Origin of the sequence: Vibrio viridaestus (assembly GCF_003856525.1) — a bacterium.
Taxonomy (GTDB): domain Bacteria; phylum Pseudomonadota; class Gammaproteobacteria; order Enterobacterales; family Vibrionaceae; genus Vibrio; species Vibrio viridaestus.
The window spans coordinates 576,716-692,058 of the sequence record NZ_RJVQ01000002.1; the positions used below are offsets into that span (position 1 = coordinate 576,716).

118 protein-coding genes, 1 other RNA gene and 2 pseudogenes (2 of these 121 running past the window's edge) are annotated in these 115,343 nt (G+C 42.0%); 81 read left to right on the forward strand and 40 right to left on the reverse strand.

Annotation, left to right across the window (positions count from 1 at the left end):
• Together EES38_RS06575 and EES38_RS06580 are read right to left on the reverse strand one after the other, a co-directional pair.
• A protein-coding gene (locus EES38_RS06575) for an MFS transporter (RefSeq protein WP_124936370.1) crosses the window boundary here: on the reverse strand, positions 1-1,864 show its 5' portion. It extends 11 nt beyond the left edge of the window; only the first 1,864 of its 1,875 coding nucleotides appear in the window; it begins with the start codon at positions 1,862-1,864; its stop codon lies off the left edge, out of view.
• A gap of 8 nt (positions 1,865-1,872) precedes the next feature.
• The gene (locus EES38_RS06580; protein ID WP_124936371.1) at positions 1,873-2,469 is read right to left on the reverse strand and encodes a TetR/AcrR family transcriptional regulator; all 597 of its coding nucleotides are present in this window, start codon (positions 2,467-2,469) and stop codon (positions 1,873-1,875) included.
• A gap of 169 nt (positions 2,470-2,638) precedes the next feature.
• On the opposite strand from EES38_RS06580, the gene EES38_RS06585 reads away from it, so the two are divergent.
• Positions 2,639-3,502, forward strand: a complete 864-nt coding sequence (locus tag EES38_RS06585; protein WP_124936372.1) for a Tim44 domain-containing protein — start codon at positions 2,639-2,641, stop codon at positions 3,500-3,502.
• 58 nt (positions 3,503-3,560) lie between these two features.
• Here the strand turns inward: EES38_RS06585 and EES38_RS06590 are convergent, their stop codons facing one another.
• Complete coding sequence (locus EES38_RS06590) at positions 3,561-4,454, reverse strand: LysR family transcriptional regulator (RefSeq protein ID WP_124936373.1); 894 nt, start codon at positions 4,452-4,454, stop codon at positions 3,561-3,563.
• Positions 4,455-4,547: 93 nt separating this feature from the next.
• Between EES38_RS06590 and EES38_RS06595 the strand changes: the two genes are divergently transcribed.
• Entirely contained in the window at positions 4,548-5,474 is a 927-nt protein-coding gene (locus EES38_RS06595) for a DMT family transporter (protein ID WP_124936374.1), read from the forward strand.
• 47 nt (positions 5,475-5,521) lie between these two features.
• Here the strand turns inward: EES38_RS06595 and EES38_RS06600 are convergent, their stop codons facing one another.
• Positions 5,522-6,592, reverse strand: coding sequence for a PLP-dependent cysteine synthase family protein (locus tag EES38_RS06600; protein ID WP_124936375.1), 1,071 nt, complete (start codon positions 6,590-6,592; stop codon positions 5,522-5,524).
• A gap of 116 nt (positions 6,593-6,708) precedes the next feature.
• Between EES38_RS06600 and EES38_RS06605 the strand changes: the two genes are divergently transcribed.
• Positions 6,709-7,167: an Lrp/AsnC family transcriptional regulator gene (locus tag EES38_RS06605; protein ID WP_124936376.1), complete on the forward strand. Its 459-nt coding sequence runs from the start codon at positions 6,709-6,711 to the stop codon at positions 7,165-7,167.
• A gap of 193 nt (positions 7,168-7,360) precedes the next feature.
• Here EES38_RS06605 and tesB read toward each other — a convergent pair whose 3' ends face one another.
• The gene (gene tesB, locus EES38_RS06610; protein WP_124936377.1) at positions 7,361-8,221 is read right to left on the reverse strand and encodes an acyl-CoA thioesterase II; all 861 of its coding nucleotides are present in this window, start codon (positions 8,219-8,221) and stop codon (positions 7,361-7,363) included.
• Positions 8,222-8,339: 118 nt separating this feature from the next.
• Complete coding sequence (locus tag EES38_RS06615; RefSeq protein WP_124936378.1) at positions 8,340-8,669, reverse strand: MGMT family protein; 330 nt, start codon at positions 8,667-8,669, stop codon at positions 8,340-8,342.
• 149 nt (positions 8,670-8,818) lie between these two features.
• Here EES38_RS06615 and EES38_RS06620 point away from each other — a divergent pair, with 149 nt between their 5' ends.
• The 13 genes from EES38_RS06620 (at position 8,819) to EES38_RS06680 (ending at position 21,710) form a co-directional block, all read left to right on the forward strand.
• The gene (locus EES38_RS06620; RefSeq protein ID WP_124936379.1) at positions 8,819-10,867 is read left to right on the forward strand and encodes a GGDEF domain-containing protein; all 2,049 of its coding nucleotides are present in this window, start codon (positions 8,819-8,821) and stop codon (positions 10,865-10,867) included.
• A 128-nt stretch (positions 10,868-10,995) separates the two neighbouring features.
• Positions 10,996-11,092: signal recognition particle sRNA small type (gene ffs / locus EES38_RS06625), an RNA gene on the forward strand.
• Positions 11,093-11,317: 225 nt separating this feature from the next.
• Complete coding sequence (locus EES38_RS06630; protein WP_243694158.1) at positions 11,318-11,833, forward strand: TnsA endonuclease N-terminal domain-containing protein; 516 nt, start codon at positions 11,318-11,320, stop codon at positions 11,831-11,833.
• Positions 11,826-11,954 carry a hypothetical protein gene (locus EES38_RS22585; protein ID WP_279432207.1) on the forward strand — a complete coding sequence of 43 codons (129 nt, stop codon included), beginning with the start codon at positions 11,826-11,828 and terminating at the stop codon, positions 11,952-11,954. Before EES38_RS06630 ends, EES38_RS22585 begins: the two co-directional genes overlap by 8 nt.
• Positions 11,955-12,021: 67 nt before the next feature.
• A protein-coding gene (locus EES38_RS06635) for an IS3 family transposase (protein ID WP_124936380.1) occupies positions 12,022-13,199 on the forward strand; the annotation gives its coding sequence in 2 pieces (ribosomal slippage) (positions 12,022-12,289 and positions 12,289-13,199; 1,179 coding nt in all).
• Positions 13,144-13,608, forward strand: coding sequence for a hypothetical protein (locus EES38_RS06640; protein ID WP_208020403.1), 465 nt, complete (start codon positions 13,144-13,146; stop codon positions 13,606-13,608). The genes EES38_RS06635 and EES38_RS06640 overlap by 56 nt, the downstream gene beginning before the upstream one ends.
• A 1-nt stretch (position 13,609) precedes the next feature.
• Positions 13,610-14,089: a hypothetical protein gene (locus EES38_RS22125; RefSeq protein WP_166434213.1), complete on the forward strand. Its 480-nt coding sequence runs from the start codon at positions 13,610-13,612 to the stop codon at positions 14,087-14,089.
• A gap of 460 nt (positions 14,090-14,549) precedes the next feature.
• Positions 14,550-15,446 (forward strand): helix-turn-helix domain-containing protein, encoded by an 897-nt coding sequence (locus tag EES38_RS06650; RefSeq protein WP_124936382.1) that lies wholly within the window; start codon positions 14,550-14,552, stop codon positions 15,444-15,446.
• Positions 15,447-15,525: 79 nt separating this feature from the next.
• The gene (locus tag EES38_RS06655; RefSeq protein WP_124936383.1) at positions 15,526-16,968 is read left to right on the forward strand and encodes a purine-cytosine permease family protein; all 1,443 of its coding nucleotides are present in this window, start codon (positions 15,526-15,528) and stop codon (positions 16,966-16,968) included.
• A 17-nt stretch (positions 16,969-16,985) separates the two neighbouring features.
• The gene (locus tag EES38_RS06660; protein WP_124936384.1) at positions 16,986-17,588 is read left to right on the forward strand and encodes a DUF1989 domain-containing protein; all 603 of its coding nucleotides are present in this window, start codon (positions 16,986-16,988) and stop codon (positions 17,586-17,588) included.
• 2,080 nt (positions 17,589-19,668) lie between these two features.
• Positions 19,669-20,262: a TetR/AcrR family transcriptional regulator gene (locus EES38_RS06670; protein ID WP_124936386.1), complete on the forward strand. Its 594-nt coding sequence runs from the start codon at positions 19,669-19,671 to the stop codon at positions 20,260-20,262.
• 114 nt (positions 20,263-20,376) lie between these two features.
• Complete coding sequence (locus EES38_RS06675) at positions 20,377-21,276, forward strand: alpha/beta fold hydrolase (RefSeq protein WP_166434214.1); 900 nt, start codon at positions 20,377-20,379, stop codon at positions 21,274-21,276.
• Positions 21,273-21,710, forward strand: a complete 438-nt coding sequence (locus EES38_RS06680) for a DMT family transporter (protein ID WP_124936388.1) — start codon at positions 21,273-21,275, stop codon at positions 21,708-21,710. Before EES38_RS06675 ends, EES38_RS06680 begins: the two co-directional genes overlap by 4 nt.
• Positions 21,711-22,474: 764 nt before the next feature.
• Here the strand turns inward: EES38_RS06680 and EES38_RS22130 are convergent.
• From EES38_RS22130 to EES38_RS06690, 3 genes are all read right to left on the reverse strand, one after another.
• On the reverse strand, positions 22,475-22,630 hold the full coding sequence (locus EES38_RS22130; protein WP_166434215.1) for a hypothetical protein: 156 nt from the start codon (positions 22,628-22,630) through the stop codon (positions 22,475-22,477).
• Between the two features lie 204 nt (positions 22,631-22,834).
• Positions 22,835-23,044, reverse strand: coding sequence for a cold-shock protein (locus EES38_RS06685; protein ID WP_124936389.1), 210 nt, complete (start codon positions 23,042-23,044; stop codon positions 22,835-22,837).
• Positions 23,045-23,660: 616 nt separating this feature from the next.
• Positions 23,661-24,224, reverse strand: a complete 564-nt coding sequence (locus EES38_RS06690) for an RBBP9/YdeN family alpha/beta hydrolase (RefSeq protein ID WP_124936390.1) — start codon at positions 24,222-24,224, stop codon at positions 23,661-23,663.
• 188 nt (positions 24,225-24,412) lie between these two features.
• Between EES38_RS06690 and EES38_RS06695 the strand changes: the two genes are divergently transcribed.
• Both EES38_RS06695 and EES38_RS06700 read left to right on the forward strand, forming a co-directional pair.
• The gene (locus EES38_RS06695; protein WP_124936391.1) at positions 24,413-24,781 is read left to right on the forward strand and encodes a MerR family transcriptional regulator; all 369 of its coding nucleotides are present in this window, start codon (positions 24,413-24,415) and stop codon (positions 24,779-24,781) included.
• A 244-nt stretch (positions 24,782-25,025) separates the two neighbouring features.
• On the forward strand, positions 25,026-25,472 hold the full coding sequence (locus EES38_RS06700) for an NUDIX hydrolase (protein ID WP_124936392.1): 447 nt from the start codon (positions 25,026-25,028) through the stop codon (positions 25,470-25,472).
• A 301-nt stretch (positions 25,473-25,773) separates the two neighbouring features.
• Here the strand turns inward: EES38_RS06700 and EES38_RS22690 are convergent, their stop codons facing one another.
• The 5 genes from EES38_RS22690 to EES38_RS06720 form a co-directional block, all read right to left on the reverse strand.
• On the reverse strand, positions 25,774-26,004 hold the full coding sequence (locus EES38_RS22690; protein ID WP_124936570.1) for a diguanylate cyclase domain-containing protein: 231 nt from the start codon (positions 26,002-26,004) through the stop codon (positions 25,774-25,776).
• A complete protein-coding gene (locus EES38_RS22590; protein WP_279432208.1) occupies positions 25,965-26,081 on the reverse strand; it encodes a nucleotidyl cyclase domain-containing protein in 117 nt (38 codons plus the stop codon). Before EES38_RS22590 ends, EES38_RS22690 begins: the two co-directional genes overlap by 40 nt.
• A 28-nt stretch (positions 26,082-26,109) precedes the next feature.
• Positions 26,110-26,700: a GGDEF domain-containing protein gene (locus tag EES38_RS06715; RefSeq protein WP_124936394.1), complete on the reverse strand. Its 591-nt coding sequence runs from the start codon at positions 26,698-26,700 to the stop codon at positions 26,110-26,112.
• A gap of 339 nt (positions 26,701-27,039) precedes the next feature.
• Positions 27,040-27,165, reverse strand: a complete 126-nt coding sequence (locus EES38_RS22595; RefSeq protein ID WP_279432209.1) for a hypothetical protein — start codon at positions 27,163-27,165, stop codon at positions 27,040-27,042.
• Positions 27,166-27,286: 121 nt separating this feature from the next.
• Positions 27,287-30,070 carry a M16 family metallopeptidase gene (locus tag EES38_RS06720; protein WP_166434216.1) on the reverse strand — a complete coding sequence of 928 codons (2,784 nt, stop codon included), beginning with the start codon at positions 30,068-30,070 and terminating at the stop codon, positions 27,287-27,289.
• Positions 30,071-30,794: 724 nt separating this feature from the next.
• Here EES38_RS06720 and EES38_RS06725 point away from each other — a divergent pair.
• Positions 30,795-31,751 (forward strand): hypothetical protein, encoded by a 957-nt coding sequence (locus tag EES38_RS06725; RefSeq protein ID WP_124936396.1) that lies wholly within the window; start codon positions 30,795-30,797, stop codon positions 31,749-31,751.
• A gap of 89 nt (positions 31,752-31,840) precedes the next feature.
• Positions 31,841-32,713 carry a restriction endonuclease gene (locus EES38_RS06730; protein WP_124936397.1) on the forward strand — a complete coding sequence of 291 codons (873 nt, stop codon included), beginning with the start codon at positions 31,841-31,843 and terminating at the stop codon, positions 32,711-32,713.
• A 122-nt stretch (positions 32,714-32,835) separates the two neighbouring features.
• On the opposite strand, the gene EES38_RS06735 is transcribed toward EES38_RS06730, so the two are convergent.
• Positions 32,836-34,071: a DEAD/DEAH box helicase gene (locus EES38_RS06735; RefSeq protein ID WP_124936398.1), complete on the reverse strand. Its 1,236-nt coding sequence runs from the start codon at positions 34,069-34,071 to the stop codon at positions 32,836-32,838.
• A 37-nt stretch (positions 34,072-34,108) separates the two neighbouring features.
• Entirely contained in the window at positions 34,109-34,585 is a 477-nt protein-coding gene (locus EES38_RS06740) for a YehS family protein (protein ID WP_124936399.1), read from the reverse strand.
• A 351-nt stretch (positions 34,586-34,936) separates the two neighbouring features.
• On the opposite strand from EES38_RS06740, the gene EES38_RS06745 reads away from it, so the two are divergent.
• Positions 34,937-35,149, forward strand: a complete 213-nt coding sequence (locus EES38_RS06745; protein ID WP_439333244.1) for a cold-shock protein — start codon at positions 34,937-34,939, stop codon at positions 35,147-35,149.
• A gap of 69 nt (positions 35,150-35,218) precedes the next feature.
• On the opposite strand, the gene EES38_RS06750 is transcribed toward EES38_RS06745, so the two are convergent.
• The 4 genes from EES38_RS06750 to EES38_RS06765 form a co-directional block, all read right to left on the reverse strand.
• Positions 35,219-36,397: an MFS transporter gene (locus tag EES38_RS06750; RefSeq protein ID WP_124936401.1), complete on the reverse strand. Its 1,179-nt coding sequence runs from the start codon at positions 36,395-36,397 to the stop codon at positions 35,219-35,221.
• A 190-nt stretch (positions 36,398-36,587) separates the two neighbouring features.
• A complete protein-coding gene (locus EES38_RS06755; protein ID WP_124936402.1) occupies positions 36,588-36,905 on the reverse strand; it encodes an AzlD domain-containing protein in 318 nt (105 codons plus the stop codon).
• A complete protein-coding gene (locus EES38_RS06760; RefSeq protein ID WP_166434217.1) occupies positions 36,902-37,624 on the reverse strand; it encodes an AzlC family ABC transporter permease in 723 nt (240 codons plus the stop codon). Before EES38_RS06760 ends, EES38_RS06755 begins: the two co-directional genes overlap by 4 nt.
• Before the next feature lie 117 nt (positions 37,625-37,741).
• On the reverse strand, positions 37,742-38,587 hold the full coding sequence (locus EES38_RS06765; RefSeq protein WP_124936403.1) for an AraC family transcriptional regulator: 846 nt from the start codon (positions 38,585-38,587) through the stop codon (positions 37,742-37,744).
• A gap of 208 nt (positions 38,588-38,795) precedes the next feature.
• On the opposite strand from EES38_RS06765, the gene EES38_RS06770 reads away from it, so the two are divergent.
• The gene (locus EES38_RS06770; RefSeq protein WP_124936404.1) at positions 38,796-39,128 is read left to right on the forward strand and encodes a hypothetical protein; all 333 of its coding nucleotides are present in this window, start codon (positions 38,796-38,798) and stop codon (positions 39,126-39,128) included.
• A gap of 28 nt (positions 39,129-39,156) precedes the next feature.
• On the opposite strand, the gene EES38_RS06775 is transcribed toward EES38_RS06770, so the two are convergent.
• On the reverse strand, positions 39,157-41,334 hold the full coding sequence (locus EES38_RS06775) for a diguanylate cyclase (RefSeq protein WP_166434218.1): 2,178 nt from the start codon (positions 41,332-41,334) through the stop codon (positions 39,157-39,159).
• 268 nt (positions 41,335-41,602) lie between these two features.
• Between EES38_RS06775 and EES38_RS06780 the strand changes: the two genes are divergently transcribed.
• The 14 genes and pseudogenes from EES38_RS06780 (at position 41,603) to EES38_RS06845 (ending at position 49,287) form a co-directional block, all read left to right on the forward strand.
• Entirely contained in the window at positions 41,603-42,370 is a 768-nt protein-coding gene (locus EES38_RS06780) for an EAL domain-containing protein (RefSeq protein ID WP_124936406.1), read from the forward strand.
• Between the two features lie 96 nt (positions 42,371-42,466).
• Entirely contained in the window at positions 42,467-42,796 is a 330-nt protein-coding gene (locus EES38_RS06785; protein WP_124936407.1) for a zinc ribbon domain-containing protein YjdM, read from the forward strand.
• A 6-nt stretch (positions 42,797-42,802) separates the two neighbouring features.
• On the forward strand, positions 42,803-43,156 hold the full coding sequence (locus EES38_RS06790; RefSeq protein WP_124936408.1) for a hypothetical protein: 354 nt from the start codon (positions 42,803-42,805) through the stop codon (positions 43,154-43,156).
• 4 nt (positions 43,157-43,160) lie between these two features.
• Positions 43,161-43,412: a cysteine-rich CWC family protein gene (locus tag EES38_RS06795; protein WP_124936409.1), complete on the forward strand. Its 252-nt coding sequence runs from the start codon at positions 43,161-43,163 to the stop codon at positions 43,410-43,412.
• Positions 43,413-43,415: 3 nt separating this feature from the next.
• Positions 43,416-43,634 (forward strand): VF530 family protein, encoded by a 219-nt coding sequence (locus tag EES38_RS06800; protein WP_124936410.1) that lies wholly within the window; start codon positions 43,416-43,418, stop codon positions 43,632-43,634.
• 12 nt (positions 43,635-43,646) lie between these two features.
• Positions 43,647-44,030 (forward strand): SMU1112c/YaeR family gloxylase I-like metalloprotein, encoded by a 384-nt coding sequence (gene gloA2, locus EES38_RS06805; RefSeq protein WP_124936572.1) that lies wholly within the window; start codon positions 43,647-43,649, stop codon positions 44,028-44,030.
• A 16-nt stretch (positions 44,031-44,046) separates the two neighbouring features.
• On the forward strand, positions 44,047-44,385 hold the full coding sequence (locus EES38_RS06810) for a hypothetical protein (RefSeq protein WP_124936411.1): 339 nt from the start codon (positions 44,047-44,049) through the stop codon (positions 44,383-44,385).
• Positions 44,386-44,408: 23 nt separating this feature from the next.
• Positions 44,409-44,681 carry a putative quinol monooxygenase gene (locus EES38_RS06815; RefSeq protein ID WP_124936412.1) on the forward strand — a complete coding sequence of 91 codons (273 nt, stop codon included), beginning with the start codon at positions 44,409-44,411 and terminating at the stop codon, positions 44,679-44,681.
• Between the two features lie 179 nt (positions 44,682-44,860).
• Positions 44,861-46,138, forward strand: a complete 1,278-nt coding sequence (locus EES38_RS06820) for an Nramp family divalent metal transporter (RefSeq protein ID WP_124936413.1) — start codon at positions 44,861-44,863, stop codon at positions 46,136-46,138.
• 4 nt (positions 46,139-46,142) lie between these two features.
• On the forward strand, positions 46,143-46,547 hold the full coding sequence (gene mntR / locus EES38_RS06825; RefSeq protein ID WP_124936414.1) for a manganese-binding transcriptional regulator MntR: 405 nt from the start codon (positions 46,143-46,145) through the stop codon (positions 46,545-46,547).
• Between the two features lie 233 nt (positions 46,548-46,780).
• Positions 46,781-47,860, forward strand: coding sequence for a PTS sugar transporter subunit IIC (locus tag EES38_RS06830; protein WP_208020404.1), 1,080 nt, complete (start codon positions 46,781-46,783; stop codon positions 47,858-47,860).
• A gap of 71 nt (positions 47,861-47,931) precedes the next feature.
• Complete coding sequence (locus EES38_RS06835) at positions 47,932-48,108, forward strand: DUF2986 domain-containing protein (RefSeq protein WP_124936415.1); 177 nt, start codon at positions 47,932-47,934, stop codon at positions 48,106-48,108.
• A gap of 68 nt (positions 48,109-48,176) precedes the next feature.
• Positions 48,177-48,806 carry a LysE family translocator gene (locus EES38_RS06840; RefSeq protein ID WP_124936416.1) on the forward strand — a complete coding sequence of 210 codons (630 nt, stop codon included), beginning with the start codon at positions 48,177-48,179 and terminating at the stop codon, positions 48,804-48,806.
• A 53-nt stretch (positions 48,807-48,859) separates the two neighbouring features.
• Positions 48,860-49,287, forward strand: a pseudogene (locus EES38_RS06845) (HD domain-containing protein).
• Here EES38_RS06845 and EES38_RS06850 read toward each other — a convergent pair.
• Positions 49,268-50,176 carry a LysR family transcriptional regulator gene (locus EES38_RS06850; RefSeq protein ID WP_124936417.1) on the reverse strand — a complete coding sequence of 303 codons (909 nt, stop codon included), beginning with the start codon at positions 50,174-50,176 and terminating at the stop codon, positions 49,268-49,270. The pseudogene EES38_RS06845 and the gene EES38_RS06850 overlap by 20 nt on opposite strands.
• A gap of 124 nt (positions 50,177-50,300) precedes the next feature.
• Between EES38_RS06850 and EES38_RS06855 the strand changes: the two genes are divergently transcribed.
• From EES38_RS06855 to EES38_RS06890, 9 genes are all read left to right on the forward strand, one after another.
• Positions 50,301-51,056 carry an SDR family NAD(P)-dependent oxidoreductase gene (locus EES38_RS06855; RefSeq protein ID WP_124936418.1) on the forward strand — a complete coding sequence of 252 codons (756 nt, stop codon included), beginning with the start codon at positions 50,301-50,303 and terminating at the stop codon, positions 51,054-51,056.
• Positions 51,057-51,301: 245 nt separating this feature from the next.
• On the forward strand, positions 51,302-51,751 hold the full coding sequence (locus EES38_RS06860) for a hypothetical protein (RefSeq protein WP_124936419.1): 450 nt from the start codon (positions 51,302-51,304) through the stop codon (positions 51,749-51,751).
• 272 nt (positions 51,752-52,023) lie between these two features.
• Positions 52,024-53,322, forward strand: coding sequence for a methyl-accepting chemotaxis protein (locus tag EES38_RS22600; RefSeq protein ID WP_124936420.1), 1,299 nt, complete (start codon positions 52,024-52,026; stop codon positions 53,320-53,322).
• An 18-nt stretch (positions 53,323-53,340) separates the two neighbouring features.
• Positions 53,341-54,360 carry an MFS transporter gene (locus tag EES38_RS06870; RefSeq protein ID WP_243694159.1) on the forward strand — a complete coding sequence of 340 codons (1,020 nt, stop codon included), beginning with the start codon at positions 53,341-53,343 and terminating at the stop codon, positions 54,358-54,360.
• Positions 54,357-54,578, forward strand: coding sequence for a hypothetical protein (locus EES38_RS22495; RefSeq protein WP_243694160.1), 222 nt, complete (start codon positions 54,357-54,359; stop codon positions 54,576-54,578). Before EES38_RS06870 ends, EES38_RS22495 begins: the two co-directional genes overlap by 4 nt.
• A 140-nt stretch (positions 54,579-54,718) precedes the next feature.
• The gene (locus tag EES38_RS06875) at positions 54,719-55,690 is read left to right on the forward strand and encodes a sensor domain-containing diguanylate cyclase (protein ID WP_124936421.1); all 972 of its coding nucleotides are present in this window, start codon (positions 54,719-54,721) and stop codon (positions 55,688-55,690) included.
• A 64-nt stretch (positions 55,691-55,754) separates the two neighbouring features.
• The gene (locus EES38_RS06880; RefSeq protein WP_124936422.1) at positions 55,755-56,243 is read left to right on the forward strand and encodes a GNAT family N-acetyltransferase; all 489 of its coding nucleotides are present in this window, start codon (positions 55,755-55,757) and stop codon (positions 56,241-56,243) included.
• Entirely contained in the window at positions 56,240-57,091 is an 852-nt protein-coding gene (locus EES38_RS06885) for an AraC family transcriptional regulator (protein WP_124936423.1), read from the forward strand. Before EES38_RS06880 ends, EES38_RS06885 begins: the two co-directional genes overlap by 4 nt.
• A 46-nt stretch (positions 57,092-57,137) precedes the next feature.
• On the forward strand, positions 57,138-57,773 hold the full coding sequence (locus EES38_RS06890) for a LysE family translocator (protein WP_124936424.1): 636 nt from the start codon (positions 57,138-57,140) through the stop codon (positions 57,771-57,773).
• On the opposite strand, the gene EES38_RS06895 is transcribed toward EES38_RS06890, so the two are convergent.
• Positions 57,770-59,443 (reverse strand): RluA family pseudouridine synthase, encoded by a 1,674-nt coding sequence (locus tag EES38_RS06895; protein ID WP_124936425.1) that lies wholly within the window; start codon positions 59,441-59,443, stop codon positions 57,770-57,772. The two genes, EES38_RS06890 and EES38_RS06895, sit on opposite strands and share 4 nt — an antisense overlap.
• Positions 59,444-59,508: 65 nt before the next feature.
• A complete protein-coding gene (locus tag EES38_RS06900; RefSeq protein ID WP_124936426.1) occupies positions 59,509-60,888 on the reverse strand; it encodes an aminotransferase-like domain-containing protein in 1,380 nt (459 codons plus the stop codon).
• Positions 60,889-60,987: 99 nt separating this feature from the next.
• On the opposite strand from EES38_RS06900, the gene EES38_RS06905 reads away from it, so the two are divergent.
• The 3 genes from EES38_RS06905 (at position 60,988) to EES38_RS06915 (ending at position 67,059) form a co-directional block, all read left to right on the forward strand.
• Entirely contained in the window at positions 60,988-61,893 is a 906-nt protein-coding gene (locus tag EES38_RS06905) for an EamA family transporter (protein WP_243694161.1), read from the forward strand.
• Positions 61,894-62,029: 136 nt separating this feature from the next.
• Positions 62,030-66,127 carry a CHASE domain-containing hybrid sensor histidine kinase/response regulator gene (locus EES38_RS06910; RefSeq protein ID WP_124936427.1) on the forward strand — a complete coding sequence of 1,366 codons (4,098 nt, stop codon included), beginning with the start codon at positions 62,030-62,032 and terminating at the stop codon, positions 66,125-66,127.
• Positions 66,124-67,059, forward strand: coding sequence for a diguanylate cyclase domain-containing protein (locus tag EES38_RS06915; protein ID WP_124936428.1), 936 nt, complete (start codon positions 66,124-66,126; stop codon positions 67,057-67,059). Before EES38_RS06910 ends, EES38_RS06915 begins: the two co-directional genes overlap by 4 nt.
• Positions 67,060-67,148: 89 nt before the next feature.
• Here the strand turns inward: EES38_RS06915 and EES38_RS06920 are convergent, their stop codons facing one another.
• On the reverse strand, positions 67,149-67,307 hold the full coding sequence (locus EES38_RS06920) for a YqaE/Pmp3 family membrane protein (RefSeq protein ID WP_124936429.1): 159 nt from the start codon (positions 67,305-67,307) through the stop codon (positions 67,149-67,151).
• Positions 67,308-67,491: 184 nt separating this feature from the next.
• Here EES38_RS06920 and EES38_RS06925 point away from each other — a divergent pair, with 184 nt between their 5' ends.
• From EES38_RS06925 to EES38_RS06955, 7 genes are all read left to right on the forward strand, one after another.
• The gene (locus EES38_RS06925; protein ID WP_124936430.1) at positions 67,492-69,747 is read left to right on the forward strand and encodes a sensor domain-containing diguanylate cyclase; all 2,256 of its coding nucleotides are present in this window, start codon (positions 67,492-67,494) and stop codon (positions 69,745-69,747) included.
• A 116-nt stretch (positions 69,748-69,863) separates the two neighbouring features.
• Entirely contained in the window at positions 69,864-70,667 is an 804-nt protein-coding gene (locus tag EES38_RS06930; RefSeq protein ID WP_124936431.1) for a MetQ/NlpA family ABC transporter substrate-binding protein, read from the forward strand.
• Positions 70,668-70,792: 125 nt separating this feature from the next.
• Complete coding sequence (locus EES38_RS06935) at positions 70,793-71,701, forward strand: ZIP family metal transporter (RefSeq protein WP_124936432.1); 909 nt, start codon at positions 70,793-70,795, stop codon at positions 71,699-71,701.
• A gap of 282 nt (positions 71,702-71,983) precedes the next feature.
• Positions 71,984-72,550, forward strand: a complete 567-nt coding sequence (locus EES38_RS06940; protein WP_243694162.1) for a phosphatase PAP2 family protein — start codon at positions 71,984-71,986, stop codon at positions 72,548-72,550.
• Between the two features lie 21 nt (positions 72,551-72,571).
• The gene (locus EES38_RS06945) at positions 72,572-73,063 is read left to right on the forward strand and encodes an outer membrane beta-barrel protein (protein ID WP_124936433.1); all 492 of its coding nucleotides are present in this window, start codon (positions 72,572-72,574) and stop codon (positions 73,061-73,063) included.
• 140 nt (positions 73,064-73,203) lie between these two features.
• Complete coding sequence (locus EES38_RS06950; protein WP_124936434.1) at positions 73,204-73,689, forward strand: DUF2127 domain-containing protein; 486 nt, start codon at positions 73,204-73,206, stop codon at positions 73,687-73,689.
• 87 nt (positions 73,690-73,776) lie between these two features.
• A complete protein-coding gene (locus tag EES38_RS06955) occupies positions 73,777-74,226 on the forward strand; it encodes a GyrI-like domain-containing protein (protein WP_124936435.1) in 450 nt (149 codons plus the stop codon).
• A gap of 14 nt (positions 74,227-74,240) precedes the next feature.
• On the opposite strand, the gene EES38_RS06960 is transcribed toward EES38_RS06955, so the two are convergent.
• From EES38_RS06960 to EES38_RS06975, 4 genes are all read right to left on the reverse strand, one after another.
• The gene (locus tag EES38_RS06960) at positions 74,241-76,361 is read right to left on the reverse strand and encodes an EAL domain-containing protein (RefSeq protein ID WP_124936436.1); all 2,121 of its coding nucleotides are present in this window, start codon (positions 76,359-76,361) and stop codon (positions 74,241-74,243) included.
• A 27-nt stretch (positions 76,362-76,388) separates the two neighbouring features.
• On the reverse strand, positions 76,389-76,832 hold the full coding sequence (locus EES38_RS06965) for a hypothetical protein (protein ID WP_124936437.1): 444 nt from the start codon (positions 76,830-76,832) through the stop codon (positions 76,389-76,391).
• Positions 76,832-78,004, reverse strand: a complete 1,173-nt coding sequence (locus tag EES38_RS06970) for a porin (RefSeq protein ID WP_124936438.1) — start codon at positions 78,002-78,004, stop codon at positions 76,832-76,834. The genes EES38_RS06965 and EES38_RS06970 overlap by 1 nt, the downstream gene beginning before the upstream one ends.
• 529 nt (positions 78,005-78,533) lie before the next feature.
• Positions 78,534-78,746 (reverse strand): cold-shock protein, encoded by a 213-nt coding sequence (locus EES38_RS06975; RefSeq protein ID WP_124936439.1) that lies wholly within the window; start codon positions 78,744-78,746, stop codon positions 78,534-78,536.
• Between the two features lie 285 nt (positions 78,747-79,031).
• On the opposite strand from EES38_RS06975, the gene EES38_RS06980 reads away from it, so the two are divergent.
• Positions 79,032-79,520: a 2-thiouracil desulfurase family protein gene (locus EES38_RS06980; RefSeq protein WP_124936440.1), complete on the forward strand. Its 489-nt coding sequence runs from the start codon at positions 79,032-79,034 to the stop codon at positions 79,518-79,520.
• A 9-nt stretch (positions 79,521-79,529) separates the two neighbouring features.
• Here EES38_RS06980 and EES38_RS06985 read toward each other — a convergent pair whose 3' ends face one another.
• Positions 79,530-80,459, reverse strand: coding sequence for a LysR family transcriptional regulator (locus EES38_RS06985; protein WP_124936441.1), 930 nt, complete (start codon positions 80,457-80,459; stop codon positions 79,530-79,532).
• 128 nt (positions 80,460-80,587) lie between these two features.
• Between EES38_RS06985 and EES38_RS06990 the strand changes: the two genes are divergently transcribed.
• The 9 genes and pseudogenes from EES38_RS06990 (at position 80,588) to EES38_RS22905 (ending at position 89,297) form a co-directional block, all read left to right on the forward strand.
• Positions 80,588-81,352: a 5-oxoprolinase subunit PxpA gene (locus EES38_RS06990; protein WP_124936442.1), complete on the forward strand. Its 765-nt coding sequence runs from the start codon at positions 80,588-80,590 to the stop codon at positions 81,350-81,352.
• A 36-nt stretch (positions 81,353-81,388) separates the two neighbouring features.
• Positions 81,389-81,637, forward strand: a complete 249-nt coding sequence (locus tag EES38_RS06995; protein WP_124936443.1) for an acetyl-CoA carboxylase — start codon at positions 81,389-81,391, stop codon at positions 81,635-81,637.
• Between the two features lie 2 nt (positions 81,638-81,639).
• Positions 81,640-83,028: an acetyl-CoA carboxylase biotin carboxylase subunit gene (locus tag EES38_RS07000; protein ID WP_124936444.1), complete on the forward strand. Its 1,389-nt coding sequence runs from the start codon at positions 81,640-81,642 to the stop codon at positions 83,026-83,028.
• Positions 83,021-83,905, forward strand: coding sequence for a 5-oxoprolinase subunit B family protein (locus tag EES38_RS07005; RefSeq protein WP_124936445.1), 885 nt, complete (start codon positions 83,021-83,023; stop codon positions 83,903-83,905). Before EES38_RS07000 ends, EES38_RS07005 begins: the two co-directional genes overlap by 8 nt.
• A complete protein-coding gene (locus EES38_RS07010) occupies positions 83,895-84,872 on the forward strand; it encodes a 5-oxoprolinase subunit C family protein (RefSeq protein ID WP_124936446.1) in 978 nt (325 codons plus the stop codon). The genes EES38_RS07005 and EES38_RS07010 overlap by 11 nt, the downstream gene beginning before the upstream one ends.
• Before the next feature lie 111 nt (positions 84,873-84,983).
• Complete coding sequence (locus EES38_RS07015) at positions 84,984-86,294, forward strand: purine-cytosine permease family protein (RefSeq protein ID WP_124936447.1); 1,311 nt, start codon at positions 84,984-84,986, stop codon at positions 86,292-86,294.
• Between the two features lie 205 nt (positions 86,295-86,499).
• Positions 86,500-87,729 (forward strand): hypothetical protein, encoded by a 1,230-nt coding sequence (locus tag EES38_RS07020; protein ID WP_124936448.1) that lies wholly within the window; start codon positions 86,500-86,502, stop codon positions 87,727-87,729.
• Positions 87,730-87,989: 260 nt separating this feature from the next.
• Positions 87,990-88,766, forward strand: a pseudogene (locus tag EES38_RS22900) (PAS domain-containing protein); the annotation flags it as partial.
• 150 nt (positions 88,767-88,916) lie between these two features.
• Positions 88,917-89,297, forward strand: a complete 381-nt coding sequence (locus EES38_RS22905; RefSeq protein ID WP_439333245.1) for a methyl-accepting chemotaxis protein — start codon at positions 88,917-88,919, stop codon at positions 89,295-89,297.
• On the opposite strand, the gene EES38_RS07030 is transcribed toward EES38_RS22905, so the two are convergent.
• Complete coding sequence (locus EES38_RS07030) at positions 89,294-90,037, reverse strand: DeoR/GlpR family DNA-binding transcription regulator (RefSeq protein ID WP_124936450.1); 744 nt, start codon at positions 90,035-90,037, stop codon at positions 89,294-89,296. The two genes, EES38_RS22905 and EES38_RS07030, sit on opposite strands and share 4 nt — an antisense overlap.
• Positions 90,038-90,052: 15 nt before the next feature.
• Entirely contained in the window at positions 90,053-90,766 is a 714-nt protein-coding gene (locus EES38_RS07035; RefSeq protein ID WP_124936451.1) for a glycerophosphoryl diester phosphodiesterase, read from the reverse strand.
• Positions 90,767-90,985: 219 nt separating this feature from the next.
• Between EES38_RS07035 and ugpB the strand changes: the two genes are divergently transcribed.
• The 5 genes from ugpB (at position 90,986) to EES38_RS07060 (ending at position 95,996) form a co-directional block, all read left to right on the forward strand.
• A complete protein-coding gene (ugpB, locus tag EES38_RS07040; protein ID WP_124936452.1) occupies positions 90,986-92,293 on the forward strand; it encodes a sn-glycerol-3-phosphate ABC transporter substrate-binding protein UgpB in 1,308 nt (435 codons plus the stop codon).
• A gap of 61 nt (positions 92,294-92,354) precedes the next feature.
• Entirely contained in the window at positions 92,355-93,236 is an 882-nt protein-coding gene (ugpA, locus tag EES38_RS07045; protein WP_124936576.1) for a sn-glycerol-3-phosphate ABC transporter permease UgpA, read from the forward strand.
• On the forward strand, positions 93,236-94,084 hold the full coding sequence (ugpE, locus tag EES38_RS07050) for a sn-glycerol-3-phosphate ABC transporter permease UgpE (RefSeq protein WP_124936453.1): 849 nt from the start codon (positions 93,236-93,238) through the stop codon (positions 94,082-94,084). The genes ugpA and ugpE overlap by 1 nt, the downstream gene beginning before the upstream one ends.
• Before the next feature lie 3 nt (positions 94,085-94,087).
• Positions 94,088-95,194 carry a sn-glycerol-3-phosphate import ATP-binding protein UgpC gene (locus EES38_RS07055; protein ID WP_124936454.1) on the forward strand — a complete coding sequence of 369 codons (1,107 nt, stop codon included), beginning with the start codon at positions 94,088-94,090 and terminating at the stop codon, positions 95,192-95,194.
• On the forward strand, positions 95,187-95,996 hold the full coding sequence (locus tag EES38_RS07060) for an HAD-IIB family hydrolase (RefSeq protein WP_124936455.1): 810 nt from the start codon (positions 95,187-95,189) through the stop codon (positions 95,994-95,996). The genes EES38_RS07055 and EES38_RS07060 overlap by 8 nt, the downstream gene beginning before the upstream one ends.
• A 32-nt stretch (positions 95,997-96,028) precedes the next feature.
• Here the strand turns inward: EES38_RS07060 and EES38_RS07065 are convergent, their stop codons facing one another.
• Together EES38_RS07065 and pdxR are read right to left on the reverse strand one after the other, a co-directional pair.
• Positions 96,029-96,931 (reverse strand): DMT family transporter, encoded by a 903-nt coding sequence (locus tag EES38_RS07065; protein WP_124936456.1) that lies wholly within the window; start codon positions 96,929-96,931, stop codon positions 96,029-96,031.
• Positions 96,932-97,028: 97 nt separating this feature from the next.
• Positions 97,029-98,474 (reverse strand): MocR-like pyridoxine biosynthesis transcription factor PdxR, encoded by a 1,446-nt coding sequence (gene pdxR / locus EES38_RS07070; RefSeq protein WP_124936457.1) that lies wholly within the window; start codon positions 98,472-98,474, stop codon positions 97,029-97,031.
• Between the two features lie 79 nt (positions 98,475-98,553).
• Between pdxR and EES38_RS07075 the strand changes: the two genes are divergently transcribed.
• Positions 98,554-99,213 carry a pyridoxamine 5'-phosphate oxidase family protein gene (locus EES38_RS07075; protein WP_124936458.1) on the forward strand — a complete coding sequence of 220 codons (660 nt, stop codon included), beginning with the start codon at positions 98,554-98,556 and terminating at the stop codon, positions 99,211-99,213.
• On the opposite strand, the gene fabF is transcribed toward EES38_RS07075, so the two are convergent.
• The gene (gene fabF / locus EES38_RS07080; protein ID WP_124936459.1) at positions 99,210-100,475 is read right to left on the reverse strand and encodes a beta-ketoacyl-ACP synthase II; all 1,266 of its coding nucleotides are present in this window, start codon (positions 100,473-100,475) and stop codon (positions 99,210-99,212) included. The genes EES38_RS07075 and fabF overlap by 4 nt on opposite strands.
• Before the next feature lie 93 nt (positions 100,476-100,568).
• Here fabF and EES38_RS07085 point away from each other — a divergent pair, with 93 nt between their 5' ends.
• From EES38_RS07085 to EES38_RS07095, 3 genes are all read left to right on the forward strand, one after another.
• Positions 100,569-101,180 (forward strand): TetR/AcrR family transcriptional regulator, encoded by a 612-nt coding sequence (locus EES38_RS07085; RefSeq protein ID WP_124936460.1) that lies wholly within the window; start codon positions 100,569-100,571, stop codon positions 101,178-101,180.
• Positions 101,181-101,242: 62 nt separating this feature from the next.
• A complete protein-coding gene (locus EES38_RS07090; RefSeq protein ID WP_124936461.1) occupies positions 101,243-101,677 on the forward strand; it encodes a GNAT family N-acetyltransferase in 435 nt (144 codons plus the stop codon).
• Positions 101,678-101,735: 58 nt separating this feature from the next.
• Positions 101,736-101,948, forward strand: a complete 213-nt coding sequence (locus EES38_RS07095) for a hypothetical protein (protein WP_124936462.1) — start codon at positions 101,736-101,738, stop codon at positions 101,946-101,948.
• Between the two features lie 87 nt (positions 101,949-102,035).
• On the opposite strand, the gene EES38_RS07100 is transcribed toward EES38_RS07095, so the two are convergent.
• Complete coding sequence (locus EES38_RS07100; protein WP_124936463.1) at positions 102,036-103,232, reverse strand: type III PLP-dependent enzyme; 1,197 nt, start codon at positions 103,230-103,232, stop codon at positions 102,036-102,038.
• A 663-nt stretch (positions 103,233-103,895) separates the two neighbouring features.
• On the opposite strand from EES38_RS07100, the gene EES38_RS07105 reads away from it, so the two are divergent.
• From EES38_RS07105 to EES38_RS07115, 3 genes are all read left to right on the forward strand, one after another.
• Positions 103,896-105,332, forward strand: a complete 1,437-nt coding sequence (locus EES38_RS07105; protein ID WP_166434219.1) for an SEFIR domain-containing protein — start codon at positions 103,896-103,898, stop codon at positions 105,330-105,332.
• Positions 105,333-105,862: 530 nt separating this feature from the next.
• Positions 105,863-106,396, forward strand: a complete 534-nt coding sequence (locus tag EES38_RS07110) for a hypothetical protein (RefSeq protein WP_124936465.1) — start codon at positions 105,863-105,865, stop codon at positions 106,394-106,396.
• 25 nt (positions 106,397-106,421) lie between these two features.
• The gene (locus EES38_RS07115; protein ID WP_124936466.1) at positions 106,422-106,757 is read left to right on the forward strand and encodes a hypothetical protein; all 336 of its coding nucleotides are present in this window, start codon (positions 106,422-106,424) and stop codon (positions 106,755-106,757) included.
• A gap of 433 nt (positions 106,758-107,190) precedes the next feature.
• Here the strand turns inward: EES38_RS07115 and EES38_RS07120 are convergent, their stop codons facing one another.
• The gene (locus tag EES38_RS07120) at positions 107,191-107,859 is read right to left on the reverse strand and encodes a thiopurine S-methyltransferase (protein ID WP_124936467.1); all 669 of its coding nucleotides are present in this window, start codon (positions 107,857-107,859) and stop codon (positions 107,191-107,193) included.
• A gap of 413 nt (positions 107,860-108,272) precedes the next feature.
• Here EES38_RS07120 and EES38_RS07125 point away from each other — a divergent pair, with 413 nt between their 5' ends.
• Positions 108,273-108,563 carry a YkgJ family cysteine cluster protein gene (locus tag EES38_RS07125; protein WP_124936468.1) on the forward strand — a complete coding sequence of 97 codons (291 nt, stop codon included), beginning with the start codon at positions 108,273-108,275 and terminating at the stop codon, positions 108,561-108,563.
• Positions 108,564-108,796: 233 nt separating this feature from the next.
• Positions 108,797-109,435, forward strand: a complete 639-nt coding sequence (locus EES38_RS07130; RefSeq protein WP_124936469.1) for a hypothetical protein — start codon at positions 108,797-108,799, stop codon at positions 109,433-109,435.
• Positions 109,436-109,453: 18 nt separating this feature from the next.
• Here the strand turns inward: EES38_RS07130 and EES38_RS07135 are convergent, their stop codons facing one another.
• Entirely contained in the window at positions 109,454-110,104 is a 651-nt protein-coding gene (locus EES38_RS07135; protein ID WP_124936470.1) for a peptidoglycan DD-metalloendopeptidase family protein, read from the reverse strand.
• A gap of 217 nt (positions 110,105-110,321) precedes the next feature.
• Between EES38_RS07135 and EES38_RS07140 the strand changes: the two genes are divergently transcribed.
• Entirely contained in the window at positions 110,322-111,218 is an 897-nt protein-coding gene (locus tag EES38_RS07140) for an MBL fold metallo-hydrolase (protein ID WP_208020406.1), read from the forward strand.
• Positions 111,219-111,288: 70 nt separating this feature from the next.
• Here the strand turns inward: EES38_RS07140 and EES38_RS07145 are convergent, their stop codons facing one another.
• Positions 111,289-112,749 (reverse strand): methyl-accepting chemotaxis protein, encoded by a 1,461-nt coding sequence (locus EES38_RS07145; protein ID WP_124936471.1) that lies wholly within the window; start codon positions 112,747-112,749, stop codon positions 111,289-111,291.
• A 303-nt stretch (positions 112,750-113,052) separates the two neighbouring features.
• Here EES38_RS07145 and EES38_RS07150 point away from each other — a divergent pair, with 303 nt between their 5' ends.
• Positions 113,053-114,972, forward strand: coding sequence for a RecQ family ATP-dependent DNA helicase (locus tag EES38_RS07150; RefSeq protein ID WP_124936472.1), 1,920 nt, complete (start codon positions 113,053-113,055; stop codon positions 114,970-114,972).
• A 4-nt stretch (positions 114,973-114,976) separates the two neighbouring features.
• On the opposite strand, the gene EES38_RS07155 is transcribed toward EES38_RS07150, so the two are convergent.
• Positions 114,977-115,343, reverse strand: partial view of a 6-pyruvoyl trahydropterin synthase family protein gene (locus tag EES38_RS07155; protein ID WP_124936473.1) — the 3' portion only. Its footprint extends 230 nt past the window's final position; only the last 367 of its 597 coding nucleotides appear in the window; its start codon lies beyond the right edge, outside the window; the stop codon is at positions 114,977-114,979.

Sequence of the window (115,343 nt, forward strand, 5' to 3'; positions counted from 1 at the left end):
TCTCGGCCAGTAATTCAGCCACTTTTTCTTTTAATATTTTGCGATCGGCCTGTTCGCTTGGCACAGCTTCACCAACATTAATGAACAGTGGATGTCGCTTGAATCGGGGGAGACCTTTGCATGCTTTCCCGTTTGAACGGCTAAAGTAGCATCCCCAAACTCCAAGTAATCCAACTGGAATAACAGGAACGGGGTTTTTCCTAAGGATGATATCCACACCGCGAAGAAAGGGCTGTAAGCTACCGTCCGGTGTCAGTTTCCCTTCTGGAAAGATGCAAACCAGATCGCCTTTTTCCAACGCTTTACCAACCTCACTAAAGGCATGCTTCACCATCTTGGCATCGTCAGCACAAATGGGGATCACCCCAGCACTGCGCATCAAGCGACGAATCAGAACAAAGTTCGCATAGTCAGCTTCCATGACAAAGCGAATTAATCTTGGTGATGCGATATTGAGGAGTAAAGCATCCAGGTAGCTCACATGGTTGCACACGATAAGAGCGGGGCCTGATTCCGGAATGTTAACAGTACCCTTAAAACGGATACGATACATAATGCGTAGCAGCAGATTGAGAACGACACGAAGTGTGTATACCGGCGTTTTTCGCATCAGATAAATAAACACAATGAGATTCAGTATCGCAAGGAGTTGAAATAACTCCGGAATGCTCATTTCCAATACACTCAGGCAGACAATACCAAGAATCGCGCTACCAACCATAAAGAGAGAGTTATAAATATTGAGAGCCGCTATAACCTGAGCCCTTTGAGCAGGTTTAGCGCGCTTTTGCAGTAATGTGTATAGAGGAACGATAAATAAACCTCCACACACACCAATCATTAAAATATAAGAAAAGAGCGGCCAAAGAGTCGAATTAGAAATGAAACTTATAAAGCCTGTATTTGGTGTTACATCTTGAGGGATACTCTCAATCAACAGATATCCAAACAGTGACAGGCCCAAAGAACTCAGCGTGACAACACCGATTTCAATTCGTCCGAAAGAGATTCGGTCACAAAGAAGCGAACCAACAGCGATACCAACAGAGAATAATGCTAATAACCAGGATACTGCAGCCTCATTGCCCAGTAGACTTATCTTGGTGAAATTGGGGAACTGCGTGAGATAAGTGGCCCCGAGAAACCAAAACCAACTGATGATAAACAACGTTGTTTGGATAACCTTATCCTGTTTACTGATGGAAAGGGTTTGGCGAGTTTGCTTCCATGGCTGAAAGCGGAACGTTATATTAGGATCACCCGCTTCGGCGTGAGGGATCGACCGACTGCTCACATAGCCAGCTAGCGCGAAGACGATAACGCAACCGGCGGCAATGATCCTTGAATGCTCAGCTGAGGCGATAAATCCGGCTGTGAGGGTACCCAGTAAGATGGCGATGAACGTACCCATCTCGACCAATGCGTTTCCTGCAACCAGTTCTTTGCTTTTTAAGTGTTGCGGTAACAACGCATACTTAACCGGGCCAAAAAATGCGGATTGCGTACCCATTAAAAATAGCAGGATCAGAAGAATGACGTAGCTGTTGGTTAAGAAGCCCACCGCGCCGCAAATCATAATCACAATTTCGAGCAGCTTAATTTTTCGTATCAGAGCACTTTTTTCGAGTTTATCGGCTAGCACACCTGCAGTGGCAGAAAACAAGAAAAATGGCAGAATAAACAATCCAGCTGCAAGATTAATGAACAAACTACTGGAAATAGCCAGTTCATCTGTTTGTGCAAACGCGACGAATAACAGCAGTGTATTTTTGAAAATATTGTCGTTGAAAGCCCCAAAAAACTGTGTCGAAAAGTAAGGTAAAAAACGACGCTTTTTAAGAAGAGAGTTTATGGAGCGGGACATAAAATTACCTAGTTACGCCAAGTCTTAAGGTATTGTCTGATGAGATTATCGATAAGTGCCTTCCCATCAACATTGGCACCAGCAAAGAATTTATCATCAACACTGAGTAACGTAATGCCGTGAACACCAGCCCAGAGAACACGACTCGCCGTTAATACTTCTTCTTCAGTATGATCGGGCCCCAGTAGCTTAAGAAGCGTTTCTAGCATACCAGTCATAGTGCTTATCCGCTCGGTTTGCCATGACGGGAGGTCTTCACCATTCATATTGTGTTCAAAAATGAGTTGCCAGCGGTACGGATGTCTGAGAGCGAAGTTATGGTAGCAATGTGCGAGTTGAATGAGCGCGTCTTCCGATGATTCGCTAGGGCAAACGACTGACTTAGCTTCGAGAGCAAGTTCATCAAGAGTCTGGGCAACGGCATGGAGTAAAAGTAGATTGTAACTACCGAAAATATTCACCAGAGTGCTCGGAACATAGCCAATCATGTTGGCGATTTTACGCAGGCTTAACTCGTGATAGGAGTGGTCTGCCAAAAATTCTTGAACCTTAGTTAACGTTAAATTAATTAACTCTTCTCTAGTGTGATCGTTTCTACGAGCCATTTCACCGTGCCATTATCGAACAATGTTCAATATGATAGAAAAGCGTCATTCTATCGTCAATGTCTTATTCTGCAATATTCTGATACATGTTTAATGTGCTGACTAGATTGAATGTCGAAAACAAATCGCTATGATGATAGTGTCATTTTCGATCTAATTAAGGAAAAGAATGAAAAGGTTGTTTTCTTATTTTGTTGTACTAATGCTTTCATTCTCCGTTGTTTCAGTTGCGAACGCGAAGAAGTTAGGCGGCGGTAAGTCTTTTGGCTCTGTTTTTAAAACAGCTCCGGCTCCGAAACAAACGGCAACAAACAACACGACGCTAAACAATAAAGCGACAACTAACAACACTTCAAGCCGTAAAGGTTTGATGGGCGGCTTATTAGGCGGTCTTCTTGCTGGTGGTTTGCTCGCGGCTTTCTTTGGCGGTGCTTTTGAAGGTATCCAGTTTATGGATATCCTGATTCTTGGCTTGATTGCTTTCTTTATCTTCAAGCTAATGAGAGGCGTACTTGGTGCGAAACAAGCCAGTATGAATCAGCGAGAGCCTGCGTTTGGCGGCATGAACAGAGAGCCACACTCTCAGCCAAACATGCATAATTTCGAGCAGCCTGCTGCCTCTGGTGGCTTCGGTACGCATGCCCAAAGCGATGTGCCTCATAACTACCCACCGGGATTTGATAGAGCTGCGTTTACTGAGGGTGCGCGTGAACACTATCGTACTCTTCAAGGCGCATGGAACTATAACGAACTTGAAACGATTCGTGAGTACGTGTCAGAAAGTTTATTTGAAGATTTGAAAGCGGAACGAGCAAAACTCGAAGGCGAACAGCATACGGATGTGATGTATGTTGATGCAGAAATCGTTCGAGCGGACTATGATCAAAACCGAGCGCAATTAAGTCTTCAGTTCAGCGGTCGCTACCGTGATGCTGTCGAAGGTGTCGAGGAAGACATCGAAGATATCTGGCATCTAGAACGTGATTTAACAGTACCAAATGCACCTTGGTTGGTTATTGGTATCCAAGGCTAATAAAATAGAAAGTAAGTAGATAATGTAATCATGCCTGAGCCCCAAAGCTCAGGCTTTTTTATTCAATCTTGAGGTTCTCAAGAATATAGTCAATGAGTAATCTCACTCTGAGAGGCATGTTGACGCGATCTTTATACATCATAAATAGTCGTCTAGGCTTACTTTTCCAATCGGGTAAAACACGTTTCATTACACCTGCATCGCATTGTTGCTGGACATAGTAATCAGGAATATAGCCAATACCAAAACCTCTGCTAATAGCATTCGATATAATTTGGATATCATTACTTTCTATTCGAATCTCTGAAGATGGCTGAAAGTCACAGACGTCGCCACTTGCTTCGTTGACCAATTCCCAAATTGCCATCGGGCGGCTAATGCAACATGGATATTGATGTAAATCTTCTGGAGTGCGGATATTTTGGGTATCTAAATCAGGTGAGCTACACAGTACAAAATGGATATCGAGTAATGGCCGCGAGATCCAGTTCGTCAGGATAGGTCTACCAACGCGAAAGGCGATATCAATACCCTCGGATTCGATATCAATCAATTCACTGGAGATCTGAATATCAATCTGGATATCAGGATAGAGCTCCATAAAATCGAACAACATTTCTCTTAAGTATTGGTGACTTGCATTTAAAGGCGCCGTGACTCGTATTTTCCCTCTTGGTGTATGTTTTTCACCATGTAAGTCTTCATTGATGATAGTGAATTCGTCGAAAAGCTCTTTGTAGCGTTGAAAGTAACGTTCCCCTGTATGAGTTAGTGTTACTCGGTGTGAGTCTCGATTAAGTAATCGAATCTGCATATCATTTTCTAATTTGTGTATACGGCGGCTCAAAGTCGATAAAGGTATACCCAGTTGCTTCGAAGCGAGCTTAAAGCTACTGAGCTGAGCGACAGTACAGAAATAGTAAAGATCGTCGATGGAATAGTTAGATTTCATTTTTGGGATTTACAGTCTTATTCTTGCTAGTTTATCTATATTTTGAAATCAATACACTGACTCGAATAAATAATCAAGATTTTAGGAGTCAGTATGACATCTGCATCAAATACAAAAGCTGTGATGCTATTGATACTATGCGCTTTTTTTTGGGGAAGTTGCTTTCCTGTTGGAAAGGATGTTCTAGGTCAGGTTCACGCTTACACATTGGTTTTCTGGCGCTTTGTCATCGCCGCAATTTGTTTAATGTTATACATCCGTATTAAGAACATTCAATTTGGCGAGATCAGCACGAATCGATGGGGATGGGTAATCTTGGTCAGTATTGTTGGTGTTGGTGGATTGAATTTAGGTCTTTTTACTGGCTTAACATTAACCAGTTCAACAAATGGCGCACTCATAATGGCACTAAGTCCTCTAGTGACATCTCTGATTGCGTGCTTTTTTCAATTAAGACTCCCCTCGACATCGCAGGTTTTTAGTATCGTAGTTAGCTTAATAGGGGTTGGCTTAGTCATTACGAATGGTCAGATTGACATGTTGGCGAGTCTAAAAATTAATCACGGTGATAAGCTAATCTTTTGTGGGATGCTTGCCTGGAGTGCATATACCTATTGTAGCCAAAGCATTAGCCGTTGGATGCCAGTGATTCCTTACACGTTGATTGGTATGTTAAGTGGAGCCGTTGTGATAGGAGGGCTTTGTCTCTTTGAGCCTGATGTTCACCCATTATCAGAGCTACTAACGACGAGTCGTACGGGTATAAGCGAGGTTATCTATATAGGCGTGTTCGGGACTGTTGCTGGTTACCTCTTGTGGCTAAATGGCGTTCAGGCGTTGGGCGCACCAGTGGCATCGCTGTTCTTTAATTTTGTCCCCGTCTTTTCTGTTCTTACCTCCGTTTTAATGGGACAAACGGTAACGACAGTACAAATTCTCGGCATTTCCGTGGTTATCATTGGTCTTCTTATTCCCCGAATGCCTGCTTTGGCTGGTCAGTTAACAAAAAGGGTAGCCTGATTGGAGAAAATCGTCCTCTTTACTCTAGAGAAAAGAGGACGAAAATATTATTCGAGACCACTTCCTGTGGTATCAAACGTCATCAGTCTATCTAACGTTGAGGAAATATCGCCGATAGTCGTATTGACCCAGTTGTCGTTATAATACGTATCGAGATAACGTTCTCCACTGTCGCATAGCAAAGTAACAATTGAGCCTGTTTTATGTTGGCGTTGCATCTCTTGGGCGATTAATAACGATGCGTAAACATTGGTTCCTGTTGATGCACCGACTTTCTTACCAAGTTTTGATTCCAACCAGCGAATAGTTGCAATGCTTTCCACATCCGCAATTTTCTTAATACTGTCGATTACGCCAGGCATAAAGCTGGGCTCAACGCGTGGGCGGCCAATACCCTCAATGCGGCTTCCGGCAGTATCAGTCAGAGTCGTATTACCTGTCATATAGGCATCATAAAAAACAGAATTTTCGCAGTCAGCAACACACAGCTGCGTAGCGTAGCCTTTATAACGAACATAGCGTCCAATAGTTGCGGATGTGCCACCTGTACCAGCACTCATCACAATCCAATCTGGTTCAGGATGAGGCTCATAGCGCATTTGATGGAAAATACTTTCAGCAATATTACTGTTTCCGCGCCAGTCGGTCGCGCGCTCAGCGTAGGTAAACTGATCCATGTAATGGCCGTTAAGCTGTTTTGCTAACTCCTGAGAAGCGTCATAAATTTCACACGAGCGATCTACAAAATGTGGAATTCCACCGAAGAACTTGATTTGTTCTATTTTCTTTTTCGCCGTAGAACGAGGCATGACTGCATAAAAAGGGAGACCAAGAAGCTGTGCAAAGTAAGCTTCAGAAATGGCGGTGCTACCAGAAGAGGCTTCGATAACCGGAGTTTCAGGACCAATCCAACCATTGCTAATACCATAAAGAAAAAGTGAGCGCGCAAGACGGTGCTTCAAAGAACCGGTGGGATGTGTACTTTCATCCTTTAAGTATATATCGATTCCGCGTAATGCAGGTATGCGCAGTTTGATAAGATGAGTATCCGCTGAGCGTTGCTGATCGGCTTCTAGTATGCCTATGGCGTCCTTGATCCATAAGTGGTCATATTTCATCGAGTTTCTCTCCTGATTTGATTGTATTTAGCTTACGGTGAGAGAAAGAGAAAAACTTTGCCATTATTTCTATAAATACACTATATTGGAGAAAATATTTCTATAAAAGTAAGTTTATGAATATTGATAATGTAGATAAGCAGATATTGCGATTGATTCAACGTGATGGAAACATCTCTCTCAGCGAACTGGCTGAGGCGGTAAATTTAACAACAACCCCCTGTTGGAAGCGTCTCAAAAAATTGGAAGATGAAGGCGTCATCAAGAAGAGGGTAGCACTGCTCGAACCGGATTCGATTGGCTTATCTTTTACGGCGTTTGTGATGTTAAAAACCAGTGACCACTCGCATCAGTGGTATCAACATTTTGTTGATACGGTTGCTGATTACCCGGAGGTGATGGAGTTCTATCGCATGGCTGGCGAATACGATTACATGTTGAGAGTGTTGGTGAAAGACATGAAAAGCTTTGACCAGTTTTATAAAAAATTGGTCAATAGCGTAAAAGGGCTCAGCGATGTAACGTCAACATTCGCAATGGAATCATTGAAGTACACGACTGAACTCCCTTTGTAAGTATTAGCCGAAAATAAAAGCAACAGCGAATATAACCACCATGAAAATCGCGACTAATTTAAGCAGCGGGCCGATTTCATTGGTGCCCCCTTTAGGTGGTTGATTGCAACATCCCATATGTCCTCCTCGCTTGGTTTGGGTGACATGATAGACTGTAAACCTTTACCCTAGGGGAAAGTAAACCCCTGGGTGGTTAATTTTTGTACCGCATTACACCTTCTTGCACTGCGCTCGCTACAAGGACGCCTTGTTGATTGTAGATTTCACCGCGAACTAAACCACGGGTGTTGCTTGCCGTAGGGCTTTCAATGGCAAACAGCAACCACTCATCCATTTTAAACGGGCGGTGAAACCAGATTGAGTGATCGATCGTTGCGACCTGAAAATTAGGGGTCATGAGGGAAACACCATGTGGATGCAGTGCCGTGGTTAAAAATCCCCAGTCTGATGCATAACCAAGAAGATATTGATGTATCAATTGGTTGTCAGGAAGCTCTCCGGTCGCTTTAATCCAAAGATATTGCTTGGCTTCTGTTTTCTCAGGTTTAATCGGATTGACAACGTTAACCGGCCGTACTTCGATGGCCTTTTCCTGAGTAAAGCTTTCAGCAAATTTTTTCGGCAAAAGGTGAGCTACGCTTTCGATCAATTCTCTCTCTGAACTGTAGTTTTCAGGTCCTGGAATATTAGGCATCGTGTTCTGATGCTCAAATCCTGGCGTATCACCGTGGTAAGACGCGGTTAAATAAAAGATCGGACGCCCATTTTGAATTGCTTTCACCCGACGAGTACTAAAACTGCGGCCATCTCTGAGTTTATCGACATCATAGATGATCGGTTTTTCTGGATCGCCGGGATACAGAAAGTAGCAGTGCATGGAATGAACGGTTCTATCCTCTGGAACGGTGTAGCGTGATGCAGACAACGCCTGACCAATGACTTGACCACCAAAGACCTGAGGAAGTCCGATATGTTCGCTGTTACCTCGAAATAAGTTCTCTTCTAATTTCTCTAGGGTTAACAGCTCAAGTAAATTATTGAGTGCCTGACTCATAGTGCCTCTCTTTTTTGCTGAAGAGCGCAAATAACAATCCCTCTATCAAACTGCTGCTACCAATAAAAATCAAGTATAAAAGAGGAATTTGGCATTTAATTGTCGAACTGTTGAGCGACTAGGGTTCCCATCGATACTGACGTAAAGAGACTTTACCCGACGATGAAACAGCAATGCCGTCGTTAATAAGTTCTTGATATTGTCTCTGGTAATCAGAACCTTGTAGAGAAATTTTACCCTGGCTGTTGATGACTCTAAACCAAGGAAGCTTAGAATCTGTCGGCAGCCCACTGAGTGCCTTTCCTACGTGACGAGCATAGCCCGGATAACCCGCAATTCTAGCGACATCACCATAGGTCGATACCTTACCTGAGGGGATCGCGTAAACGACGGTAAAAACCGACTCTAAGAATTTCTGTTTTAAAAGCGCTTTTGTTGTACTTTGCATAGATATTTAAAATTAAAAAATTAGAAACATAATATTGTTAGAATTATGAGTTGTTATGCAACATTCATCAGCTGAAACTTGGACACTTGGTCAAATAGTAGTGTATTATTGTCCGAATTTATTAATAAAAATAATATAATCTCAACGTCATGATAAAAGCCATCCTGGCTGTAGTAGGGTATTTATGGCTTACGCTCTTTTGTACTGTAGTGCATGCGAGTGAAGATACCTCTGCACCAAAGACTTATTCTGTGGCAATTGAAGCGGACGACGTAACAACGCGTGTGCTATTTAATGCTGCTGCTTATCATTTTGACTTCAATGTCAAATATGTAACTTATCCGAGTTTTGATGCTATTTTAAAAGCAATCGAAACTGGAAAAGCCGATTTTGCTGCAAATGTGACTTTTACTGAAAGTCGTGCTGAGCGGTTTGAATTCTCACGCCCAACAAATATTGAGTACACCTACCTTTTTAGCAAAAAAGTAACTCGCTTAAATGAAATTCATACCGTTGGAATTCCTGAAGGTACCATTTATGGCTCATTGATTCATGACCATTATCCAGATCTAAAGCAAGTAACATATCTCGGTCATGATGAAGCGGTACACCTACTTAAAACGGGGCAGGTAGATGGTGTTGTGGATGCCATTAACCAGCTTAAACCTATGCTTTTAAAAGGCTTTGAAGCTGAAATACTGAATGACCAAATTCCAATAAAACCCGTTTCTATTATTGCGCCAACAGGTAAACATTCGCAAATCCTAAAACAGATCCAAAACTACGCTTTCAGTGCCGATGTACAAAAGTTGTTGAGTACGTCTATCAAAAAATATCAGTTTGATATCCGTCAGCAAGCACTTCGATTGGCTGTGCGCGAAAGTGGATTGGATATGCAGAAAGTCTATAAAGTAAAACTTGAAAACCTCAGTGAATATACGACTTACCATGAAAATGGTGAAGTGGATGGAATTAGCGCAGATGTCGTTTTTCAGGCTTGTAAAATACTCCTGATTAAATGTGAACTCGTAAGCTCTCCAAGCGAGACTTGGGAAAGTATGTATTCAGATTTATTAAATCAGCGTATTGATATTTTATCTCCCACTATTATTTCGCAGTCACGTAAAACGAAAATGTATTTCAGCGATCCGTATTACCATCCTGAAGTAGTTTTAGTTAAGCGTGAAGGGTACAAAGATAAAGTCTATGGCAATGTCTCGGAATTAATTACTGAAAGAATCGGTGTAATTAAAGACGATTTCTATGACACGTTGTTAGGACGAATGCTACCGAATAAAGTGCTATTTCGTTATTCAACGCAGGCACAGCAAATTCAAGCGTTACTCGATAATCAGGTGGATTATATTGTCCTTAGCAGAGTAAATTATAATCACCTACTCAGAGAATCAGATCAGGTTCAGCCACTTGAAGAAGATACGCTCATTGGTAACTTTTATTCATCTGAGGTTTCCGTCGCCTTTCCTAAAAACCGAGTAGGGGCAGAACTAGCGCCACTATTTTCTCAGGCAATTCAAATGTTAGATTTGCCAAAGATTATTAACACCTACAATGTGTTACCAGACTGGCGAGCGACGCTTATCGCAGAGAAAAAATTTAGCCGACAAAGCCTGTGGTTCCTGTTCTTATTACTCTTATTGGTTGTCGGGGTTGCGTATTATTTGCATGTACAGTCGGTTACAGACAACTTAACTAAGCTAAAAAATCGTCGAGCGTTATACCGCAAATACTCTCGTGGTATATCGTCTAAACATACGGTTGTTTATCTTGATGTGAATCGATTCAAACCGATTAACGATACGTTTGGTCACGATATCGGAGATAAGGTTCTTAAAACCTTAGCAGATAAGATTCTACTGAATTGGAAAGGTACTGCTTATCGTATCGGCGGTGATGAGTTCATTCTCGTCGGAGAAGCTAAAGACGAGGCCTTAAAACGCTCTCTATCTGCATTTGAGCGATTTGTGTTTATCGATTCAGAGCGTAATTTGAGCTTTACTGTGACCGTTGCTGTTGGGGTGTCTAATAACCGAAAAGAATACATGGAAATAGAGGACGTGTTACATCATACCGATATTGAAATGTACCGGGCTAAGTACAAGTCTCGTGAGTTTAAGTCTTCTGTTGTTCGAACGGAGAGTGCAGAAAAAAAGCCAGTGGCTGAAATAGCAAATGACTAAAGTGGTTAATCAATGGTCATTTAGTTCGCCAATAGGGTTTTTTCTGGGATTATGACTTGCAATGAGTGGTTCGATGTTTAATAATCACACCGCTTTTGACGAGAGTCGAAAAAAAGAATCAATGGGGGCTCTGGTCCTCCCGCAACACTAGTTTGTTAACCTGGTCAGGTCCGGAAGGAAGCAGCCACAGCAGATGACGTGTGTGCCGGGATGTGGCTGGGGCCTCCGCCCATTTGACCTTTGCAATATATGTTCGCATAAATTGCAAAGGTCTTCTCATATTTGCAGAATAAGTCAGCATAGACTACATTTTGTTGTAGGTTTACAACAAAGTTATAACGCTATGTATGACCAAACCCAAAAATCTTCCCATCTACACAACATCAGCAAGTTTATGAGCTTGAAGAATGATGCTGTCGTTCGAACAATGTCCGTTCTTGAATTCGACTTTTGTTTCCACCTCGACTCGAATACAACCCTGATGTTCAGAGTTTTTCATCTCAACCAATTAATTTAGCTTATTGTTTTAATGGAAGAAGTTGCCGCTATACCCCAGATTTTTTGGTTACTAGTACTTCAAAACAGGATTTGTTGGTTGAAGTAAAACATTCTAGCCAGATCTCGAAGCCAGATTTTAGAGCCCGATTTACTGAAAAGAAAAGAGTTGCTAAGGCTGATTACGGATATGAGTTACGGCTAATTACTGAGAAACAAATCCGGATAAATCCAATACTCAACAATTTAAAGCTGTTACATCGTTACTCAGGTCTACATACAGTGACAGAGGCTGAAAAATATGTTCTTAAATATATTCAGCGAAAACAAAAAGTACAGCTTTATGATATTTCAGAAGCTTTAGGTTTGACTGAACATGAAACGCTGATAAGTGCATTGTGTTGGTTATCGTCAGGGAAAATAAAAACAGATCTAACCAAAGAAAGCTTTGGGTTAAGTAATTATGTCTAGTGTTGATGAACCTCTGGATAGCGATAGTAGCTTATTCGGTTTTGTTTATGAATTTATTGAAGAAAATGTAGATGCCCCTTCTCAAAACGTTACCAAATTCTTTAATTCTATAGATATGTAGTGGCATAGTGAATTTGGTCACTTAGTTAGAGGTGATATCATCACCTCATAAGTTAACAGGTGACATTATGAAAAAACGTACAAGACGACTATTTAGCGCAGAATTTAAGTTAGAAGCAGCGCAGTTAGTCCTAGACCAAAATTATTCAGTAATTGAAGCAGCTCAAGCTATGAATGTCGGCAAATCTACGATGGATAAATGGGTTCGACAGCTCAGAGAAGAACGCCAAGGAAAAACACCGAAAGCTTCACCGATGACCCCTGAGCAAGTTGAAATTCGAGAATTGAAAAAGAAGCTGGCTTGCCTCGAAGAGCATAATGAAATACTAAAAAAGGCCACGGCTCTGTTGATGTCGGACTCACTGAACAATTCTTGATAATCAAGAAACTCAAGCAGAGCTACAGCGTAAAAACATTATGCGAAGTATTCAATGTTCATCGAAGTAGTTATCACTATTGGCTTAAACGCCCAACGGCAATCAATCCTGAAGCAGTCAAACTTCGTAGCTTGGTTAGCGAGGCTCACGCCACAAGTAATGGCTCTGCAGGAGCAAGAACCATTGCCGATATAGTCACAAATCAGGGCGTCAAGTTGAGTCGATACCGAGCAACAAAACTAATGAAAGCCCTTGGTCTAGTGAGCTGCCAAGAGCCAAAGCACCGTTACAGAAAGCCTTCACAAGAACATATTGAAGTTCCCAATCATTTAGGTCGCCAGTTTGCTGTTACCGAGCCAAATGAGGTTTGGGCTGGCGATGTTACGTATATTTGGACAGGTAATCGGTGGATGTATTTAGCGGTTGTTATCGATCTTTTTGCCCGCAAAGTGATTGGTTGGTCGATGTCTCTATCACCTGATTCTAGGCTGACGGGCAAAGCTCTTTCGATGGCCTATGAGTCTCGTGGTAAGCCTAAAGGTGTTATGTTCCATAGCGATCAAGGCAGCCATTATACGAGCCGTAAATACCGTCAATTGCTGTGGCGTTTTCAAATAAAACAGAGTTTATCTCGTCGAGGAAATTGTTGGGATAATGCGCCGATGGAGCGCTTCTTTCGAAGTCTGAAAACGGAATGGGTGCCCACGGTGGGCTATCGTAGCTTCGCTGAAGCACAACAAGAGATCACCCGCTACATCATCGGATATTACTGCCAACTCAGACCACATCAGTATAACGGTGGTCTAACTCCCAATGAGTCAGAACGATTATATTGGGAAAACTCTAAAACCGTGGCCAATTTTAGTTGACCACTACAATAAGAAAGATGGAACGTCTTATCTCCTCGAAGTAAAACCACTATCAAAAACATTTAGCTCCGAATTCCAAGATATGTTTCGCCAAAAACAAATTATGGCAAGTGAATTTGGGGTACCACTATTACTCGTTACAGACCGCCAAATTCGGAATGATGTGCACCTTAATAATTTAAAACTTGTACATCGTTATAGCGGTTGCATTGAAAATTCTAGCCATTTGGAAAGTGTTTGGTCAGTCGTTACTCAATCCTCATCAATCTGTATTAAGGCGTTATCAGAAATACTGAACTTAACTATTGGTGAAGTCTTTGCGTCAGTGCTACGTCTTATTTGTTTAGGAAAAGCCAAGACAAAACTGGATGTTTTACCGGATGAAAACTCTTTAATTTCGATGGCTTAATATGTCTTTTGGGCCATTTGAAGATGAGTTCGATTCAATAAAAAATGATATTCAGCAACAATATGAGGCAAGCCCTGAAGCTAAGTTATCTCGCCTGAAGTATTCACCTATTGAAACCACCACGGTCATTGAACGAGATCTATCTTCCTTTCCTGAAGAACAAAAACTAAAAGCGCTGGAGCGTTATAAATTAATCTCGTTGATTGCTAAGGAGATAAATGGTGGTTGGACACCTAGAAATCTTATCCCATTGATAGATAAGCATATAGAAGCACTTAATATACCGAAGCCAAGTGATCGTACAGTAAAGCGTTGGTATAAAGCTTTTTGTGAAAGTGATGGTGATATTAAGAGTTTGGTTGATAGTCATCACTTTGAATCGACGGTCTCTGTGGCAATACACGTCGATAATCTGTGTCGATTCATCGACTTTAACAGAGTGAATTTTCTGTCCTTGAATACTGACAAGCTGGGAAAGTAGTTGAGTCAAAATATCTTTCTACCATAGTGATTAAAAAGAATTTATTAATCACTATGGTAGAAGGATTGAATATGGACATTAGGCTCAACAAAGCGGAGAAGATCCGTTTCTTTTATATGAATAACAATTTGTACGCTCATGACTATTTTTATATAACCTATTGATTTTAATGGTTATAGGATTGCTATCGAGAAACAAACTAGGAATAAGAGATTTTACTGTTCCATTGGGTTAGTTGATGCTGATAGCTCAAACAGCTTCTCAATCCTTATTGACTCGTCTTATCTATATGCATAACAAGTTAAATTTTTAATATTTGCATCATTTATGAGCATTATTTTTATTTTTTGCATTAAAATACAGCATTATTGTCATTTTGTTTGTTAACTATATGAATTATAATGGTTTAATTTTTGGCGTATCTTTTGCTGGGTAACCCTTAAAATATTAAGGGGGATTTATGAAAAAAGTAGAGGTCTCAAAGCGTGTTCTTACCGGATTGAGTAATGAAGATTGCTCAAAGTCTAAACCTTCTAAGCTTCATCAAGAAGGTTCCCGCTGTTTTCATATGAAGGGTATTGATTTATTTTATTTAGATGTAAGACCATCTAAACTAGAATATGATTTTGGTGAGAATGTTGTTAACTTATTCTTAATAAATGAAGGAGGCGGTTATTTTGAGAATAAGCAACGAGTCAATATTTTTTCAAAGAATGATCTAGTTGTTTTCAAACCTAGTGAAAATTTAAATGTTTATTTTGATAAGTCATCAAAGGTTTTTGTTTATAGCTTTTGTATGAGCTATTTTAATAATTTGGAAAGTGTTGAATTTTATAAATGTAGCAATGAGGAATTTGAAAGTGATATTTTTAATAAAATTTTAACTTCAATTTCAAATGTGTTATTTAATGAATTTTGTGATCTCGATGAATTTAAAGTTAAAATGTTATTTGAACATTTTTTATCTTATTTGAAAAGCACAATAATGTACTCTAGTAATAATATTAATAAATTTGATTGTTTGGATAAGATTAAAAGTGAAATTTACTCAAAGATAGAAGATCAAGATTTAAATATTGAAAAGATATGTTCTATGTGCAACATCTCACCGAAGACATTAAATAGGTTGTTTTCGTTAGAATCTATGACAGTTATGAAGTGGGTTATTACAAAACGATTAGAGAAAAGTTATGATTTAATATTGAGTGATATATATACTCCTATTTCTACAGTGGCATTTTTATGTGGTTTTAAGGATTCATCACACTTTTCTCGAGCATTTAAGAAGCAATATGGTCAACCGCCTATGGAAATCAGGAATTCACTAAAAAATAGTCTCTTAGAGTCATATAAATGACATTTTGCGTCATTCTATATTTTTATTTATTACGGTTTAATAATTCAGGTATCAACCGCTTAAATAATAAGGGACAATTATGAGCGAAACTATATCTGATAAATCAGGCTTAGGAATGGAACCTTCTAGCTTTGAAGTGGAATCTAAATCGTATGAATATATACCTAAAGAAGAGAGATATGGAAATATACCAGACCAGCAAAAGTTTTGGTTTATGGCAAACGCAACTTTATTAACACTTTTTGGAGGGGCGGTAGGAGCACTATTTGGTTTAGGACTTTACTGGACTTTAATCGCAATAGTTGTCGGAAGTATTGTGGGAACAATATTCCAAGCATTGCATGCTGCTCAAGGTCCAATTCTCGGTTTGCCGCAAATGATTCAATCAAGAGTTCAATTTGGACACAAAGGGGCTTTAATCCCTCTTTTTGCTGCAATAGTAGTTTTATGTGGTTTTCCCTTATTTGGTCTTCTTTCAGGAGCTGAAGCAATCAAGGAAGTTACGAGTTTAAACGTAAGTAATGCATTTATATTGATTACAGTGTTGGCAATTATATCTGCTATATATGGATATAAGCTTCTAATTAAAGCAGAAAAAATAGTTGCGTATATCGTTTTTACGAACTTTATTCTTCTGACTTTTGCTGTTTTAACGTTAACTCCCTGGGAAGTTGTTTCATCAAGTGGATGGAGCTTCGTTGGAGTCGGATTTCTAGCACAACTTGGCGCTTCAGCAATGCTTCAGCTCGGTGTTGCGCCTTTAGTGTCTGACTATACGAGATACCTTCCAGAGAAAACAAGTGGATATAAGATTACACAAGCTGTTTTTGGTGGAACTTTAGTTTCGGCTATTTGGTTATCTTGTTTGGGAGCAGTTTTAGCTGCATTTACCGAAGGTGATTTAATATCTTCAATTCGAGAGTTAGGTGACAATTTTGGTTTTAATTTAGGGTTAGTGACAATGGTTGTTGCTATTCCGGCGTCTTTGTTTACTGCATCTACGGGAATTTATAGTTGTAGTGTATGTATTCTATCTGGATTAGAAAGTTTTATTAAATTTAAAACCACAAAATATATTAGAATGTTTCTTCTTATTTTTATGGGAATGATTATTTCCCTTCTTGGCCTATCATTACCTGAATCACTAGTTCAGTCATTCGGTAACTTCTTAGCGATACTTGGATATTTCTTAATACCATGGACATCAGTAAATTTAGTAGATTTTTATCTTGTCAGAAAAGGTAAGTATTCTATTAGTGAGATTTTATCAAATGAAAATGGAGTTTATAAAGAATGGGATATGCCAGGATTAGTGAGTTATTGCTTAGGATTTATATTTATGATCCCATTTTTTAGTACTTCAATCTACACCGGATTTGCTGCTAAATATTTAGATGGAGCTGACATTTCATTTGCGATTGGTCTTTCTGTTTCAGCTATTTCATATTTAATAATAATGAAGAATTTTGATTACAATAATTATGAAAAGCAAATCAAAGAAACATTGTTACACACTGTTTAAATTAAAGAGAGGAATATATGTCAAATATTAGTGTACTTGAGAATTTTATTGTTCAACCGGGCGAATTCGCTTCAGGTGTATTATTAAAAGGTCAAAAAATAAGAGTGATTGATCTTGAAGGGAAACAGGTTTGTGATTTTGTTGCCTATAATAAGGATAATTTGAAAGAAGTCAGTGACATGGTAACTACTTGTTTAGAGCAAGATAGTTGGCAAATATCAACAGGTGGATATATTTATTCTGATTATGTGAATAAAATGCTTGTGATAACTGATGATAAAACTGGGATCCATGGCTATACCGGTGGCGCTTGTACTCATGAAATAAATAAGGCAGCAGGGGTAGACCAACCGGGATGTACTGAAGCTATGTGTAATGGTTTTAAAAAAATTGGTTTTCCTCAGCTTGGGGCACCAAGAATGGCGGCATTAAACATTTTTCAACCACCGTTAACTCAACCTGATGGAAGTTTTCATCCTCATGAACCTGTGACCCAGCCGGGGGATTATTTGGAAATGCAAGCAGAGATGGATATTGTGTGGTCTTTATCTTGTTGCCCATACCCAGGGACGATTAATGGGAATGGTCCTACACCAGTTGAGGTTCAAGTGATTTCCTAACAATAAAATTAAATTTTTGTATATTAAAAGTGTTTTCTATGTGCTTTTTAATATACTGCCAAGTTTTTATTGGAAATATAGATATGCTGACCTCGGGAAAAGGTTAACCATTGGGTAAAGTTTCTTCATGCTTTTCCTAATCCGACGTTGTTACCAACAAGGAGAGTGTGTTACGTAACTCTCCTTTGCCCGTGCGACCTGAAGTCGTATGAAGCGTTGTTCACCGCTTTGTGAGTGAACCATCTGTATCACCATATGAACCTAGGAGCCTGAATAAAGCAGCGGCTCTGACAATGTAACGAAGAGTAATTTGACATTACCCGGGATTCGAATCGTGAGAAGAAGATCCTCCTGATAACCACATAAATCGGGTGAGTGCTAGCTAGTCAGTATGATGAACGAATGTGAATCCATCTAAGGTGCGTTAGGTGATGAAGCAGCGGAAGTGGTTAATACGCTGTGGCCAAAATGGCAGTGGGAGTCGGAAAGGGATTGGGCAATGCCCTTTCGTGATCGATATGCTCCCCGCACTAGAGTGGGCATCTAAGTTGACATTTTACGCAACATACGGAACAGGGTAAGCCTGTATATCTCCCTATGGGAAAGCAGCCTGTGAAGGTTGCCGATAGGTATGCAGGTAAAGGAGGTTAGAGAAAGCGAATGCTACTTTGTAATGAAGTAGATACAGGTTTATATCTGGCGCGAAAGCGAGCTGACTTCTAACTGGTCTCCCGTTGCGAGATAGCTTGAAGAACTTTATTAAAGAAGAAAAGCAAATGATGATTTCGAATGAAATTAGTGCGTCTTCTGACAACGAACCGTGGTTTCTTATTCACAGAGCGACCACTGGTGCAGTTTTAAAGCTTTAAGTGTGTATTGCAAAGGTAATTTAGTTACTGCGTGCTTAACGGTGCCTTTGTGGAGGCTTGAGCCGTATGCAGTGAAAGTTGCACGTACGGTTCTGAGGAGCGAGGCACCTGGCAACAGGTGCCGCCTATCCGACAAAAGTGAGTTGCAGATGATTGTGATGTTTAAAGCTAATAGAGTCAGAGTGAATCGCCGAGTATGCATGATTTATTTCGAGCTTAACATGTAGGAAAGTTTCTGACGCTGCATTTGGATTAAAGTAAAAATTTGCTAACTTATGCTGCAATGTTATGCTGTTATATATTGCAATCTTGACTATAACTCATTGATCATACGTGCGCGGTTATGCTGACTTATGTTGCACGTATCACCATTAAAAAGGCCGCTAATTTAGCGGCCTTTTTGCTACATGTGGTTAAGATTATCTGCTTCTATACATAGACTGCTCCAAGTTTTGATATCGCCAGCTCACACGACCTATAAGTTATTTCTGCCTTGAAGATAGCTCAGTTAATCGTATTCAATGAGCCTTAGAACTTACCTTATTTAATGCCGTTTAATCATTACTCTTTGGGTTTGAGGCGTTCGCGCTTTTCGACTGAAAATCTACTAACAGGATGATTTTTTTAGGTATATGTACCCTAGGGGAGATAGATAAATAATTCCCTAGAAATGAGTTACGTCAGGTTGCAAAAACTTAAGCTAGTCTTCTTTCATCGTTCAGTTAAATCAATTTAAGAACCAAAGCCACAGCGCACTAGTAAGCAGGTGCGTCTATAACATTAAAGCCTATCCTCGAATATCAGTCGCTCATTTAGAGAACTAAAGTGAGGTAAATCGATTCGATGGGGAGAGGCTCAAACAGCCGATATTTCCTTGTGGGTACTGTATCCATCACGTCGATTACTTAATGCCAGAGTCAAGGTATTTTTAGAGCATGTGAAAGCGGCATTTCCATTGGGGCAGCCAGAAGAACTCGTTGCCTACCTTGATTAGGATGTCCAAGGGAGGAGTATGTTCCCCAAGTCGAATTTAGACAAATTTAAACTTCAATTTACAGACTGAATTGGAGGTTTCCTCGTGGTGATTCACTGATAAAAATAATACTGATTATTCCCGATAAAGATTTTATTGAGGATAATTTTTCAAATTCTCTTGAATAGGAAACGATCATTTCCTATTATAAGTTAAATTCGAGTTCAGGACGCCATTGATGACAGCATTACCAGGAAGACCAAGAACGTTTGATACTGACGTTGCGTTAGCGAATGCAATTAATGTATTCAGCACTAAAGGTTACAACGGGACATCTATCAAAGATTTGAGTGAGTCACTCGATTTGACCGCTGGGAGTATTTATAAAGCGTTTAAAGATAAACGAACTCTGTTTCTGAAAGCGTTAGATTACTATAAAGATCAGCGATATAAGTTAAGTCAGGTTCGAATTGCTCAAGCATACTCTGGCAGGGATAAAATTCTTAGTTTATTGAATGGCTATGCACAAGATAGTTTGGGTGAATCAGGTCAAATCGGCTGTATGGTGGTTGCCACAGCGGTTGAATTATCTAGCGAAGACAGTGAAATAAAGCAGAAAGTGAATAGATTGTTTGACTCGGGGATAAAAACGATTCGTGAACTTATCATCCTTGGTCAACAAGATGGGTCGATTTCGACGGCGATTGATCCAGGTAAAATGGCTCAAACAATCCACAGTATTACTCAAGGCATGCGGGTGATTGGAAAAGTGAATGTAGACAAAAGTCATTTAGAAAACATTGTTTCCACATCAATGAGCCTACTTGATTAATAAGTAGTGCGTTCACGTAAATAACTTTCAATTTTTCAATTGGCTATCCAATTTATTGTGTAGCCATAATTTTTACTTAATTAGGAAATGAACGTTTCCATAATGAGGTGTTATATGCAAAATATTAAATTTGACGAGAAACTGTTTTGGCAACAATTTTCTCATGGGGTGGTAAGAACACAAATGGGACGGCTGCACTATGTATCAGGAGGACAAGGCCCCACGGTATTACTGTTACCAGGATGGCCTCAAAGTTGGTACGCGTGGCGTTATCTGATGCCGGCACTGGCTAACTCAGGTAAACGAGTGGTTGCCCTTGATCTTCCGGGGATGGGTGACTCTGATCATCCAACAGAAGGCTATGATTCAACCACTATTGCTCTAACATTACGCTCACTGATTCAGAGTCTCGCTTTAGAAGAAAAAGATGGTATCGAAATCATTGCTCATGATGTCGGTGCGTGGATGGGCTATGCACTTGCTTCAGACCACCCTGACTGTATCAAAAAACTGGTATTAATAGATGCAGCAATACCAGGGATTAGCGCACTACCCAGTGGTGAACTGACAGATGAACAAGTCATGCGTACTTGGCATTTTGCTTTTAACCGGTTAAGTGATCTTCCAGAAATTTTACTTAAAGACCGCGAAGAACCTTTTTTAAGGTGGTTGTTTTCAACCAAAGCTGAATTTGGTTGGATGATAGATGAAAAGGCGCTGGCGGAATATGTCCGTGTTAATCGTCTTCCTGGAGCGCTACGCAGTGCGCTAAGTTACTATAAAAATGCGTTCTCCAAGCAGGATATAGCCATAAATAAATTACGCTCAGAGAAGCAATTGTTAATGCCTGTATTCGCAATTGGTGCACGATATGGTGTCGCTGATTTGCTTTATAATACATTATCTCCAATATGCGCCGATATTCATGGTGAAGTCATTGAAGGCGCCGGTCATTATTTGCCAGAGGAAAGCCCTCAGCAACTCGTGGCTGTGTTAAAGGAGTTCCTGTCATGAACGTAATCAGTGTTGTACTTGCACTTTTCGCAGGGCTGATGTTACCAGTCCAATCGTTGATGAACGCTCAGTTAGCGAAAGGTTTGCACTCTAGTCTATGGGCAACCGCGTTTTCTGGTGGAATATTAACTATCATCCTTTCGTTGGTTGCTTTCATGACTGCGGGGGGCTTACCGATGATGAAAGGAACAATAGAGCAGCCTTGGTGGGTGTGGCTTGGTGGTCTTTGTGGATGTGTTGTTTTATCCGTATCCGCGATCGTTGTACCACAACTTGGTGCCGCGAAGATGGTAGCCTTTATAATGGTTGGGCAAATTTTCAGTTCTTTGCTGATTGATCGATTTGGTATGTTCGGAGCGAATATTGTTGAAATTGAGCCTACTCGAGTAGCCGCACTCATTTTTCTTATGATTGGAGCAAGTCTATTAGCGTGAGAAAGATATTCTTCAAGTATATTTCGTCATTGCTCCTGATCCGTTTACTGAATTTAACGGTTTAGGATCGATAGCTATGGTGCGATTATCGAAACGCCTAAATATTGTGATAGATGAAGTTATCCGACTTTATCTAATTTAGAAAAAATCACCACCACGAAATTATCCAAAAAGTGAATTGCAGATGATGTTTGTAATGTCTGAAGCTAACAGCGTCAGAATCTGCTGCTGAGGGTTAGTGATTTATTTTGACTGCAACTAATTGATTGTACGTGCGTGGTTTGCTGACTTATGCTACACGTATCAACTTTCTAGGCTTTGAAATCATATCAATAACAGGATAAGTTGTCCTTTTAAAAGGTATTATGTGTCCTAAGCTTAATCCGGTTATTTTTTACTATGTCAAGGGATAGGTTTTGTAGGTTCGAGATTTTTGCAACCTATTCAGAAAACGAAAATGATCTAAATTTAATCAGGCGATAGTTCGCACCAAGACTAATTTTCTACATTAACATTTCCTGCTAGCTCATTCATAGTGATCGGTGTAAACGATACGGCCCGTTGTTCTTGGGTATCTAAGCCCAGTTAACTTTGAACAGCAAAATAAGGATTAATGAAGAGTCCAGTTTTACTGGAGCTGATCAACGAAAAAGCGTCGCTATTTGGAATTCCTTTAGAAATTGTATATTCAAATTTATAACGTCTTTTAGTATTTGATTCGCACTTTTTTAGTTTAAACCATATCTTCTTTCTGCCATTACTTCTCAAAGTAATTCCTCCAACACAATACCAGCTTCGCCATTGATAATTCGTTGAAGAAGACTATTAATTTCTACTTTTTTATTGATTGATGTTTCTTTATTTTTAATGGCTTTATTTTTATTAATACTATTTTTATTATTATCGATTTGATTAGACATATTATGCCCCTTATATATATTTAAATTAAGGTGCACTGAGCATAGGTATTATTTTAGGATAGAGAGTTAAGGGAGATTACAGAGAGAAACTTGCTAAGGATGACGCTGGAAAACATTCTTTATCTTTTATCTTGAAAAACAACTCTTTGCCAGAGCACTACCTTGCCACATAAATGCCAAGGTAGTTAAAATTCAACTGTAAGACTAAATGGTTGTTACACTCTCAGCTTGAAGACCTTTTGGCCCTTTTCCTACTGTAAAAGAAACCTTATCACCTTCAACAAGTTTTTTAAAACCATCGCCTAAAATGTTTCGGAAATGAACAAATAAGTCATCGCCATTTTCTTGAGAAATAAAACCGAAACCTTTAGTTTCGTTAAACCATTTTACTGTACCAGTTACTTGATTAGACATATTATGCCCCTTATAAAATTAAAATTAAGGTGCACTGAGCATAGGTATTATTTTAGGATATCGAATTAAGGGAGATTACAGAGAGAAACTTGCTAGGAATGACGCTGGAAGACTTTCTTTATACTTTATCTTGGAACAACTCTTTGCCAGAGCAAGACCCACTATACAGACTTATTTAATTAAAGATACCTTTATTTTAATTTAGTTAATCCTTGTAAGTTTCAAATTGCTGTAACAATTTAGTTCAGAATCCGTGGGTGGAGGAGTTGTATCCTATTCCATCTATCTAAAGTACTACAGTAAGTGAAGACTAATTGCGTTTTTCAATACTAAAAATTAAGTTATCCGAAAGCTAAAGCGCTACTGGAACGCTAAAACATTTATGTCCATCTCCTAGTTACGGAGCTGACCGTCAAACTCAAAAATGCCCCATTTAAATTTATACTCATTACCCTAGACGGGCATTTCTTTTTTATAATACACACAACCTAGATAGCAAACATCGATGAATCGTTGTCAGTTAGACATCCAAAGAAACAAAGTATCAAACTCAAAGACCAACCATCACTGAAAAACCTCTTTGCGGTCAGGAACGGACTGGTGACTATTAAAGTAATTACTCGCCCATAGCTAGCAAAAGCTCATGTAGTAACTCAGAAAATTCGATATACCCATCATCGCCCAGAAAGTGTCCTGCTGATGCAACTTGAATATACTTTCCATCAAGTTTCTCATTGAGCGAGCTTGTCATCTCCATTGGGACAAGTGGGTCGTCAGTAGAAGCAAAAGCTACGGTCCGTCCAATGTTCAGCCTTACCTTCTCTGTTACGATAGTTTCTTCTATAAACTTATCAAGTTGAGGCAATGCTGGAAGTAACGAGTTAAAGCCTGAAACTAAAAACAAGCCGCCAAGTTCAAATTCTGATTGATTATAAAGATATTTCAACACTGAGATACAACCTAGACTGTGTGCCACAATGAATGTCTGCTTATCAAGTCGATCAATCTTTTTCGTTAAAGTCTCTTGCCACGCTTTCGATTCAGGACTATCAGAATCAGGCATTGCGAGTATTTTAGAATTTATATTTCTCTTTTTTAACTCGGCACTGAGCCAGCTAAACCAATGGTCCGATGTTTTTGCCATGTAGCCGTGGATAATAAAAACTTGTTTGCTATTCATTGGTGCTTCCCTTGTAATCGATTTAGCGATTGAAATAAATGTATGGTTAACGATACTAAAGTTAATAACGTCACTGTCATGCGCATATTGACAAGTGTTGAAGCCATAAATTTACGGTTTTGATATTTTGGATACATCTATCCTAAACCTTTACAGTACTGTCAAAGTCAAGAGAAATTGGTGCAATAATGAAAATCGGAGAGCTTTCTAAGCGAACTGGTGTTAGCCAGCGGATGCTTAGGTATTACGAAGAATTTGGCCTGTTCAGAACTGAGCGAGCAGCCAATGGATATAGAATCTATGATTCCAGCTTAATCAACCTAGTGACGCATATTAAGTCATTAAGTTCGGCAGGCATGAAACTCGATACAATAAAAGTACTTCTGCCCTGTTTGAGAGGTGAAGGCAGCGAACTCAAATTTGTGGGTTGCAATGAAGTAAAGGCAAACCTGAAAGCTGAGCTAGACGCTGTGAATTTACAACTTGAAGAGCTTTCGGAAAGCAGAAATAAAGTTGCTAAATATTTAGGAGAACTATTGCCTATAGAATTCAATTAATGCTCAGAAGCAGTGGTGAGGTTTGGGGTCTTATACGCATGGAAAGACGGTTATAACAAACGGCTAAGGCCTCAACATACTTTCCCTAATCAGACAGAAACTCTATAGAGCATGAGTTATAAAACGTTTATGCCCCTTTCCGCGTTTGCGCAATAAAACCGCGAATAATGTAATCTGAGAATTGCCTAACTTTTCCTAATAGTTGTAGTATCTATTGATTCGCAACAACAGTGGAATCAACGCAGTGAGAGCACCATTTCAGGTTCTGATATTTCCATATAAATTTAAATTTTCAGAACCTATCTTCTTGATTGCTTGCCGAACAGACAATGGTGAATGGCAGGCAATTTCTGGTGGTGGAGAAGATCAAGAGTCTTTGTTCGATGCCGCAAAAAGAGAATTGTATGAAGAGACGTCGTTAACAGGTAGTGACTGGGTTCAACTTGATTCTATGTGCATGTTACCTAGAGTGTTTTATTCTGGTCATGAAAAATGGAGCGATCACCCTTATGTGATACCAGAATACTCATTCTCAGTGCAGGTTTCGGGGGAGCCACAGTTATCTTCGGAACTCACTGAATTCCGTTGGTGTAACGCAACTGAGGCGAGCGAACTTCTCAAGTATGATTCAAATCGAATAGCTTTATGGGAGTTAAGCGAACGACTTAAAGCCCATCAAATGAAGAATTAAAATCGAAGCTGCCCCGAAGCTTGCTAACTGCACGTTATTTCCAATTGTTGGCAAGCTGGTTTTGCTATACTAGAGTTAATCCAAGTATCGTATTGTTGTGTATGCTATGAACGAGAAAAGCTGAAATATGTGGCGTCCGGTTAAACGGAGCCGATGTCCGGAATTACCGGGATGCGCAGTCTATTCAGTCATGTAGATTCTGAGCTGTTCAATTTATTGGTTGTACTGCTCTCAATATCATTTATTTTATCATCATGCCTAGGTAGCATTTATGTGGACGTTTGCTAATTGTCTTCACTTATCACCGTGACCATTCATAACGATCTCGCCCGTTTTCCTTTGCTAAATATAGGGCTTTATCTGCTCTTTTCATCGCACTATGAGTTGATTCTTGTTGCTGCTTAATGGCGATTCCAGCGCTTACAGTTAAGTATTGATCTTTGTATATTTGTATTGAGCGGCTACTTTCTAGCAGTAAGGAAATATATTTTTCTAAAGTTGTTCTATTTGAGTATCTATAAACACGGCAAATTCTTCACCACCAAGGCGAGCAGCCATTGAGTTAGGTAGATTTATATCAGCTAAAAGCTGACCAAATTTTTGAAGCACCGTATCACCTTTATCGTGTCCATAAACATCATTTATTTTTTTTAAAGAAATCTAAGTCGAGTATGATAATCGTTAGAATATGATCTTCATAATTAGATAAAACACTTTTGAAACATCGGCGATTCGGGAGCTCTGTTAATTCATCATAGATTGCTAATTTCTTTATATCACTTATGTGTCGCTTTATACTCTTGACTAACCTACCCATGCCTATAACACATATTGTCATGCAAATAGAGCGCAAGAGATCTTCACCCCAAACAGATAACCACAGAGGTTGACTAAACAACTCATCCATAAAATCAATTGTTGCAGACCAGATCCAAAAAATCATTCCTACAGTGACGATTAGGTAGTTTTTTTTGCCTAATGGTGAAATTTGAATGATAGAGAATATTACGATGAGCAATAATAGAACCATAAGTTCAAAAATATAGCCATAGTTTTCTTTGTCTATATTTGTCACATTAGGTAAGAATGCTATGTTAATGACAATAATCATTAATATTGAAATAATTAACAAACATATTATCGTTAATTTTAACAGAAGAAATTTTGGTGATTTTTCACTGCTAAAAAATTTTTTTCCATGAGGATCCTTGCTAATTAACCGATTCATAATAGCTTACATTTTTATTATAGATAATGAAATGCTATCGATGAACACTTTCTATCCTAGAGCATACAGAATTCTATTCTCGCTAATTCAAATATCTTAAGACATCATCCAAGCGACCTTAAAATTGAATTGCAATCTAAAACAACTCTTTATTGCATATTTCGGAGATGTAAAACACTAATTCTGGTCGAACATGAGCAACTGATGTCTCAGAGTATTACCTGTTGTCGTTTTAAACTAAAGTGTTCATCTTCCATCAAGAACTCTGTTGTTTTCTCATTGAACAATGATCAATTTGATTTATTATTTTAATCCCTTTAGTAGATCATTAATAATATCTTATTTCGAGAGTAGACCGTTATAGCGTTTATCTGAAACTAACACTATAGGAAGCGTAACGTTACCTTTTTTCAAAATACTCGCTTCTCTTACCGTTTCATGTTCAGTCCCCATAGCAGGTGTCACAAATTCTGATCTACTCCTGCGAGACTGAGCAGTATGTCGGAGAGAAAAGAGGGAGCATACCTTTTTAGCTTAGTTTCTCCCTCGAAATTTTTCTCAGTGGTTATATTACTGTTTAGTGGATCTACTTATCCGAACTTTTATGTACAAGGAAAGCATTTAGTCGTTGAGAATTTCTGCCTGTAAGAGTTTTCCATGTCTGGTTTACGTCTTTGGTTGTTATCTGATCAATAATGTTTTGTGGATGAGCATAAGCATTTATATCGTAGCCTTCCGAAATATATGATGTAAGTAGCGATAACTGCTTTGAGACATCATGTTGCTCGCGTTTAATTTCTGTCAACAGTTGAGTTTTAGCTGTGGCCAGTTCCTCTGAAGTTATTCCATTGTTCAAATCAGAAATTAGTGTGTTTACAGCCTTTTCAGCTTTATTTTTATCATCTGGATTTATTGTCAAACTAAAGAACAAAGAGGTAATGCCTGATGCCTTTGAACTTCCGAATCCGAGATATGGAGAGTAGTCTAATCCTTCCTTTTCTCGTAGTTGTGCTGTCATTCTGGTATCAACGATTTTTTTCAGCAGCGTTATAGAAAATAGCTCTTTACTAGTCTGTAGAGGATGTTCCGATGAAAAATCAGTAAAGTAGACAGTTGAATCTTCATTTGATTTCTGTACAACCAGCTTTTCATGAATCTGTTTAAGGGAAACAGTGCGAGGCGATAATTTTCCTGAAATATAGCTGATATTGGCCACATAACGTTTTAAATAAGATGCGATAACTTTTGGATCAATATCTGCCACAATAACCAATTTAAAATCATCTTTATGCCTAAATAATAGTTGATATACCTTATCAATTTGATCTGCGGTAACATCTTGTAATGCTTGGGTTGAAGACAACTGATAAAGCGTATTTTTTCCGTAGATAGCTGTATTTACTTCTGCTCTGAATTGACCTGCAGGGCTATTAAGATAAGCTTCCCGTTCTTTTGCTAGATTACTTTTTACTGCATTGAATTGAGTTCTATCTAATTTTGCATTAATTGCAGCCTGATGCAAAAGTGAAAAAGCGGTATCCAAATGTTTTTGGATAGTTGTGAGATAAAGACCTCGTTGATCATAACCAAGTTGTGGGTATAACGTGGTGTCATTTCTGGTTAAAAAGTCATTTAGTTGAATCGCATTCAGGCCACAAAGTCCACTGCGCATAAATGCGTCGTAACTCATTTCCATTGCGGGTATCAGGTCTTTCGGTAATAGCAATTCACTTCCTTGGGCAAAATATGAAAGGTACATATTGTTTGCTGCCTTAGGTTCTCTTTTGAGCCACACCTCAATGCCATTTTCCAGTTTCCATCGATATAAGTGGTTCTTTTTATCCTCGTTAGCGGTTACTATTTTTCCGGGAGCCTCCAGTGTTACTAGGCTATCAACAATTTTCTTATCCTTAAGCTGTTGTCCTGACTGAGCCATGGTGAATACGAACTCTTTGTTGTTATTTTTTAGCCATGTAGCTCGGTCGATTTTTTTTGCTTTTTCGGCCGGAAGAGCAAAGACATTTAAATGTTGCTGACTACTTAACTGCTGGTGAAGCCTCTGGTTTAGATGTTTAATATCTACTTTTTTAAGGAATAGATTAAGATTTTCCCTGTAACTGTTCTTGGACTGATAAGCTTCATTGGTTGCTAGAGCGTATTCCTGGTCTTCGATTATTTCTTGCGACGTTTTTTTCTTCCATTGAGCATCAATATTTTTCAGTTTGGATCGGTAAGGAGCAAGGGCGGTATCAAGTTCAGTCTGTGAAACACCGTAGTCTCTCAGATTTGCCAACTCTGTAGCTAAAAAGTGTTGTATTTCACTACGTTTTTTCTCAGAAAAATCGATATCAATATAGTTGTACTGAATATTTTCGATATTAATGGTATCAGCATCAATGCGTGAATACTCAATTTTTTTCTCAATAGCTCGATTTTGTAAACGGTTCGTTATCAGGTTATTTATCAGTGTATTCTGCATTCCTTGTCGTTGATCTGTTAATGTTTTGTAATATGACACTCCAGCTGGAAAAGTCAGGCTAATTAGAGATGGGCTGCCTTGTGGAAGTACAAACATTTTGGCCGGGAAATGCTGGAGATGAGAAATTTCAGACAGATTTCTATGATCTATAGGTCTTGATTTCCAGTCTGAAAATTTAGTGGTCACCAGTTTATCTGCTCGAGAAAGATCAAAATCTCCGGTTATTAACAGTTCTGAATTATTGGGTATATACCATTTACGATAAAATTTGGTTAGCTGTTCAGGATCGAGCTGTTTGATACTTTTTTCCGAACCAAGGACATCGTGTTTATCCAAAATGGTATCTTTGATGACAAAATGGTACATCTGTTCACCAAATGGTTCTTCTTTTGGCCTGGAAACTCTCATTTCACCAAGTACAACGCCTTTTTCTGCCTCAATTTGAGCCTTATCTAAACTTAAGCCGTCACCAATATCCCTGAACCAAGTTAGGGCTTTGTCCATGTGTGCATCATCAGGCAGAGAAAGTTTATAGCTAGTGAGATCATAGGTTGTAAATGCATTCATGTCTGGCCCAAATTCTAAGCCGGTTTTTTCTAGCTCAGAAACAATAGCATTTCCTTTGTAGTGTTTACTTCCGTTAAAAGCCATATGTTCCAGAAAGTGAGCGTAACCCGATTGTTTTTCTGTTTCCTGAATGCTTCCCGTATGGACTAAAAGGCGTATTTCGACAGGTTCATTTTTCTTGTAGTAAAAATGGTATTTCATACCATTAGGTAATGAATGATGTTTCCAATTGTTATCAATAGTGATTTCGTCGGTTGAAACACCATCACATGCAGTTAGAAATAGCAGACTGGCCAGTAGAAAAAAAATAGAATACTTGGACATAAATGTTCCTTGGTAAACATGAAATATGAGCGGAAACATAGAACAATAATGATAAATTCATTATTAATCATTATGTTATGGTTGGCATGGTGCTCTTTAGATATGCATCAAGTCAAGTATCGAAAATAAGAATAGAAAGAGAAGTGTAGCTATTTAGCCAGAGGTTATTGAAAGCCCCCTGTTAACTTGAGCGACTATTCGCCTTGAGTGATCCTGCTGTATAACATTCTAGAGTTATTAATAAGGCAACATTTACCTCCAGCTCCTGACTTTGATTCACCAGAGGAAGCCAAAGAAATGATCTGCACCATTAATATTGGATAAACCATTAAGCAACTTTGCCATACCGATAGTAATTTATGAATTGCTAAATTAGTAAAAACACTATCACGAAACTGTCCATCTTCGTTTCAGCCAAGACTGGCTGAAACATATTTGCCCCATTTTTGTTTACGAAATATCAGTTCACACAATTCCTTTTATCAATATCCAAACTTAGCAATGACTATGTTCTCGTATAGTTGCATAATGATCAACAATGTCGTCTTTTTAGCTGTTAACCAAGACATTGTCGGCATTTTGTTACGACGAATTTTCGAAAATGATTTTTCCATAAAAAAAATCATGGAGTTGAAGGTTGGTTGAAAAACTGAAACTGAGATTAGGCGGACAATGTCACATGGACACTTTCCACCTAAGAACTGTTAGCCCCTAGGGAAGAAATTTGAGTACTCAGAAACCTTTTTGCCCAATATGCAGCCTATTTAGGGAGTTGCCTCTACATCTTCATGAACTAGCAATATATTGCGAGCTATTGAATGATGAGAAATCTGTATATAAGTTGAATGGGAAAGAAGTCGAAAATTGCGGTACTGCAAAAACAACAAGTATTTCAAAGTGGCTTAGACTAGCTAGTCAGCTTGTATCAGTAGAAATGGATACTTTTAGTTATGAAGTAGCGCATAACTACTGCGAACCTGTAGCAGATGAACTTAGTTCAAATGCAAAGCATGACTCTTCTTTAGCTACTCAAATTACTCGCTTTATGTTCATTTCAAATGCTCTAGAAGAAGCTTACAGACTAACAAGTCACCTTTATGAAAAAGAATATTCAAACTTATTAAGCTCGTCGAAAAAACCAAAACGGCAACGAAATTATTCAGCTCAGTCGGCTTGGCTGTTAGATGAAAAATTCACCTCATTAGATTTTCCTGAACATTATTTTCATAAAGTTGACGGATTGATAGATATTTCAAAATATTACAAAGATATTTTTAAAGTAAGTTTTGATATGGACCTTACCGATAAAAAAACAGCCTCTAGAGGGTTTTCAGCTGTTAGAATCATCAGAAATCATATAGCTCACGCGGTTTTTCCAATTGTGGAAAACCCAGAGTACACCTGGGAATTTGATGACCCTAGAAACAAAAAATTAATATTAACGTTGCTCTTAAGAGCATCACGTTTAGCGGCGATGAATATTCAGGTTATTCTCGGCTTTTCATTTAAGGAATTTAAATCGGAACGCTACGGATACTTTTCAGAAGACCCTGATACTGGAGAAGAGTTTCAAGAAGCTTTTAAACGTGGTGAATATTTAAACCACTTACATATAGATCAAGATTTTGGTTTGAATGAGAGCTCACACTGGGCATGGCGAGACAATGTACTTGAAGGCTAACAAACGCATGTTGCCGGACAGGCTTTCCGCTGCGCTCCAAACCAGCCGAAAATGCGGGCGTTATACCTATTTCGGCAAAGGAGCTAACAATGAGTTATGATCAGTTTGAGTTAGACGAAGACAGTCTTTACTTGAATGGAAAGGTTATAATTGATGGCAGTTTTGATAATTCACTTGAGTGGCTAGTATCACACTTTTCGGAAACAAAGACTTGCCCTATTTGCAAAAGCCACTTGCTTGATTTTTGGTCTCAAAATGAGGAAATTACAGATAGAGTAAGTTTTGACTCAGAGTTTATTAATTTGAAGCTATGTCGCTATTGCAATTACTGGCAGTGGCTACACGAGAATCCATATAAAATCAATACTTACGGTTGTCTTGATCATTATACTCACTCTGGAATATCAAAAATCAGGACTTATGACGAGCTACCTTATTCTTGCCATCATGAACTAGCGGTGGCATTTAGAAGAAATCCTAAGCTTTGGCATACTATAAATCCAACCGAGTTTGAAAAACTCGTTGCTTCTATCTTCAGGGCAAATTACGCCGAATGTGAGGTTATCCACGTAGGTAAACCAGATGACGGAGGCGTTGATGTTATTTTTATCGATTCAGGTGAAAAACAGTGTCTAATTCAGGTAAAACGTCGTGAGTCTGAAAATTCGTCAGAAGGTATTTCAACTATAAGAAATTTGCTCGGTACAATGGTACTAAAGAACTCAGCTTATGGAATAGTAGCCTCGACTGCTGACCACTTTACACACAGAGCAAATGAGGCTGTAGGGCTCGCCCGTAATAAAGGAATGCACTTAGAGCTTATGGACCGTGGTGTTCTAGACCGAATGATTGGTAAACTTCTACCATCAAACCCAGTAGCAGGATTTATATCTGAAAACTACTCATCAAAGGTATCATCTATTTTTTTGTCGAAAATGGCGGGTATCTATGAGGGAGAGTAGGTATAACAAACGTGCAAGTAATCAACATACTTTTCTAATCCGACTATTCGCTATAGAGCATTAGGTCTAAAACGTTAATGTCCAAAATTTTGTTGTGGATGTCTCGATAAGTCATCTGTGGTTTAACTACTAGATCGTTTGCTCCTACCCTGAAATTGCTTGATGCTTTTTTTATTATTTATTCTGCGATTTGCTTGCTTATCCCTTGGAGCTCGCTTGTTTTCTCCAGTAGAAGGTTTGTCTGTCACAGGGAAACCTTCCAGTTCATTTAATGGCAGTTTACGTTGGGTCGTTTGTCTGATTGCGGCCAGATACTCAGCTTCGCCATGGCAAACCAATGACAACGCGATACCTTTTTGTCCCGCCCTTGCGGTACGCCCGATTCGATGTACATAGACTTCTGCGTTTGATGGAAGCTCAAAGTTTATTACAACTGGTAAATTTTCCACATGCACACCGCGAGCTAGTAAATCTGTTGCGATAAGAACATTCACTTTTTGATCTTTAAATCGATTGAGAGTGGCTTCTCTTTCAGTCTGTTCCTTGTTTCCATGTAATGCGGCAGCGGAAATTCCTGCCTTGTTCAATTTCTTACATAGCGTATCAGCGTTCTCTTTGGTTCCGGTGAATACCAAAATCTGATTCCAGTTATTTTGTTGTATTTGGTCAATGAGAGCTTTGGTTTTACTTCCTTTATTGACTAAGTACAATTCTTCTTTGATCGTTTCTGTACTGCTGAGCGTTTCACTCACTTCAATGAACAAAGGTGAATGAAGTAAGGTTTTAGCCTTACTTTGGAGCTGTTCTGGAAAGGTAGCTGAAAACATAAGGGTCTGACGTTGTACCGGCATTATATCAATGATGTGCTGAACGTCTGTCCAAAACCCCATATCCAGCATTCTATCGGCTTCATCGAGAACTACCGTGCTTATATTTTTCGCATCGAATGCATTTTCACTTAATAGCTCAAGAAGTCGACCGGGTGTCGCGACAATGATAGCCGGACTAAGAGCCAGTTCGGCTTTTTGTTGCTCTTTATCAACGCCACCACAAATACATACAGACTTTACATTGATGTTTTTAGAAACTGAACAAAGCGATTCATGAACCTGAGCCGCAAGCTCGCGAGTGGGCACGAGGATGAGTGTTTGGAGATGAGAAGGCTTCTGTATTACTTGTTCCAAGAGAGGCAATCCATAAGCCAATGTTTTACCGCTTCCTGTCTGAGCTATTGCAAGTACATCCTGTTGATTGAGTATCGCAGGAATAGTGAGTGTCTGAATCTCTGTTGGTACGCTAAACGTAGCGGGCAGGGCATCAATCAATTGCTGACTTAGTGATAGCTTAGAAAACGGCATAGTTTATGTCTTATTCTCTCTTATTTAATCTTCAGGATTACTCTGCGTGATTATCTTCTGGGCGCAGCTGCAGTTGAATGCCCATTAGAAAGTTGCGTAGAACCTGGTCCCCACATTCGCGGTAATGTTTATTATCAGGCTTGCGGAAAAATGCACTCAGTTCATGCTTACTCAATTTAAAATCAGCCACTTTTAGTGTTTCAAGAATATCTTCTGCTTTCATATTGAGCGCAATACGAAGCTTGTTAAAGATCATATTGTTGGTTAGGCGGCTTTCTGGTACTGGCTGTTCACCCTCCCGCTTACCACGTTTAGTGTTAATCAAACCATTCAGGAACATGGCCAAATCAGTATCTGTCGCCTCACAATAATCGGTGTCTTCATCCTTTTTCAACCAGTTAGTGATTTGAGCTTTCGCTACTGTGTTATCTGCTGCTGCAAAAATCTCAACCATGTCTGATTCTTTAAAATCGAAGGTGTAGCGGATGCGGCGAAAAATATCGTTATTCGTCATAAGACTTCCTAAGTAAAAGTGCGAACTGCCGGGTTAGGTCTTGGACCGAACAGTTGATGGAACGCACTTTACCACAGCGCGATTAAAAAGCTGCATATCTTTCAGTTTCAACCCTATTTCTTTAAATCCTGCTGGATTGCCTAATTGTTCGTATTATTTTTAATATATGAGACATTTTCATCAATTATATACTTGCCCATTAGACAGATATAACCAATTATTACTAATGCTATCTATCACTTAGAATATTGATCGTTAGCGTTTTATTGAATGGCATTGTTAAGCAGAGTTTCGGGTAAGTTTCGTAATACGCATAATGATAGCCATCTATGTCAGTTTAACTAAATGAAGATTGAGAATATGAGTAAAGGTATAGTTAAGTGGTTTAACGGCGATAAAGGGTTTGGTTTTATTACTCCGGACGATGGGAGTAAAGATCTATTTGTTCATCATTCGGAAATTAAGATGGACGGTTATAAATCTCTTAAGGATGGTCAAAAAGTTGAATTTGAAGTCGGTCAAGGGCAGAAAGGCCCATGTGCGATTAACGTTAAGCCACTCTAAATTAACTTGCCTAACATCGATTGAGTGATGTATTGCAAATAGGGGAGCAAACACTCCCCTATATCTTAATCAGTTGTCTGTTGTAAGCGGTTCTCTATTATCTGATTTATCAGTCACACCAGAGATGATGGCTAAGACTAGCGCGCCTGCAGAGAGTAAACCGCCAGCCCAATTCGGCGATTGAAGGCCAAAGCCAGCAGCAATCACCCAGCCTCCGAACCAAGCACCCACCGCATTCCCCAGATTAAACACGCCGATATTAACAGCGGACGCTAATGTCGATGCTCCAGCAGCCTTGGCTTTATCCATGACCAGTTTCTGAATGGGTGAAACAGTAGCGAAACCGAAAGCGGCCATAAGGAATATACATATTATCGATAAGATTTGGCTTTGTACTGCGTAATTAAAGACAAAAAGAACGATGGCTTGGGCACCGAGCGTAATATAGAGCATCGGCATTAGTGCCTTATCCGCATACTTACCGCCAAAGTGATTCCCAACAAAAAGTCCAAAACCAAATACAAGCATTAGCCATGTAATACTGGAGCTACTAAAGCCAGCGATATCCGTCATCATAGGAGCGATATACGTTATTGCAGTAAAAAATGCACCAGGACCCAATACCGTGATACCCATTGCCAGAAGTACATTAGGATCACTGAACGCTTTAAATTCGTTGATGAATTTCTGGTCTTTAGGTCTTGGTTGATGAGGGATTAGCTTCCACACACTTAAAACCGTTATTAGCCCAATGATGGATACGAGCCCAAAGGTCAGGCGCCAAGATATGTATTCACTGATCCAGGTTCCTGCGGGCACTCCAATAAGATTTGCTACGGTTAATCCCATAAACATAAATGCGATGGCTTGAACGCGTTTTGTTGGCGCAACCATATCTGCTGCAATGATAGAACCCAGACCAAAAAATACACCGTGTGCCAGAGAGGTAACAACTCTTCCGAGGATAGCAACACTAAGGTCTGTAGCAAAAGCCGTGATAAGGTTACCTGCAGTAAACAGAATCATCACGAATATCAACATTGCCTTTCGTGGAACTTTAGAGCCGAAGATAATCAGGGTAGGGGCACCAAAAAACACGCCGAGCGCATAGGAAGTCGCCAGATAGCCTGCAATAGGAATGGTAATTTGAAATTCGTTGGCTATCGCAGGTAGTAGACCCGCGACAATAAACTCGGTGGTGCCGATACCAAAGGCGCCAATAGCAAGTGCCCAAAGAGCAACAGGCATAGTATCTCCTCAATGAAAGCGAATTAATTATTATTTAGTGGGTTATATTAATCGCAATGCGTGAAGCGATAAACAGGCGCTCAGTATTATCAATGTAGATATAATTTCTACTTATTAAAAAGAGCTAGTGAAAATATCTCCATCTAAATAGGAACGTTTAATGAGTCTTAAGTCCTCTCTTATGTTTGGATTATATAAATACTACCAAATTCAACACTAAAAAAACCGCCATACTGCTTACTGTTGTCAGTAGGACATTCTTCGTTTTCCAAGCCAGAATTGCTGCTAATAAGGCTGACCAAAGAAAAGGATTGTTTGGTGCTAGCCATAATGCTTTTTGATGAGTAAACACAATGGGTGCCCAAATTGAGGTCAGTACGGCAGGTCCCGAATAACTGAGCAAACGTTGTATCGCAGGGCTGAGTTTTAACGGAAGTCTTGGTTCGAGAAATACATATCGACTGAAGAAGACTAACGCCGTCATTAATAGGATCATTAGCAGTATCATATCTGTTCTCCCTTAAGTTTCTCGGTTACATAGCCGGCTAACATTGCTCCTATGCTTGCGACAATGAGACTACCGCCAAACTGAATTACGGTCAGGCCAACAGATAAAACGATGGCAGTTAAGACTGCAGCCACAACTGATAAGCTTTTGATATTGGGAATGACGATTGAGATAAACGTCGCAGCGACAGCGAATTCAAGTCCTAACTGGTTCAGTTGAGGGATGAGGCTGCCAGCAACGATACCGATTAGGGTAGCCAAGTTCCAAGCCAAATAGAAACTGAGTCCAGCGCCCAGCACATACCAACTATTGAACTGCTTATCATTTTGTTGGCCGCATATGGCGAATAGTTCATCGGTTAATAAAAAGCCCAACAATAAACGCCATCGTATAGGTAAAGGACTGATTTTATCGCGCATCGATATGCTGTAGAGAAAGTGGCGTGACGTTATGAACAGTATCGTAACGAGCATGGTCACTAAACCCGCACCGGCTTTCATCATTCCGATTGCAACCAGTTGTGCTGAGCCAGCGAATAAAATTGCAGACAGAGCCTGGCTCTCAAATGGGTTTAATCCTGCATCAAGCGCGAATGAGCCAGCCAGTAGTCCCCAGGGTAAAACTGCTACACTCAGTGGGAACATAGCGAGGGTTCCTTGCCAAAAGAGTCGGGCTTTCGATTCGGTGTAAGTGTGTTGAGACAACAAGGTACTGCTCATAGTAATTATCCTGACGCTAAATGTTCGTTTTTAAGATGTATCGGTAGTCGTTATCGACTGACACCATGACATCACAATCAGGGTTGTAAGACTTGTACAAAGTTGCTGGGTGAAACCTTAACCGAATTTATGCTGAATATACTGCTTTGGAGTGATTCCCATCGCCTTTTTGAAATGGCGGTGAAGGTGACTCTGATCGTGAAAACCAGATTCCTGAGCCGTATCAGAAATTGAATGTCCTGCTTTTAAGAGCTTGCGGGCGTAGCGGAGTCTTGACTGAATTTGGTAGGCATGAGGCGGAAATCCAAACTGCTTTTGAAATGCTCTCACCAAATGAAATGGGCTTATACCCGCTAATTTTGCCAGTTCTTCTAACGATACATCTGACTGCGGAAAATCGTCGAGAAACTCTTTTACCTGAGTTAGCTGTCGTTGGGCGTTAGAGGTTTCAACGGGCTTTGGTGGTGTTTTACCATGGCGAGCCATGAGTTTAACTAGACTGGCGTAAACCAGAGTTTCTCTTAGTAGTCGATTGTCCGATTTTTCTAGGGTATCAAAGACTAAACGGAATTGATTTGCGAGTTCTGCATCATGAACGACGGCTTCCGGAAAGTAGGGGGCGCCATAACCAGGGTTGCCAAGCTCTTGAGTGATAGTTTGAAATTGCTCCGGCAATGGATACATTGCTTTATACGCCCATCCACCCTCAACTGCAGAATGACCCGTATGCATTTCGTCAGCATTCACAAGAATAATACTGTCTTGTGGCGCAACGTGGTCACCACCGGTCCGATAAAAGCGTTGCGCCCCGCGCTCAATAACACCAACCGTATAACCTTCATGACTGTGACGGGAAAAATTTTGAGTTTCATATTGGGCATCAAGCAGCTCAATTCCTCCAAGTTCTTCGGCCACTTGAAACTTAGCACTTTCCTTAGATTTAGAAGGTTGTTGCTTATCCATAATTTACTCTTAGTACGACGGCACTACAGTCTACTGCAAAGCTTACTGCATTTTTTGTACAAAATTGCTTTAATAAAGCAATGTAAGATATGAATTGAGCTATTTGTTGTATTTAAATTGAAGAAAGCCTTCCAATCATCAATTTGCCTCTGTTATTCCTATCCTGTATAACCATCAGCGTTTTAATATCAATTGGCTGGTGGACTCTATGAAAAAAACGGATAAGAAACTCGAGAATCAACTTCGTCTGGTGCTAACCGAAGTCTGTGAAGTAGCTAAGGAATGCTTTGAAGGGTTCGACTGGTTAACTCATAGCGTAAACTACAATAACTTTCCCCATTCACTCATGATTACTTGTGTTTTCAGTACCAACCATCACCTTGAATTAGCGGATAAGGCAGAGTGTTACTCTCTGATAAAACGTAAATTGAGCTCAATAAGTATCAATTTGAAATCCATTGAAAAGCACGTTCGTTTTGATACAGAGGAAAATTGTTCCCGTGAGCATGATGGTAAATGGAATAAACGTTTAGCGTCTTAATGGGTTTTCTCTAATAAGCTCTGATCCTCTAACTAGTTACGACCCTATTTCTACCTTGTTCTTTTGCTTGATAGAGCGCTGTATCAGCACGAGTGATAAGGGCTTCCTTATTCTTATCACCTTCTCTGAACTGAGTAACGCCAAAGCAACTGGTGAGATGCCCTACGGTGGGGAAGGAATATTCCTCTATGATTGTCCGTAGTTTTTCCGCCAGCATACTTGCTGACTCCAAATTCGTATTTGGGCAGATGACAATGAATTCTTCTCCTCCCCATCGACCAACGCAGTCGGTTCGTCGAGTGTTTTTATTTAAAATATTCGCCAGTTCAACGAGTACTTCGTCGCCAACGAGGTGTCCATAGGTATCGTTTACGCGCTTGAAATGATCCAGATCCATCATCATAAAAGACAGGTTATTTCCGTAGCGAGTCTCTCTTTCTATTTCACTATTGGCGACTTCATCAATGTGGAGGCGGTTATAAAGACCTGTCAGTTGATCGTGTATTGAAAGCTCTTCAGCTCGTTTTTTATCGGTAATTTCCTGACTGACTTCTGAGTAACCAATTTTTTCACCAAACTCATCATAAACGGGAGCATAGGTCGATTTTAACCAGTAATCCTCACCAGACTTATTTCGATTTTTAATCTCATGTTTCCAAATCTGATTTGTCTTTAACGCTTCCCATAACTCTTTATAGTAAGAGTCTGGAGTGTCGGGATGGCGGATTAAATTATGCCTTTTTCCGATAAGCTCTTGTTTTTTAAATCCAGACACTTTACTAAAGGCTTGAGATACTTCAGTAATGACGCCATTGAGGTCCGTCTTTGATGTGATAATGTTTTTATCAATGAGTTTTAAGTGCTGTTCTTTTTCTAATTCACCGCGGCGGCGATCAGTAATATCCTGATTGGTACCAACCAGTAAGGCTACATTACCTTCAGAATCTAATAGTGGGTTTGCTGATGCTTGTATTGTTCGTCGTGACCCGTCAGAAACCGTAATCGAGTAGACAGAACGAAATGCTGTTTTATTTTCGATTGCCGATACGAGGTCGTTGACTGCCTGTTCGCGATCACTCTTACGTACCACTTTTTTCCACTGAGCAAAGTTGAGTGGATGGTCGACATCAAATATTTTATACATTTGGTCATCCCAAAGCATTTCTTCTGTTTTGGGGTTCCATTGCCATATTCCTAGATTAGCTGATTGGGCTGCGGCCTTTAATTTCAGTGAGTCGATTTCGTGATGGCGTTTAATTTCATTCAGAGAAGTAACATCTTTGACGGAGGCATAGATAAACCTATCACCTTCAATATCAATCAGTCGACAGCTTACTAGTGCATCGTAAACTGACCCATCTTGGCGTTTATGTTTGCTTTCGAATAAGGTGATTTTGTCGGTTGAAAGAGAATTAATGATTGTCTGAATCTGCTCGGAAGCAAGCTCTGTATCCCAATCAAATATTGTAAGCTTTGGCATAGATTGGTAACTATAGCCAAGCATTTCTGCTGATCTATCGCTGTACATTTCTACTTTACCTTCCAGTGATAGAATCATAGAACCGTCAGGAGAATACTTCACCAATCGCTCAAACTTCTCTTTGGTTTTTATTATCTGAGCTTCGCTGGTTCGAATCTTTCGAAACGTGGGTATGAAAATAAAGAGATATTCAATCAAAAGGGTTATTAGCGAGCCTAACAGAATGAATTGTTCTTTTTTACGTAAGGACTGCGTGATCTTTTCGGATTCTTTTTGGTAGGCACTAACGGCAAAGTCAAGCTTTGGTAGTAGTAAAGACGATTGATTAATTATGCTATCAACATAACTTCTTGTCATGACATGGGAGGATTTGCTGTTCAGTTCAATGTAATCACGGACTTTTTTGTTCAGTTCGTAAGGTGTTGAAAAGTAGATTTTATGAATATCAGCAGACGGGATATGAGTCACCAGGTATTCGTGGTCCATGACCATTTGTGCAATCAGCTTACTTTTTTCTGCGATTAATTGCTGATTATTCTCTTGTGAGATGCGCATGGTTAGCAGTGCCGTTCTTTGTGATAGCATTCGCTGCTTGCCACTTTTATTGATGAGCTCTGCGTAGATATTTTGCTTTGCAATCTGTTCACCCATAGTGAAATAGGCAAAGAGAATCCATCCTGCTAAAGATAAAAATATTAGAATGTAAAAATTTCTTATACCAATCAATGAATTGTCCTTATTCATAGCTTGTTTTAATCAATATACCTTAAATATCATACCGATAATGTACAATTTTGTAATGTGACAAAGATTCATGTTTGAGTTGTGAGATGTTGGCAATTTTTGGGCGTAAGTATTCGATATATGTCGAATTAGAAATCTCGAAGATACGTACTTGAGGACGGATTTCAAATATAAAGCAGGATAAGATTGAAAACGTATAACCTCTGTTCTAATCTGGGATCCACCCCTTTAACAAAAAGGCTCAGCGTTCATGACTCATCATACTTCGGTAAAATTAGGTATTGAATGTGGAAATTGTCAGTCACGACCGAAGCTTGAGTTTGATTTCTCAATGGCTTTTCAGCCGATTGTTAACTGCCGAACAAAGGAAATATTCGGGTATGAGGCTCTCGTAAGAGGGGTTAATGGTGAATCAGCCTATTCTATCATTCAAAAAGTCAACGCATCTAATCGTTATTGGTTCGATCAACAATGTCGTGTTAAAGCGATACAGCTTGCCGCTAAGTTGAAAATCCCATCCCTGCTTAGTATTAATTTTTTACCGAACGCTATCTACAAGCCAGAGCGATGCATTCGCACAACGTTGGAAGCGGCGAAAAACTTTGGTTTTCCCGCAGAGCGTATAATGTTTGAATTTACCGAAGTAGAAAAGATTGACGATAGTCAACATATCCAACGAATTATTAATTGTTATCGTGAATTAGGATTCAAAACTGCGATTGATGATTTTGGTTCCGGTTACTCGGGCCTAAGCTTGTTGACTGGATTTAAAACTGACTTAATCAAAATTGATATGGAGTTAATCCGTGCTATTGACTCAGACAAGACGCGGCAATCTATTGTTGCCCACTCTTTAGCCATTTTTAATGATTTAGGAATAACGCCCATTGCAGAGGGAATTGAAACTGAAGCTGAATATTTATGGTTAAAAAGCGCTGGAATTGATTTGATGCAAGGGTACTTGATTGCAAAGCCGGGCTTTGAATGTTTACCCGATGTCTATTTTCCTCAATCTTAAGTCTCGTCAGTGATAGTGAAATTGGCCCTCGTCCTCGCCTTAGCCCATAAGAGCGTTTATGATGTCTGTTTGATCAAAATAGTGAAGAGCTAAATTATGTCTTTCCCTGCGTGCCCCAATTGTTCGTCTGAATATGTTTATCAAGATCAGTCTCATTTGATCTGTCCCGAATGTGCTTACGAATGGAATCCTGATGAGATAGAAGAGACACTTGAGTTCAAAGATGCGAACGGCACGGTGCTAGCTGAAGGCGATAAGATTACTCTCGCCAAGGATCTTAAAGTAAAAGGGAGTTCTCAGGTGCTGAAAATTGGCACGAAAGCGGTGATTAAGCGGATTGTTGATGGTAAAGATCACCAACTGGACTGCAAAATTGATGGTGCTGGTGAAATGTGGGTCACAGCCAAATTTGTAAAAAAGGCCTAGATAGTTATGAGTATTTCCTCTCTCTCGGAAGATGATATCGTCGCAATTGCTGACCCCATCATGGATCGGCTCATGGTGGCTTCAACAGCAATCGATTATGAGCAGCATATTGCTGATTTCACACCACGTTTGAAGAGGGTGCTATCAGCCGATCGTTTTGAGTCTATTTGCAAAGAATATCAGCAGGAGAAAGGTGTTTTTGCTGAGCGTGAATTGGTTGCTATTTTTAAGCGTACTGATTCGGTTGCTATCGTCTGGCGGCAGAAATTTACTTTAGCGCAAGGTGATTATGTTGCCGAGATGGTACTCGTGGAAGGTGACGACGGACGGTACTTATGTGACCACGTCATGGTGTTCTAACGAAATGAAAATCCACGCAGTAGCTCCTGACCCCCTAATTTGTCCTATCTGCGACAAAGCTAACCAGTGTATCAATTTAGGTTCAGCAGATATCGAAAAAACTTGTTGGTGTAATGATCCAAACATTACTTTCCCTGAAGCATTACTGTCAAAAATCCCACCAGATAAGAGACGCAAGGCCTGTGTTTGTAAAGCATGTGCGCTAGAATACCAAAAGTCGAATAAATGTGATTCTAAAAAGAGTGAGAGCCAATAAATCATGAATCAACCACAGCCAAATAATCCATTACACGGTCTTACTTTAGAGAAAATTTTGACTCGCCTTGTCGAGCATTATGGATGGGATGGACTTTATGCTGAAATTAATGTGAACTGCTTCTATAACCAGCCTTCTATCAAATCATCATTAAAATTTTTGCGTCGTACTCAGTGGGCGAGAGACAGAGTAGAAGCGTTATATATTCAAACTTTTGTGTAAGGAAGGCTCTTGATTCTAGAAGGTATTCACCACGTTGCTATAATTTGTTCAGACTACGATAAATCCAAGGAGTTTTATACTAAAACGCTTGGGTTAAAAATTCTTGCTGAACATTACCGTGAAATGAGACGCTCGTATAAATTGGATTTGGAGTTACCAAATGGTAATCAGATTGAGCTTTTTTCATTTCCCAATCCGCCTAAACGGGTTTCTAATCCTGAAGCCCGAGGACTGAGACACTTAGCGTTTATTGTCGAGTCGGTAGAGAAATATACGAGCTACTTGATTTCTAAAGGAATCACAGTTGAGCCAATTAGAGTCGATGAGTTTACGGGTAAGCGTTTTACTTTTTTTCAAGATCCAGACGGCCTACCTCTTGAGCTTTACGAGAAATAGCTAAAACGGAGAGAAAATGGAGAACCTTTCATGTTACGTACTATCGTTACAACATCCGGTTTCTGATCTGAAATTGATTAATCTGGAAACAGAAAATACCCGCTATTTCGATGATGGTGTGTGGATTGAATCTTCCAGCGAACTTGCTACGTTTTCTAATGGGGTTGTTCTACGTAAGCAACAGGAAATTGATCACGAAGATAATCCGGAAGTGGTTTGTGATGAATGCTGGATATGTTATGAGGTGATTTCTGCTCCTGATCAGTTGAATATTACACCGAAGAAAAAGGTATTTACCAATCGTTGTCAGGAATCTTTCTGGCTCAAAATGACACAACAACAGTTATCTGAATAACGTGCTGCATAACAGGGAAAGCTATGCCGAAAGTAATTTTACAAGGGTACATTCTCGTACCGAAAAATGATCTCGCCGCTGTACACAGAGAATTGCCTAATCATAAGCTGCTCACAAAGGCTGAGCCAGGATGTCTTACATTTGATGTCACGCCAGATAGCTCCAACTTTTTACGTTTTAATGTTTACGAAGAGTTTACCGATCGTGAAGCGTTTGAGCATCACCAACGTAGAGTGAAAGCCTCTGTTTGGGGTGAGGTAACAAGTAATGTAGAGCGTTTTTATAAGGTGTCATAGCCAGATTAAATCGCCTTTTGTTATGTTCATTGTATGAATAGCAGTCAATTAATCATTCGTTGTTTAAATGTAATTGATAATCACTCTCATCGTGATAGGTAAAAACGATTAGATTTTGAGCATGGATTTAACCGAAGATAAGGATATTAACCAAGGTTAACTTATGTGAGGGCGGTTAAATGCTGCAATCAATTTCGAATCGTTCTATCCAAGGGCGAGCTGCAAGTATTCTTCGCGGTGATGCTAAGGGATTTAGCTGGCTGGTCATGTTTGGTCCGGCGTTAATTGCCGCCGTTGCTTATGTCGATCCCGGTAATTTTGCCACCAATATAGAAGCCGGCGCGAGGTACGGATATGCATTATTATGGGTAGTCTTAGCGGCAAACCTAATGGCGATGCTGATTCAAGGACTGTCGGCTCGCTTGGGTGTGGCTACGGGTAAAAACTTAGCTGAAGTCATAAGAGACCGATACCCAAGACCAGTCGTCTGGTTTTACTGGATTCAGGCAGAAGTCGTTGCTATTGCCACGGACTTAGCTGAATTCCTTGGGGCGGCACTTGCTTTCAATCTTCTGTTTGGTATTCCCATGATCTACGGGGCCGTTCTGACGGGTATTATTACTTATATTGCTTTGCTGAGTCAGCGTTTTGGTTTTCGTTTAATGGAAATCATCATTGGAGCGGTCATTATGGCGATCGCCAGCGGTTTTGCGGTTGAGTTATTCCTAAGTCGACCGGATATGGCTGATCTAGCACACGGTTTATTTGTTCCAAGTTTCCCTGATAGCTATGCCATTTATTTAGCCGCTGGCATTTTAGGGGCGACCATAATGCCGCACGTGATTTATCTTCACTCTTCTTTGGCCAAAGATCGGGTTCAGGTTAACAATGATGATGACAAAAAGGCCGTTGCACGATTTTATCGTTGGGACGTCATCCTTGGTATGGCGTTAGCTGGAATTGTTAATATGGCGTTGTTGGCTTTGGCTGCATCCACCTTTCATGCCCATGGACATGAAAATGTTGCCACCATTACAGAGAGTTATAAATTACTTTCACCGTTAATGGGCGGACAAGCCGCTAGCGTAATTTTCGGCCTGGGGCTTTTATTAGCAGGACTCTCTTCTTCCATCGTTGGAACGATGTCGGGTCAGGTATTAATGCAAGGGTTTGTGCATTTTACGATTCCCATTGGTGTAAGAAGACTGATCACTATGATTCCTGCACTAGCGGTCATCATGCTTGGTGTCGATGAGCAGAAAGCGCTGGTTGCTAGTCAGGTTATCTTGAGTTTTGGGATTCCTTTTGCTCTTGTACCATTGCTTATTTTTACTGCTCGACGATCTATCATGGGCAATATGGTCAATAACTCAAAAACGACTATCCTCGGCGGCTTGATTTGTGCGTTAATTATCGGATTAAATATCTATGTTATCTACTACACTATTGCCGCCTAATATTATGTCAAACTCAAAGCAAAGTTCGTATTTTACCAAGGTTAAAGAGGATCACCAGGCTGAGCTGGTTGAAGACTATGTTGAAGAAATCGCAGATTTGTATGCCACTTATGGTGAAGTAAGAAGTGCTGATCTAGCTAAGCGATTTGGTGTCAGCGCAGCAGCGGTTTCAAAGTACATTGCTCGACTAAAACTTCAGGGATTGGTCGAGTCCGCGCCATACCGTGGGATTTTTCTAACCGAACAAGGAAAGGCATTAGCCACTAAAGTTGCAGAAAGACATGACGTTGTGTTTCGAACATTAGTCAAACTCGGTGTGCCGGAAGCAAATGCAAGAGCCGATGCTGAGGGAATAGAACATCACTGCAGTGAAGAAACTGTTGCGGCTATGAAACAGTTCTTGAGTTAAATTTTTAAAGCGTAGGTAAGTTTCTATTTCAGATGTTGAAAGATACCGATCTTCCTCAAATTTAAGTTAATTGGTTTCTAGTAGACTTTTTTACGCATTAATTTGACTTAATTTTTTTGCAGTATTTAATGTTGCACCTACTATTTGGTGTTTTTTCTGCATGTCACGTAATACTTTTTTGAGAGTTTTCTCTTATCCCCCTTTAGACATGCAGTGTGACAAAGGAGAAGTCTATGTCTTCACATGCGGGAGAAGTGTCTGCATTTAAGGCCTTTTTAATTAAGAAAAACGTAGAATTGTCGTGGCGGCAATATGCGATTGATGCATTGGGCGCAATGGCTCATGGTCTGTTTGCATCGCTGCTTATTGGCACGATAATGAAAACGATCGGCGCAAAGTTGGATATTCCTCTATTGGTCTCTATGGGGGGATACGCAGCGGCGGCAACAGGTGCGGCTATGGCGGTTGCGATTGGATATGCCTTGAAAGCACCGCCATTGGTGCTCTTTTCATTAGTCGCAGTCGGTGGGGCAGCCAATGCACTAGGTGGTGCTGGTGGTCCATTAGCTGTATTGATCATCACGATAGGTGCGGCAGAGATTGGTAAGTTAATCTCGAAGGAAACTAAGGTCGATATTATCGTCACTCCGTTTGTTACCATCTTCGTGGGCTCATTATTGGCTCTATTGTTGGCTCCTTCGATTGGTCAGGCTGCAAGTTCTGTTGGTCAGTTGATCATGTGGGCAACAGAGTTACGCCCTATCGTCATGGGGATCATCGTTGCGGTTATCATCGGGATTGCGCTTACTCTTCCTATCAGCAGTGCAGCAATATGCGCCGCTCTAGGGATTACAGGGTTAGCTGGTGGAGCCGCACTGGCCGGATGTTGTGCACAGATGATTGGTTTTGCCGTGATTAGTTTTCGAGAAAACCGTTGGGGTGGCTTGCTCTCGCAAGGTGTTGGGACTTCTATGCTTCAAATGCCTAACATTGTGAAGAATCCACGTATATGGATTGCTCCAATACTGACGTCCGCCATTACCGGACCTTTAGCGACAACATTGTTTGCACTAAAAATGAATGGTCCCGCTGTTGCTTCTGGAATGGGGACATGCGGTTTAGTGGGTCCTATTGGTGTTTATACTGGTTGGCTTAATGATATCGCATCGGGCGAAAAGTTAGCGATTACGAGTATGGATTGGTTAGCATTGGGCCTGATTTGTTTTGCACTTCCTGCCGTCATCGCGCCTGTTATTCATCATTTCGTCAAAAAAGCCGGTTGGGTGAAAGAAGGGGATATGGTTCTGAGTTAAGGTTCGCTATCACTCAAAGCCGAATCAAGCTAGAATGCGCCCATCAATTCGATGGGCGCATTTAATTTTTTATGAACAGAAAAAAGAAAATCAACGAGACACTCAAGAAAAAACTCAAAAAGCGGAATGCAAAACTGCATCAAAGTAACAAGCCTAAGTATATCTCCAAGGCAGAGAGAGCAAGATTAGCTGAGTTGGACAATGCAGACTCCAAACCAGAAACGGCAGATGAGGTCGTGGGCGAGTAACAGCCCAACATTCACTTTTACAGCATATGTGATACAATTGAGTATTCTTTGAGCTCAATGGATCTATCATGGAACTGCATTCACTTCTTCTGTTCGTCATCGCTTGCTTATCAATTAACTTAATACCCGGTCCGGATGTGATTTATATCGTGTCAAATACGATGAAAGGTCAACGTTCGAGTGGGATGCGAGCAGCATTTGGATTGGGTACGGGATATTTTGTCCATACACTGGCGGCTTGCTTCGGACTCTCCGCCATTATCATGAGTTCCGCGTTACTGTTTAGTATTATCAAATGGGCTGGGGCGCTCTATCTTCTCTATCTTGGAATCATGTCTCTACGAGCCATGTATCGTGGTTCTTCAACCATAAGTAACATTCAGAATACGAATCTATCTTCACACGGTGTTTTTAAACAAGGTGTTGTAGTGAGTCTACTTAACCCAAAAGTGGCTCTTTTTTTCCTATCTTTTCTACCGCAGTTTATCGAGGTTTCATCAGGCTCTGTTACTCTTCAGCTGTTTTCTCTGGGTCTGGTATTTAGTCTTTTGGCCACACTTTGTAATGTAATTTATGCCGTTGTAGGACAGTGGTTACTGAAAGGCGAAAAAGCCAAACGTTACTCTAGAATACTAGAAGGGGTATCGGGTGTTCTTTTGATCGGATTAGCCGGAAAGATAGCGTTTAGTCAGCGTTAATATAGATAATTAAGGGAATTTCAGTGTGAGAGCTACAGTCGATTATTAGCTTCATAGTTGAAATAGAAAAATTAAAATCCGTTGAACGTAAGACCAAACCTATCGGTTTAGATCGGTATGAAAACTCCGCAGAGCACAGCTGGCATGTCTGCCTCAGTGCTCTAATGCTGAAAGATTATGCGAACGAGCCTATCAATATAGATCGTGTTATCAAATGCTGCTTATTCACGATCTGGGTGAGATTGATGCAGGTGAGTCACCCGATGCAATTTTTGCAAAGGCCATCGATCGTATTCCACCTCTGTTACATAATATTCATGGTGACGGGCATAGCTGGCAAAAGCATAAGGTCACTAAAGATAAGGTGCTTACTTTTAATGGGCAGCGGATTTCTCAAGGAAGCCAACCCCTATGGAACGAACTCGAAGCACTCATTATAGATGCAGCCGATCGTGGTTTGCTTAAATCGGATTATGATTAAATTTTTTAAACACTGTTTCGAGCCAATTAATGAATGCAGAGACTTTTTTCGGCATGTATTGGCGTGATTCATAGACGACAGAAACGGGCATAGGGGTGCAGCGATAGTCGTTTAGTACTTCGATTAGAGCTCCAGACTCCAGGTAGGTTTCCATACCCACTTTAGGTACTTGAATGATACCAAGACCTCTCAAGCAGGAGGCGGTGTATGCCTCTGTTGTGCTTACTGTTACTCGGTACGGCATTTGACTATGGTGAATCTTCTCGTTTAACACGTATTCAAACCCATTAGCCTGGTGATTGCTCCCGGAGGAGTAACCGATCAGATAATGATTCTTGAGGTCCTCCAGACTCCTTGGAATCCCAAATCGATCGCGATATTCAGCACTGACGCAATTAATGATCTCCATGGTACCGATACGCCTTGCGATCAGAGTACTGTCTTCTAATTCCCCTACACGAACTACAAAATCGACTCTCTCCTTTATCGGATTAATACGATAGTCCGCGCCCAATAGTTTTACGTGGGTTTTTGGATGCATCGCGAACCAGTTCTCTATCTTTGGCAAAACAACCTTGGTATAAAAACTTCCCGGCATATCCACATAGATTGTACCGCGTAACTCATCTGTTTGTTGCTGGAAGTGATGTTCAAATTCATCCAGTTCGCTGAGAAACTTTTCGCATCGTGGTTGATATTCTTGTCCGGCTTCTGTCAAGGTCACGTTTCTGGTACTGCGATGGAGTAAACGTACTTTGAGGTGATCCTCTAACTTACTTACCGAGGTTGAAATGGCAGATTTGGGGACACCCAGTACATCGGCTGCTAAAGTAAAGCTGCCGGAATGTGCAACCGCTAAAAAGCGTTTCATTGCTTCAATTCTATCCATGATTATTCTTCAACTGTTCATTTTATATGAACAGTGTTATTGGATTTAGCCAATTTATCAATAGTAATTTCTTGCCTAAACTAAAACCCAGTTATCGAAGTCAGCAACCATTGAAAGGATATTTATGAATAAGTTAATACTCATTACTGGTGGAAGTCGTGGTCTGGGGAAAAGTGGCGCTTTGGCATTAGCAGAGCGCGGAGTGGATGTGATTTTTACCTACCACGCCAATAAAGCTGCGGCCGACGAGGTTGTTTCCTTGATTAAGGAAAAAGGGGGAAAAGCATCAGCAATGCAATGTGATACCAGAGATGTCCACTCTTTCGATTCATTTGTAGCGCAATTAAAGCAAATTCTTAGACAGGAGTTTGGTCGGGATACGATAGATTATCTGCTCAATAATGCTGGAACGGGAAGCCATTCTCCAATTCTCGAAACATCAATCGATGAGCTCGATGATATGTTGGCGATTCACGTGAAAGGGCCGTTTTTTCTTACACAGAAATTGATTCCGCTGATTACTGATGGTGGTCACGTCGTTAATGTATCCTCAGGGTTAGCAAGATTCTCTCTACCTGGTTCAGGCCCATATGCAATGGCTAAGGGAGCAGTCGAAGTAATGACACGCTACATGGCTAAAGAGTTTGCCAGTCGTAATATCAGAGTCAATACACTTGCACCTGGGGCTATTGCGACTGATTTTCGTGACGGAGCGATACGTGGTAGTGAACAGGCTCAGCAGATGGTGTCATCTATTACTGCTTTAGGTCGAGTAGGTGAAGCCGAAGATATCGGAAAAATTATTGCCGTCATGTTCAGCGAAGGTTTTGATTGGGTAACGGGGCAAAGAATAGAAGCATCCGGTGGTATGTTCCTATAATTTATTTGAATTGTTAATTAATTAATAATTTTATTAAATGATAATAGTGGTCGTACCTTACTGTTTTATGTCGGCATAAGCTGTAAAAAATGAATATAGTTAGTCGAAGATGACATAAAGTTCATATATCAGTGATTGTTAATGCAACATATTGAAAGCTATGCTGTATGTATAGTTATTTTCTTTCACAAATAAAGTGGATATATTTATTGATAATAATACTAATGCTTCAAAGGATCGTTGGCATGGGTTTTACCAATATCTATATTCACAAGGGTTGTGATAAGTCACTAGTTAATAAAGCGATCAAAAGTAACGGTGCGGGCCGCATTAAGTTCAAAGCGAAAGGAGTCGAGCAACAAGGTTTTATTCTTCAGGCAATTGAAGGTATTTCTGATGAGACTGTTTTACTCATTGGGTTCGGCGTCGGACCTCATTGGTCACAACATACTCTTGATGTAGAAACGTTGGAACTGCTTCAAAAGCAAAATACCACCCAAATTCAAAAGCTCCTTGAAATCGTAGAGAAAAACCGACTCAATATTATTTGCGTCAATCCGATGAAAAATAAAGAGCCGGTCAAATCGTTGGAAGATATCGTTCCTTTTGGTTGCACATCGTTGCTTCGGGCAGGTGATAAAACCTTTTGTATTGGAAAAGAAGCGAAGCAATTAATCCGAAATAACCCAGCCTAAATCGATATCGGAGTTATATTGGATAGCTCTAATCCTTTCGGCTCCGAGTCATCTATCTGACACCTCTAAGCAAATCATTCAGATTGTTTACGTTGCGTATTACTGCCATCAAATCGATCAAGTTTGGTGGCAACAGGTCGCTATCTCTAATCAGAAAGATATTACGCTATGAATCTGGTTTTATGCTATACGTTTTATAGAGTAATCATTAAAAAATAATAAAAAGTTAGACACAAGTGACCACGAAGGTCTGTTAGATATATGGAGTTGGTATGTGGCGTAGAAAGTCTTCTGATTCATCAAATCAGCTTGTACAGCAGGCTGAACAAGCAAAAAGCCTTCGTCTCGATTTTGATGCGATTAAAGCGCACACGGCGTATATAACCTTTTTACCGGATGGCACAATCACTGATGTAAATGACAATTTTTTAGCTGTCGTTGGGTATCTGAAAGAGGAAGTTATTGGGCAGCACCACCGTATGTTCTGTGAGCGAGAGTACACCCAGTCTCAAGAGTATGTTGAGTTCTGGAAAAACTTATCACGCGGTATCGGAACCAGCGGAACGTTCCTGCGCAAAGATAAAGATGGAGATATTATTTATCTTGAAGCGAATTATTTTCCGGTGACTGATGACAGTGGGAAAGTGGTGAAAGTGATCAAGATTGCCAGTGACGTCACCGAGCAAACCATTCAACAAATATCCCAAAAGGCCATATTAACTGCGTTAAATCGATCTCTGGCTGTGATCGAGTTTGACCCTGAAGGTAATATCGAGTGTGCTAACGATAATTTTTTGCATACGGTGGGATATTCATTGGCGGACGTCAAAGGCAAACATCACAGCATGTTTTGCTTTCCTGAGTTTTATAAAGAGAACCCAAACTTTTGGGCCACTTTACGTAACGGTGAGTTCTTTACTGGGCGGTTTAAACGAAAAAATGCGCATGGTGACGTATTATGGCTAGAGGCCACCTATAATCCAATCATGGATGAGAAAGGACGTGTCTATAAGGTCATCAAGTTTGCTACGGATATTACTGCCCGTATGAATACCGCTTTGCAGGCGGTTGATATGGCAGCATCGACATCCGAAGAAACGTCACAAATTACCTCGATTGCGACGAAGGTTTTAAATGAAGCTGTTGAAACATCGCAAAAGATAACCTCTCAAGTAACCAAGGCCTCTGGAATAGGTTCAAAGTTAATTGAACAGTCGAAAAGTATCGATCAGATCGTGACAACCATACGTTCAATCGCAGAGCAAACCAATTTATTAGCACTCAATGCTGCCATTGAAGCCGCTCGAGCTGGAGATTCTGGCCGAGGATTTGCTGTTGTGGCCGATGAAGTGCGTACCTTGGCTTCTCGTACCTCTGTGGCAACGGAAGAGATCACTAAAGTTGTTGGGAACAATACCGGATTAATAGAAGATATGGAAAAAATCCTCGGTTCCGTTTCTGGTGTCGCGGTTCATGGTCAAGATAGCATTAATAATGTGGCAGCCGGATTAGAAGACGTAGGCCGAGGGGTAGCGCGATTCGTTGAAATGGTTGAGAATATGAAGCCTTAACTTTTTACGCGCGTATATATGGATAAGACGAATCGTATTGCCACGGACGCTGAAAACGGATTGCTTTCAATTCAACAACAGACTAATAACATTTGGCGTTTGGCATTGGCTCAGGCTTTGTCAGGAGCCAACGCGATTGTCATTTATGCAACCGGAGCTGTCGTTGGTAACAGCCTTGCGCCATCTCCGATTCTTGCTACGTTACCCATTACGATATTCGTTATTGGCATGGCCGTTTGTGTTTTTCCTGCCGGAGAGCTTGCTCGTCTTTATGGAAGAAAGTTCGTCTTTTTGGTTGGTACTGGCGCAGGCACTCTGGCAGGTATCGTTGCTACTTATGCCGTGTATTACGACCAGTTCTGGCTTTTCTGCAGTTCTACTTTTCTTGGTGGAGCCTATGCTGCTGTTGTTTTGTCATTTCGCTTTGCTGTTACGGACGGCGTACCTGAAAGCCGAAAGCCTCAGGCACTATCACTAGTGATGGCTGGTGGTATCTTGGCAGGTGTCATAGGTCCACAGCTTGTGACGTGGACAATGGACTTATGGGCTGACTACCATTTTGCTGCTACCTTTATTGCTCAGGCAATCGTCGCCGCGATGTCTGCCTTTATCCTAATTGGTGTACGAATACAAAAGGAAATCGCCCCAGCAACAGCACAAGGCAAAGGACGAGATTTTAAGGTTATTGTTACACAACCCCTGTTTGTATGCGCTGTTATCAGCGGTGCCTCTGCCTACATGATCATGAACTTTTTAATGACAGCAGCACCACTGGCGATGCATGTGGAAGGACATTCTCAAGCGTCTTCCAATCTTGCCATACAATGGCATGTCATCGCTATGTACGGTCCGAGCTTTTTTACCGGCAAGATTATTAGTCGTTTTGGAGCAAGTACCATTGCCTTCTCTGGTATTATCTTAACCGGATTATCGGCTATTGTTGGCTTAGATGGTACTTCTGTCAGTCATTTCTGGGCTATGCTCATTCTTTTGGGTATTGGGTGGAATTTTGGCTTTCTTGGCGCGTCGGCAAAATGATACTCAAATGTCACCTTCCTGAAGAGAAACACCGGGTTCAGTCACTCAACGATTTTATCATTTTCGGCATCATGGCATTAGGATCATTTTCATCGGGAGGCATTTTATCTGTATACGGTTGGAATGCTGTTTTGTGGTTATCTCTTGTTCCTTTATTACTAGCTATGATTACCCTTTTCTTAGCCAGTAGAAAGCCAGAAAACGTAAGTTCAGTCTAAACCTATCTGATCTATCATAGATTAAGAGCTGGCTAATTAAGAAATTACTTTTCTAAACTTAACTCTTTTGTCAATATAGGGAAGGAGCTTGCTTATCCCCAAGTAAAGCGGGTGTATTATTTCGACGGATAGGCGATTGAATGGATTTAGAAAAGCGATATTTTACCGTACTTGATGCACTGCCAGATCATGTGTTTATTTTTTCTGAGTCTGGAAAATATGTCGATGTGTACGGTGGTGAAGAAAACGCTACGGGTTTTGACTGTAAGCCATTTATTGGTCAGATGATGCACGATGTCATGCCGCCTGAAATGGCCGACGAATTCCTTTCTTATATCCAACTGGCGATCACTTCGAATCAAACTCAAACCATTCAATATAAGTTTGATGAAAAAACGATGATCGAATTACCCGCAGAAATACCAACTCCGCAAGAAATTTGGTTTGAAGGAACGATAAAACCTTTACCTCTGGAAGAAAACGGAGAAAGAACCGTTCTCTGGATGGCAAAAAATATCACGATCAGGCACTATCTAGAACAAAGACTTAAGGCGTTTTCTGAAACGGATGAACTAACAGGGATACTAAACCGTCGAGCGTTCTCGAAAAATCTTAAAGAAGCGATGACGGAATATCAGTTGTTTGGGCGTATGTTTTCGATTCTAATGTTTGATATTGACCGTTTCAAACGCATCAATGACTCTCTAGGGCATCCCATCGGTGATGATGTGATACGACACGTTGTCAGTAATTTTCGTGCACAATTGAGAGAGTCCGATGTGTTCGGGCGTATTGGTGGTGAAGAATTTGCTGTTATCCTTAGAGACGCCTCGATTGATAACGCGACCGATGTTGCGGAGAAATTACGCGCGAAGCTCGAAGGACAGTGTTGCGACGTCGGTAACTATGAAGTTCGGGTAACAGTGAGCATAGGCATTACGTCAATGCTTGATAGTGACACGGATATCAAAACAATTATGGCTCGTGCTGATAAAGCCATGTATCAGGCGAAGCGTAATGGACGCAATTCAATAGCGGTGTATTCACATGATATGGATGTAATCGATTCCAAGCTGGAAGAGCAAGGATGGATTACCAGTAAGTTAAAGTGACAGAATACTTTTCATACACGATCTGGTAATGTCGGTTTCACTGAGGTGTCAGGAAGAGATCACAATGAAAATACGTGCTGTACAGTCAGATGACATTGATTCGTTAACACAAATTTATAATCGATACATTGAAGAAACGACGATCACGTTTGAAGAGGCGCCGGTTAACGCAGAGATTATGGCTGAACGAGTGACCAAAACGCTGGATTCAGGTATGCCTTGGGTCGTTGCTGAAGCGGATGGCAACGTTATTGGTTATGCATACGCCCATTTCTGGCATGAGCGCAGCGCATATCGTTTTACGGTGGAACCGTCTATTTATCTCTCTCAAGAGTGCACAGGTAAAGGCGTTGGTCGGGCTATTTACACAGATCTGCTTAATCGGTTAAGAGAAAAGGGTATTAAGCAGGTGCTTGGTGTGATTGCTTTACCCAACCCAGCAAGTATCGGTTTGCACGAGTCACTCGGTTTTAAGAAAACCGGCGAGCTGGAAAATGTCGGTTATAAGTTTGATTGTTGGCTTTCGATTGGTTTTTGGCAGTTGGAACTATGAATCAATATATACCATCATCGAAGAATCAGATAAGACGTATTCAGCAACAGTTTTGGGCATCTCAAACCTTACCGTATTTAAAAATCAGAACGACGGTGAATAGCTGTGTTGCCTACAAAGCTCATTATCACGAAGAATTATCGTTAGGGATTCTCTTTGAAGGGCAAACATGTCTTAGTACTGGCAGAATAGATAAAGTGCTTAAAGCGGGACAATCTATCTTCATTGCACCTAATCAAGTTCATGCCTGCAATCCAATTAATGGTGGCTCGCGTAGTTACCATATGCTCTATATTGACAAATCATGGTGCTTAGATGTTTTAGACTGTGAACAACCAGAATACGAACTCATTATAAAACCCAATGCCAGCGATGTTTTTGATCGTACCAGATTATTGAACCTAATCGATTCCATTATCAATGATGGTTCAGCAGGCAGTATTAATAGGCTTGATAACTATCTAAAAAAACTGGTCTTTAAGTCGATTTCGGTAAATAAGCCATTATTAGCTAGTTCTCAACTTGCATTGAACGTTCGGCAGTTATTACTTAGTGACATCGTCACACCGCCCTCTGTCGAGGCGTTAGCTCATCATATTGGTAGACCCGTCGAATCCGTCATTCGCAGTTTTAAGCGAGAATATGGAATGACACCAAAAGCATTTTTGAACAATGTTCGTGTTGAGCAGGCAAAGCACTTGCTCAGGGATGGAGGTACTATCGTCGATGTTGCCTTAGATGTTGGATTTTCAGACCAAAGTCAGTTTCACAAAGCGTTTGTTCATTACACTGCATCTACGCCGGGCCAACATAAGACCAGTACGTCAATTTTCGACAATAACGCATAAGTAGATACGTTTATAGTGCACGCCAATTTAATTTTCATTGGAGTGCATGGTGTTCACTGATCCCTTTTTCCCCTCGGCATTTTTAACATTGGCATTGGCTCATTTTGTTGCTTTGCTCAGCCCTGGGCAGGACTTTTTCCTAATCGTTGCTCATTCGGTGCGTAATGGACTAAAAGGAAGCCGCTATATCTGTTTAGGTATCGCTTCGGGCAATGCCTTTTATATAGTTGTAGTGTTACTGTGTTGGCAGGCGATAAATAACCACCCGGAGTTGCTTAATATCATTGCCGGGATCGGCGCGCTTTATTTAATCTGGTTAGGCTGGCAATTGATGAAAAGCTGTAACAGAGAAAGAAATAGTTCCACAGACAACACGACATCAATCTTCTCTGCAGGGCGACAATTCGTTATCGGTTTTGGTTCTGCGTTACTTAACCCTAAAAATGCTCTTTTCTATATGAGTTTAATGGCGGTAATTCTGGGTGATGATGTTAGTTTGCAACAACAAATTTTTGCTGGGATCTGGATGTCATTAGTGGTGTTACTGTGGGACCTATTGATTGCCTTTACGGTCGGTTATAGGGGAATCCAAACTCTCTTTCACCGTCATTTAGTCATGATAGAAAGAGGAGCGGGATTGGTCTTATTTGCCATTGGCGTTTCACTATTACTCAGTTTTTAAAAGTCAGGTTCAACGTTAAATGACATTGGCTCTTGCGTATATGGATGCACGAAATGAAGTGACTCGGCATGCAAGTGTAAGCGATCAGACTTAGTTCCATATAGATCATCACCGATTATTGGGGCATTTAGTCCTTCTTTGTGCGCGCAGTGCACTCTAAGTTGATGAGTCCGGCCAGTTTTTGGGTAGAGGTAAAGTCGGGTTTTACCTTGTTGCAAGTCAATCGTTTCCCAGTGTGTTTCTGCCACCTTACCGTTTTCAGAACAGACAATTTGCCTTGGGCGATCGTTCAAATCAGGAGCTAGCGGAAGATGGATATCGCCCTGTGAACTCGATAAGCAACCTTCGATATCGGCGATATAGCGTTTGCTCACACCTCTTGATATAAACTGCTTTTGCAGATGTCTATTAGCCCGTTTGGTAAGAGCAAAAACCAGTAAACCCGACGTTGATTGATCCAATCGATGTAGGACAAATGGTCCCTCTTCCCGTTTACCTAGGCGTTGTTTTAGGCGAGTAAACGCTGAGTCCATGATATGAACACCCGGTACGGAAAGCATTTCAGCTGGTTTATTGATTACAACAATTGCCTCATCCTGAAAGAGGATTTCAATGTCTTTGTCGATACTGGGCGCAGTGAGCAGTGGATTATCCTCAACATCTAAGCCTTGTAGCATGTGCGTTAATATTGGGAGACATTTGCTTTGACAGGCAGGATAAAACTTTTTGTGCTGCCGAATAGCGGATTTTGGCGAGTGTCCCCACCAGAATTCCGCCATTGCAATTGGCTTAAATTGGTTCTCATACGCATAGTGCAGTAGTTTGGGCGCGGCACACTCTCCGGAACCTGCTGGTGGAATAGGGTTGATAGCGTTTTTGAATAAATCAATTAATATCGCTTTTTCTTGTTTAGCATTTAAAAAGCAATAGTTTGAAAATAACTCATGCTGTAGTTGATGGGAGCGCTGTTTACGCTCTTCTTTCAGAGTCTCTATTTGTTTGAGAATGGAGGCTAGCTGAGACTCTGTCTTTTCAATCTTTTTCTTCCATTGTTCTTTCAAATTGGAAAGAACTCTCTTTTCCTCAATACTCTGTTTAGCCAGTGACTCAAGCAACGCAGCTCGATCAGCCTCAGGTATGTGTGGGTCGATTTCTTTTCTGGCTTTTTTTCGCATTTGGCGATTCTTCGCCATGGTCTCCTGCTGAGCGGTGATCTCCAGTTTGGCTTGAGTTTGTTCAGTGTCCAGACGAGATTCTAACTTACTTTTGTCACCACATTCCATTAGGTCATTCAACGCATGGTTGATTTGATTAATGGCTAACGATTCTTCAACAAACACATTTTCGTGATGAAGAATGTCGTAGACAGGAGGAACAAAACCAGGATAGTGATTTGTTCCCGCGAGCTTACCCGAAAATGCAGCCAGATAGCCTAACTCTCCCTGCTGATTTTCAACGACTAAAATACCGAACATCTTGCCACATGGCTCTTCCTGGTTGAGATAATGTTGCTCTATCAATGAGGAAACGGTTAAGCGGTTTTGTAGCGCATTCGTGGCAATAAGACTGAGGGGATGAGGTTCGTAGCAAAAAGGAAACGTAAACTGTTTTGGGCGTTCACGGTTCTGGTCTTTATCATCAAAACGGTGAAAAAGATCGATATTGCTCACTGGTACTCTCACTATGCTTGGTTTGGAAAATCGGGCTCATGATAGCGTCAAGCTGTCTGGATGTCTTATTTTTCTTCGCAGCATTGCTTTACTATGCAGACCAGTTTTTCTAACTCGCTTTCTATTTTATCGTTAAATAGATAGCCCATGTTGATACGAATACAATTCTGATAACGGTCTGACTCGGTAAAAATATCGCCTGTTCGGATATCTAAGTTATTTCTCTCAGTCGCTTGACGTACCCGATCGATATTTAATCCCGGGATCTGTATCCACAGAACTAAACCACCATCCGGTTGTGTTATCGCACTGCCTTGAGGAAGTCTGTGCCCCAAGTATTTGATATACCGGTTTTTATTGGCACTTAATTGAAACCGTGCTTGCTTTAAGTGTTTTATGTAACTCCCTGAATCAATGAAATCGGCCAGAGCATGTTGAATCAGTGTCGGAACACCGAGTAAATGCTTTAGGTAAGCTTCAAAATAGCGACCAGGACGGCACCAACCAACTCGATAAGCTGGCGATAAAGACTTTGAAAATGAACCGCACCATAGTACATAGCCATTCTCATCATAATAAGCCGCTGGCAAGGGATGTTGATTGGTATGTGATAGCTCGAAATACACATCGTCTTCGATCACTGGGATTTGGTAATGATTTGCGAGATCACTGAGACGTTTCTTTTGCGCCATGGTCATCGTGATACCTTGGGGGTTCATGTGAGTTGTGCAGAATAGCCCTGCTTTAACTTTTGCGTTTTGAAAGAGCGTCTCTAATTGGTCTAACTCGATGCCATCTGAGTGGGACGGGACTTCAATAATATGTAAGCCAAGTTGAGATATGAGGTCGAGCAAACCGTTATAACAAGGGGAGCTAATTGCGATGGTATCACCGGGATTGGTACATACAGTTAATGCTATTTTTACTGAATCCAGACAGCCATGGGAAATCAACAATTCCTGACTATTTATCGCATAACCAAGACGACTAAAGTGGGTTGCCAACGCCTGCCTCAACGGTTTTTCGCCCCTATTGTCAGGGTAGAGCATCAGTTGCGTATTTGTTCGATTCATGACGCGTTTAACGCTTCTCTCAAGTGACTTACTTGTTGTTTCTGATAGTTCTAACCGTGATGTTCCCAATGGTCCATCATTCACATTCGGCTTTTCAATCTGCCTTTTTGCGAGTGTTGATTGACTAACAAAAGATTCCCAAACAGGGCTCGGTATGGGCGACGATTTAGAAGAAATAAAAAAACCCGACTGAGGTCTCGCTTGGATCCATCCCTGAGCTACTAACTCTTCATAACAACTCACCGCAGTGGAGACACTCACTTCATGTTGGTGAGCAAATCGACGTAGTGATGGCATCTTTTCACCATCAGTCAGTTTATTTGACTGAATATCGGTCACGACTTTTTGTGCGAGTTGCTTATAGCGAATCATAGTAACTGTACTGGTTAATTTTTTAATTATTGTATCTGTACTGATTTTTGCTCTCAAGTAGTATCGGTATTCAGTTCAGTCGAGAGATAAAGGAGTACGATGAGTATGAAAGGCAAAGATATTTTGTTGGTCACGTTAGTGATGATCATTTGGGGAGTCAATTTTTCCGCAATAAAATTAGGAGTCACTCAACTAGACCCGTTGATTGTTGCCGCAGCTAGATTCTTTTTTGCCACTTTCCCGATTATATTTTTTGTTCGTCGGCCTCCCGTTGCTTGGAAATACCTGCTTGCTTACGGTTTCATCTTTGGAACTGGCATCTGGGGTATGGCGTCATGCGCAATTACCTTTGGTCTTTCTTCGGGTATGGCGTCGGTACTACTGCAGATGGACGTCATTACTTCCGTCCTGATTGGTGTCTGGTTGTACAAAGAAAAAGTCTCACTGCAGATGGGGTTAGGCATCACAATCGCGCTAGCTGGAGTGATTATTTCCGTTATGTATACCAATGGTAATGTGACTTTGTTAGGCGTTATATTTATCTTTATTTCAGCGATTTGTTGGCCTTTAGCTGGAGTTGTAATCAGAGCCTCCGGTACGAAAGCGGCGTTTTCTTTTAATATCTGGGGAATGCTCTTTGCACCAGTACCATTGGTTTTTCTGAGCCTAGTGATCAACGGTTTTGATGGGCTAATGACGACCATTGAGAACTGGAATGGACAAGTTTGGTTTTCTATTTTGTTCCAAGCTTATCCAACAACCGTACTTGGGTATTGGGTCTGGAATAAAATGGTCCTCAAATACCCTATGTCAAAGCTGGCTCCAATGACTTTACTTACGTCAGTCTTTGCCCTACTCAGTGGTTTTATGATTTATAGAGAGCAACTCTCTACGATTCAGTGGATTTCTTGTAGTGCATTTCTCCTAGGTATCCTCATGGTGTTGTCTCCAACCGCGAGTTTTATTAAATCTTCTTCCATCAAGGGTGCGTCAGCTCAAGAATAAAATTAATAGATCTGCGAGCCTCTGCTGATTTTCAATTTATATGCTATATCTTTATAAGCAACTCGTTTTTTAAAGAATAGCTTCCCGTCATTAAAATTATTTTAGGGAGCAGTATTGAAACGTCAGTGAGATTTATATGCCTTCATTTTCGCCAACTAAGGAGCAACTGGCTACCTCATTTTTTACACCACTAAAGGTCGCTATTGCTGTCTTTCTCATCGGGTTAAGCCTCACTAGTTATGTGGTGAGGTATGCTGCAGAGACTAACCGGGAGGCGATAAAAGAGGCCGTACAGGATAGAGCTAATCCTATATTTGAAGCGATATCTGAACGTTTCAAACTCTATATTTACGGTCTAATGGAAGCTCGGACCGCCGTCTTAGCCGGGGGTGAACAAAATATTTCGAAGGAAACGTTTAATCGTTACGGTAACCTGATTGATATCACCAGTCGATTCATTGGCGTCAAAGGGTTCGGTTTTGTCGCTAAAGTTGAAGAAAATAGTGAAGAACGTTTTTTGACCTTAGCGAAACAGGAGAATCGCGATTTCAAAATATCTGAACTTGAACCTCATGAAGGGGACTTGTTCGTTATTAAATATCTCGAGCCTGAGTTTTATAGCAATAATCGTGAGTTAATTGGTCTAGATATTGGCTCAGAAGCGTTTCGTAGGAGCACCGCCATTGAGGCGTTAAAATCTGGCAAAGCTGTTATAACATCTCCTAGCTTATTAGCTGACCCCAACCCCTTATTTAAAAATACGATGTTGCTTTTTTTACCTCTGTATCGTGGAGGGCTCACTCCTTATAACGAACTGGCAAGGTTTGATCGCGGCTACGGCTGGATTATTGCACCGATTAACCTTGATGAGGCTTTATCTGGGTTTACTCCTGATCCTGATAAGTTTGTGTTTAGCATCACCGACATTTCAAGTGACGCGTTACCTATTACATTTTACCGAAGTGCGGCTCCAAATGGGCCAATATTGAAGCAGTTTGCTCATCAAAAAATTGAGCGCTTGTTGGGGCGCTATTGGAATTTAAAGATCGACGTAACCCAAGGTTTTATTGATTCGCTTCATCTAGTCTCAGTAGAGATAATCGCGGCATTTGGTTTAATTCTATCCCTCTTATTTTCGTCTATTGGCTACCTATTCGTTAATCAGAAGAACCAACAATCCCGGTTAGTTCAAGAGCAAACCAAGCTGAACGCCATTGTCGAGTGTTCGTCCGATGGTATTATTGGTAAAACGCTTAAAGGCGTTGTGGTTAGCTGGAATAGCGGCGCTGAGAAAATCTTTGGCTTTAGTCGCGAGGAGGCGATTGGAAAGACATTAAAAGAACTTATTATTCCAGAGCGTTTGGCTTATGAAGAGGATGAGATTCTTGGCAAAATAACGCAAGGGGAAGGTGTTTATGCAATGGAGACTCTGCGAGCGACGAAAGATGGTAGAGAGCTGCCTGTTTCGACGAGTGTCTCGCCAATTTATTCTTCTACTGGAGCAGTTATAGGTGCAGCTAAGATCGTACGAGATATCTCAAAGCAGAAATCCGCAGAAGCTCGAATTCGAGAATTAAACACGAACTTAGAGAAAGAAGTTGCTGAACGGACAGCCGAGCTTGCCGAGCTAAACATACAGTTCAGCGCGGTGCTGAGCTCCGCTTCTGAATTTAGTATTATTGCCACGGATATAAACGGCATTATTCGTCTGTTTAATAACGGTGCGGAACTGATGAGTGGTTACAAAGCTGATGATGTTATTGGGAAGCTAACACCTGCCATTCTTTACGATGCCGGTGAGATAGAGCAGAAAGGGAAAGCTTTATCAGAAGAGTTCGGTGAAAAAATAGAGGGCTTTGATGTCTTTGTCTACAAAGCCAAGAAAAACATCACCGAGTACCAGTATTGGGAATTTGTGACGCGAGATGGTACCCGTTTTCCCGTTCGATTGGTGGTGACCGCGATGTGTAACGACCACGGCGAGATTGAGGGTTATTTGGGTATCGCCAGTAATATATCGGACCAGAAACGCGCAGAAGAAGAGTTAAGAGATGCTAAAATCGCAGCTGATCAGGCAAATGAAGCCAAGTCTTTATTCTTAGCTAATATGAGCCATGAAATCCGCACGCCGATGAATGCTGTGCTGGGTATGCTCAAACTTTTACTGAAAACTGAACTCAAACCCAAACAGAAAGATTTTGCATTCAAAGCCAAAGTGGCCGCGACGTCACTATTAACGCTTTTGAACGACATTCTCGACTATTCCAAAATTGAATCAGGCAAACTGGAACTTGATCTGCATCCATTTGATTTAGACTCGCTAATGCAACATATGGCGGTCGTTATGACAGGAAATCTGCGTGATAAACGTCTGGAAATGCTGTTCAATTTCGACGAGCGAATTCCTACCAAGTTGATAGGCGATGACCTAAGACTTCAGCAAATATTACTTAACCTTATCAGTAATGCGATTAAATTTACTGAGCAAGGAGAAGTCGTGATTCAGACCAAGCTTGTAGAACTCAGCCAAAATCATGTCGTGCTCACCATTTCGGTCAAAGATAGCGGTATAGGAATAAGTAAAGAGCAACAAGAACGCATTTTTGACGGATTCACTCAGGCTGAGGCCTCAATTACCCGTCGCTTTGGCGGAACAGGTTTAGGTTTGGTAATAAGTAAAAACCTTATCGAGATGATGGGAGGTGAGCTTTCTGTCGATAGTGAATTGGGTAAAGGAAGTGAATTTAAATTTACGCTAACGCTCGATTTGAACCAAGAGACAGAGTGGCATCAACCGGTAATACCGAATCATCCTAATATCCTTGTCGTTGACGATAGTAAATTGGCTCGTACATTAGCCGTTGAAGCTCTCTGTAGACTTGAAGCGAATGTCAAAGCGGTTAGTAATGGAAAAGACGCGTTAGAAGTGATTCTTTCGGCAGATGAATCGGATCATCCTTATCAATGTGTGCTATTGGATTGGTTAATGCCAGAAATGGATGGTGTTGAAGTGGCTGAGGCGCTGGCTGATGACTACCAGTTAAAACATCCACCTAAAATCATACTGATTAGTGCTGCAAACCATGAAGAGTTGCCACTTGTATCATCTGGGATGCCTATTGATTGGGTTTTATCAAAACCTGTAACGCCGGCGCAACTCGCTAATACAGTGACCAGTGTTCTAGAGGGTACATTGATTACAGAAGACGAAGAGTGGGTGGAAGACGACCGTAAACGGCTTACCGGATTGCACATTCTGTTGGTTGAAGATAATGCATTCAATCAGGAAGTCGCTATGAGTTTGCTCAAAGCAGAAGGCGCAACCGTTGTTCTGGCCGTAGATGGAGAAGAGAGCGTTGAGTTTGTTAAATCTCGACAGCACTTTGACCTAGTGTTGATGGATATGCAAATGCCAAGGATGGATGGGCTAACAGCAACGAGGTTAATTAGGGAAGATACTCAGTTTGATCATCTGCCAATCATTTCCATGACCGCCAATGTCAGCAAAGAGGATGAGGCTGCGTGCTTTAATGCTGGTATGAATGGCCATATCGCTAAGCCACTCGATTTTGAGCAGGTTATTGATACGATTCTGCGTGTGACCTCCCGCATACTTGAAGAAAAAGAGAGAAAAGAAAAACCGACGTTGCTTCCTCACGAAGAAGCGCTTCAGCGGTTTGGTGGTAATGAGGTGTTGTACAGAAAGCTATTCGAAAACTTTTGGGACGACTATCAGTATTTGATTTCGTCTTTGAATGACGCTGTAGAAAATCGTCGCTGGCAAGATATTTACAATGTTCTGCATACGCTGAAAGGAACATCAGGCACCGTTGATCTGAAAGAGTTACATGAGCTTGTTGCACACAAAGAGCAGACCTTAAAGCAAGCAAGCGAGAATGACAAATTTAATCTTGTCACTAATCTTGCTGAACTGATCGATGAGCAAGCCAGAAAAGAGTACGAAATAATACGCAAGGCATTGTCTGGTGAGAGTGAAGAAGAGATAGTTCAGTTTAAGGCCGAAGTGTCACAAGAAGAATTAAAACAGAAATTGGATGAACTTGAAGAACTACTTCAGAAAGGAAGTCTGAAATCACTGGGAGTCGCAGAAGATGTCGTGAATTCTCTTGAAAATACAGCGGCAGAAAGTGGTAAAGAGCTACTAAACTCGGTAGAGCAACTCGACTTTGAGAAAGCAAAATTGGTATTAGGTAAGTTAAGGGAGCGCTTATGAGTCGTGGCAATACTCTGAAGCAGTTATCGGCCAATCGTCGCAAGCCTGTGTTACTGTTAGTCGATGACCAGCGTGTGAATATATTTGCTTTAAATGCGTTGTTTGAAGACGACTACGATGTGTTGATGGCAACCGATGGCGAAGCGGCAATCAAGCTTGTAAGAGATCAAATGCCGGATGCAGTATTACTGGATATTAATATGCCTGGAATGGATGGTTATGAGGTTTGTCGTATTTTGACCAGTGATAAGCTTACAGAAGATATTCCAATTATCTTTGTAACGGGTGAAACGGATTCTGATGTTGAGGCGCATGGCTTCGAGATTGGGGCGTCTGATTTTATCACCAAGCCATTTAATCCAACAATCGTTCGAGCCAGAGTTCTTACCCATGTTTTATTAAAGCTACAAAGGGATGTGATGAAAGATATGGCGATGATCGATGTACTTACTGGATTATCGAATCGCCGTAAGTTTGACGATGCCTTGGAAATTAACTGGAAGCTCTGTTTACGGGAAAAACGCCCATTGACGCTATTAATGCTCGATGTGGATTATTTCAAAAAATACAATGATCATTATGGTCATATCGAAGGCGATAAGTGCTTGCAACTAATAGGCAAAGCGTTATCGAATGGATTGCGCCGTCCTGCTGATGTATGTAGTCGTTATGGAGGGGAAGAGTTCGCCTGTTTATTGCCATTTACAGATGAAACAGGCGCTTCGCTAGTTGCTGAGTCTATTCTTAAAAATATTCATGACACTAATATCCCTCATGTAGCATCTGATATTGCGACAACAGTCACCGCGAGTATTGGTATCTGTACACTCATACCTCAGACCAGTGATCATACTGAAATACTGCTTAAAGCGGATGAAGCGCTCTATCTTAGTAAGCAGAGAGGGCGGAATCGCTACTCCTTTCCAGAGTAAAACAAATAAAAAGAACGTGCACTTTGATGTAGAGTACACGTTGTAAGTTTTAGCAGTGATTGAAATATTTACACAGTGAACGGAAGTTACTAGCGGCGTGCGATAACCCATACCGCATGAATAATACCAGGGATGTAACCCAATATCGTCAGCAGTATGTTGAGCCAGAAGGCCCCGCCAATACCCACTTGAAGGAATACGCCCAAAGGTGGTAGCAGAATCGCAAATAAAATTCTAATTAAATCCATTGTGTTCTCCTTATAAAAGCTGATATAGCTAACAAAGCAAAGATCGTTCCTAAGTGATAAAAACACCGTTGTTTTAACCTTAATTAACACTTTTCGGGTATTTATTTGACGCTCAAGCATTTTTGACCAATAGTAAAGTTAATGTGAGTCTAGTTGACTATAAGTGGTTGGGAATAATAAAAAAATGCATCCTCCGGATTCGGCTTTTAAAAATAGCGTTCGTTTACCAATGAAGATTGCGTTTCTGTTGGGATGCTTGTCTGTGGGTGGCATTCTTTGGTCTGTTTCTCGTACGGATTTCGTTCTGTTTCACACTCTAATCGAATCACTCACTATTTTTATGACTATCGCTGTCGCTTTGGCTGGTTGGAAAGAATATCAGCAAACGCAGACCAGCTATTTTGGCGCTCTTGCTGTTTTGTTTTTATGCGTCAGTTTAATTGATTTTACACATACCATTACTTATCAAGGCTTCGCATCCAGAAATGATTTAGGTCCCAACCCACCGACTCAATTTTGGATTCTAGGACGGTATATAGAGTCATTCGGTTTACTCATTATTTTTACCCTACCACTCAGTAGTAAAAGACGCCGTAATATTTTCTTTTTTGCTGTATCAGCTGTGTCGATTATGGGTGTTTTAGCTATTTACCCGCTTCATTTTTTTCCAACGGCATTTATTGAAGGTCAAGGTCTCACTCTTTTTAAAATACAATCTGAGTTCTTGGTAATACTCGCTCTACTTGGCGCTATTTGGGGATTAATACAGTGTGGTGAAAGGCTGTATATTCGACAGAGAAAATATTTTATCTACGCATTGTTAAGTACCATATTGGCGGAGTTGTGTTTCACACAATATGTTTCTGTGTATGGAGGGGCCAATGCGGCGGGACATATGATGAGATTGATTGCTCATTACTACTTATTTAGAGCCCTATTACTTAATCGTAGATTAGTGTCCCAAAGACTGCTCTCCAGCATTAATTTGGTCGCCATTATCTTTGCAGTGATGGTGAGCTTTTTATTCAGTATTTCGGCATACACATTGAGAAGTTACGAACAATCAATGTTTGAGCATGAGAATACCGTTATCCATACTCGTCAACTCAAGGAGATGACGGCTGCATTGCAATCGCTCTTGGATGAAAAAATACGCTTGCTTAACAGCGTCAGCGCTTTTGTTTCTGCTCATCCCTATTTTACGTCTGATGAATTTGCAACTTACGCCGGAATGTTGTCGCAAAGTATTCCTGCTATCAAAAGTGTACAGTTAGCACCTAAGGGAATACTGACTTATGTAACTCATCGAGAACGACACGGCGGTGCTATCGGACATGACTTGCTGGCGGATTCCAAAAGAAAACTCGCCGCGTTTAAAGCGATCCAGGAAAAACGTATTGTTGTCGATGGGCCTGTCGATCTTATCCAAGGAGGGCGCGCACTGATAGCTCGACAGCCGATATTCCTAAATGAAACAAAAGCGGCTGGAGCAGATTTTTGGGGATTTTCTATTATCCTTATTGATTTACCGACGCTAATGAACAATTCCGCGTTTAGCAGTTTCTATCACGACTTTGATATTACGATAAAACGAGAACGTCCAAATGGCGAGATGACGACTATTTACGGAAGTGGTGATGAGCACACTGAATCTAACTTGTATCAGACGCTACATTTCGCAAATCAGGTTTGGTCCGTTCATGCTTATACTCGTCACAACCATTTAGCGCAAGAATCCCGTTTTTTGTTATCCCCTTGGTATTGGCCGGTGATCTCACTTATTACTTTGATTATCTTTATTGCAGCTTACAAAATATTTAACTTTAAATTCGAATTACAAAGAGAAGTTTTATTGGCGACTAACGAGCTCCAGCAAGAAGTGAAACGGCGTGAGATCTCTGAGGCCAATGAAAGACATCTGGCTACGCATGACACATTAACTGACTTGCCTAACCGGCGCTTGTTTATCGAACTAACCGAGCAAGAGCTAAATCGTTGTAAAAGAGATGGCTCGGCGATGAGTATTCTTTTTATGGATTTGGATGGCTTTAAAGTGGCCAATGATAAATTTGGTCATTCCTTGGGGGACGAACTACTCAAACATGTCGCCAGTCGAATCCATTCGTGTCTAGGAGCAGAAGATATAGCCGCTCGAATAGGGGGCGATGAGTTTGTTGTTGCGCTGCTGGGTGACATGGAACGGAGTATTGCTGTAGCAGAGCATATTTTGGATAAAATTTCTAAGCCTTTTTCTGTTGATGAGAAGAAACATTTACTCGGTATTAGTATAGGGGTTGCGGTGTATCCCTATGATGGTATTACTGTCGATAGCCTCCTGGCTGTGAGTGATAAAGCAATGTATGAGGCGAAACAGAAAGGCAAAAACCGCATTGAGATCTCTCGAGATCAAAGACGTTTCAGACATTTGACTCAGTCTTAATCGATTTCAATTCATAGCTATTTTTATATAACTAATACAAAAAAATTCATTGTGAAAATTATTTTTCCAAGTAGCATGTCGTTTTAGATGTCTATACGGCTATTTGGAGAGGTTTCATGAAGGATTTAAAAAAAGTGGGTCAATGGGCTGTTGGCCTATTATTAGTTTTGGGTTTGACCGCCTGTGGGCAGCAGGAAGACAAAATCATTAAAATTGGTGCAACAGTAGGGCCTCATGCTCAGGTCGCAGATGCAGTAGCAAAAGAAGCAGAAAAACAAGGAATTAAAGTCAAAGTGGTTGAATTTTCCGATTATATTACACCGGATGCCGCCCTGGCTGATGGCAGTATTGATCTGAATAGTTATCAACATCTGCCATTTTTGACTAATTACAATAGCAATAACAGCACTGATCTTGTTTCAATGGGGAAATCTATTCTAATGAGAATGGGTATCTACTCCCGTAAATATAAGACCTTAGCTGATTTACCAGAAAATGCTCGAGTTGCGATTCCAAATGATCCGACTAACGAAGGACGTGGTCTGCTACTACTTGAATCTGCGGGTTTAATTACTCTTAAAGAAGGTGTTGGTTACAAGGCAACACTGAAGGATGTCGCGACTAATCCTAAAAACCTAGAATTATTAGAGATCGATGCGGCACAGCTTCCACGCAGCCTTGACGATATTGATGCGGCAGCGATAACGATGAACTATGTTATGTCAGCAGGGCTAAACCCTGCCGAGCTCGGTTTGTATCTAGAACCTAAAGATGCGCCTTTGGCTGTTATGATCGTAGCAGCACGTAAGGAAGATCAAGACAACGAAAACTACAAAAAAGTCGTGAACATTTTCCAGTCAGAGGCTGTGCACGAATTTATTCAGAAAACATTTAATGGCACGATAGAGCCAGCTCTGTAAACTATTAAGCTTAAGTTACAGAAAATAAAACAGTTGTATAGCTATACAACTGTTTTTTTTAACTGAAGAATCCGTGTATTGTAGAGGAATAGCAGAGTCTTAAATTTCAAGAGGATTGAAATTACATGGAGAATACCCAACAGCTAACCTGGCTACAGACCGCTCGTCACCATTCATCAAAGCATCCATACATTTCATGGGGATTGTTCGGTTCTTTTATTTTGATTGTCTTACTGGTTGTCTTGGCATTGACCGGTGAACATCAGCTTTACAGTCGCTATGCTCTTCTGGGTGGAGGTGCGGGATTTGCCGCGACGGCTATCGGAACATTGCCGGCTTTATTCCTAAAGAACATTCCTCAGCGGCTCTCTGATCTGATGCTCGGCTTTGCTGCGGGCATGATGTTGGCAGCATCGGCATTTTCGCTTCTCCTTCCGGGAATTGATGCCGCTATTAACTATACCAACAGCAACTTTATTGGTGGAATGATCGTCGTCTTTGGTATGGCGCTTGGTGTAGCTCTAATGCTGGGGCTGGATCAATTTACTCCTCATGAACACAAAGCCGGTCCATGCGGTCCTGGACACGAGCGATGCGGTCGGGCGTGGCTATTTGTATTTGCGATTGCCTTGCACAATTTTCCTGAAGGCATGGCAATTGGTGTCGGGTATGCTCAGGGTGATTTGTCGGTTGGTCTGCCACTGACTACGGCGATAGCATTACAAGATATACCTGAGGGATTAGCGGTCGCGTTAACCCTAAGAGCTGCCGGATTCAAACCTTTATTTTCAGTATTATTAGCCATTGCTACGGGACTACTTGAACCCATGGGTTCTATGTTAGGCGTTAGTCTAGCTGGTGGCTATATGCTTGCCTATCCGATTGGTTTGGGCTTAGCTGGTGGGGCAATGTTGTTTGTCGTATCACATGAAGTTATTCCTGAAACGCATCGCAGCGGGCATGAGACGCTGGCAACGTTAGGACTTATGATTGGCTTTGCCCTCATGATGATACTCGATACAACCCTCGGTTAACGTTTTCCTCCTAAGAGGCAATGCTTGTATCCTGAGCGGTAAATCATTGCCTTTTCGATCCCCCAGTTTTTATGAATATCAGTAAATGTAAGTTTATTGATAACTGAAATATCAATAATTTTATTTAATTATGGAATAAATGAAGCGAATTATTACGTAAGTCAGCGTTATAAATAGCCCATTCATTATTGGTCTGCTTTTTGCTCTATACCTAAAAGAATTGCCTCGTTAATGAGGCGAAATAATAAATAATGCTTTTAAGTGTATGGAGATAGGTTGCCTGTGAACCAATATTATCAACGTTATTCGCTTTGCAAAATAAAAACCATTTTGTTAGCAGCAGGCGCATTGCTTTGCACTCAAGCTCATGCATATAACAAAGACCTGGAAGAGGTAGGGGATGTACTGCAATGGGGGATCCCTGTCACTGCCGGTCTTATTTCTGCGTACAAGCTTGATGGTGAAGGCTTAGTTCAGTTAGGTGAAGGTGCATTGTGGACATCACTATCAACGCACTTTCTTAAGATAGGTATCAACGCTCGGCGTCCAAATGGGCATGATTATAGTATGCCTTCTGCTCATGCTTCTGGCGCAGCGCAGGGAGCTGCTTACCTTCAGTTTCGTTATGGCTGGGAGTATGGTGTTCCTGCTTATATGCTGACTGGATTAGTTGCTTATTCTCGTGTGGAAAACCGTTATCACTACTGGCGGGATGTTATTGCTGGAGCCGCATTAGCGACTGCGATACAGTATACCGTGACATTGGGCGGATTTAGCGTGACGAACCTAGCAGTGGCGCCTTACTTCGATGGGGATGCTATTGGTGTTTATGCATCCATGAATTTTTAAAAAAATTAAAAGAGAAGAAATATGAAAAAGACACTTTTAATTCCAATGTTAGCTTTGTTTGCGTCATCGACAACATTTGCTAATTCACTTGTTTATGGTGGAGCATCTGCAGGATCTTCAGAATACCTTAACGACAAATCAGTTTCTTATAGCCTTTACGTTGGTACCGGTGTGATCCCTTTTCTTGGTATTGAAGGCGGCTATACCGACTTTGGCAAGTTTGATGCTGCTGGTGGTGATATCCAGGCTGAAGCTGCCTATGGTGCGTTAAGACCAAACGTGACGTTTGGACCATTACAAATATACGCGAAACTTGGTGTCAACTCTTGGGTATTGGAAGGTGATGCTGGTGTGAATATTGAAGACGATGATGGTGTCGACGAAATGTGGGCGGTCGGTGCCGACTATGCCATGTTTGGGCCGATGGCATTGGGTATCGAATACTCCAACTATTCATTTGGCAACAAAGACGTCAAGAGCATCAATGCGACGGCCACGTTTTACTTCTTCTAAGCGAAATTATAAGACGCCAGTAAGTATAACGCTGGCGTTTCCTTTCATAACTCTTTTCAAGTGGCACAAACTTGCTGCCTTACGGAATCATTTGACTTAGAATCAGTCTTATCAGTAGATGTGTTAAATTGGTAAGAAAAATGAGTTCGTCTCCTAAAGGACTAAAGTGGGTTTCTGTATTAGAAGCATCAAAGGGTGTTATTGCTTTGGTGTTGGGATTATTTTTGTATAAATTTGCTGATATTGACGTTGTCGCCTTAATAGAAAGACAAGTTTCGTATTGGAAGCGTTGGTTACCAGCTGAATGGACCCATCGCATTATTGAAAATGCGCATAGAATAACGCCGGATAATATTTATTTCGTGGTTGCTCTATGTGTGTTGTATTCACTTATCCGTTTCGTTGAGTCATTTGGTTTATGGCATGCTTATAGTTGGACCGAATGGTTTGCCTTAGTTAGTGGTGCTATTTATCTCCCCTTTGAGTTGTACGAAGTTATTACTAAATTTGGTTTTATTAGTGTAACCGTATTATTGATTAATCTTGTTGTTGTGGGTTATTTATATTGGATTATTCGTGAATCCAAAGAAGCGAAACAACAGACTGTAATCAATACTGACGGGTAGGTTTTAATTACTTACATAAATTTAACCTGTGAATTTTAAGGTTCGTTAGACTGGTATAAATTCATCGAAAGATAGGAGAAAGGTACGATGCATTTAGAAAATATCGAAAGCTTTCAAGTAACCGGTCGAATGATTACCACGTGTAATGCTGATGAATTACAGCCTGATAAAGCTCAAATAGGTGGATTGTGGCAAGGCTTCTATGCGGAAGTTGCTCCCAAAACGGCAGTAGATAGTAAGTTATATGGTGTTTATACCAATTACGAGTCGGATCACAACGGGTTATATGACCTATGGGCCGCCACCGATGGCAAATTAACCGATATCGAAGGTAACCTAGAAGTGTTTACTGTCCCAGCGGGTAAGTATTTAGTTTTTAGTGCTGCAGGCAGCATGCCGCAAACGGTTATCGAACTTTGGCAGGAAATCTGGTCTTTCTTTGGGCAGACTACGGTTGAATATAAGAGAATATTCAAAACCGATTTTGAATATTACAAGGGTAATGAAGAGGTCGACATCTATATTTCTGTCGAGTAACTCGCAACACTATATTAGCGAATATGTGTTTCAAAGTTCAGTTCGGAAACGAGCTGAACTTCTTTGTATTTTATTTCTATATCAGAAATAACAGTCTGTAATAGTTCTATCGAAACTGGCGCAGAAAAATAATGTCCTTGCATGGTTATGTTGCCTTTATTTATCACATAACGAACATGTTCCGGACTTTCTATTCCCTCACAACAGCAGTGTAAATTGAGTTTGCTGGCCAGTTCTAAAATCGTGCTCAATATGGCATCGTCTTTCTTGCTGGTTAACGCATTCGATATAAACTGACGATCAATTTTTAAGGTGTCAATTTCGATTTGTGTTAGGTAGCTCAGTGATGAATAGCCAGTTCCAAAATCATCAAGTGCGATTGAACCTCCGCGACGACGGATGCTAGCAAAAAAACGATTCGCGAATTCAACCTCTTGCAAATAGCTTGACTCAGTGATTTCGAGCTGCAGCGAACCGATTGTTTGATGGTTATTCTCTAGCTCATTCAAAATGTGATCGTGCATTTCTGCATTGACTAAGTCTTTGGAAGACAAATTGATCGAGACTACAACGTTGTCACCACAAATTTGTTTTAGTCTTTGAAGATCAGCACAAACGCGGGATACAACCCACTGGGTGATAATATTAATCTTTCCGCCATGCTCGGCTATGGGAATAAAGTAACTAGGAGGAACAATTCCCAGCACCGGACTGTGCCAACGTAACAGAGCTTCAAGTCCCTCAACCAGACCTTCGTGAGACACTTTTGGCTGATAAACAATATCAAATTCTTCCTTCTCAATAGCTGAAGGTATGAGGCTCACAATCTGGTCATGCTGTTCTCTTTGGCGTAGCATCGAATCAACAAAGACTCGGTATTGTCCGCGCCCACTATTTTTCGCGTAATACATTGCCACATCGGAATTCGAAATAAGGGTATCGAGATTGTATTTCGCTTGGCTGGCGAGAGAGATGCCAATACTAATTGTTGTCGAAATATTCCATTGGTGAATCGAAACTGGTTGACTGAATGCCGTTACTATTTTTTCGGCAATATCTGACGCCTCTTCGATGGTTTTGCTGTCCTTCAATAGAATTAAGAACTCATCACCTGCTAATCGAGCCAGGACATCCCGAGGACCTAAATATTCAGAGACTCGGTTGCTGACAACACGCAGAAGATTATCGCCAAATTCGTGGCCCATTTTATCGTTAAAGCTTTTGAAGCTATCTATATCAAAATAGAGAACAGCAAAATCATCGTCGTTTTCACGTGATTTTTTTAGCAAAAGCAGCAATGCATTCATGATATTTCGGCGGTTAGGCAGACCCGTTAGTTGGTCGTAGTTGGCTAATTTATTAAGGGCAGCTTGTTGAGTGATTAACGCTTGTTTCTGAATTTCATTCAGCTGGTTTTCCTCGTTGATCGTCTCAAGCATCGAGTTGACCTGATGACTCAGTGCAGCGACTTCGTCCTTTCCTGCAATGTGAACGCGTAAACTGTAGTCACCCGAGCGCTCTACATCTTGTGTAAATTGTGAAAGTGATAACAGTGGCTCTAACAGTCTTTTGAACAATACCCAAGTTAACCCTATTGTCATTAACAAAAGTACTAGGACAATCGGCGAGGCGACTTTGAGCAACTGGGTTTTACTTTGGGAAATAGGTCCGCTGAAATCGTGGATAACCAACAGATATCCCTGAGGCATTGAAGCTTCACCTATGGGCTTAAGATTGACCAAAACATCCTTCAGTTGGAGCGTTTTGTAATCCATCTTCTTAATATCCGGTAATTCCCCTAATATCGTGTTCAGGCGAGGTTTACTAATACTATGCAGGTTGACGTACTGGTCAATCTGATTCCACTGTGCGTCGTAGACATTCGCGAGCAGAATGTGATCGTACTTTTGGAAAATGAGCAGTTGGTTTTTGATGTTGAAAGATGCGTCTCTTTCACCAATATAAAAAAGCAACTCGTCGGAGACATTAGAAGTAAGAGCTTCGAGATTACTTTCAACAGTATCTAAGTAAATAATCTGATGTTGACGGACTGAAACAGCAAACACGGCAAGCGCGCACAGTACTACTGAAAGTGTACTGATAAAGATAAATTTAGTGCGAATTCCCATTAACATAAAAGGATCTGCCTTTGCCCACTGCTGTTACTTCTCGTAAACTACCACGAGGCCGTTTGGTATTGCATAATCTGCTGGTAAATAACCTACCACGTTACTATTTGCTAATAGATAGTCGACTGCTGCACTTGTTGAGTCGAATGCTTTAGGTGGCTGACTACGACCAGTAAATAGAAGTTGTGCCCAATATGCTCTCACGCGTCCTTCGGTCAGACCAAGTACTTTTGTGTTAAAAAGTGTACGTGTTTTATTATCCGTAGCTAGACTAATTGGCTCGTATTTTCTGCTGAGTGTTCCACCAAGAAAGATTTGCCTAATTTCGTTCCTCGATAACTGTTTGAGCTCAGAAGACTTATTGGTTACGATTATTATATCTGATGCATAGGTTGTCACTGACATACTAACCAAAAGACAAATCGTCATACAACTTGCTTTTATGAGTGAGATGAAAGTCTGACGTAAACTTTGCATTAGAAAACCCACTCCATACTGATTTTGTATAAAGTGGCGTCTCTATCAAACCCATCTTCAATCGAATCAAAGAAAGAGTTCTTTCCTGAGTATCCATCGATTAAACAGACCTCTGCTTTTAGCGCGACTTTGGGAATGACATCCCATCGAGCTCCAATAGACCATGTCCGAACTGAATCATCACTTAGGTAGGAGGTTATGGGTTCGAAAAGCGCATTATTACGTATCGACTCGATTTGCGAATTATATTCGACCAGACTGTGTGAATACGTGGCGTAAAAGGTCCATGGGAAAATGGTGTAGCCTGCGGATAGGTAATAACTCTCGATTCGTGGTGAAAAACTCATTGAAGAGGTTATTTTCATCCATTCGGCACGACTGAAAAAATTCAGGTTGTCATAGAATAAGGATATCTGGTCTACGTCGACATAACCTTTTGTACTGTTCGCACTGCTGTTTAGGCTATTAGCGAGAGCAATCAATTGAGAGGGATCACCTCCCGCTAAGTAAGTTTGCTCAATGGCAGTAGTGAGGTTACTTGCAACGCCAGCGATCTGCGATGTTAGGTCAACATCGACCTCACCTCGGTGGTGAGAGACACGAAACTCGACATTGTTAAAATACAGTTTAGCGATCAAACCGCCGAATACGTCCACGTCAATATCTGTATAGTGGTCACTGAGATCGATTTGACCCTTGTATGTCCCTATGTATCCTTCAAATGTTGCATCAAATTGATTGAAGTTCTTACCCCAAGAGACATCAAGTCCATCGTAGTTGGGGAAAAGCCATCCACTGTAGGTTTTCTGCGGAGAGGTAATCCATGGATAACTGTAACCGACATCGATAATGTCACTTAATGCGAAGAAAGCTGTTCTCATTCTTCCTAACTTAAACGTCAGGTTGTCATCTGGGGTCCATGTTAGATAGGCCCAGTTGAGAATATCGTCGTTATCTTTTTCATCTGCTTTGAGAGTGCCTTGCAATGTCGCACTGAGATTATTATCAAATGTGAAGGTGGCCTGCAGACCCACAAGACTTTCCGGTTCTACCGAAACGTTATTCGAGTATCCAAGGAAGTTAGCCTGATTCGTGTCGAGATAGCCAGCGGTGATATTACCAAAACCAGAAATAGACCACGGGGAGTCACTTTCCTCTGCGTACGCAGTCATGCTGACAGCAATGGTCGATATACAAAATAATTGGACAAATGAGATAAAACACCGAACCATGCGATACATTATTATAAATGATGAGATAAGGTTTGATGATAATTTACGCAACGATAAAACGTCAATTTCTTATCATCATACAATTTAATAAAGATCAATAATCAGCACAGATTGTTGAATATATAAGCGTCGTGATGGGATTGGTGCGGTTTATCTAGCTTGCCGAAGTATCATAAACTTCGAACAGGCTAGTAGAGGTATATCTATTTGATTTGTGCAGAAGCCCTATTGCTTCTGGAGTGTTCTTTTGTATCTATTACTGATGGGTTATTTCTTGGATGAAATTTTTTCTTTGTTTAGTTGATACCAATGACGTTGGCGTCCTGTTCTTTTAGACATAACATTCTCCTTATTATCTTAAGTAACAAGTTGAGTATAAGAGCAAATTATTAAATTTATGTGAAGCGAAGTTGAAAATTTGAAGACAAAGTTGGTGCGACAGGGCTGCCGCACCAGAAACTGTGAGGAATTACAGTGTAGTAACCTCAGTTGCTTGTGGGCCTTTTTTGCCTTGTTCAATACCAAAGCTTACTTTTTGACCTTCTTTAAGCGTTTTAAAACCATCAGAAATGATAGATTTAAAGTGAACGAATACATCGCTCTCACCGCTGTCTTGAGAAATAAAACCAAAGCCTTTTGTCTCGTTAAACCATTTAACAGAGCCAGTAAATTTATTCGCCATAAATACCTCGTAATGAGTGAAACTTAAAGTATATGGTCTCAATATGAACATTCGAATCGTCTATCTAGGTAAATTCGACACAGGCGTCTGTCGTAGGGTTACGAGAACTATCTGGCGTGGTGTTACACTATCGGTGACTAACAACTCTTCATCTGAGCCGGAAATGAATATAAGGCCAGCGTGTTATTGGTACTAGATATCTTTCTCATATAATGAGAATTTTGGATAAATAATTTTGGCTCAATAGTTGATAAATTAATTGGCCTTTTTTACGAGAGACATTACATGGTGAATATACTTATAAGTGCTTGTCTTGACGGTAATTCTGTACGGTATGATGACTCATCAGTTTCAGTAATAAATCCTGATTTTTTATGGATTAAGCAGCACTGTCGAATTTTCACATTTTGCCCAGAAATTTCTGCGGGTCTTCCCATTCCTCGGGCACCCGCCGAAATTGAGAATGATGACGGTCTGGCTGTGTTGAATGGTACTGCAGCTGTTATTGATAAAGAGGGTAATAATGTTGCGTATGAATTTATATCTGGTGCCCTCAACACACTCGAATTTTGTCAGGAGCGGAGTATTCGCTACGCCATTTTGACTGAGTCGAGTCCCTCATGTGGCAGTACTATGATTTATGATGGTTCTTTTCAAGGAGTGAGAAAAAGAGGGCAAGGTGTAACAGCGGTGCTTTTGCGTCATCATGGTATTCATGTTTATTCTCAAAACGACATCACGCTGCTACGCCAGATAATCGAAAAAGAGCGTTGAGTAACGCCATCATACGTTTAGGTGCCCTTTAGGAATATATTGTTGCGGTGTTAAGAATGCCTGATAGAAATAGTCTCTGACGGCGTTCATGGCAGGCGTAAAATATTTTTCTTCCTTCCAGGCTAACCCCACACTCATTGGGTGAACGATATCATCCAGCGTCCGGGTTTCGATGCGTTTACCCTCTAATGACCAAGGGCGATATACTAGGTCAGATAGAATGGAAACACCCGAACCATTCGCCACCATACTTCGAACAGATTCGACGGAAGAAGTACGTAAAATAACCTTAGGTTTTAGAGACTTATTACTCCAATATCGCATTGCACTTGGCTCTGCCTCATCCACAGTCAGCATGATAAAAGGCTCGTTAGTTAAATCGTCTAGTTTGAGATTTTTCTTTTGGCCAAGAGGGTGATTGCTAGGTAACCATAACCGACGCTCTGAGCCAAATAGCTTTTCAGACACAATATCGGTTCGAGTCAGGTTGTCCGTGAGAACGATCGCCAAATCAATCTCTTCTTCGAAAAGCTTGTTCTCTATCTCCATCCTTTCGTATTCAACCAGCTCAATCGTAATATTGGGATACCAGGCGTGTAAACGCTGAAGATGGTAGGGTAAAAAATACCCCAGAACCGTATAACTTGCAGCGATCTTCACAGTTCCCGACGTTTGATCATAACTGTGAGGGAGATTTAAGGCCTCATCGACACTGCGTAAAACCTGATACGCATTGTTAAGAAATTGTTTCCCGCGTTCTGTAAGTGTTACGCCTTTTGTGTTGCGATCAAAGAGGTCCACACCGAGTAAAGATTCCAATTCTCGAATAGCAGTAGTAACCGCTGACTGAGATATATTGAGATGGATTGCGGCTTGCGAAATTTGTCCCAGCTCAGCGGCCGCAACAAAATAACGAATCTGGCGAATCGTAAGTGACATAATCTTTCCAATCCTTGAAATATTAGGTATCTGATTTTTAGATATTACACTATCAAAAAATAAATCTTTTTAAATATCATTTTTTATTTTTATATAGATATACACAAGGTCAATTAAGGGAAGTATTGATGAAACGAGTCGATTTAAACTCGGATATGGGAGAAGGCTTTGGGCCATGGACGATTGGTGATGGTGTCGATTCCGATATTATGCCGATGATCAGTTCGGCCAATATTGCAACTGGCTTTCATGCGGGGGACCCATCAACTATGGCGACCACGCTGCGTTTAGCTAAGCAACACAACGTCTCTGTCGGTGCACATCCTGGGTTCCGAGATCTCGTTGGATTTGGCCGTCGTCATATCCATTCTTCACCCGAAGAACTGGTTAATGATGTGATATATCAGGTTGGCGCACTACGTGAGCTTGCCAAAATGTATGATCTTTCTCTTCAGCACGTAAAACCTCACGGTGCGTTGTATATGCACATATCTAATGATGAAATGTTGGCAACGCTGTTTGTCGATAAGTTAAAGCAGGTTTCTCCAGACACGTATCTCTATGCAATGAGCGGCTCCAAAGTCCATCATCTGGCTCGTGATGCAGGTATTAAAGTGATTGGTGAGTTTTACGCTGACCGAGATTACGATAACAGCGGTTCGATTGTCTTCACGCGCAAAGTGGGTCGTATGGATCCTGACGCGATTGCACAGAAAGTGCTTAAAGCGTGTACTGAAGGCACAGTGACGACCGTTGAAGGTATGGATATCCCCATTGACTTTGAGTCGGTATGTATCCACAGCGATACCCCGGGAGCGCTTGATTTAGTTAAGGCAACGTACGCAAAGCTGAAAGAAGCGGGGATTTCGATAACGTCTCCCTCCGCTCAGTAACATACAGAATAAATAGAACAGGTAAAGGAATACACTATGGCTACTATTGAAATTATCTCTCCTCTTCCAGGCGTTTTTTACCGTCGTCCCGCACCGGATGCTGATGTATTTATTGAACCCGGACAACCTGTTGAAGCAGCGACGACGATTGGACTTATTGAGGTCATGAAGCAATTTTCTGAGCTGCCCGCAGATGTGGTTGGGACGTTAAAGGAATTTTGTGTTGATGATAATGGTCCTGTTGAACCCGGTCAGGTTGTTGCATTGGTTGAAGTGGAGGACTAGCAATGGAGAGCGAGCATAAGCTTCTGGTGGCAAACCGAGGTGAAATAGCGGTACGAATTATCAGAGCAGCACAAGCATTAGGAATCAAAACTCTGGCGGTCTTTAGTGAAGCAGACGAGGATTCTATGGCGGTTAAAATTGCTGATGAGTACGTTTGTATTGGACCGGCTCAGGCAGCACGTAGTTATCTGCTTGCAGACAAAATCCTTGAAGTTGCAAAAGAATACCAAGTGACTGCGATTCATCCTGGCTACGGGTTTTTATCTGAAAACGCCGAGTTCGCGGAGAAGGTAGTTGAGGCGGGAATGATTTTTGTCGGACCTTCCGGCGACACGATCCGCAAAATGGGTGACAAGGCGACAGCGATTGCAACAGCCAAGGCGGCGGGCGTACCTGTGGTACCGGGTTCTAACGGCGAACTTGCATCAGTAGATGAAGCCAAATTAGTCGCCCAAGAAGTGGGATTCCCATTGCTGATTAAAGCCTCTGCCGGTGGTGGTGGTCGTGGTATACGTATCGCCACTAACATGGATGAGTTAGTTAAAGAATTTTCCATTGCTCAGAGCGAGGCAAAAGCAGCCTTTGGTTCTGGAGCTGTCTACCTTGAACGTTTCATCTCCAGTGCGAGACATATTGAAGTCCAGGTTTTGGGTGACGGTGAACATGCTGTACATCTGTTTGAACGTGAATGTTCATTACAGCGTCGCCGACAGAAAGTATTTGAAGAAGCACCATCTCCAGCGCTCACACCGACCATTCGAGAGAGTCTCTGTGCTGTCGCGGCTAAGCTGACAAATGAGCTCAATTATAAAGGCGCTGGGACGCTCGAGTTCCTTTATGACGATAATACTGATGAGTTCTTTTTCATCGAAATGAATACGCGCATTCAGGTCGAGCATCCGGTTACCGAAATGATTACGGGCGTGGATTTAGTTCAGTGGATGATTCGAATTGCATTGGGTGAACCATTAACGCTAACCCAGCAGGATATTACCATGCAAGGTTGGGCAATTGAGATGCGTATTAATGCAGAAGACCCGGCCAAAGGTTTCTTTCCATCGCCAGGTATTGTCAGCCACCTATCTTGGCCTGAAGGAGATGGGGTCAGAATCGATTCTCACTTGTTTGAAGGTTACAAAATACCGCCATACTATGATTCGCTGTTAGCGAAAGTCATAGTGCATGGCAAGGACCGTTCAGATGCAATGACTAAAGGCAAAGAGGTTCTCGATAATTTTGAATTGGAAGGTATGAAAACAACCGTTGGTCTGCATAAGTTGCTGCTGGACGATGCGGAAATACAAGCAGCACAGTTCAATACAGGTTATCTTGAGCCTTGGCTCGAACGAAACCAGTCACTGTTAGTTCAAGGAGGAACGCACAATGTCTAAAGAAGAAATACGTTTTAGTTTTGGTGGAGATGAGCATTTATTTGCTGAAGTCTCTGAGGCCATGTCACTGAATTCGTTTTTCCGCGGGCTGGAAATTACTCAGGCTCTTGAGGCAGAGAATATCGAGGGAATTCTGGATATCTGTCTGGCGAATGCGTCATTTCAGGTGAGATTTAATCCCGATCTTGTTGAACCTCTAAAGCTATTAGAAAAAGTAAAACAGATTGCCGTAACCGCAACCGGTGACACTGGTGTATTGGATACACGTATTGTCGAGATACCAGTTCTGTATAACGATCCGTGGACACATGAGACGTTGATGCGCTTTCGCGATCGCCATCAGGATCCAAGCGGGTCTGACCTTGATTATGCAGCGAGAATTAACGGTTATCACGACAAAGACGAATTTATCGCCGCGCACAGTGAATCGCCTTGGTTTGTTTCTATGGTGGGGTTTGTTGCGGGTCTCCCATTTATGTTTCAAATGGTCGAGCAACAAAAGCAACTGGAAGTCCCAAAATATCTTAGTCCACGAACGGACACGCCCAAGCAAACACTCGGACATGGAGGATGCTTCGGCTGTATTTATTCTGTGAGAGGTGCTGGCGGTTATCAGATGTTTGGTATCACGCCAATGCCAATCTACGACCCGGCGCAAAAAATGAGTTATCTCGATGAATCGATGGTGTTCTTCCGTACCGGCGATATCGTGAAATTCAAACCAATTGACCGCGCCGAATATGACGACATTCTTAAGCAGGTAGAAGAGGGTAATTATCGTCCTACCATCAAGCCAGCTAGCTTTGACCTAACAGAGTTTTTGGCGAATCCGGAAACCTATAAACATCAGATGATGGAGGCGCTTTATGTCGATTAATGTAATCAAGCCAGGTCTGGCAACCACCGTTCAGGATTTAGGGCGTGAAGGACATTATCATCTTGGGATCCCACCAAGTGGTGCAATGGACCAGTTCTCTGCTCGCGTAGCAAATATGCTGGTGGGTAACAGTGAAGAATGCGCCGTTCTCGAAGGGGCTCTAATCGCTCCCGAGCTTCAATTTACCTCAGACACCATTGTTGCCATATGTGGTGCTCGTATGACGCCTTTTGTTGATGGTGTTGAGATGCCTCTCGACACTTCGTTTACAGTTAAAGCCGGACAGACGCTCAAATTCAGTTATCCCAAATTGGGCGCGCGCGTGTACATCGCCTTTGCAGGGGGAATTCAACTACCTGATATGCTCGGCAGTTTATCGACGTACGCCTTGGGAGCATTAGGTGGCTATGAAGGTCGCAAGTTGGAAGCGGGCGATGTTATTGACCTTGGTAAGCCAAGCCCGCTAGCAAAAGAGGGAGTAACCGTGCCAGCCGAGTTACTCCTGCCGATAGAAAAAGAAAGTCAATTACGAGTCGTACCCGGCCTCTACAATCACCGTCTGACCGAAGAAAGTGAACAACGCTTTTACAGCGAAACTTGGACCGTTGCCAGTGAAGCGGACCGTATTGGCTACCGCTTTAAAGGCGGACACCCATTGGAGTTCAAGTCTCGAGAGCAGCCTTTTGGTGCCGGTTCGGATCCGTCCAATATTGTCGATGCGTGCTATCCGATTGGCTCCATTCAGGTGCCTGCGGGTAAAGAGCCTATTGTTTTACATCGAGATGCGGTTTCCGGTGGCGGCTATCTGACCATAGGGACGGTCATCAGTGTCGATCTCGATTTGATCGGCCAAATGCAACCCAACTACAAGACGAAGTTCGTGCCGGTTACGTTGGAAGAAGCGTTATTGGCTCGAAAAGAGCGTCAGGCGGTACTTGAATCAATACGTAAGTTACTGACTCAATAGTAAAAATTCATATTAACGATAAGCGTTAGGGCTGAAATGGAGCATTCAGCCCTAGGATTCGCTCGGCTCAAAAAACCTAAGTTCATGGGATAATGATTAGGAGTAATCGACATGGCAAGTTTAAGCAATGAAAATCAAGGACAAGATTTAACCAATACCCGTGTGCCAGATAGCGCCAAGATGGGACGTTTTTCTCTCACTATGGCATGGTGGGCTGTGTGTAGTGCCGTATTTTACATCGTAGTTGGTGCTTCACTGGCTCTGTCATACGGAGCAAAGAATGCCATCATCGGTATGGTGTTATCGGTTGTATCGTATGGCATTGTAAACGCGGTTCTGAGTAAATACGCGATTAAAGAGGGGCTATCCGTCGCCTTGTTCTCGCGTAGGTTGTTCGGCAGTGTGGGTGCTTCGCTCGCAACACTGATCTTCTTTTCAACCGCAATTTATTATGCCGTTTTTGAGGGTTCGGTAATCGCTGTCGCTTTTAATCATCTTTTCCCATCGGTTGATTATCACTGGGCTGCACTTATTGTTGTGCTGTACAGCGTACCGTTGATCTTTGGTAGTGTTCAAAACTGGCTGGATAAATTTAATGGCGTACTATTGCCGTTCTATATTATTGGCTTAATTGCAGCAGTAGGTTTATCTGTCTCGACTTATGGATACCAAAGCGACTGGCTGAGCTTCGGAGCAGAAAATGCGACATCATCAGGTTGGTGGAACTGCTTTACCTACTATATGGGTGTGTGGGTACTCATGTTGTACACTTTTGACTATGCGCGTTTTGGCAAAAGTGAGGACACGACTTATCACACAACCATTAACTTTGGCATGCCATTTTATCTGCTGACATTTTTGATTAATGGTGTTGTTGGTATTTATCTCGCAGCGAGTTTGCACAACGATGAAGCCATCAGCGAAGTGAGCGTTGTCTTAGCGATTTTAAAACTGCTTGGATTCTGGGGGCTGCTCTTTATCTGGGTAACTCAGACTCGAATCAATACTGCAAATTACTATTTAGCCAGCGTCAATATGCAGTCATTCTTTGAAAACACATTGGGAATCAAAGCGACCAAAGTCGTCTGGTCGATTGTTGTTGGTGTGGTGGTGTACGTTCTCATGTTGGCTGATGTATTCACCTACATTCTTCAAGCGTTAGCTTATCAAGGCGTCTTTGTCGTTGCTTGGGTGGGGGTTGCAATGGCTCATATACTGGGTAAATCCTATTCAAATGGCGAGGGTAATAAATTCAGTATGCCGGGCTTGGCAGCATGGTTTATCAGTACCATCGTTGGGATTGTACTGATGCAGGTCGGAGGCTCATTAGCCTCGTTCTCCGCGCCGTTTACGTTTGTGATTTCCTACGCTGCGTATTCGATCCTTTCACCTCTGGGACGTACGTCGTTGGCATCAAATTAATATTTCTTTTCCTACCTGTATATTACTCGGACTCTCAGATGAAGAGGGAAAGAGGTTTCGATCACTCTTGATCACACAGCGAGCGTAAGCTCGCTCTTTTCCTTTCTATCAATATGCAACCTATCTGATTTATCTCAATGAGTTCATATTTCAATCCGCGTAAAATTTGGCCGAATATTTAATACAATTATAAGGTTAGGTAAAAATGCGGTGGTGGGTATTAGGATTGTTGCCTTTGGCCGGGATGTCGATGGCAACACAAACAAATTGCGTTAACAAGCAAACAGAAACCGATCAGTTGATCTGTTCGACGCCTTCTTTGAATACGATGGAGGACGTAGTTGAGAGCTTATATAATAGGGCTTTAGAAGGGCCAGACAGTTTAAGGCTATTAGACGAGCAGCAGGTATGGGTTGATTCACAAAAGGAGCATTGCCACGATAAATCGTCTTGCGAGCAGTTTTTTATTACTCGAATTAACCAATTATTGAATCAAATTACGCAGCATCCGGTCATGAGCCTAGAGACCAATATGACGTTACCTGATGTCGACCAGCTCGATTCCTATTCTAAAGACGGACTAGTTTTGGTAGGCGCAGAGCACTACCAACCCTGGAAAAGGCGCTCACTTTTGTCCAAAGAGTTTGTGGCGAGTCGCCCAATAGCAAAAGTGATTGGTGAGGATGTGTATGTTTTTTATAAAGTAACGACCGACAATTATCGCGACGCCATCTATGAATTGAATTTAAAATCACTGTATAAACATGTCGTGGTTCAGGGAAAAAATTATAACATCGCTCTAAGCGGGGATAACTTAGTTATCGAGGTGGAGCCTTCGGGCCAGAACGCGACGGAGATTCTCAAATATCGCATTGGCTCTGGAACTGCCCCTGTCGCTGATGCCACTATGACAGAATTTAATGACGAACTAACCAAAGGACGAACGAGTTTATACCGGCGCTGGGCATTGTCTCATGATGGTAAAAAGATAGCGTTAACCATTTCCGACCTTCAGACATTAATTCATGACACAACACTGAGCGAAACGGTTAAGAAATACCTGACCGCGATTGTAGATAAGTTAGATAAAGACACCTTGCAGTTTTCACGTACCATCGTTGTCTATGATAGTCAGGCTGAGAGTGTGCATATCATGCCCGATATTCTCGATGGGTCTGAAACGCGAGAGTGGTGGAAAATTTACGATATTGCTTGGTCTGAAGACGACAGAACCCTCTATTTTGATAATGAAGGTCAGCGATTTGCCTGTATCTGGACCTTCGACATGACCGAGAATCAAGTCACAAAAATCGTCCCAGAACATACGGCAATATCCGCGTTTCCTTTTATGTATCAGGGGAAATCTCACATCGTTTACATCCTTGGCAATGGCAGCGATGCTGGGCAATTGATGTTAGCAGCACCCGCAGATTAAGTGGTATTGATGCAAGCGCAGGTCGTTTTAGCCTGTGCTTATATCGACCAATCCATACTTGTTATTGCTTGCTTATCCCAATTTTAGCTCTTACACTCGCTGAATAATTGAATGGGTCAATACAGACCGAAGATTGGTCTATACTTCCCGCAAACGTAGATAATTCAAGCGACAGAGATAGTCGTGCTACGATTTTCCGATACGTCTTTTCATCACTTTCACGTTACTGGCTATCACACGTAAATTTTTGGTGGTAAAGCATGTTTTTTAATTTGTTAAAATCTTCAAAATCAACAGCCGACAAAGAAAATCTAGAACACGAGTTGGTCGACACGATAAAGTCTATCCGCGAACACGTCGCTTATATTTCATTTAGTCCAGATGGAACGATTCTCGATGCAAACCGAATATTTGTCGCTGCAATGGGTTATAACGAGAAAGCCGAGATTATTGGTCAGCATCATAAGATTTTTTGCGATCCTAACTACGTTGCGAGTGGCGCTTATGCCTTATTCTGGCGCGATCTGGCTCAAGGAAAAGCACAGCAGGGGCAGTTTCATCGGTTGAAAAAAAATGGTGATGACATTTGGATTGAAGCGACCTATATACCGATTCGCGATTTGAAGAACAACGTCAAACAGGTTATTAAAATAGCCAATGATGTGACGGAAGAACGTGAGGCGCTGGAGTCTCAGCTTGCGATATCTGCGGCACTACAGAAATCACAGGCAGTCATCGAATTCAAACCTGATGGAACAATCGTGAGCGCCAATGATAATTTCTGTCACACAGTAGGTTATTCATTAAAAGAGATCGTCGGTCAACATCACAAGATGTTCTGTCCACAAAAGTTTTACGATGATAATCCAGACTTCTGGCGCTCTTTAGCTCGTGGTGAATTTAAGTCGGGTTTATTTGAGCGTGTGCATCGCAATGGAAATGCCATCTGGATTGAAGCAACCTATAACCCGATTCGCGATACCGATGGTCACGTTGTCAAAATCATCAAGTTTGCCAGTGATATTACACAACGCGTTTTAGCGGCTAGAGCTACCGCAGAAACGTCTAAATTTGCGCATTCGACCGCCTTAGAAACGGTCAATCTGACTGAAAGTGGTCAACGTTCACTGGTTCGAGCGAATGAGCTATCGTCATCTATCTTGACCTCCGTCGCTGATGCAAATGATGTGATTCGCCAACTATCGGAGCAATCTCAACAGATTACTAATATCGTGACGACAATTACTAAAATTGCTGAACAGACCAATCTGCTCGCGTTGAATGCAGCAATTGAAGCGGCACGTGCCGGCGAATCTGGGCGTGGCTTTGCGGTTGTTGCTGATGAAGTACGTAATCTTGCTTCCAATACGGCAAAAGCGACAGCCGAAATTTCAGACATTGTCTCCCGTAATAGTCAACTGGCGCATCGTTCAGAAGACAACATGGCTGAAATTCAAGAGCGAATCGCGACCTGTAACACAGAGCTTGAAACGGCTAAGCAGCTGATAGAAGAGATTAGAAGCGCGGCCAATCATGTTGCGGATTCGGTTAGTGAATTAGGCCATTAATTCGCTGAAAAGATACGGTCGAACTGATTGAGTTCGACCACTTTTGTATTGGCTTTTCTTTGCCATTTTGCCTGATTGGCAACCAGCCACTTCTGTTGGGCATTGTTGAGGATCGCCTGACTCACAGATGCTTCTCGCAGTTCATACTCCATCGCAAATTCGACAAAATTGTCCTGATGTTTACTATTAACTCCCAGTGAAGACAAGCGACTGACGGCTGCGCAGCCGATGATGCCGATATCGGCTGAAAAACGGCTGAAAAACTGACTGACATTTTCACCAACAATATCTCGATCGTTACTACGAATACGCCCCTCGGGGAGCCAAATTTCAGCTTGTTCATGCTGTGAGAGGATATGAGCTGCTTCGAAGTTATTGGTGACGACCCGCAGTTCGCTGTGGTGAACTAAACGTTCAGCGATGAAAGCGATGGTCGTGCCAATCCCGAGAAAGATCGTACTGCCATTGGGGATCTGACTTGCTACCTGATCCGCGATGTGTTGTTTCTCAGATTGATTTGTTGTTTGTCGGGACAGGTAACTCCGGTTCGAAAGCGTGGCAGGCAAGCCGACACCACCATGATGTCTTCTTGCTAACCCTAAAGAGCAAAGTTCGTTGATATCGCGCCTAATTGTCTGAGTTGTGACGGAAAAGTGCTGCGATAATGCTTCAATCGAGCAATATTCTTCACGCTGAACACAATCTAAAATTTGTTCTTGGCGAACCGATAAATTATCCATCAATCTTCTAGCTGCTTAGTGTGCGTAGCGGTGAGGTTTATCCGTGATCATCATATCCACTCCCCATTGCCAGAATGCCTGTACGTCCATGGGGTTATTGGGTGTATAGCAATATAATGCGTAGCCCCGATTTTTAATTTCCAATGCCTGCTTTTCACTGAGATGACGATAATCGCAGTGCACACTGAATGCTTCTAATTTGCTCAGAATATCAAAGGCGCTATCCGGCATTTCTTCCCAAAGTAAGCCACGACGAATTGTCGGTAGCGCTTTCTTGATTTGCTCGAGTGCACTAACGCTAAAGCTCGAAAAAATAATCTGGTTATCGCTGATGTCTACCGCGTGTATTGCGTCTGCTACTTTCTCGCACAGCAGAGCTTCGTCATCACCAGGGTAAGGTTTTAGCTCGATATTCAAACCAATATTATGCGTTTTTGCTAAGCGTAAAGTGTCTTCCAAAGTAGGAATGGTTTCATTACTGAAAGCCTGATTGAACCAATCCCCCGCTGAGTATTGCTGTAATTCCGCTAACGTCATCTCTGCGACTTTCCCTGCACCGTTAGTGCAGCGCTCCAGCGTCTGGTCGTGAATCACAACAGGGATGTGATCGGCGGTGAGTTGAACATCCAGTTCGATCCACTGGCAGCCAAACTCAATCGCCTTTTTGAATGCAGCTAACGTATTTTCTGGCGCCTGACTTGAAAACCCACGGTGTGCCATGACTCGCATAATGCTTACTCCACTGACGTTGTTGAAGGAAGAATTCCAAATAAATGTGACAGTTATATTGCGATCTTATGAAGAATTACTCTGTTCAAATAAGTTCATTTACTTGTCATTTTAGCGTCATTTTTCTTCCGTAGCGTTCATATGAACATAAATGGAGTGAATTTTCGCCGTAAGTGAATGTTCGCTTGAATCTGAAATGAGAATGTTAGGGAAATTAGCATGACGCTTAAAAAACTCGTTGGTTTGGCTATCGCAGCAACATTGGTGAGCTCACCAGTCTTTGCCAAAACAGAAATAGAATGGTGGCACGCAATGGGCGGTGCTTTGGGTAAGAAAGTAGACCAAATCGCAGCGGATTTTAACGCCAGTCACGATGAGTACGAAGTCAAACCTGTCTACAAAGGCACGTATGCAGAGACAATGACCAGTGCGATTGCGGCGTTTCGTGCCAAAGAGCAGCCAGCGATTGTTCAGGTCTTTGAAGTCGGTACTGCGACAATGATGGGCGCAAAAAAGGCGATTTATCCTGTTTATAAACTGATGGAAGATACCAAAGAACCTTTTAATCCCAATGATTATCTTTCTGCAGTGACCGGTTACTACACCACCAACGATGGCAAAATGCTATCGATGCCATTCAATAGCTCAACGCCTGTTCTGTATTACAACAAAGACATGTTCAAAAAAGCCGGCGTCACTGAGCCGCCAAAAACATGGGATGAGATGGGTGAGGTTTCTCAGAAACTGCTGAAGTCTGGCGCGAAGTGTGGTTTCACTACAACGTGGCAATCCTGGACACAAATCGAGAACTTTGGTGCTCGTAATAACGTTCCTGTTGCGACGGAAAATAATGGTTTTGGCGGACTGGACACCAAGTTTGAATTCAATGCAAAACCTTATGTAGACCATATCAATCAAATGGCGCAATGGGCAAAAGACGGCGTATTTAAATACGGTGGCCGTCAGTCTGATGGCATGCCGTTGTTCTATACCCAAGAGTGCGCAATGAGCATGGGGTCTTCTGCGGGTCTGGCTGGTATCAAAGAAAACATGAAAGGCATTGATGTGGGCGTTGCGCAGTTGCCGTATGACTCTCATGTCATTAAAGAGCCTCAGAACACAATCATTGGTGGTGCGTCACTTTGGGTGCTAAGTGGTCATTCAAAAGAGGAATACCAAGGTGTTGCGAAATTCTTTAAATACCTATCGAGCGCGAAAGTACAGGCAGACTGGCATCAGTTTACCGGTTATCTGCCAATTACCAAGCAAGCGTATGAGTTAACCAAGCAACAAGGTTTCTATGAGAAAAATCCAGGTGCTGAAGTAGCCGTTATTCAAATGACGTCGAAAACGCCTACGGCAAACTCAAAAGGCATTCGCTTCGGTAACTTCCTACAAACGCGTGACATCATTAACGAAGAGTTAGAGTCAGTTTGGGCGGGTAAAGAGTCAGCGAAAACTGCTCTAAACAACGCTGTTGAACGCGGTGATGAACAATTACGCCGCTTTGAACGTACACAAAAATAATATGTATCACGAAAGCGGATCCTCGGGTCCGCTTTAACCTGAAATAAGTCTACTGATTATGATGTCATCTCAAGTGGTGTTTAAGCATCGTTGGCTTCCGTTGATGCTTATGGCACCTCAGCTTCTTATCACGTTTGTTTTCTTTCTCTGGCCAGCAGGACAAGCGATTGTCCAATCGACTCAGCTAGAGGATGCGTTTGGTATGTCGACAGAATTTGTCGGCATGGAAAACTTCCTGCGTTTATTTTCTGATAGTAATTATCTCGAATCTTTGGCGACGACCTTTGTCTTTAGCGCCGCGGTAGCTTGTTTGGCACTGGTTAGTGCATTGATATTGGCAGGAGTGGCGGAGAATATTGTTCGTGGCGCATTGGCGTATCGCACTTTGCTTATCTGGCCCTACGCGGTGGCTCCTGTTGTAGCGGGTTCGTTGTGGCTGTTTTTATTTGACCCGACCATTGGCATCGTCAGTGACTGGATTCGCTTTCTGGGTGTGGACTGGAACCCAAAGCTGAACGGGACGCAAGCACTGATCATGGTGGTGATTGCCTCGACGTGGAAACAGGTCAGCTATAACTTTCTTTTCTTCCTTGCGGCGCTGCAGTCGGTACCCAAGTCTCTCCATGAAGCGGCAGCAATTGATGGCAGCGGTCCGGTAAGACGTTTTCTCACGATCAGTTTTCCGCTGATCACACCAACCAGCTTCTTCTTGCTGGTCGTCAATTTTGTGTACGCTTTCTTTGATACCTTCGCCGTTATCCATGCGATGACTCAGGGCGGCCCAAGCAACAGTACGTCGACGCTGGTGTATAAAGTCTATAACGATGGCTTTATTGGATTGGATATGGGTTCATCAGCGGCGCAGTCGGTCATCCTGATGATTATCGTCGGGCTGCTTACGGTGATTCAGTTTAAATACGTTGAGAAGAAGGTGACTTACTGATGGTAGAGAAAAGACCGTTATTCAAATTATTTTGTCATCTGACTTTGATTCTCGGCATTGTATCGGTCGCGTTTCCCGTCTGGCTGGCGATTGTGGCGACGACCCATAGCAACAACGAGTTTGCGACTGGCACACCGCTTTGGTTTGGCCATTTAGGTCTCGATGTGTTTAAAGATCTGTTCAATTCGCAAGACAAAGTGAATAACTCAGAGTTTCCGTTAGCGCTCATGTTAACCAATTCATTGATCATGGCGCTGTGTATCACTGTAGGCAAATTGGTGATTTCGATTCTTTCAGCGTATGCGGTGGTGTTCTTTCGCTTTCCGGGAAGAATGCTGGCGTTCTGGGTGATCTTTTTCACGCTTATGTTGCCAGTAGAAGTGCGCATCATGCCGACGTTCGAAGTGATCACCAACTTACACATGCTCAATTCGTTTTACGGTTTAACGATTCCACTTATCGCCAGTGCGACAGCAACGTTTTTATTTCGTCAGTTCTTTATGACGGTTCCCAATGAACTGGTTGAAGCCGCACGTATTGATGGCGCGGGCCCGTGGCGGTTCTTTTTCGATATCTTGTTGCCACTATCGCGCACCAACATCGCAGCACTATTCGTTATTACCTTTATCTACGGCTGGAACCAGTATTTGTGGCCGTTACTAATAACCACAGACATCAAATACTACACCATCGTGATGGGCATTAAGCAGCTACTTAACGTCAACGATGGCATCGTGGAATGGAACAAAATTATGGCTATCACCCTTATCGCTATGCTGCCACCTGTACTGGTGGTGATTGGTATGCAAAAAGCGTTTGTGAAGGGACTGGTCGACTCGGAGAAATAAATTATGGCGACATTAACGTTAACAGACATTAAAAAGTCCTACTCAAATGGCTTTCAGGCGATACATGGTGTTGGTCTGGATATCGATGATGGTGAGATGGTGGTACTCGTAGGCCCTAGTGGGTGTGGTAAATCAACATTGCTAAGAATGATTGCAGGGCTTGAAGAGATAAGCTCCGGTGAGCTGATGATTGACCAACAGCCAGTTAATGACCTCGAACCGGGTCAACGTGATATTGCGATGGTATTCCAGAATTACGCGTTGTATCCGCATATGTCGGTATTCGACAACATGGCGTATGGACTGAAAAACCGCAAAGTACCTAAAGACCAAATTCGCGAAATGGTGGAAGAAACCGCCACCATGCTAGAGCTTGATCATCTGTTGGATCGTAAACCAAAACAATTGTCCGGCGGTCAGCGTCAGCGCGTTGCAATGGGACGAGCAATTGTCCGTTCTCCTAAAGTCTTTTTGTTTGATGAACCTCTGTCTAACTTAGATGCAAAACTGCGTGTACAAATGCGTCTGGAAATTAAAAAGCTGCAGCGCCGATTGAGAACAACATCGGTGTATGTGACGCATGATCAGGTCGAAGCGATGACCCTTGGCGATAAACTGGTGGTGCTGAATAAAGGTAATATCGAACAGGTGGGAACACCGATGGAGATCTACCAAAAGCCAGCGTCCTTGTTTGTTGCGACATTCATCGGTGCACCTGCGATGAATATCTTAACCGGTTTGGTCACAGCCGATGGACTGCAGCTTGGTGACTACGAATTCAAGATGGGCACGGAGTGGTGGAGTCTGGGTAAAGTCAAACTTGGGATGCGTCCGGAACACATTCAGATCGTTGACGATAACCCAATGTTTGAAGCGCAAATTGACATGATGGAAGCCCTTGGTGCCGACTTATTACTCTATTGCCATATTCGTGATTGTGATGATCAGAAACTGATTATTCGCGTACACGGTGAGAGACAATTTACAACGGGAGAAATGCTCGGTCTCGCCATTGATGTCGATAATATCCACTTATTTGATGCGCCGACTGGGCAACGTCTGCCATCACCGTCATCGGTTGGAATGCAGAGTGAGATTGTGAATGGCTAGAGCGATACAGCAGTTAAGTGCTGACAGTGCGAAAAAGATTCAGTGGCTACTTACGGATGTGGACGACACTCTGACCTGGAGAGGCAGATTGCCACCAGAAACGCTCGCGTCACTGGACCGTTTACATCGCTCTGGGATTAAAGTGGTCGCGGTAACCGGTGCCTGTGCAGGATGGTGTGACCATATAGCGAAGCTTTGGCCTTTGCATGGCGTGATCGGTGAGAATGGCGCGTTCTGGATGGTGAAAAATCGCGATGGATTTAAGACCCATTATGCCCAACCGCTGGAAACCATGAGTCTGCATCAATATCAGTTACGTGAGAGAGTTCAGGAGATTCTGGATGACTATCCGGGCGTCGATTTTGCGGCCGACCAAAGTTACCGCGTCTGCGATGTGGCGATTAACTTGAGCCAAGACCGAGAGCCAGTGGACAAAGTGGTTGCTCAGGCAATAGCAGAACGCATTCGTGGCTTAACCATTGATGGTGCGCCAGTAAACGCGATGCTCAGTTCGATTCACATCAACGCTTGGGTTGGTGAGCATAGCAAGCAGCTCAGCGGCGAATCGTTTCTACGGATAATGGCGCAGCAGGATAACCTTGATTTAGAAACGGTAACCTATGTCGGTGACTCCCACAATGACGAGAGCATGTTTGCTTGGCTGCCGCTGACCTTCGGTGTGAACAACATTCTGGCAGTGATGGACGATTTAACTCATCGGCCTGATTTTATTACCGATCGTAACGGCGGATATGGGTTTTCTGAATTAGCGGAAAGGCTATTGGATTTACGTCGAGCATAGTAAAAGTGGAGTCTGTCAGACTCCACACATCATTAACTCATCGCGATACCAATAAAGATCAATACCATTCCCGTAGCCTGAAACCAGTGCAAACTCTCGCCAAGAAATAGCATCGATAAAATAACGCCAAATACTGGCAGCAAGTGAATCGACAGTCCGGCCTTACTCGGACCCATGCGTTCGACTGCAGTGGTGTAGAGTAGGTAGGCCAGAACCGAAGGTACCACGCCAATGTAGGCGAGACTTAGAATCGAGTGGGTATTCCAAACTGGCACTTCGCCAAGGCTGACTTCCGTCCAGTAAAATGGGATTAAAATCAGCATTCCAATCGCCATCTGCACGGAAGTGAGACCAAGACGATTGACGTTCTTTGGCAGATGCTTTAATCCAAGGGTATAGATTGCCCAACAAACCATGGCGACAAAGATAATCAGGTCGCCGTGGTTAAAACTCATATTGTAGATGGTGGCAAGTTGACCATGAGAGACAATAGTGATGACACCGGTGAACGAAATCCCCATTCCTATCCAGCTCTTTATGCCCAGTTTTTGATGGAAAACGACCCAGCAAATCAGAGAAATCAGTAACGGGATAAAGGAGTTAAGAATGATACCGTTGTTGGCTGACGTAAACTGTAAACCATAATAGATCAATGAGTTAAATGCACTGATGCCGGTGACAGAGGTCAGCAGAATCAGCCAACGATTTTCCCAGTAGACTGGTGCATCACGACGAATTGAACGATAGGCGAACGGCAGCAGAATCACCAAGGCAATGATCCAACGATAAAACGATAATGTCAGTGGTGGAATTTCACCCCGAACAGAGCGTCCGATAATAAAATTACCCGCCCAGAATAATGGCGGCAGTGTGAGCAGAAAAAACAGAATTGCCCGCTCTTTGAACGGCGGTGTCTGCGGCGTTGATATCATCATTATTATGCTGTCCCTGTCTTATCGATGTTATCGGTTTACATTAAGGGGGACAGCATAACAGCTATTCAATAAGGTGGATATTGATCTTGGCGTGAATTCAGTCTTTCTCTTCGAGCAACTGATAGAACAGATCCGCGAGATGTTTTATGTCCATATCAATACGATTGATATCTGCGTTTCCAAAGCCTAAAACGGCACCTTGCCAGTCTCGGTTTGGGGCATGACTTTCATACGCCGATATCGCCCGTACTTTCAACTGGTGTGTTTTAGCCAGATCCGATAAGCGATTTTCACACACTTTACTATGCCAGATGATGGTAATGTGTAATCCTGCTGCCTGACTGATAATCTCGATATCACCGTTAAAATGAGCCTCGATAGCCGCCACCATTGCCTGATGCTTATCCTGATAAATACGGCGCATTTTACGAATATGACGCTGCAAATGCCCTTCATTCAGAAACTGAGCGAGTGCGAGTTGAGAGGCCGCTGCAAGTTCACCACCCAAGGTTTGTTTGATATTACAGCACTTTTCGACCATGGATGGTGGCACGACCATATAACCAAGGCGCATACTGTTAAACATCACTTTACTCAGCGAGCCGATATAAATCACATTATCGGAATAACCAAATTCATGGGCCAAACCCTGCAAACTTGGATAGGGTTGATGGGCAAACTGAAATTCACTGTCGTAGTCATCTTCGATAATCACGCTCTGATTCAATGCCGCCCATTCTAGTAATTCAAGTCGCTCCGCTACGGGCATAGATAAACCAAGTGGGTATTGGTTACTGGGGGTGACATACACGGTTTTTGCCGTCGCGTTTTTTAAGGACGAAAAATCCCAGCCGCTCTGTTTGTCGATAGGAAAGGGGATATTGTTCATATTGAACAGGTCCAGTACCGCGCGCACATTGCCGTAACCGGGCTCTTCAAATATGACATCGCCGCCAAAGTTAGCCGTCGCAAGCAGCGCAATAGAAATCGCCTGCTGCGCGCCATGCGTAATGATGACCTGCTCAGGTGAGCAATAAACCGTACGACTGGAAGAGACATAGTGCGCAATCGCGTCGCGCAGAACTCGCAAACCCTGAAGATCGTTATACCCGAGATAAGCACGGCGCTGACCTTGTTGGTGAATCATTTGCGACCAGCGTTTAATCGGGAAAACCTCCAGATCCGGAACTCCGGGAGAAAAGGACCGCAGTGAATGCTCATTCGTGTCTTCAACCGAGTTGGTTAGCTCAACGCTTTCACCCACATAAAACTGTTCAGGCAGGCTGACCGCAACAAAGAAGCCTGAGCCAACATGACTTTTGAGATAGCCTTCTGCGACCAACTGCTCGTATGTGGCAACTACGGTATTGCGACCGAGTCCCATTCTGGCGGCGAGCTCGCGTGTTGAAGGCAGCTTGGCGTTGCTGTGCCAAAGACCAGAAACGATCTTGGCTCGAATGGCATTAAACAGTTTTTCTTGCTTGGTCTGTCCCTGTTCCGTCAGGGCTAAATCACCGATATCAATGATCAAAATTGGTTCCACTAAATATTTAAAAACGGCACTTAATAAGAGTACCAATTTTGGTTTTAATAGGACAACAATTTCTTATGAGGATTTTACAATGCTTTCTTCTACGGACAGAACCAAACTCAAAAAAGCGCCGCGCAGAGCGGGGACCGATATTACTCAGCTTTATCAGATTATCGATGAATCAAAACTGGGCCACGTTGCGATCAGTGATCAGAACGGCCCCGTAGTCATTCCGATGTTGTTCTGGCGAGATGAGCATGCCATTTATCTGCATGGCGCCAATAATAGCCGCTTAATGCGTGCCTTGGCGAATGGTCAGGCGACGTGTGTCACGTTCACTTTGCTGGATGGTTGGGTGTTGGCGCGTTCGGCATTTCACCATAGTGCGCATTATCGTTCAGCGGTCGTGTTTGGTGTGTGTGAAAAAGTAGAAGAAAGGGCAGAGAAGAATCGTTTACTCAATCACTTTATCGAGCAGATAGCTCCAGGAAGAACAGCAGAAGTTCGACCATCGAGCGATAGAGAATTAGATGGTACGACCGTACTAAAGCTGAGCTTGGACGAGGCATCGGTTAAAATCAATAACGGTGGTGTGAACGATGATCAATCCGATCTAGACCGAGAGGTCTGGGCGGGTGTGATTCCATTTCAGACCATAGCGGGACCGCTGATTGACGATGTTAATCTCTCTTCGGAGATAAAAAAGCCCGACTATAGTCAGGCTTATGGAGAACGTTGGAATCGAAATTAACGATAACGACTGACTATCAGTGAGGCGTTAACGCCGCCAAAACCAAAGCCATTGCACAGAGCGTGTTCGGTTTGATGCTCTTTGGCGGTATTTGGCACTACGTCTAACCCGTGGACGGATTCGTCAGGGTCGGTCTGATTCAACGTTGGTGGTACGCGGTTATTAATGACGGCCATAGCAGTGAAGATGGACTCAATACCGCCCGCCGCGCCGAGCAGGTGTCCGGTCGCAGATTTAGTGGCGGAGATCGGTACCTGAGATAGATGTTCACCAAACACGCTTTTCAGGCTGGCGATTTCAGCGTTATCGCCAACCGGTGTTGATGTCGCATGAGCATTAACGTGAGCGATATCGGTTGCGGCCAATCCGGATTGTTTCAGGGCGCGTTTAATTGAAAGCGCGGCACCAGAACCATCTTCCGGGCCTGATGTAATGTGGTGTGCATCGGCACTGGTTCCGTAGCCACTTAGGATGGCCAGCGGTGTCGCACCGCGTTTAAGGGCATGTTCCAGTGTTTCGATGACCATTAGTCCTGCGCCTTCACCCATTACAAAACCGGATCGATTCTGGTCAAATGGGCGAGAGGCCGCGGTTGGTTCTGTGCTGGTGGAGAGCGCTTTAAGCGCGTTAAAGCCAGCCAGAGACAAAGGATCGACGCACGCTTCTGCGCCGCCGACCAAAGCCACTTCGGCTTCACCATTACGAATCATACGCATGCCATCACCAATGGCCTGAATACCAGCAGCGCAAGCGGTGACCGGACAACCCAATGGGCCTTTGAATCCGTACTTAATTGACACGTTACCTGAGGCAAGATTGGCCAAAAACGCTGGGACCGTAAAAGGCGAAATACGTTTGTAGCCTTTACTGTCGAGTGTTTTTTGCGCTTGAGTGATTGTCGTAAAACCACCGATACCTGAGGCAATGATGGTCGCGGTATTTTCTTTATCTTGTTCGTTTTGCGGAAACCAGTTGGCCTGAGTGAGCGCTTCCTCAGCCGCAGCAAGAGCGTAGCAGGTGAAGCGATCGAGTTTTTTCAGCTCTTTGGCTGGAGCCACATCGGCAAAATCAAAACCGGCTTCGGCATCGTTTTCTTTATTTGGAACCAAACCAGCGATTTTTACCGGGAATTCTTCTGTATCAAATCTGTCTATAAATTGGATGCCCGACTGTCCGGCAGTCAGTCGCTGCCAAACAGTGTCGACACCGCAACCGAGTGGGCTGACAATGCCCATACCTGTGATGACTATCGGTGAATTCATATCCGTCTCCATAAATGTTACAGTACGAGGGAGACGGTATCACTGCACTAAATATGATCAAGATAATATATAGCGAGCGAGGTAAGTGTCGTTATGCCATATGACAAGTCACATAAAGAGAAGTCGCGAGTTCGTATCGTACAGGCGGCAACGGATCTGTTCAGCCGCTTTGGCTTCGATAAGGTGTCCATCGGTCAGGTGATGAAAGAAGCACATATGACCCATGGTGCGTTTTACTCTCATTTTGAATCCAAAGAAGCGCTTTACGCGGAGTGTTTTTCTGAGTTATTAAAAGAGAGCAGCCGTGCCAGATTAGTCAAATCTCCCTTGACAATGAATAAGTTACTGGCTTTAACGGCGAACTATTGGGGACTTCATCAGTCGAAAAAGATGCAACCGGGCCCAGAGAGTGTCTTATTTAATGAACCAGGTAGCGATAACGATAAAATTAAGCAACTGTTTCAACAGTCTTATGATAACGTGCGCATAATGCTTGAAAAACGTATTGTCGCATTATGTCGAATTCGCAAAATTGAGCTATCTAGTGAATGTATAAGCGATCAAGCGCGCGCTATTATGGCGTCGCTCGTTGGGGCGGTAACGATTGCTAAGATGATCTCCAACGAAGATGAACGACAAAAATTATTAAAAACAGCTCAGGCTCAGATTTTATCCATGCTGGGTGAGGGCAAAATACTGACTTAACTTTTTGGATGCGACTAGCGAGAGTCTTTTACCGGGTCGCTCCGTTACACTAAGGAATATACATGTTGACGATCAGAGAGATGGAAATTTCAGACTACGAGTCTGTTATCGGTTTGTGGCGGCAGACAGAAAGTCTTTCTTTACGCGATGCGGATTCAAAAGAAAATATTGGTGCCTATCTGATTAAAAACCCCGGACTCAGCTTTGTGGCTTTGATGGACGATAACATCGTCGGTGCAGTACTGTCAGGAACAGACGGACGTCGCGGTTATCTGCAGCATCTGGCGGTATCATCCGATTATCGTAAGCAGGGAATCGGTCAGGCGTTAGTGGGCGAAACCATTCAGGCACTTGGTCTGCTTGGTATTGCGAAAACGCACCTGTTTGTGCTCAGTGATAACCTTGGCGCGCAGGGTTTTTATCAAAGCCTTGGCTGGTATCCTCGTGATGAAGTTCGTATGTTTTCATTTAACAGTTCCGTTAACGACAATATTTAGTTAAAGTCACTGAAACCAATAAAGAAAACAAGAAGGCCCAGAAGCCCGGAGTAGAATTATGAGTTCAGATTTCAGTGTAAAAGCGTTAGTCGCGGTATTGTGTGAGCTGGAAAAAGACGGTGTTGATGTCGAAGCGTTTGCACAGAGAGTGAAAACCGGCATCATGGGTGAAGAGGCTTATGCCCCATCTGGTGTAGCGAAAAAACTTCAGGTCGCTGATGTGATCGATCAGGCGCTGGAATACGCTGAGAAATACACCAATAAAGCCTAATACTGGCGCTTATCTATAAAAATTTCGTATACAGCAAATAGTTAAGGCACCCCGAGAGGTGCCTTATTTTATTATTCCTAGCCAGACCTAGCCGATCATTCTCGCTGTTACGGCTTCTTCGTTCAGTACCACTGTTTGGGCACGTTTAAAGAAGTTAAAGTCTGTCGCCGTTGCACTGGTGTAAGCACCCATCATACGGCCAATCACCAAGTCACCATTTTCTAGTTTTGGCAACATGATGCCTTCTGCAATCACGTCGATACTGTCACAAGTTGGGCCAGACAGTACGCTTGGTACACGTTCGCCATCTTGTTTGATAGTGACCAATGGATACTGTGCGTCATCAAACATCAGACCGCTGAATGAACCGTAGATACCGTCATCCAGGTAGTACCAGATTTGACCTTCACGCTCTGCCATACCCATAACAGAAGCAACACTCATCACTGCAGGCGCAACGATAAAGCGTCCTGGTTCGGCAAGTACCTGTACTGTTTCAGGTAGTTGATTTAGCGCTTCGTTAATTGGCACACAGAACTGGTCAATCGGCATCACCTGTTTTGAGTAAGTCACAGGGAAACCACCACCAATATCCAGAGTGCTCAACGCAGGCAAACCACGTTCAACCACTTCTTCCATCAGCACTTTACAAGTATTAATCGCGTCCACATATTTTTGTGGGTGACTTGTTTGAGAGCCAACATGGAAAGACAAACCTTTAATGTGTATACCCAGTTCTTTGGCTTTTTCGATAATCACGATAGCCTGTTCTGGGTTGCAGCCGAACTTTTTAGACAAGTCAGCAAATGCTTCTGAGTTTCTGAAGCTCAAACGCACTAACAATTCCACATCTTGACGGTACTTTTCAAACTTCGCCAACTCGTTCAGGTTGTCTACCACAAACACATTGCAACCAAACTCTAGCGCTTCACGAATGTCGGAATCGCGTTTGATTGGGTGAGTGTGAATGGTTTTCTCAGCAGGAACACCCTGACTTGCCACTAATTCCACTTCGCCAGTTGTCGCTAGGTCAAAACTTGCACCTTCACTGAGCAGAGTTCTTACTACTGCTGGGTGAGGTAGTGGTTTTAACGCGAAGTGCAGAGTCACGTTTGGCAGCGCATTTTTTAGTGCACGGTATTGCTGACGTACAGCATTGCAGTCAAGAAGCAATAGTGGCGCACCGAACTGAGCAACAGAAGACTCAATCAACTGAACTTCGTCAGCAGTTAGTGTTTGAGAAGAGAAAGATTGAAAATCAACAATAGATTTAGTGTTAGCCATCGCAAGCCTCCAATGTTAGTGGTGCACTTTTCATGTATGCGTTGTAATGAAAAGTGGAGCGTCAATAAGAGCGCGTTATCGCGCCGTCAAAGTCACTCTTGGATAGTTGCTCTATCGCCTTGCCACAAACAACCTGTGATGTACTCGGATTGGCTATCATCAAGAAGCAGCGCGATAGTAAGACCATATGAGGGTGGGTGCAATAAAAAATGTCCCTCTGACGGTAGAAATTTTTTGTCGATAAAATTGGTTTTGTTTATCGATTCCACAATCGCCCAAAACAAGGGCTTACATCAAGAAATGTCAGGGAAATGTCAATTTATAGTGGAGCTGAATTCAAGAATATGAAATTATATGAATTCAATACGATTCAGTCAGTTAATCACATGCTTCACTACCACCGAGGCAGGCGGTAGCGTGGATGGCTCTTGTTTCTTAGCAAGCAGCATACTACTTCAACACTATGAAAATAATTATGCACGACACTGTCTTTATTTTCTGGTGGTATGACTATTTGATTTGTGTGTTTAAGCGTGAAGAATCAGGTGATTAGCGGACAAGTTTCAAAATGGTCAATAGGAATTATATGGACATTGTCATGTGGACAATGTCCATATAATAACTGTTAGCTCACCGAGTCACACACAATACAGAATGGAAATTATGGAAGAACCAAAAGTTTTTATTTCATATAGCTGGACAAATCAATCACACCAGGAGTTGGTAAAACATTGGGCTGATAGGCTCGTTGCTGATGGTGTTGATGTCATATTGGATATCTATGACCTAAAAGAAGGTGATGATAAGTATGCTTTTATGGAGACAATGGTAACTGATCCTGATGTTACACATGTATTGGTAATATGTGATAGTTCGTATGCTGAAAAAGCTAACGCTCGAAAAGCTGGTGTGGGTACAGAGTCACAGATCATTTCTGGCGAAGTATATGAAAAAGTAAAACAGTCAAAATTTATACCAATCGTATGTGAATTTGGTAATGATGGTGAACCCATTCTACCTGCATTTATGAAATCGAGAATGTGGATAAACTTCTCTAGCTCAGAAGCAGAAAATGAGAACTGGGAGCAATTAGTACGCCTTCTTTATGGCAAGCCTCAACATGTAAAGCCTAAAAAAGGAAAGGCACCAACATTCATTACAAGTGACACCCCAATACCTACTAGTGAAGCATACGCTAAATTTAACTCACTGAAGCAAGCTATATTGCAAGACAAAAAAGGTTTAAAGCATTATCGACGTGACTTTGTTGAAGCCTGCATTTCATACGCAGATGACCTAAGAGTGCGAGAGCGGCCTGAAGTTGAATCAATGGGAGAAAAAATCCTAGAAGATTGTGGCAAACTCAAGGCTGTAAGAAATCATCTTTGTGATTGGGTGCTATTGGAGAGCGAAATAAGTGATGAGAATGAATTTTCAGAGTCACTTATCGATGTATTAGAAAAGTTAAGAGAGCTAAAGTCTAGGCCAGCGGAAATCAATCAGTGGAGTGACTCTTGGTTTGAGGCTCACTCAGTATTCGTCTATGAAACATTTTTATACATTGTTGCTGCATTACTGAAGTCTGGGGCTTACAAGACTCTAAATGAAGTGTTCAGATCACATTATCTTATACCTAGATCAGACAGTTATGGTCAGACAAACTTCGAACGGTTTGATTGCTTTTACGGTTACTCAGAGGCTCTTCAGTCAGTATTAGCCCCTGAAAATCAAAGACTTTATGCTCCTGCTGCCGAGTTAATTAAAAGACAGGCAGACCGTGAGGACATACCATTCTCAGAAATCAGACAAGCAGAGCTTTTAGTTCTACTAATGGCTTTTATCACGCCAGATACATGTTGGTACCCAGCAACCCTGCATTATTCATCTTACGGTAATGGCTATCCTTTTTTTGTGCGGGCAGCCCAGCATAAAAACTTTAGTAAATTAGCTCTAATTACAGGGATTAGCGATGCGAATGAGCTAAGAAAAAAGGTTAAGGAAGGGCATGAAAGATTAGATACTGAACGTTGGTATAACTTTCACTATGAAAGAAACTTTTGGTCTTCCATGAATATGGATGAGCTAGATAGCATAAAGTGAGCTAACAAGGCCATTAAATCGGACAAAAAATGTTGGCTTTTGTTCGTGCCTCACAAATTTTAGCCGCCATTTTTTGCCGTTTATGGCGGCGTTAAGTGTGCGGTAACAATCTGCGGATAGTGAGGAAAAAATGATAGAAAATGATTATCCCAACGAGGTCTACTCAAAAAGAGATTGGCTAAAGAATCTCTTGAATAGGTCCGAGCAACAGTTATTAGGTCTATATGGAATCAAGGAAAAAGAAAAGTTTAAAACCATGTTTTCCTTGGTTTTTCTGATCCTTTCTTTTTCGTTGCTACTACTAACGTTATTTGTATTAATTCACCCAAATGGATCTATCTTAGTTAACCCTGAAATTCATCAATTTCTAGGTCCTATTTGTGTATTTCTTGGTTACTTTCTTTTTAAATCCTCATCAAGTTTCTATGAGCATAGAGCAATCCTAAGGCAGGTAAGTGAATATATTTACCAACAACGGAAGGCAGTAGATAGAGCCGCAGAGGCACTACATTATTCAGAGGAGAGACTCAATGAAAAAAGATATTGAGTCTTCAATTTCTGACCTTGAGAACATCACGAGCAACACAGATAAAGCCCTAGATAAATTAATACAAGCATCGGAAAAAGCAGATGCCAGTAGTTCGTCCACGCTGTTTGGTGCCGCGGGAGGAATTGTTGGAGCACTGGCAGGCACTTTGATTGCACCGCACATTGCTCTATCCGCGCTATTACTTTCAACTCCGCTTACAGCTCTCGGCATTATCGGAGGAATTCTTGTATATAGAGGGCGAAATGGAATAAAGCTAGAAAAAATGATTGCTCAGAATCGAATTGCATGTAATGAAGTCTTGGATCGTATAAACAGCTTGCCAGACAATGCCCCTCAAGACGTAGTTGATGGTCTATGGGAAAATTACAATATACTAAATGGTGCATACCGAAATCAGTCAGCTATTGCTTTATCACCAAAAGAAAAAAGTAAGCAAGGCTTGATGCTTCCAGGAAGCTCAAAGAAAACACTTAACAAGTCAATGCAACCGACCGCTAACGCGTCGGCTGATTGAAGCGTTATGTGCCTTGGAGGAATTAATGAACTATCGACAGCTTATTGAGCTAAAAAGGCGGAGAACAAGAAAACTCAAACGATATTGGCATAGAAGAGATGAAATCGAAGCTTTCAAAACCCGTTTGGAAGAGGTGCTGAACGATTATCTTATAAAACGTAAGGCAATGGTACGTAAGCACGCTGACTTTTTTGAAACGCCAAATAAAACCACTAAAGAGCTTTTAGTTACTCAACATCTCTTTCAAATGTTAGAAGTAGATACTAACGAGCATTTAGTTAATATGTTTCTTGCACAAGATCCGCCTGATGTGGCTGTTGTCACTAGTTCAGGAAAGAAAGTGGGGGTAGAGGTTAAATGAAAAGGCTATTGGTTACGACATCAAGGGTGAGCGCTTAAAATATCTTAAAGAAATTCTATCGTGGAATGCGGATAGTATTGCTAAGAAACTACAGAATATCGTCACAACTAAAGCTCAAAAGTGTCACAAACTACCCGAAGAATTCGATGAACTAGTCTTATTAATTTTTACTGATGAGCCTCGATTAGACGCATCTATCATAGAAAATTCTATCAAAGACGTAAAATTTTCAGACATTGAAGCTTTTCAAAGTGTGTATATATTGACAAATCGTGACCCTAAGAAACAAGGGAAAGGCTTGTTGAAAATCGGCACATAACAAATTGTTAAAGAGGGACTTGCAACGCGTGGCATTTTTAGTTTGCAGCGAGTTTTGTGTTTAAGTGTTTTGCAGACAGTCATTTATTACGTTGCTGCGCCCCTTAACAAAGCGTTATGTAATATTTTCGGTACCAAATACTCTAATATTCATTTGATATACTTTATTTACTGTCTCATGAACCTGATTTGCTTGATATGAGTCGCCATACCATACTTCAATTGCAAAGTGAGGTGAATATAAGTCAGATATTTCTGAATCAATCAATGCTTGAGAATCTGTAGTTCTTAATGGATCTGCATCTTCTGTTGTTAATAGGAGCATGGGTTTCAGGAATGGCATAAACGAAAGTAATGTAGTGACATATAGCTTTCTGATTGTCTCAGGTAATGCGGAAAGGGCCGCTCTATCATAAATGGCGTCAATTTTACCTATGTCTGTACTTTTTAAGACAAAAATATCGCCGCAGAAAATACGAATATGTCCATGTCGCCATACAGTGAAATTCCCGCAGCGAGTTTTTTTGGGTTTTAGATTGTTTTCTTCGAAAAATGCTCTTACCGCGATCGAACTGAGCTCAATACCAATAACCTCGTAGCCGCGTCTCGCCAGCCAAATTAAATCTTTACTCTTTCCACATAATGGTACTAAGACTCTTCCCATTGTGGGAATGTTAAGTTGATGCCAATAATCTTGTAATTGTTGATTAACTGATGTCTGATGAAAGTCAGTATGTCCGTTTTTCCACATGGAAAGCCATAAACTGTTGTCTTCTGATATCAAGGTACTCGGTTCCTATTGTCGTAAACAGTACAATGTCCGCTTGTCAACACTTCGATTGATGTTAGGTGAATTGCCAAATTAACTCGAAAGGCCACCTATTGGCTGCATTTAGGGTTGGTAGGTACGGTTTTGCTTCGACTAATGAAGAAGCGAATGTTATTAAAGCATCAAGAATCATGCCGCTTGTGGCATATTCAATTCCCGAAGTTACCTATAGCTAAATAATTCAGGCGTTTTTCGCGGCTAAAGCAGTAATAGATATGGTAATGTGTCTCAGGATTAATCAGGGATAAGGAGTTGGGGGAAGGAGAACAACAGAAATTTTGTTTCTCAAAATGCAAGGAATCCGGGAAATAAAGGTTGTTAGCTGTAAATTACGGTATACTGCGCAATTGATCTAACTATAGTTATTTATGCTTATACCAACGAATACGCCCTCTTCTCCAAATATATCTTGTTCAAACTGCAAAGCTTGCTGCTGTCGTCTTGAAGTTCTTATTATTTCGGACACTGGTGTGCCAGAAGAATTCATCGAACGAGACCAATACGGCGGTGAAACCATGAGACGATTAAATGATGGTTGGTGCTCAGCTTTAGATAGAGACACTTTAATGTGCACAATTTATGAAAATCGTCCTTGGATATGTCGTGAATTTGAAATGGGCTCTGGTGAGTGTCTTGATGAACGTAGTAAGTTTTTATAAAACTGTTAGTTTGCATATCTTTCCTGGGCTGGTTTAGAAAAAAGCGGAGGAGGTAATAATTCTATTCCGCTTTTTTGATATTCTGGTCAGGACTTACGCCAAGTCAGTAATTGCGTTGGTATATATTAAACTCTTATCTCACGTACATTACAGACTCAGTTATCGTCTATTTCAAAATCCTCTCGACCTTGCTAAATTACCCATCAATCCCAATTTTCAACGCAAAGAACCTCATGGTAAAACGAATTATCACCCTAAGTATGCTTGCACTTACTGGCTGTGTATCGGTACCAACCGACACACCACCAAAATGGCACGAAAACAGTGACCAGTATGTAATAAAAGGCAGACAAGGGTGGATGCCGGGGCATCACCTGACTTTTGGACCTTATCAAGTCGACGTAGATAAAAGCGCGAACTTAAATCTAATTGATGATGTGCTGCTGAAGGTAAAACACCAAAGTGTCACGATGACGCTTTCCAGTAATGATAGTGAGCAGGCGCAATTTCATTACGAGCAGCGCTGTGATGGTGGTCATGGATCACTTGTTATCATTGAGCCGAATAAATATGCTGCGCAAATTGATGCTCAGGGTAAGAAGGCAAGCTTTACCGACCCGTATAACTTCAGCTTCAACGATCAGCAGTATCATTTAGCATTCGGTGATACTGACCATCCTCAGGTTATTACTATCATGCAAAACAAGAAGGCGTTGGCAGAGCTGCACCTAGGCGTATTTAACGGGTCATTGAGCGCTCAGGATAAAGTGTGGTTAATGAAAGAGGACTCGCAACCAGACACGGCGATCGGTGCGCTATTGGTAGGGTATGCCGCCACTTACGAGCCAAGCTATTGTGATGACGACGAATAAACCCAACGGGCGACAAAGTTAGCCCAACAGAAAAGAAGGATCAGGACAATTCGCGTAAAACTTGGCCTTATCCTTCTCACTGGTCGCCCCGTAGAAATCGCCTTTTTGTCCGAACATATCATGCATCACTTGCAAGTGAAGATGAGGCGGCCAACCGCCGTTAACGTCGCTATCGCCAACCTGAGCAAACCTCTCGCCACGTGAAATAACTTGCCCTTCTTGCAGACCCTCTAATGAGCTCAGAGATAAGTGACCATACAGAGCATAGAAAACACGTCTATTTTCCTCATGTTGTAAAATAATCGTTGGCCCGTAATCAAAGGGTAAATCATTATTTTGAAAGCTATGTACGGTGCCATCGAGCGGGGCATAAACGGGTGCGCCTGCCTCAATCCATAAATCGATTCCAAGATGCAGATCCCGAACTTCTTCAGCGGGCATATCCGAAAAATGCGCTGCTTGTCGGTAAGTGGCTCGTTTTTCTTGATAACCGCCAATCGCGACTGTTCGGGTGGTTTTAAGCTGAGATGCGACGAAAGAAGCCAGATAAACCGGGTCGCTTGTTTGCCAATACTCAAGATCCGGATTGGACTCAGACAAATCAATCAACACCCAATTCTCCTTCGGGTAATCCTTACCAAAAATAGGAAAGTACGGTGTGTTGGTCATAGTTATCCTTAACATTTTGATTCGTTCTATATCACCCAGTTCTACCATCTATTCACTCACTTAGAAACCCCTTAATTCACCTCATCGTGATCGTTCAAATTACTTTAGCGCTCAGTTAACCTTTGGTTAATTCTGATTTTCCGCGTTGATATTCCAACCTCGTCTACTAAGTTAGTTTTGAATATGGATTTTTCTGCTAACTGAAAAGGAGAGATGAATGCGTTTAATTAGCGTGATAGTGTTAATGTTACTGAGCTTTGCCACCCTCCCAACTCAAGCGGCTGAACAACACAGCTACGTGATTGAGAAAATGAAAGACAACGTTTACCGCTTTACTGCAGGGCATTATCGTTCTGTTTTTATGGTCACCGACAAGGGTATTTTGGTCACGGACCCGATTAATCCGGATGCCGCTGCTTGGTTAAAAGCTGAGTTAAAGAAGCGCTTTAAACAGCCTATTCGTTATCTGGTCTACAGCCATAACCATGTTGACCATTCTCTTGGTGGTGAGAAGCTGGTAGAACCCAATACCACTGTCGTTGCTCAGGAACTCGCCGCAGAGGATATGGTGAATACCCGACTCCCGACAGCGTACCCCAACGTCACCTTTGGCGACCATCTGACCATCAATCTTGGTAAGAGTCAGGTACATCTACAATATTACGGTGTTAATAACGGAAGAGGGAATGTAAGCATGCGCTTTATGCCTGCCAATGTGTTGTTTGTGGTTGATTGGATAGTCTTGGGACGGATGCCTTACAAAGATCTGGCTGGATACGATATTCAAGGCATGATTCATTCTACAGAAGCCGTATTGAACGAGCCTCCCTTTGATCTCTTTATCGGTGGACACGCTGACGCAGGCAGTCGCGAAGATGTGAAACACTATCTTGGCTACATCAAGTCGCTTTACGCCAAAGTGCGCGACGGCATATTAGCAGGCGACGATCTTCCTACGTTACAGAAAGAAATCACGTTACCTGAGTATTCTAATCTCAAAATGTACGATGAATGGCTAAAAGAGAACATCGCCGGTGTCCACCGTATGTTACTCGACCAATCGTACTTCAACTTCCGACCCGATGTGAAAGAAGCGCAGCAAGATTCTATGTGATAAGAAGAAAACAGCGACACGCTATTTTATGGCGTGCCGCTGAGCTTAATTGAATTGATATCAACGCGCGTTATATAACGAATTGCTCACTGAGTTTTTTGAGTTGCTGCATCGACTGCGCGAGCTGCTTCATACTATTGTCTTGGACAGTCACTTTTTGCGCGATGATTTGCGTGGACTCGTTTACCTGATCCATATTCTGGTTTACCTCATCAAGAGCGGCATTTTGCTGTGTAACCGAGGTCGAAATTTGATGTATCTGCGAGGTGATATTCGAAACGTTGTTGCTTGAACGGCTAATTGCTTGCTGGATATGTCCGACTTCCTCGACCAGTTTCGAGGAGTTCTTATTCACTGCGGTCATACTGTCTGTCGATACTTTCGCATTACTATCGAGAGCTTGTAATGTACGACTGATTTCACTCACGCTAGTGTTGGTTCGCAGAGATAATGCCCTAACTTCGTCCGCTACTACCGCAAAGCCGCGACCCGCTTCACCGGCACGTGCAGCTTCAATCGAGGCATTAAGAGCCAAAAGATTCGTTTGCTCGGAGATATCCTGAATATTACGCAATATCGTATGCACGTTCTTAATTTCATTCACGATGTTATTGATATTCGCGCTTGTTTCATTGAGATGTGAACCTAACGCCGTTACGGAGCCTGAACATTGTTGGGTACCTGTCTCAATTTCAACATTGCTGTCATGGGTTTGTTGGATATTATCGTGGCACACATGCGCATTTTGGTCCACTTCGCGGAATGAGACGCCTAGTTGCTGCATGGCGGTAGTGACTTGTTCTGTCCTCATCGAGTTTTCTTGAACTTCATGAGTAATTATTCTTGTTGCGGCAACAACGGCTGCTGACACTTCGCTTAGTTCACTGATCGTTCTGTTATTGCTATTAATGAGTTCTTTGAGCTTGCCAATGACATGATTAAACTTACTACAGAAAGGATCGTTGGATTCCAGCTCAAGTTTAAGATTGAGCTTGTCACCATCCACCATCTGATTAATTTTTTCCTCAACGTAAGACATGCGTTTTGCGCTGATATTAGCGGTGAACGCACCATACATTGATACACTTGCCTGTAAGATTGCATAAAGACAATGTTCAATAGGCAGCCAGATGCTAGGGTTACCCGGAAAAATATATACGCCGTAACCAGCCGTTTGCAGGTAAAAGAATAAAAAGTGGTGGACCGCTGCTGCGACAAGGTTATTCAGAACGACTAACCAGTCGCCATAAATCAGTAATAATCCTAGTAGAATAAACACCTCGAAGTGAAGCATTGTCATACCACTGGACTGATGAATATGTAGGGCGACGAAACCATAGAATAAATAGGAGATCACATAACGAAATCGTGGCTGATTAAGTAAGAGAATAGCGGCAGTTAACGCAATATTGATAATTAAGGCGGCTGTTGAATAACCATATTGAACCATATAGACAAAAGTCAGCAGGGACAACGGTGTCAACAGTATCCAGGTTTTTTGCTGAAAGGTTAATTCTTTATCTAAGCGCATAGCTTACTCCCCTCAAGATTAAATTATTTTCTTATAAGTTATCTGAAGGAGCGTAGTTCAATATGCGAAGGTGGTGAAATCAAAGCCTGTTTGTTACCTGAGAACGAGAGGAAAATGAGAACACCATTTAGGAATCGAACGTCTGTTGCTTAGTGAACTGTTAATAAGAGTGAGTAAGATCATACAGAGCTTGTGTCGAATTCTTCGAGCCAGTCGCAAGTTTAACCTCGGATTGCAGGTGTATCTTGGTATACACTGACTCGCGATATAAAGAAATGACAAAAAGGGAGTTCAGCAGGCGATATGCAAACGGCGGTAGAGCAAACACTCAGACAGTATTTCCACTTTGATTCATTGCGTCCGGGTCAGACCGATGTGATTACTCATATCATGCAGGGGCACTCGGCGGCGGCTATTTTTCCGACCGGATCGGGGAAATCGCTCTGTTACCAGTTACCCGCACTAATGCTACCGCATCTTACTCTGGTTATTTCTCCATTATTGGCGTTAATCAAAGACCAGGTTGATTTTCTGCACAGCAAAGGTATTTCGGCAGCGAGTATTGATTCTAATCAGACCAAAGAAGAGACGCAGCTAACCATGCAGCGCATCCGTAGTGGCGAGATTAAAATACTGATGATCTCCGTAGAACGCCTTAAGAACGAGCGTTTTCGCCAGTTTATCTCGCAGATCCCGATTTCAATGATGGTAGTGGATGAAGCGCACTGTATTTCGGAGTGGGGCCACAACTTTCGTCCGGACTACCTCAAGTTGCCGCAATACCGCCACGAATTATCGATACCTCAAGTTCTGCTCCTGACCGCCACGGCCACGACAGCCGTTATTGATGATATGCAGCGCAAGTTTGATATTCAGCGTGAGCATGTCACGACAACGGGATTCTATCGTCCTAATCTGACGCTCGACATTGAAGCGTGCCCAACCGAAGAAAAACTCGAACGGCTCTTGGCTCGAATTCGTCCTGCACCTGAAGCGCCAACGATTGTGTACGTGACTCTACAGAAAACCGCTGAATGGGTCGCCGAACACCTAATTGAAGCGGGTGTATTTGCTGTGGCTTATCACGCCGGCTTAAAGAGTGAACAAAGGGAAGCGATACAGCAAGCCTTTATGACCGGACAGCAAAATTGCATTGTTGCGACGATTGCTTTTGGAATGGGGATTGATAAGGCCAATATACGCCGTGTTATCCATTTTGATTTACCCAAATCGATAGAGAACTACTCACAAGAAATTGGTCGGGCAGGGCGTGATGGGCTGCAATCTGAGTGCATTACGTTGGCCAATAAAGAAAACGTTAATGTGCTGGAAAACTTTGTTTATGGCGATACGCCTGATTTATCGGCGATCGAATATGTGATTCGCGAAATCTACGCCAGCGGTGAGCGTTGGGAAGTGATGCTAAATCGTCTGTCGCAAGAGAGTACGATACGCCAACTACCGCTCAAAACTCTGTTGGTCTACCTCGAACTGCACCACGTGATTGAATCAAAATTTAGCTATTACGCCAGCTATCGATTTAAGTATCTTGCTGCTGAACAGGAAATTATTCAGCGCTTTCCCGGAGAAAAACGCGCGTTTATTGAAGCGATTTTACGTTGTTCAGTGAAAGCCAAAACATGGAATACGGTCGACTTTGACGCCATTTGGCACTCCTATCACGGTAGTCGCGAACGTGTCGTTTTGGCTCTCGATTATCTGAATGAGAAGGGCTTGATTGAGCTGGAAAGCAAACAAATTACTGATGTTTATCAGGTCTTGGATACGACTAAACCGTTAGCAGAACTCGCTCAGCAGCTTTATCAGCTATTTGAACACAAAGAAAATAGCGAAATCGGACGAATTCAAACTATGCTCGACTTCTTCCAGAGCGATCATTGTTTAAGTCACTTCTTAGCTGACTACTTTGCAGATAACAATGCGCCTGAGAAATGCGGTCACTGCTCTGTGTGCATGGGAAAAACAGCGGTGATGCCAAAGACAGAACTGCCTGCCATCGATAGCAAACAGCTTTCGCTTTGGGTTGCTGGTTTTGTTGATACGGTTGGAGACGCTGCGAGTGTGAAAGCAATAGCTCGTTTTCTTTGCGGTATTCCAAATCCACTCAGCACGAAAACCAAAGCCAATAAATTACCGGGATTTGGGCAAATGGAACGCTATCCATTTGCGGACATTATTGACGCTGTCGAGCAGGTCAAATAAGGGACTAGACCTGTTGATCGACGATAGGATTGATGAAGCATTTCGTACCGTTGATACTCGCTTGAATCAGTTTATCGAACATTTGCGGGTCTTTGAATTCAGCTTTGATACCTTCAGACAAAACAATGTCTTTTAGCTCGAAGTTAATCCAGTCCAGATCATCGCGGAATGACTCAGCATAGCCTGTAGCGGTTTCATGCACTCTGACGGAATGCAGTTCGACATTTTTCTCGCCATTATTAAATTCGGTCGCTTTGATCATTTCATCAAGCACTTTGAAGAACATGAGTGAATACGCTTCCGCACTAGGAGATACCGGCATTTCGATCCAACGGTCGGAATGGTTTTTCATGAAAGTCTGAAATTCATCT

Excerpts from the sequence above, each read along its gene's own strand:
- EES38_RS06580 (WP_124936371.1), bottom strand. The coding sequence starts at position 2,469 with ATGGCTCGTAGAAACGATCACACTAGAGAAGAGTTAATTAATTTAACG.
- EES38_RS06585 (WP_124936372.1), top strand. The coding sequence starts at position 2,639 with ATGAAAAGGTTGTTTTCTTATTTTGTTGTACTAATGCTTTCATTCTCC.
- EES38_RS06590 (WP_124936373.1), bottom strand. The coding sequence starts at position 4,454 with ATGAAATCTAACTATTCCATCGACGATCTTTACTATTTCTGTACTGTC.
- EES38_RS06595 (WP_124936374.1), top strand. The coding sequence starts at position 4,548 with ATGACATCTGCATCAAATACAAAAGCTGTGATGCTATTGATACTATGC.
- EES38_RS06600 (WP_124936375.1), bottom strand. The coding sequence starts at position 6,592 with ATGAAATATGACCACTTATGGATCAAGGACGCCATAGGCATACTAGAA.
- EES38_RS06605 (WP_124936376.1), top strand. The coding sequence starts at position 6,709 with ATGAATATTGATAATGTAGATAAGCAGATATTGCGATTGATTCAACGT.
- tesB (WP_124936377.1), bottom strand. The coding sequence starts at position 8,221 with ATGAGTCAGGCACTCAATAATTTACTTGAGCTGTTAACCCTAGAGAAA.
- EES38_RS06615 (WP_124936378.1), bottom strand. The coding sequence starts at position 8,669 with ATGCAAAGTACAACAAAAGCGCTTTTAAAACAGAAATTCTTAGAGTCG.
- EES38_RS06620 (WP_124936379.1), top strand. The coding sequence starts at position 8,819 with ATGATAAAAGCCATCCTGGCTGTAGTAGGGTATTTATGGCTTACGCTC.
- EES38_RS22585 (WP_279432207.1), top strand. The coding sequence starts at position 11,826 with ATGTCTAGTGTTGATGAACCTCTGGATAGCGATAGTAGCTTATTCGGT.
- EES38_RS06640 (WP_208020403.1), top strand. The coding sequence starts at position 13,144 with ATGAGTCAGAACGATTATATTGGGAAAACTCTAAAACCGTGGCCAATT.
- EES38_RS22125 (WP_166434213.1), top strand. The coding sequence starts at position 13,610 with ATGTCTTTTGGGCCATTTGAAGATGAGTTCGATTCAATAAAAAATGAT.
- EES38_RS06650 (WP_124936382.1), top strand. The coding sequence starts at position 14,550 with ATGAAAAAAGTAGAGGTCTCAAAGCGTGTTCTTACCGGATTGAGTAAT.
- EES38_RS06655 (WP_124936383.1), top strand. The coding sequence starts at position 15,526 with ATGAGCGAAACTATATCTGATAAATCAGGCTTAGGAATGGAACCTTCT.
- EES38_RS06660 (WP_124936384.1), top strand. The coding sequence starts at position 16,986 with ATGTCAAATATTAGTGTACTTGAGAATTTTATTGTTCAACCGGGCGAA.
- EES38_RS06670 (WP_124936386.1), top strand. The coding sequence starts at position 19,669 with ATGACAGCATTACCAGGAAGACCAAGAACGTTTGATACTGACGTTGCG.
- EES38_RS06675 (WP_166434214.1), top strand. The coding sequence starts at position 20,377 with ATGCAAAATATTAAATTTGACGAGAAACTGTTTTGGCAACAATTTTCT.
- EES38_RS06680 (WP_124936388.1), top strand. The coding sequence starts at position 21,273 with ATGAACGTAATCAGTGTTGTACTTGCACTTTTCGCAGGGCTGATGTTA.
- EES38_RS22130 (WP_166434215.1), bottom strand. The coding sequence starts at position 22,630 with ATGTCTAATCAAATCGATAATAATAAAAATAGTATTAATAAAAATAAA.
- EES38_RS06685 (WP_124936389.1), bottom strand. The coding sequence starts at position 23,044 with ATGTCTAATCAAGTAACTGGTACAGTAAAATGGTTTAACGAAACTAAA.
- EES38_RS06690 (WP_124936390.1), bottom strand. The coding sequence starts at position 24,224 with ATGAATAGCAAACAAGTTTTTATTATCCACGGCTACATGGCAAAAACA.
- EES38_RS06695 (WP_124936391.1), top strand. The coding sequence starts at position 24,413 with ATGAAAATCGGAGAGCTTTCTAAGCGAACTGGTGTTAGCCAGCGGATG.
- EES38_RS06715 (WP_124936394.1), bottom strand. The coding sequence starts at position 26,700 with ATGAATCGGTTAATTAGCAAGGATCCTCATGGAAAAAAATTTTTTAGC.
- EES38_RS06720 (WP_166434216.1), bottom strand. The coding sequence starts at position 30,070 with ATGTCCAAGTATTCTATTTTTTTTCTACTGGCCAGTCTGCTATTTCTA.
- EES38_RS06730 (WP_124936397.1), top strand. The coding sequence starts at position 31,841 with ATGAGTTATGATCAGTTTGAGTTAGACGAAGACAGTCTTTACTTGAAT.
- EES38_RS06735 (WP_124936398.1), bottom strand. The coding sequence starts at position 34,071 with ATGCCGTTTTCTAAGCTATCACTAAGTCAGCAATTGATTGATGCCCTG.
- EES38_RS06740 (WP_124936399.1), bottom strand. The coding sequence starts at position 34,585 with ATGACGAATAACGATATTTTTCGCCGCATCCGCTACACCTTCGATTTT.
- EES38_RS06750 (WP_124936401.1), bottom strand. The coding sequence starts at position 36,397 with ATGCCTGTTGCTCTTTGGGCACTTGCTATTGGCGCCTTTGGTATCGGC.
- EES38_RS06755 (WP_124936402.1), bottom strand. The coding sequence starts at position 36,905 with ATGATACTGCTAATGATCCTATTAATGACGGCGTTAGTCTTCTTCAGT.
- EES38_RS06760 (WP_166434217.1), bottom strand. The coding sequence starts at position 37,624 with ATGAGCAGTACCTTGTTGTCTCAACACACTTACACCGAATCGAAAGCC.
- EES38_RS06765 (WP_124936403.1), bottom strand. The coding sequence starts at position 38,587 with ATGGATAAGCAACAACCTTCTAAATCTAAGGAAAGTGCTAAGTTTCAA.
- EES38_RS06770 (WP_124936404.1), top strand. The coding sequence starts at position 38,796 with ATGAAAAAAACGGATAAGAAACTCGAGAATCAACTTCGTCTGGTGCTA.
- EES38_RS06780 (WP_124936406.1), top strand. The coding sequence starts at position 41,603 with ATGACTCATCATACTTCGGTAAAATTAGGTATTGAATGTGGAAATTGT.
- EES38_RS06785 (WP_124936407.1), top strand. The coding sequence starts at position 42,467 with ATGTCTTTCCCTGCGTGCCCCAATTGTTCGTCTGAATATGTTTATCAA.
- EES38_RS06790 (WP_124936408.1), top strand. The coding sequence starts at position 42,803 with ATGAGTATTTCCTCTCTCTCGGAAGATGATATCGTCGCAATTGCTGAC.
- EES38_RS06795 (WP_124936409.1), top strand. The coding sequence starts at position 43,161 with ATGAAAATCCACGCAGTAGCTCCTGACCCCCTAATTTGTCCTATCTGC.
- EES38_RS06800 (WP_124936410.1), top strand. The coding sequence starts at position 43,416 with ATGAATCAACCACAGCCAAATAATCCATTACACGGTCTTACTTTAGAG.
- EES38_RS06810 (WP_124936411.1), top strand. The coding sequence starts at position 44,047 with ATGGAGAACCTTTCATGTTACGTACTATCGTTACAACATCCGGTTTCT.
- EES38_RS06815 (WP_124936412.1), top strand. The coding sequence starts at position 44,409 with ATGCCGAAAGTAATTTTACAAGGGTACATTCTCGTACCGAAAAATGAT.
- EES38_RS06820 (WP_124936413.1), top strand. The coding sequence starts at position 44,861 with ATGCTGCAATCAATTTCGAATCGTTCTATCCAAGGGCGAGCTGCAAGT.
- mntR (WP_124936414.1), top strand. The coding sequence starts at position 46,143 with ATGTCAAACTCAAAGCAAAGTTCGTATTTTACCAAGGTTAAAGAGGAT.
- EES38_RS06830 (WP_208020404.1), top strand. The coding sequence starts at position 46,781 with ATGTCTTCACATGCGGGAGAAGTGTCTGCATTTAAGGCCTTTTTAATT.
- EES38_RS06835 (WP_124936415.1), top strand. The coding sequence starts at position 47,932 with ATGAACAGAAAAAAGAAAATCAACGAGACACTCAAGAAAAAACTCAAA.
- EES38_RS06840 (WP_124936416.1), top strand. The coding sequence starts at position 48,177 with ATGGAACTGCATTCACTTCTTCTGTTCGTCATCGCTTGCTTATCAATT.
- EES38_RS06850 (WP_124936417.1), bottom strand. The coding sequence starts at position 50,176 with ATGGATAGAATTGAAGCAATGAAACGCTTTTTAGCGGTTGCACATTCC.
- EES38_RS06855 (WP_124936418.1), top strand. The coding sequence starts at position 50,301 with ATGAATAAGTTAATACTCATTACTGGTGGAAGTCGTGGTCTGGGGAAA.
- EES38_RS06860 (WP_124936419.1), top strand. The coding sequence starts at position 51,302 with ATGGGTTTTACCAATATCTATATTCACAAGGGTTGTGATAAGTCACTA.
- EES38_RS22600 (WP_124936420.1), top strand. The coding sequence starts at position 52,024 with ATGTGGCGTAGAAAGTCTTCTGATTCATCAAATCAGCTTGTACAGCAG.
- EES38_RS06870 (WP_243694159.1), top strand. The coding sequence starts at position 53,341 with ATGGATAAGACGAATCGTATTGCCACGGACGCTGAAAACGGATTGCTT.
- EES38_RS22495 (WP_243694160.1), top strand. The coding sequence starts at position 54,357 with ATGATACTCAAATGTCACCTTCCTGAAGAGAAACACCGGGTTCAGTCA.
- EES38_RS06875 (WP_124936421.1), top strand. The coding sequence starts at position 54,719 with ATGGATTTAGAAAAGCGATATTTTACCGTACTTGATGCACTGCCAGAT.
- EES38_RS06880 (WP_124936422.1), top strand. The coding sequence starts at position 55,755 with ATGAAAATACGTGCTGTACAGTCAGATGACATTGATTCGTTAACACAA.
- EES38_RS06885 (WP_124936423.1), top strand. The coding sequence starts at position 56,240 with ATGAATCAATATATACCATCATCGAAGAATCAGATAAGACGTATTCAG.
- EES38_RS06890 (WP_124936424.1), top strand. The coding sequence starts at position 57,138 with ATGGTGTTCACTGATCCCTTTTTCCCCTCGGCATTTTTAACATTGGCA.
- EES38_RS06900 (WP_124936426.1), bottom strand. The coding sequence starts at position 60,888 with ATGATTCGCTATAAGCAACTCGCACAAAAAGTCGTGACCGATATTCAG.
- EES38_RS06905 (WP_243694161.1), top strand. The coding sequence starts at position 60,988 with ATGAGTATGAAAGGCAAAGATATTTTGTTGGTCACGTTAGTGATGATC.
- EES38_RS06910 (WP_124936427.1), top strand. The coding sequence starts at position 62,030 with ATGCCTTCATTTTCGCCAACTAAGGAGCAACTGGCTACCTCATTTTTT.
- EES38_RS06915 (WP_124936428.1), top strand. The coding sequence starts at position 66,124 with ATGAGTCGTGGCAATACTCTGAAGCAGTTATCGGCCAATCGTCGCAAG.
- EES38_RS06920 (WP_124936429.1), bottom strand. The coding sequence starts at position 67,307 with ATGGATTTAATTAGAATTTTATTTGCGATTCTGCTACCACCTTTGGGC.
- EES38_RS06925 (WP_124936430.1), top strand. The coding sequence starts at position 67,492 with ATGCATCCTCCGGATTCGGCTTTTAAAAATAGCGTTCGTTTACCAATG.
- EES38_RS06930 (WP_124936431.1), top strand. The coding sequence starts at position 69,864 with ATGAAGGATTTAAAAAAAGTGGGTCAATGGGCTGTTGGCCTATTATTA.
- EES38_RS06935 (WP_124936432.1), top strand. The coding sequence starts at position 70,793 with ATGGAGAATACCCAACAGCTAACCTGGCTACAGACCGCTCGTCACCAT.
- EES38_RS06945 (WP_124936433.1), top strand. The coding sequence starts at position 72,572 with ATGAAAAAGACACTTTTAATTCCAATGTTAGCTTTGTTTGCGTCATCG.
- EES38_RS06950 (WP_124936434.1), top strand. The coding sequence starts at position 73,204 with ATGAGTTCGTCTCCTAAAGGACTAAAGTGGGTTTCTGTATTAGAAGCA.
- EES38_RS06955 (WP_124936435.1), top strand. The coding sequence starts at position 73,777 with ATGCATTTAGAAAATATCGAAAGCTTTCAAGTAACCGGTCGAATGATT.
- EES38_RS06960 (WP_124936436.1), bottom strand. The coding sequence starts at position 76,361 with ATGTTAATGGGAATTCGCACTAAATTTATCTTTATCAGTACACTTTCA.
- EES38_RS06965 (WP_124936437.1), bottom strand. The coding sequence starts at position 76,832 with ATGCAAAGTTTACGTCAGACTTTCATCTCACTCATAAAAGCAAGTTGT.
- EES38_RS06970 (WP_124936438.1), bottom strand. The coding sequence starts at position 78,004 with ATGACTGCGTACGCAGAGGAAAGTGACTCCCCGTGGTCTATTTCTGGT.
- EES38_RS06975 (WP_124936439.1), bottom strand. The coding sequence starts at position 78,746 with ATGGCGAATAAATTTACTGGCTCTGTTAAATGGTTTAACGAGACAAAA.
- EES38_RS06980 (WP_124936440.1), top strand. The coding sequence starts at position 79,032 with ATGGTGAATATACTTATAAGTGCTTGTCTTGACGGTAATTCTGTACGG.
- EES38_RS06985 (WP_124936441.1), bottom strand. The coding sequence starts at position 80,459 with ATGTCACTTACGATTCGCCAGATTCGTTATTTTGTTGCGGCCGCTGAG.
- EES38_RS06990 (WP_124936442.1), top strand. The coding sequence starts at position 80,588 with ATGAAACGAGTCGATTTAAACTCGGATATGGGAGAAGGCTTTGGGCCA.
- EES38_RS06995 (WP_124936443.1), top strand. The coding sequence starts at position 81,389 with ATGGCTACTATTGAAATTATCTCTCCTCTTCCAGGCGTTTTTTACCGT.
- EES38_RS07000 (WP_124936444.1), top strand. The coding sequence starts at position 81,640 with ATGGAGAGCGAGCATAAGCTTCTGGTGGCAAACCGAGGTGAAATAGCG.
- EES38_RS07005 (WP_124936445.1), top strand. The coding sequence starts at position 83,021 with ATGTCTAAAGAAGAAATACGTTTTAGTTTTGGTGGAGATGAGCATTTA.
- EES38_RS07010 (WP_124936446.1), top strand. The coding sequence starts at position 83,895 with ATGTCGATTAATGTAATCAAGCCAGGTCTGGCAACCACCGTTCAGGAT.
- EES38_RS07015 (WP_124936447.1), top strand. The coding sequence starts at position 84,984 with ATGGCAAGTTTAAGCAATGAAAATCAAGGACAAGATTTAACCAATACC.
- EES38_RS07020 (WP_124936448.1), top strand. The coding sequence starts at position 86,500 with ATGCGGTGGTGGGTATTAGGATTGTTGCCTTTGGCCGGGATGTCGATG.
- EES38_RS07030 (WP_124936450.1), bottom strand. The coding sequence starts at position 90,037 with ATGGATAATTTATCGGTTCGCCAAGAACAAATTTTAGATTGTGTTCAG.
- EES38_RS07035 (WP_124936451.1), bottom strand. The coding sequence starts at position 90,766 with ATGCGAGTCATGGCACACCGTGGGTTTTCAAGTCAGGCGCCAGAAAAT.
- ugpB (WP_124936452.1), top strand. The coding sequence starts at position 90,986 with ATGACGCTTAAAAAACTCGTTGGTTTGGCTATCGCAGCAACATTGGTG.
- ugpA (WP_124936576.1), top strand. The coding sequence starts at position 92,355 with ATGTCATCTCAAGTGGTGTTTAAGCATCGTTGGCTTCCGTTGATGCTT.
- ugpE (WP_124936453.1), top strand. The coding sequence starts at position 93,236 with ATGGTAGAGAAAAGACCGTTATTCAAATTATTTTGTCATCTGACTTTG.
- EES38_RS07055 (WP_124936454.1), top strand. The coding sequence starts at position 94,088 with ATGGCGACATTAACGTTAACAGACATTAAAAAGTCCTACTCAAATGGC.
- EES38_RS07060 (WP_124936455.1), top strand. The coding sequence starts at position 95,187 with ATGGCTAGAGCGATACAGCAGTTAAGTGCTGACAGTGCGAAAAAGATT.
- EES38_RS07065 (WP_124936456.1), bottom strand. The coding sequence starts at position 96,931 with ATGATGATATCAACGCCGCAGACACCGCCGTTCAAAGAGCGGGCAATT.
- EES38_RS07075 (WP_124936458.1), top strand. The coding sequence starts at position 98,554 with ATGCTTTCTTCTACGGACAGAACCAAACTCAAAAAAGCGCCGCGCAGA.
- fabF (WP_124936459.1), bottom strand. The coding sequence starts at position 100,475 with ATGAATTCACCGATAGTCATCACAGGTATGGGCATTGTCAGCCCACTC.
- EES38_RS07085 (WP_124936460.1), top strand. The coding sequence starts at position 100,569 with ATGCCATATGACAAGTCACATAAAGAGAAGTCGCGAGTTCGTATCGTA.
- EES38_RS07090 (WP_124936461.1), top strand. The coding sequence starts at position 101,243 with ATGTTGACGATCAGAGAGATGGAAATTTCAGACTACGAGTCTGTTATC.
- EES38_RS07095 (WP_124936462.1), top strand. The coding sequence starts at position 101,736 with ATGAGTTCAGATTTCAGTGTAAAAGCGTTAGTCGCGGTATTGTGTGAG.
- EES38_RS07100 (WP_124936463.1), bottom strand. The coding sequence starts at position 103,232 with ATGGCTAACACTAAATCTATTGTTGATTTTCAATCTTTCTCTTCTCAA.
- EES38_RS07105 (WP_166434219.1), top strand. The coding sequence starts at position 103,896 with ATGGAAGAACCAAAAGTTTTTATTTCATATAGCTGGACAAATCAATCA.
- EES38_RS07110 (WP_124936465.1), top strand. The coding sequence starts at position 105,863 with ATGAAAAAAGATATTGAGTCTTCAATTTCTGACCTTGAGAACATCACG.
- EES38_RS07115 (WP_124936466.1), top strand. The coding sequence starts at position 106,422 with ATGAACTATCGACAGCTTATTGAGCTAAAAAGGCGGAGAACAAGAAAA.
- EES38_RS07125 (WP_124936468.1), top strand. The coding sequence starts at position 108,273 with ATGCTTATACCAACGAATACGCCCTCTTCTCCAAATATATCTTGTTCA.
- EES38_RS07130 (WP_124936469.1), top strand. The coding sequence starts at position 108,797 with ATGGTAAAACGAATTATCACCCTAAGTATGCTTGCACTTACTGGCTGT.
- EES38_RS07135 (WP_124936470.1), bottom strand. The coding sequence starts at position 110,104 with ATGACCAACACACCGTACTTTCCTATTTTTGGTAAGGATTACCCGAAG.
- EES38_RS07140 (WP_208020406.1), top strand. The coding sequence starts at position 110,322 with ATGCGTTTAATTAGCGTGATAGTGTTAATGTTACTGAGCTTTGCCACC.
- EES38_RS07145 (WP_124936471.1), bottom strand. The coding sequence starts at position 112,749 with ATGCGCTTAGATAAAGAATTAACCTTTCAGCAAAAAACCTGGATACTG.
- EES38_RS07150 (WP_124936472.1), top strand. The coding sequence starts at position 113,053 with ATGCAAACGGCGGTAGAGCAAACACTCAGACAGTATTTCCACTTTGAT.